Genomic DNA, 115343 nt, shown 5'->3' with positions numbered 1-115343 from the left:
AACATGTTATCAAAAAACAATACAGTGATTGGTTTTATCGGTACTGGTGTAATGGGGAAAAGTATGGCTGGTCACTTGTTACGCGAAGGGTATTCTGTAGCAGTTTATACAAGAACCAAAGATAGAGCTTTGGAGTTGGTAAGCCAGGGTGCAATCTGGAAAGATTCCGTGGCAGAGCTTTCAAAGGTAGCAGATGTCATTATTACAATGGTAGGTTATCCGAAAGATGTCGAGGAAATCTACCTTGAAGAAAGCGGAATAGTTTCAAATGCGAAAAAAGGCTCATATGTGATTGATATGACAACTTCTACTCCGTCTCTTGCTCAAAGAATTTACGAGGAAGCAAAACAGCGTAACATTCATTCACTTGATGCTCCTGTATCAGGTGGTGATGTTGGTGCAAAAGAAGCACGACTAACCATTATGGTCGGTGGTGATAAAGAGGCCTTTGAAGCTTGTAAACCAATTTTTGAAGTAATGGGTCAAAACATTATTCTACAAGGTGAAGCAGGTGCAGGGCAGCATACAAAAATGTGTAATCAAATTGCTATCGCTTCTAATATGATGGGCGTTTGTGAAGCCATTGCCTATGCAAAAAAAGCTGGTCTTAATCCAGAAGCTGTTCTAACTAGCATTTCTGCTGGAGCTGCAGGTAGCTGGTCTTTAAGTAATCTAGGACCAAGGATGATAGCCGGTAATTTCGAACCTGGTTTTTATATTAAGCACTTTATTAAAGATATGGGAATTGCCCTACAAGAAGCTGAGGCAATGGGTATGAACACACCTGGGCTATCCCTGGCGAAACAGCTTTATGAACAGCTTGCTGAAAATGGTGAAGAAAATAGTGGTACGCAAGCTTTGTTTAAATTTTATAAATAATTTTGCTTTACTCCTAGTCAGACTAGGAGTTTTTTTCTATTTGTGGTTAAACACAAGGATGTAGTTTCCTCTTATATTACAAATTACTACTGCGAATACTATACTGGCAAGGCTAAGGCTAATATAAAGGAGTGTATAGTAATGGCAAAAAGAAATAAGAAAAATGATGCAGACCAAAAAAATAAACAAGGCTTTGATTCAGCTACGATTGACTCCGAATTTAGTCATGAATTAGGAAGCCATGATGCAAATAAGAAGCATAAGAAAAAAGCAAAAAAAGAAAAAGCCCCGAAAAATGATGGGCAATATCATGGTGGGTTATAAGGGAACTATCCAATGAGTCCAATATTCTTAAGAATTGTAACGATGGATTGCGATAGTTATTTAATCCGTTGATTTCCGGTCCAGGCACTTGCTTTCCGCGGGGAATTATGAAAAAGCCCAACTGCTGGCTTTTTCAAGGACAAATTCCCATCGGGGAGGAAGTCGAGCATCCTCGACGTGTTCCGTCTGCGGGGTCTCGACCTTTCCTCAATCTCCCGCAGGAGTCAAGTGCCTTCCCCTCCAATCAACTCAGTGACTATTTACAAAGAAAGGGACTCTATGACGGTTCCTTTTTATTTCGAGTTGATTTATTAGAATTTTTAGAATAAAACTTGAATATTTTTATCCATCAGTTGTATTATAGTAGTAGGGATAACATACCGACCGGTTAGTAAGGTTGGATATCTGTATGGGAGAGGGTAAGAGATGAATTTTTCATATTCAGAAAAAGTAGTTGCACTACAAGAAAGAGTAAACGCTTTCATGGAGGAATACGTTTATCCAAACGAAAAAGTGTATGAGGAACAGTTGAATCAGCAAGCTAATCGCTGGTCAGCAGTGCCACCTATAATGGAGGAATTAAAACAAAAAGCGAAAGATCAAGGATTGTGGAATTTATTTTTACCTGAAAGTGAATATGGTGCGGGACTTACGAATACCGAATATGCCCCTTTGTGTGAGATTATGGGTCGTTCCTTAATTGGTCCTGAGGTTTTCAATTGTAATGCCCCGGACACTGGGAATATGGAAGTGCTAGTACGATATGGAACAGAAGAGCAAAAGGAACGGTGGTTAAAACCACTTCTGTCAGGTGAAATTCGGTCTTGTTTTTCGATGACTGAGCCAGAAGTAGCTTCTAGTGATGCCACGAATATTGAAGCTAGCATTACCAGAGATGGTAATGAGTTTGTAATAAACGGCAGAAAGTGGTGGTCATCAGGGGCAGGAGACCCTCGTTGCAAAATTGCAATTGTAATGGGAAAGACAAATCCTGATGCACCTAAACATGAACAACAAGCAATGATATTAGTTCCTTTTGATACCCCTGGAGTGAAAATTGAAAGGTTGTTACCAGTGTTCGGTTATGATCACGCCCCACATGGTCATGCTGAAATTACTTATGAAAATGTCAGAGTACCTGCTGAAAATATTCTGTGGGGTGAAGGAAAAGGTTTTGCAATTGCACAAGGAAGACTTGGTCCAGGAAGAATTCATCATTGCATGAGATTGATTGGTGCAGCCGAACGAGCACTTAAGGAAATGTGCGAACGAGTTTCAGGGCGAGTAGCATTTGGTAAGCCACTTGAAAGCCAAGGTGTTGTTCAGGAATGGATTGCTGAATCGAGAATTGATATTGAACAGGCGAGGCTACTGACCTTAAAAGCTGCTTATATGATGGATACTGTTGGTAATAAAGAAGCAAAAGCTGAAATTGCCATGATTAAAGTTGTTGCACCTAGCATGGCGCTTAGAGTAATAGACCGTGCTATTCAAGCCTTTGGTGGAGCAGGAGTTAGTGATGATATGACACTAGCAGCTCAATGGGCCAATGCTCGTACGTTACGAATTGCTGATGGACCAGACGAGGTTCATAAAGCACAGGTAGCTAAGCTAGAATTGCGTAAATACCGAAAATAGTGATAAAGGAGTTTTTTGATAATGCATGTATTCGATTTGTTTAGTTTAAAAGGAAAAACAGCCATTGTTACTGGCGGTGGTAGAGGACTAGGAGAGCAAATCGCAGTTGGATTTGCAGAAGCAGGGGCAAATGTCGTTGTATGCTCACGTAAACTAGAAGCCTGTCAAGAAGTGAGTGATAGATTAATAGAATTAGGTGTTAAATCCTTAGCACTTCAGTGCGACGTTACGAATCCTGAAGATGTTCAAAAAGTTGTTGATGAAACTGTAAAAGAATTTGGTTCGATCGATATTTTAGTTAATAACAGTGGTGCTACTTGGTCATCACCTGTTACTGAAATGCCTTTAGAGGCATGGAATAAGGTCCTGGATGTAAATATTACTGGATTGTTCTTAATGAGCCAGGCTGTGGGTAGAGTTATGATTGAGCAAAGTGGCGGGAAAATCATAAATATAGCGTCAGTTGCCGGATTAGGAGGCACAGATCCTAGATTCATGGATACGATTGCCTATAATACTAGTAAAGGAGCAGTTATCACGTTTACAAAGGACCTTGCAGTAAAATGGGGTCAGCATAATATTAATGTAAATGCCATTGCGCCTGGTTTCTTTCCAACTAAAATGTCAAAAGTACTCATTGAACGTGGAAAGGATCATATCTTAGCGACCACCCCATTAAAAAAGTTTGGATCTGATCAAGATTTAAAGGGAGTTGCCTTATTTTTAGCATCAAATGCTTCGAACTTTGTTACTGGAGATACGCTAGTTGTTGATGGTGGAACACATGCGATGTAAATACACTTTCTGTATTTTAAAGATGTAGGAGGGATCTTTTTGAACAGGGATGCGGTAATAGTTTCAGCGGTTCGCACGGCAATTGCCAAACAAGGAGGTGCCCTGTCACCATTAGATGCACATCATTATGGTGCAATTGTGATTAAAGAAGCAATGAAACGAGCGGCGATCACAGCCGAAATGATAGATGATGTTATTTTAGGGAATGTGTTAAGTGGCGGTGGAAATATTGCCCGACTAACGGCATTACAGACAGGTCTCTCACTTGAAATACCGGGTATAACAATTGATCGGCAATGTGGGTCAGGCATTAATGCTGTTATTTTAGCGACCCAAGCAATTCGTGCTGGGGATGGAGATATCTACATAGCAGGTGGAACTGAGAGTATGACCAGGGCCCCTTACTTAATGGACCGACCAAGTAAACCATTTAGTGTGACACCTCCTTCATTTAGAAGACTACGTCTATCTCCTAAAGAAATTGGTGATCCACCAATGGGCATTACTGCAGAAACACTAGCCGAAAAATACAGCATATCTAGGGAAGAACAGGATATATACTCCTATAATAGCCAACAAAAAATGGCAAGAGCTTTGAAGGAAAATCTCTTTGAAGAACAAATTGTACCTATTTCAATTCCAGTTCGTGGAGGTGAATCAGTTTCTTTTAAGGTAGATGAACATCCTCGCCCTGAAACAACATTAGACTCTCTAGCTAAGCTTAAACCGGCTTTTCTAGAAGATGGAACTGTGACTGCAGGGAGTAGTTCAGGTCTTAATGATGCGGCTTCAGCTTTAGTTGTCATGTCAAGGGAAAAAGCAGAAAACCTTGGATTAGAGCCTATGGCAACCATTAGAGAATACGCAGTAGCTGGAGTCCCACCTTCAATTATGGGGATAGGACCTGTACCTGCTATTAGAAAAGTACTTGAGAAATCAGGACTAACTTTAGAGCAAATTGGCCTCATTGAGTTAAATGAAGCATTTGCTGCACAAGTTATTGCGTGTGATCGTGAAATGAACTTTGACCATAACAAGCTAAATGTAAATGGTGGAGCAATTGCTCATGGACATCCACTAGGTGCGACAGGTGGAATTCTATTGACAAAAGCAATATACGAATTAAAACGTCGAAATGAAAAATATGCAATCGTTTCTGCATGTATTGGAGGAGGGCAAGGGATTGCAGCCATCATAGAAAGGGGGGCGTAAGATGAAATTAAAAAACAAGGTTGCTATTATCACTGGTGGAGGTGGAGGCATTGGAAGGGCAACAGCTTATCTGTTTGCAAAAGAAGGTGCCGAAGTTGTTGTCTCAGATGTAAATGAGGGATCTGGCCAAGAAACTGTAAATCGGATCCTAGAAGAAGGAGGACGAAGTTCATTTTTTAAGGCAAATGTGGCTGATCCTACAGAGGTTGAGAGTTTAATAGCTTATACTGCTTCCAATTATGGCGGAGTTGATATTCTCTTTAACAATGCTGGTATTGGTAACTCAGAGCTCAAGATTGAGGACCTTTCTATCGAAGAATGGGACCAAGTCATAGATATTAATTTAAAAGGTGTATTTTTAGGAATTAAATATGTCATCCCAGAAATGAGAAAACGAGGTGGCGGTTCTATTATAAATACTTCTAGTTTACTAGGATTTAAAGGTAAAAAATATATGGGTCCATACAATGCTTCTAAAGGAGGAGTTAGTTTACATACTCAAAATGCTGCTTTGGAATATGGAAAGGAGAACATTCGGGTAAATGCAGTAGCACCAGGAGTTATCGATACCCCCATTATTGACGGGTGGAAAAATGATGAACGAAAATGGCCATTTATCTCCAAAGCCAATGCGCTTGGAAGGATTGGTTCACCTGATGAAGTTGCAACAGCAGTGCTTTTTCTAGCATCCTCTGATGCATCTTTTATTACTGGTTCAACCATTCATGTTGATGGTGGAGGTCTTACTTTTTAAGTATTTTTGTACAATCTTAGGTCTTAATTTATATTTAAGTAATATCTATTAATAAGATTCTATTATCTTTTATTATAAAATGGAGGCGTTTACATGACTGAAAAATCTTGGTTAAAGCACTATCCTGAAGGTATTCAAAAAGAGCTTGAGATTCCTACTATTCCTGTCCAACAAATGCTCCTTGATTCTACAGCTAAGTATCCTCAAAATGAAGCTATCATTTTCTATCACAAAAGAATGACGTATACAGAACTAACAGGTTTATCACGTGCATTTACCTCTGCATTACAAGCAAATGGTGTTCAAAAAGGAGACCGTGTAGCAGTGATGCTGCCAAATTGTCCGCAATATGTTATTAGCTATTTTGGTACTCTTATGGCAGGAGGAATCATCACTCAGGTAAATCCAATGCTTGTAGAAAGAGAACTACAATATATTCTCCAGGATTCTGGTGCGGAAACGATTGTAATTCTGGATGCATTGTATCCACGCTTAAAGTCAATTCAGGACCAGACCAATGTAAGAAATGTTATTGTTGTCAGCCTACAACCTTCTGAGACTAGCTTTACACCAGACCGCTCTTTTGAACAGTTCATGCAAACTGCAACCGGAAATATTGCTCCTGTTACTATTGATCCAGTTAATGACATTGCTGTACTCCAATATACAGGGGGGACAACAGGTCGCTCGAAGGGAGCTATGTTAACTCACCGTAACTTAGTTGCGAATGTTGTCCAATCTTATGAATTCTTCAAACAAGATATTAATCTTGGTCAGGATAAGTGCCTAACTGTTATTCCACTTTTCCACGTTTTTGGGATGACTTCTGGGATGAATTTATCGATTTTCTGCGGATCTAGTAACGTGTTATTGCCTCGATTTGATCTAGAAGAAATGCTTCAAACAATTAAAAGGGAGCAACCTACTACATTCCCAGGTGTACCAACAATGTATGTTGCTTTAACAAACCATCCTAAAGCAGAGGAATATGGAATTGATAGTATTAGAGTTTGTAATAGTGGTAGTGCGCCGATGCCTGTTGAACTTATGAAAGAGTTTGAGGCAAAGACGGGAGCTAAGGTACTTGAAGGGTACGGGTTATCAGAAGCTGCCCCAACAACTCATTGTAATCCGATGTTTGCTGAGAGAAAGCCTGGTAGTGTAGGTATTGGTTTCCCTTCAACAGATTATAAGATTGTCGACTTAGCAACTGGTACGTTAGAGGTTCCAGCAGGTGAGTTAGGAGAAGTCATCATTAAAGGACCTCAGGTTATGAAAGGTTATTGGAATATGCCTGAAGAAACCGCCAACACATTACGTGATGGATGGCTATATACAGGTGATATTGCACGAATGGATGAAGATGGCTTCTTATACATCGTTGACCGTAAAAAGGATATGATTATTGCAAGTGGGTACAATGTTTATCCACGTGATGTTGAGGAAGTATTATATCAACATTCATCTGTCCAAGAGGCTGTTGTCATTGGTGTTCCAGATAGCTATCGTGGCGAGACTGTGAAAGCAGTAATAGTACTGAAAGCGGGAAGGGAAGCTACTGAAGAAGAAATGATTCAATATTGTAAAGACAATATGGCTTCCTATAGAGTTCCTACCATCATCGAGTTCCGCGAACAATTGCCAAAAACAAGTGTAGGAAAAATCCTTAGAAGAGCACTTCGAGATGAGGTTAATGCAGTAAAATAGGTAGTGGTGTTGCTAGTAGGCTACACTTTAAGGTAGCCTACTTGTTTTTTACTGAATGAGGAGATGAAATGTATGCTATAATTTTTGATGGATAACTATAGATTGTGAGGCTATGTGATGAAGGAAAGAATAACAGAGCAAAGTAAGGCACTTTTTGAGAAAAAAGGATTTACCGAAACGTCCATTCAAGATATTGTTGACGCACTTGGCGTCACAAAGGGAACCTTCTACTATTACTTCTCTAGTAAAGAAGAACTCCTAATGGATATTCATATCCGCTATATTGAAAATTTACTAGCATTGCAAGACAAAATCCTTTCAGATGAGACGAAGGACTGTAAAACTAAGCTTTATGATATGGTCTTCATGCTCATCCACAGCATTGAGGAGCAAGGGGCGAGTGCTAGAGTGTTCTTCCGTGAATTACGTAATTTAAGTGACAATCACCTGGCGCAAGTGTTGCCAAAGCGTGATCAATTTAGACTGAACCTACAATCCTTACTAGAGCAAGGTAAGGAAAATGGAGAGTTTCGTAGTGACCTAGAAGTAGGCATTGTGACTTTTGGTATTCTAGGAATTACCAACTGGAGTTATAACTGGTATAACCCAAAAGGTTCTCTAAAAGATCATGAAGTTGCTAAAATTTATGTTGAAATGATATTAAATGGAATTCAAGCATAATGTTTTAAATAAAATGTAGGGAATCTCATAAAAAATGCAGGGATTCTCTTTGTACATATAGAATTGTCTGTATAATCTAAATTTTTTTACTTTTAACATACTGACTGGTTAGTAAAGTCGTGATTGGAGTGTTAACACTTGAACCACATTACAAAGATTAAAGTTCGTTTTGGGGAAACGGACGCTTTAGGACATATAAATAACTCTAGCTATTTTGCTTACCTCGAAGATGCACGTATAGGTTTCTTTGAATCCATTGGATGTAATATGAGCACAACATCCTGGAACTTTATATTAGCTTCAACTAAGTGTGACTTCATTGGTCAGGGATATTTTAATCAGATATTAAAAATAACAACAACTGTAACAAGGATTGGAAATAAGAGCTTTCAGTTAGAACACGAAATTTTTGATGACCAAACAGATCGATTGATTGCTCGTGGAAATGCAATTATTGTTTATTTTGATTTTGAAGAACAACAAAGCGTAGTCATTCCAGAATCACTTAAGGTGGAGCTAGAACGTCATCTTGTAGCAAGTTCGTAGAAAGGAGAGGGAAATGATGACCAATAAACTAAAAGACACCATTCCCGTCCGCAAAGGGGAAGAGTTAAATCGAAAAAAGCTAGAAAGTTTTTTAAGGGAAAAGATTGAATTTTTGCCAATAGGAGAGCTTGAAATAGAACAATTTGGTGCTGGTCATTCAAATTTAACCTATCAGTTAAAAATAGCTGATTGGACGGCGGTGCTAAGACGTCCACCACTTGGGCCGGTAGCTCCTAAAGCTCATGATATGAACCGTGAATTTAAGATTCTTTCTGAGTTATATCCAGTATACCAGGCAGCGCCAAGACCTTATTTATATTCAGATGATGACAGCATTGTAGGAAGTCCTTTCTTTGTTATGGAGAGGAAGTATGGAATCGTATTAGACACTGAGTTTCCTAATTACATTACACCTACCAAGGATATTTGCGGACAGTTATCTGAGATCATGGTCGATGAGCTTGTTAAGTTGCATGATATTGATTATACGCAAACAGGTTTAATGAACATTAGTCAGCCTGAAGGTTTTATGGAGCGCCAAGTTCATGGGTGGATCTCTAGGTATGAACGATCAAAAACCGATGAGATACGAGAAGTTGAAATTCTAAAAGAATGGATGGTTAAAAATATTCCTATATCCCAAGCACCAACAGTTATTCATTATGACTATAAGTTGAATAATGCTATGTTTACAGATGATTTAACTAGAATGGTAGGCTTATTTGATTGGGAGATGACCACCGTGGGTGATCCTCTAGCTGACTTAGGTGCAGCCATGAGTTATTGGATACAATCTGACGATGACGAAATGTTAAAGCGGGGACTTGGAAAGCCGCCTGTTACAGTTCAAGAGGGTTTTTATACACGTGATGAATTTGTGGAAGAGTATGCAAAAAAGAGTGGTCGAGATGTTTCAACAATGAATTTCTATCTTACATTTGCTTATTTCAAACTTGCGGTGATTTGTCAGCAAATTTATTACCGCTATAAAAAAGGGCAAACACACGATGAACGGTTTGCTAAGTTTAATTTCACAGTAAAAAGCCTAATTCAATATGCGTTAGTTGAATCTTCTCGAAATAAATAAAAAGTGAATAGTACAATTTGTTACAAGGTTATTCACTTTAGCAGGAGAAGGAGTGCTTAAAATGCCAAAGATCCATCTTCTTATGAAGAAGGAAGAAATAGATTCAACGAAAATGAAAGACAACAAGGTTGCAGTTGTTTTTGATGTACTACTTGCTACGTCGACAATTACAGCTGGTTTGCACTTTGGTGCTAAAGAAGTAATTCCAGTGTTAAATGGTGAGGAAGCTAAAAAAGAAGCTGTGAATAGACAAGAGGAAACATATGTTTTAGTTGGAGAATATGAAGGAAAAACAATTGAAGGATTTCTAGATCCCAATCCCCTACAACTAAGGGAAGCACTAGAAGGTAAATCAATGATTCTATCAACTACGAATGGAACTGTTGCCATTAAAAAAGCAGCTGAAGCCAAGAGGGTATATATTTGCTCTCTATTAAATGGAAAGGCAGTTGCTGAAAAACTTAATCAAGAAATTAGGGAAGAGACAGTTATTGTTATTTGTTCAGGCTCTGCCGGGGAATTTTGTTTAGAAGACTTTTATGGTGCTGGTTATTTTCTTAACAGCTTAATGAATAGTGAAGTTAACGAGTGGCAATTAACAGATGCTGCTCAATCAGCTTTACTCTTTTATAAAGGAATGTCAGAAAAATCAAATGAGATTTTATTAAGTTCTCGTGTAGGGAAGTTACTTGCTAAGTACGGATATGAAGAAGAAGTTAGGTTTGTAGGGAATCATGGGAGTATTCACATCGTTCCATATTTATTAGATGGCAGAATAGTCGTATAAGGGGGTACATTCAAATTGGAGAATATAAAAGTTACTCAAAAAGGTGCTAGTTTTTTATTTTCAGAGATTGAGGCAAATGACATATTTACTCCGGAAGATTTTACAGATGAACATAAAATGATTGCTGCAACAGCGAAACAATTTATTGAGAGAGAGGTTGACCCTCTTAATGAGGCGGTAGAAAACCAAGAATTTGATAGAGTTGTTAATTTGTTACATAAGGCTGGAGAGTTGGGTCTCTTAGCTCATAGTATACCGGAAGCTTATGGTGGATTAGGGTTAGACAAAATAAGTAAAGGGATTGTTGGAGAGGTAGTGGGAAGGGCTGGAGGCTACGGTGTTGCTCACTCAAATCATACATGTATAGCCACTTTACCTATTACTTATTTCGGGACACCCGAACAAAAAGCAAAGTATTTGCCGAAGCTAGCTTCCGGTGAATACATTGGAGCTTACTGTTTAACAGAACCAGGATCTGGATCTGATGCTCTAGCAGCAAAGACAACCGCTGTTTTAAATGAAGCGGGGACCCATTATCTAATAAATGGAACAAAGCTCTATATTACTAATGCTGTCTTTTCAGATACTTTCATCGTATATGCGAAGATTGATGGTGCTCAATTCACAGCCTTTATTGTTGAAAAGGATTTTCCAGGGCTATCCTTAGGGCCCGAAGAGAAAAAAATGGGAATTAAAGGCTCCTCAACAAGAACGGTTATCTTAGAGGATTGTCAAGTACCAGTTGAGAATCTACTTGGTGAGATTGGTAAAGGACATGTAATTGCACTAAATGTCTTAAATTTAGGAAGATTCAACCTAGGGTCAGCTTGTATGGGAGCTGCAAAATATGGTCTTCATCTTACTCTTAAGTTTACAAATGAGCGCAAACAGTTTGGGAAAGCTATTTCTGAGTTTGGTGCGAGTAAAGAAAAATTTGCAAAGATGGCTACAAGAATTTATGCGGCAGAATCTTTGCAGTATAGGACTGCAAAGATGTTAGAAGATTCATTAGGTGATTTATATGAATCTACAGATCTAGCTTTGATTGGAAAAAGAATGATGGAATATGCAACTGAGTGTGCTGTGTGTAAAGTTTATGGATCCGAGACGTTAGACTTTGTAGCTGATGAAGCAGTTCAGTTGCATGGTGGTTCAGGCTTTATGAAGGAATATAGAGTTGAACAAATGTACAGGGACTCAAGAATTAATCGTATATTCGAAGGAACGAATGAGATCAATCGCCTTTTAATTCCTACTCATCTATTCCGAAAGGCTATTAAGGGAGACATACAATTAGAAGAAATCGTTCAAAAAGCAATTATGGAGTTACAGAACCCAAAAAGTGAGTTCGAAGGGAAGCTCGAACGTGAAATTGAGGCTGTAAAAACCATCAGAAGAATCTTTTTACTATGTGTCGGAGTGGCCTATGAAAGATATGGGTTAGAATTACCAAACGAACAGGAAACCTTGATGAAATTAGCAGATATTGCGATGAATCTTTACGCTGCAGAATCTGTGGTCCTTAGGTCTCAAAAGACGCAAACTGATTATAAAATCAAATTAGCACAGGCATTTATGGATGATGTAGTACTTGATATTGAAGTTGCTGCTAGAAAATTAATAACTGGTGTAGTAGAAGGTCCTAAACTTCAACAAACACTCTTATTAGTTATAAAAAGTTTGAGTCCTTTCCAAGTTGCAGGCGCAGTTGAACGTAAACGTCAGATTGCAGATCGCTTGATAGATGTTGAGCAATATTCAGTCTAGATATTAGTTGTATCCGCAGGGGAGGGAGAAGAGTGACGAGATTTTCACAAACCATTGCAGTTGTAACAGGGGCAGGAAGCGGCATTGGGGAATCAACGGCTATCCGTCTTGCTAGTGAGGGAGCTAAAGTAATTCTTGTTGGAAGAACACAAGAAAAGCTTGAACTAGTTTCAAACAAAATTAATGAAGCCTCTAAACATACTGTTGCACATATTTTTACTGCAGATGTTACGAATGAAGATGATGTTAATAATCTGGCTACATTTATAGAGGAGAAATACGGTGATCTGCATGTGGTTGTTAATAATGCTGGTGGTTCTCGTCAATCAAAAATTTTAGAAACATCATCAGACGACTGGGACTTTGTACAACAAACAAACTTAAAAAGCGTCTTCCTTGTTTCAAAAGCATTGGGGAATTTGATGGTAAGGGGTATTAAAACAGGAATAGAAGGTCAAGAGAGAAATCGCTCCATTGTTAATGTTGCCTCCTTATCAGGGTATAAAGCTGGCTCTCACATTCCTCACTATAGTTCAGCAAAGGCTGCAGTTATTAACTTCTCTAGGGCGTTAGCATTGGAACTAGCACCTTATGGAATACGTGTGAATTCTGTCTCCCCAGGTTTTGTTGAAACTCCATTGACAGAACAAGGGTTACAAAATGAAAGTTTCCAGGCTGCAATAAGGAGAAACACTGCATTAAAACGAGTGGGAAGGCCAGAAGAAATTGCCAATATTATTACATTTCTTGCTTCACATGAAGCCTCCTATATGACAGGTTCTGATGTGCTAGCTGATGGTGGCTGGTTGATAACTTAGTAATAAAGTTTCATAAGATAAGGGGGATATTGATGAATCAACACTTATTAATAAATATTGATGGCCCTGTCATGTCGTTAACACTGAATCGCCCTGACAGTCTAAATGCATTCAGCTCTGAGATGATTTTAGGCCTTACAGAAGCAATAAAGTCTGCGGGAGAGAATGAAGAGGTTCGAGTGGTCGTTTTATCGGGGGCAGGTCGTTCTTTTAGTGCCGGTGGAGATGTAAAGACGATGGGGGAAGCATCTGCTGTCCAAGGGTATGATCATATAGGAAAACTTAATGAATGTATACTTGCAATGAAAGACTTAGAAAAACCAATTATTGCAGCTGTACATGGGTTTGCGGCTGGAGCAGGATTTAATTTAGCGCTAGCTTGTGATTTAATCGTAGCTGCAGAAGATAGTAAATTTGCTTTGAGTTTTAGCCAGGTAGGATTAATCTCTGATGGAGGAGGATTGTATTTTCTCCCACGGTTGATTGGACCTTATCGTGCGAAACAATTATTTTTTAGTGGAGAACCCATCACGGCAAATGTTGCTTTTGAGTTGGGTATTGTTAATCAAGTATTACCTGTAGAGGCATTAGAGGAAGGTACTAAAAAGCTTGCAACTAAACTAGCAAGTGGACCAAGTAAAGCCTTTGGGATGATGAAAAAAATTGCGGATCATTCATTCAATTCAAGTCTCAGTGAAATACTTGAGCAGGAACGTATCACACAAACAATGATGATTCAAACAGAGGACCATCTTGAAGGGGTAGCAGCCTTTAAGGAAAAAAGAAAACCTGTATTTAAGGGGAAATAAGGGAGCTGTGATGAATGAAAGCTATTCAATTAACTGAGTTTGGTGGACCAGAGGTATTAAAGTATGTTGATGTAGAAAAACCAACTCCAAAATCAAATGAAGTATTAATAGAAGTAAAAGCAGTAGGAGTAAATTATGCGGATACTGCACGAAGAGAAGGACAGTATGTTGTAAAAACAACATTGCCATTTATTCCTGGTGCCGAGGTAGCAGGTGTTGTTGTTGAAGTAGGAGACAATGTAACAGGTGTTCAGGTTGGTACCCGCGTGGTTACGCTAATTGAATCAAATGGATATGCAGAGTATGCTGTTGCTCATGAACGGTCTCTGATTCCTTTACCAGATGGGGTGGATTTTGAATATGCAGTTTCACTCCCTCTACAAGGGCTAAGTGCTTACCATATCCTTAAGACAATGGGAAGAATCGAGCAAGGTGAAAGTGTGCTAATTCATGCTGCTGCAGGTGGTGTAGGGACCATTGCTGTACAACTAGCTAAGTTGTTTGGAGCAGGAAAAGTTATTGCAACTGCAAGTACTGAAGAAAAACTGGCACTTGCAAAAGAACTTGGTGCTGATGAGGTTGTTAATTACACTGAAGCTGGCTGGGAACAAGAAGTTTTAAGGATTACGGATGGTAAGGGAGTAGATGTGGCATTAGAGATGGCTGGTGGAGATATCTTTCAAAAGACATTAACGTGTCTAGCTCCCTTCGGACGTGTTGTAATATATGGAGTCGCAAGTGGTGAACAGAGCAGGCTTTATCCTTCATCTTTAATGGCAAAAAACCAGTCTGTCATTGGTTTCTTTTTACCTCAGATAATGAGAAAACCACAGTTATTCCAATCGAGTCTTATGGAACTACTGTCTTTTGTAAATAATGGAAGTTTAAAATTAACGATAGGAGGGACTTTTCCTTTAAATGAAGCTGCCTCCGTTCATACTTTGTTACAAGGTAGGAAAACAAAAGGGAAACTTATCTTAATCCCGTAAACAACGTTACACGTTTTTCAATCAGCAGGTGCATCCACTACCTGCTGATTGAAGAATTCATTTACTATTATTCTTCTAATTCTTCTACAACACTACTTCGAAGTTGAAAGAGCAAACGTATTATTACCCACCTTTGATAATCATAATTATAGTAGTATTCTACCTTTAAATATCTGAAAATACTGAAAATATTTATCGATTCTTATTTGTAAGGAGTGATTTAATGGAGTTGTTGTTTCAGCAATTGTTAAACGGTCTTACCATTGGAAGCGTTTACAGTTTGGTGGCGTTGGGACTCACACTAGTTTTTGGTATTCTTCATGTTCCAAATTTTGCACATGGTGCGTTTTACATGATAGGTGCCTATTTTACACTTACTTTTATGACCCATGCAGGAATGAATTACTGGGTAGCCATGTTTGTATCTGTTGTCCTTGTTGCCATCATTGGTGTTCTGTGTGAACGCTTGATCTTTCATAAGTTAGGAACACTAAATCCAATGAGAGTTATGGTAGCAGCAATTGGGGTGCTATTATTCTTTGAATCTTTTGCTCATCTCGCCTTCGGTACTGAATATCAGCGGATGGCTTCACCTTATGACAATATCGTTACAGTATTTGGCCTGACAGTAACAGTGCAACGAATTCTTATTATAATAGCTGCTGTTGTTTTAATGGTTGCTCTTCATTTATTCCTAACACGGACTATGATTGGTGCATCAATTATTGCAATGGCGCAAAACAGAGAAGGCGCATTTTTGGTTGGTATTAACTCAAATCAAGTTGCGATGTTAACTTTTGCAATTGCAGGTGGTTTAGCTGCAGCAGCGGCATCATTGGCTTCACCTATTAATCTTGTTTTCCCAACAATGGGTAATCTCGTTATCATGAAAGCATTTGTCATTATTATCATAGGAGGAATGGGAAGTATCCCAGGGGCGATCGTTGGAGGCTTTTTATTGGGGTTATCAGAAAGCCTAGGAGCAACGTATATTTCAAATGATTATAAAGACCTCATTGCATTTATTTTACTAGTCATCATTTTAACAGCAAAACCAACAGGCTTGTTCTCGAGGGGGGTGCATTAATGGAAAGAATATTTACTACGAAATCTTATTTGATGTTACTTGTTACTCTTGCCATTCTCTTTCCATTGGTTTTACAAAACAACTATTATATTCAAGTTATGATTCTTGTTTTTATATGGTCTATAGCGGTCTATGGGTTAAATATTATTTCAGGTTATACGGGACAATTATCCCTTGCTCATGCAGGATTTTTTGCAATCGGTGCATATTCACTGGGGTTATTAACTGTAGAAGCAAAATTGAGTTTCTGGTTAGCTTTTTTACTTGCTTGTGGTATTTCTGTTCTTTGCGGATTGATCGTTGGAATAGTTGCTTTACGAACAAAAAGTCATTTCTTCGCAATTTATACGATGTGTGTTGGCTTTATCATCTATCTTATTATCGACAAATGGGATGAATTAACTGGAGGAGTTCGCGGTTTAATCGGAATACCTCAGCCTGATGCTATTGGACCTTTTACATTTACAAGCCTCACCTCTCAGTATTATTTGGTTCTATTCTTTTTGATATTGACTGTCTTTATAGTCAGGCGCATCGTTCATTCTTTATTTGGTAGAACGCTAATCGCAATTAGAAATAGTGAAGAACTGGCCCGAACAATTGGTATTTCAGTAATGAAAAACCAACTTATCGCTTTTTCAATTTCTGCATTCTTTGCAGGATTAGCCGGGGCTCTATATTCCAGTTTTATTCGATTTATCGGTCCGGACATATCTGCAATTACAGTGACGTTTGAAATGTTGCTTTATTTATTAGTAGGTGGAATCGGGACACTAACCGGTCCAATCCTTGGAACGTTTATCGTTGTGTGGCTTTCACAAACCTTACAGTTTTTAGAGGAATACAGAATGGTTATCTTTGGTCCAATCGTAGTTCTTATCATGCTATTTTACCCAAGGGGAATAGTAGGAGGGGTTATTGATATAAGGAGTTATTTGAAGCGTAAGAGAAGAAAACAAGTTAAAAATAGTAACGTAGATTCAAGTGTAGAGGAGGCTGGCTAGATGTTGGTTAAGGTTGAAAAACTTACAAAATCATTCGGTGGATTAACCGCGATAGATGATGTGGATCTTGATATTGAAAAAGGAAAGATTACTGCTATTATCGGTCCAAATGGTGCTGGTAAATCTACATTCTTTAATTTGATCAGTGGTTTTCACCCGCCTAGTACAGGAAGAATTGTTTTTAATAATCATGATATTACAAAGCTAGCACCCAATAAAGTAGCAGAGTTAGGAATTGGTAGAACATTTCAAACGACGAACTTATTTGCTCAAGCAAGCGTTTTGGATAATGTAATGATTGGCCACAGATTACGAACCAAATCAGGACTTCTTGATGCAATTTTACGAACTAAACGTGAAAAGCGCGAAGAAAAAGAGTGCTTAGAAAAGGCGATTGAGGCCTTGGATTTCGTTGGTGTATCACATTTGTCCTATCAACCGGTTGCCCTTATTTCACAGGAGGCGCAAAAAAGAGTTGCTTTTGCATTAGCCTTAGCAACTAGCCCAGAACTCGTTTTACTCGATGAACCAGCTGCTGGGGTGAATCCTGACGAGACGGATGGTTTAGCTGAGTTAATTGAGAAGATGGCACACAACGGAATTACAGTATGTTTGATTGAACACAAGATGCAAATGATTATGAATCTAGCAGATAAAATAATGGTTTTAAATCATGGTAAGAAAATAGCAGAAGGTACTCCAAAACAGATTAGTAATCATGAGGAAGTAATTGAAGCTTATCTGGGAGGGAGCAAAAATGCTAAAACTAGCTAATGTATCAGTGAACTATGGTCAATTTCAAGCTTTAAAAGATATTAATCTAGAAGTCGGACAGGGAGAGCTTGTTGTTCTGTTAGGCGCAAATGGAGCAGGAAAAAGTACATTGTTTCGAACCATTTCAGGTCTTTCAAAACCAGTAAATGGAGAAATATACTTTGGGGATGAACAAATAGGTGGAAAAGCTCCTCACAAATTAGTTCATAAAGGGATTGTTCAATGTGCCGAGGGAAGAAAACTTTTTCCTGAAATGACTGTTTTTGAAAACTTAAAAATGGGTGGCTATGTTTTCCGGAGTAACAAGTCACTCTTAAAAACTGAATTAGAAGGGATCTATGACCTTTTTCCGATTTTAAAAGATAAAAGAAATCAACCTGCAGGGTCACTTAGTGGGGGACAACAACAAATGTTAGCAATTGGGCGGGCATTAATGTCGAAACCGAAACTCCTAATGTTAGATGAACCTTCATTAGGTCTTGCACCACTAATTGTTGAACAAATGTTTACCATTATTGAACAAATAAATTCTAGTGGAACCACGGTTTTATTGGCAGAACAAAATGCTAATGCAGCACTTCAAGTCTCTAATAGGGGCTATGTAATAGAAAACGGAAGGATTGTTTTGAGTGGTACACGTGATGAATTATTTAATAATGACCAAGTTAGAAAGGCTTATATCGGGGCTTAGGTAAGCGCTTTTAGCTTCCGGGATTTAGGGGGTGATCTTGTTCATTCGTATTAATTGAAATTTGAGTTGCAAACGTCTATGAATAAAATTTAAGGGGGATATTGAAATGAAAAAAGTGTATTCGCTAGTGTTATTTTTAGCTTTTTTATTAATGTTAGCAGCTTGTTCTAGTGGGACGAATACTCCAGCTCAACCTGCAACAAATGATGCCAAACCAGCGGAAGAGAAAAAGGACACTACAGAAGCTCCAGCAACTAAAGAAGCTAAAGTTGTAAATATTGGTTTTAGTGGTCCATTAAGTGGCCCTGCTGCATTTTACGGAGAAAATACACTGAGTGGTGTTACGATGGCGGCAGATGAAATCAATGAAACTGGTTTTGAGGTAAACGGAGAAACTTACAAACTTAATGTCGTTAAACTAGACGATAAATACTTACCAAATGAAACAGGTACAAATGCACGAAGACTTGTTCAAGAAAACAAAACCCCAATTATTTTCGTTCCACATAGTGGAGGGATATTTGCAACTCAAGTATTTAATGAACAAGAAAACTTTATTATAAGTGCTTATACGAGTGAACCCAAGGTACAAGAGGTTGGAAATCCATTAACTCTAAGCATACCACCGGCGTACAGTGCCTACCCTGTTCCGTTTTCAAAATACCAGATGGAACGATTTGGAAGTAAACTTGCTGTTCTTCCGACAGCTTCACAATACGGAAAGGATTGGACAGATACGTTAGTTCCAGTGTGGGAAGAGCTTGGTGGCGAGGTTGTATATGAAGGATCTATAGACTTTAGTAAAGATACAGACTTCTTCACTATCGTTACTAATGCATTGAGTAAAGACCCAGATGTTCTTTTTGTAGGGGGCCCTTCACAGCCAACAGCATTAGTTATCAAACAAGCTCGTGAGCTAGGGTTTAAAGGTGGATTTATCATCATGGACCAAGCGAAGTTTGAGGAAATGGAGCCAGTATTAGGTGGCTATGACATGCTTGAAGGGGCAGTGGGGACATTGCCAATCTATACTAGTGATGCACCAGGTGGTCAGGTGTTTAAAGGAAAATATGAAGAGAAATTCGGTAGAATTCCAACTGCTGAAGGTGCATTTAACTATCAAACATTACATGTATTAGTTAAGGCAATGCAAGCAGCCGGCACTGTTTCTGATCCGAAGAAAATAATGGAGAATATTCAAGCGGGTATTGATTCATTAGAAGATGATCAAATGGTTTGGCATTTAACAGGCTTAGACAATGGAAGATTTAATTGGAAGCCTTCTGCAACGGCTATTGAGAATGGAGAATTTGTCATTATTAATGAGTAACTAATTAAATGGGAGAGCTAATCTAAAAGTTTGTTAGACTTTTAGATTAGCTTTTTGATGAGGAAAGGATGAAAAGAATGAATTTAGACCCTCAAGCTAAAATGTTACTGGATATGATGGCAGCCTCTGGTGCCCCTGCTATTGAAACACTCTCACCTGAACAAGCCCGGGAAGCATTCGCACTTACTCAGCAAAGATTACGTCAAGGAGCTTCAGAAATAGTAGTTCATAAAATTGAAGATATGACAATTAATGGTGAGAAAGATGATATAAAAATACGAGTATACTCTCCTAAAGATAATGAAATATTACCGGCGCTTATTTATTTTCATGGTGGGGGTTGGGTGTTAGGTAATTTAGAAAGTCATGATTCATTGTGCCGTGCAATTGCAAATAGTGCTGAGTGTGTCGTGATATCTGTTGACTACAGTCTAGCACCTGAACATAAATTTCCAGTTGCTGTATATGATGCCTTCCATGCAACTAAGTGGGTCTATGATAATGCAGAAGCTTTAAAAGTGGATCCAGCACGCTTGGCTGTTGGAGGTGATAGTGCGGGAGGGAATTTGGCGGCAGCCGTAACCCATCTTGCAAAAAAGGATGGTTTTCTAAAACTATGCTTTCAAGCCCTATTATATCCTTCTACAAACTTTGGAATAACAGAATCATATTCATTGTTTTCAGAAGGATACTTTCTGACAAAATCAGCTATGAGTTGGTTTAGAGACTGTTACTTAAATGGAACAGAAGATCTAACAAATCCACTTGCGGCACCATTATTAATAGATGATAAGTCTGATTTACCACCCGCACTAATTATTACAGCAGGTTTTGACCCATTACGAGATGAGGGGAAAGCATATGCTGAATCACTAACTGAGGCTGGTATTGAAGTAGAATACAAGTGCTACGATGGCATGATTCATGGATTTATAAGTATGTTTGGTGTACTGCATCAAGGTAAACTTGCAGTCGAACATATTAGCAATTCACTACAGAATGCATTTAATAAGACGACCGTAAAAGAGGTGTAATAACATGAGACAAATGGTGAACACTGTAACAGGTCCAATAGATATTAACCAATTAGGTAAGACACTGATTCATGAGCACTTTGTATTTGGCTATCCTGGATTTCAGGGAGACCAAACTCTTGGAGGGTTTAATAGACAAGAGGCACTTGAGGTGGGGATTGAGGTAGCAATTAAACTAATGAGTTATGGTGTTAGAACAGTAGTTGATCCTACTCCGAATGAGTGTGGTAGAAATCCAGAGTTACTTCGTGAAATCTCTGAACAAACTGGCCTTAAAATTATTTGTGCAACAGGCTATTATTACGAAGGGGAGGGAGCGACTCCTTATTTCAAGTTTCGCCAAGCCCTAGGTACAGCTGAACAGGAAATCTATGAGATGTTCATGAAAGAGCTCACCGAGGGGATTGGATCCACAGGCATAAAGCCAGGTATTATTAAACTTGCATCTAGTAAAAATGAGATCACCACCTATGAAGAAATGTTTTTTAGAGCTGCTGCTAGGGCTCATCTAGACACTGGGGTTACTATTTTAACTCATACACAAGAAGGTACCATGGGTCCAGAACAGGCCCAATTACTTGTGAGTAAGGGTGTTGCTCCTAATCGAATCGTTATTGGCCATATGTGTGGGAATACAAACCCTTCCTATCATAAAGAAACATTAGAATACGGGGTAAATATCGCACTTGATCGCTTTGGTATCCAAGGAATGGTTGGAACACCTTTTGATACAGAGAGAATTGAAATCTTACTAAAATTACTTAATGATGGCTATGAAGATCGTATAATGCTTTCTCATGACACTGTAAATGTGTGGCTAGGTCGACCACCAGTTCTTCCAGAGCCACTTGTTGAGATAATGGCGAACTGGCATCCAACCTATCTATTTGAGTCAATTATCCCACAATTACGCGAAAAGGGAGTTTCAGAGACTACGATAGATAAACTCTTTCTGCATAATCCAAAATCATTATTTATGACCCAAAGAGCTGAAAGATTAACATAATATTATCAAGCAAACTAGGTCATAGTACCTAGTTTTTGCTTTGTTCCAAAAAATTCCTTTTAAATTAAGCATTAATTCCTATAGCTTGAATAATATTTCTAAATTAAGGTAGAAGTAGATGAATTTGCAGCTAAAAAAGTGAATCATAGGTTTTCTACTGATCACCTTATTAAGGGGGGATATATTCTACCAATGAAACCAGAAACAGGAGCTTTCTCAACCAATCATTCTTTTGTAAATGAAACAGTAAATGATATTTCATTTGTGCATCTAGTATTATCTGTTAATTCAAGTGGTAAAGTTCTTTATATATCCTCAAACTGTGAGGAAATTCTAGGATTCTCCCAAAGTGAGTTAATTGGTACATATATTAAAAGCTTTATCCATGAGGATGACCAATTTTTAGTAGAAAGTTATTTTTTTAATGAAACAACTCATGAACCTTGCACATTCAGGATCCTTCATAAGGATAAAACATACTTATGGGTTGATAGTAAAATAGACCTAGTTAAAAAGTCCCGCTCATCTAACGCGGAAGAAATTTTATTACAAATAACTGTAAATAATCAAGATACATTAAGAAGTAAACCTACACTAGAGCTTCTGTCGACTAGTAAAAAAGAGGAGACTGAGTTGCTCTTTACTAAGGAAGATTCATTTTCTTTAGTGGAGGTTACCCCTTATGCTATTATCCTAGCCGATAATGGAAGAATTGTGTATGTTAATGAAGCATCAAGACGATTGTTAGGTGCTAGAAAGAAAGAAGACATTATTGGACTAGACATCTATCAGTTCGCACTTGTACCCTTTCATATTGTTATAGAGAAAAGGTTAAAGTCCATTCATGACGGTTACACAGTGGGTGTTATTGAGGAAAAATGGCAAAGATTAGACCATTCAATTATTGATGTAGATGTACGACTGTCTTCAGTAACACTGCAAGGGCATCTTTTTGAGTATTTTGTATTAGACGATATCTCTTCTCGAAAAAACTTTCAAGGAATCCTTCAAAAAAGTAGAGAACGATATCAAAACATAATCCATAACTCTATTGATACAATAGCGGTGGTATATGACAACCGGTGGGTATTTATTAATGAATCTGGTGTAAAAATGTTCGAGGCTGGAAGTTATACAGAGATGCTAGGAACAAGTATTTATAAATATCTTCATTTAGAGGAGCATTCGAAAATTGATGAAATGATAGATCTTGTCCTCTCGGAAAAGAAAGAAAAAAAGAGTAAACAAACCTGGTATACAGCTTCAGGAAAGGAACTTTACTCTGAGCAAATATTCATTCCTACAACGTATTTTGGCGAGCCGGCCATTCAAGTGATTATTCGTGATATTACAGAACGAAAACAAGCCGAAGAACTAATGCTCAAGTCTGAAAAACTTTCAATTGCAGGACAGTTAGCAGCAGGAATTGCACATGAAATAAGAAATCCATTGACCGCTATAAAAGGATTTTTCCAACTCATAAAAACGGACCAACAACAGCAATATTTTGATATAGTAGAATCTGAATTAAATCGGATTGAAGCGATTCTAAGTGAACTGTTGGTTTTATCAAAGCCTACAGAAATAAGGTTTAAGAGAACAAATATTGAAATACTTATTAAAGATGTAATGACATTACTTGAAACACAAGCGATTATGAATAATATTCAATTGAATTTGTCCTTTATGAAAACAGAATCTATAATAATGTGTGATGAAAACCAAATAAAGCAGGTGTTTATTAATCTTATCAAGAATGCGATTGATGCAATGCCTAATGGTGGAGTAATTACAATCTCGACTGAAGTTTTAGATAAACAGATTAGTATCTCTGTTATGGATGAAGGTGTTGGAATTCCAGAACACATTGTAAAACGTATTGGTGAACCTTTTTACACGACAAAAGAAAAAGGTACAGGTCTAGGACTTATGGTTAGTTTTAAAATTATTGAAAATCATCAGGGAACGATTACAATTTCTAGTGAGATGAATAAAGGTACAACTATAACAGTTGCGTTACCGCTTGAAGACTAACCTAAATACTTTAGTCAAAAAATCGGCAAATAATCTTTTCTTACAAAATGTTTTTGTTTAATCTGAATCTTGACCGTTCCTTTGCGCTGCAGGCACTTGCTTTCCGCGGGGAATCATGAAAAAGCCCAACTGCCGGCTTTTTCAAGGGCGGATTCCCATCGGGGAGGAAGTCGAGCCTCCTCGACGTTCCGTCTGCGGGGTCTCGACCTTTCCTCTATTTCCCGCAGGAGTCAAGTGTCTTCCGCTACAATCCACTCACCATCTGGAACACAATATATCAAAATTTATCTAACATATAAACAGAAAAAAGCCATGAATGCTGTCATGGCTTTTGTTGTTTCTTAGGAATGTGTCTTTACGAATGTTTCTAATCGGTCTAGTGCTTTTTCTAGTGTTTCCATTGAGTAGGCATAGGATAAACGAACATAGCCTTCACCGTAGGTTGAGAAAGCACTCCCTGGTACAACGGCTATTCCAGCTTCTTTTACAAGCTTCATAGCTAAATCAAATGATGACATTCCAAATTTTTCAATAGACGGGAATAGATAGAAAGCTCCATTTGGTTTAACAACATCAATATTCATAGCTACAAGACGATTATATACATAATCTAGACGCTTCATATACTCAAGCCTCATAGGTGAGGCATCATCTATTCCGTTTGTTAAAGCTTCAATAGCAGCTTGCTGACTTATTGATGAAGCGCAAGAAACATTGTATTGGTGGACCTTTAACATATGGCGTGTTAGCCATTGCGGAGCATAAACAAATCCAATTCTCCACCCGGTCATTGAATGAGATTTTGATAACCCATTAATCACGATGGTTTGTTCCCTCAATAGGCTCGATATTGAATGATGTTTTCCTTCAAAGACTAATTCACTATAAATTTCATCGGATAATATAAAGATATCCTTACCTTCTAAAAGAGTGGCGATGTCTCTTAATTCTGTCTCGGATAATGTAACACCTGTTGGATTAGAAGGGTAGGGTAAAACTACACAACGTGTATTCGCCGTAAGATGTTTTTCAATAATATCAGCTGTTAGACGAAAGCCATTTTCTCGTGTGTCAGCATACACAGGAACTGCCCCACAGAGAGTAATAAGTGGCTCGTAACCAGGATAAACTGGACCTGGTAGAATTACTTCGGACCCAATTTCTAGAATCGTTCGAAAAACGATATCGATTGCCTGGCTGGCACCTGTTGTAGTAATTACCTCTGTTTCAGGTTTATAGACAAGGTTGTATTTCCTTTCAAGAAATTGACAAGCAGCTGTTCGAAGTTCTATGTAGCCGGCATTATGAGTATATGTAGTGAAATTTTTTTCAATTGCTTTAATTCCAGCCGTTTTTACATGATCTGGAGTATGAAAGTCAGGTTGACCAATCGTTAAAGAAATAACATCTTTGTAGTCTGCTACCATATTAAAGAATTTACGGATTCCTGATATTTCAATCGATTGTACATTTTTGTTTATAAGGTGCTCCACGAATTGATTCATCCTTCCAATTTTGTAATACAATTTAACCTATTTTATCGCAAATGATCAATAAACACCATTCTATCATTCTGAAAAATATAACTCTCTAGAATTATCCTATGTTATGATACTAGAAAAAGGGAAATTATGGGGGGGATTTGGTGTTTAACAGTGGCTTCGGCGGCCCGCCAGTTTGGATGAGTGCATTTGGAACAATTATCTTTATTATCGTAATAGGTGGATTTATTTATGTTATAGGAAAAGGGTTAATAACATGGTCATCAAATAATACAGCAACACCAGTTACTACATTTGCAAAGGTTTTATCAAAGCGAACACAGGTATATGGTGGTAGCGGTGAATCTAGTGCAAGAACTGCCTATTTTATTACGTTTGAATTAGGAAATGGAGAAAGAGTAGAGCTCCAAGTAAAACCTAAGGATTCTGGCCTCATCGTCGAGGGGGATGAAGGAACTCTTATGTACCAGGGAACTCGTTTTAATGGATTCTCTAGAAGGTAACTTATAACGATAAATTAATTAATTTTAGTAGGGGTTGAAGAAATGAACATAATTGATATTTCTCAGGTGTTACACAATAACATACCAGTTTGGCCAGGAGATACCACATTTTCTTTTGAATTGAGCTGGACTAAAGAGGCTTCAGGCTCAGTGAATGTTGGTAAAATAGAGATGAGCGCTCATACGGGTACTCACATTGATGCACCATTTCACTTTGATAACGATGGTAAAAAGGTGATTGAACTAGATTTAGAACTATATATTGGCCCGGCATTAGTGGTTGAGAAGAAGAATATACAGATGCTTTCTCCAGAACACTTTAATGATGTTAATTTTGAGGGAGTCTCAAGGATTTTAATTAAAACTGAATCGTGGATTGAACGAAGTGAATTTCCTACATCCATCACAGCCTTATCACCTGATCTTGCGCCATTTTTAGCAAAGAAGGGGATCAAATTAATTGGAGTAGACGTTCCCTCGGTAGATGTACTTGATAGCAAAGAGTTACCAGCACACCATAGTTTATTAGAAAATGACATTCATATATTAGAAGGTATTGTATTAGATTCAGTAAAAGAAGGAATCTATGAATTAGTAGCTCTTCCACTACCAATAAAAGAAGCTGACGGAAGCCCAGTCCGAGCAGTCTTAATCGAACGATAAATTATAAAAAGAAAGAGGCTATTCAATTAAGAATAGCCTCTTTCTTTTTACCTATTTTCTTGTAAAAGCTGGTTATATTTTAGGCTTAACTCTGCAAACAATTGCTTATCATTGTTATCAAGAGCCTGATCTATTGACTTCTGCACTCTTTGTAAATTGAAGTGGTAACATATTTCATCTAAAACCATACCGGCATATTGTTCGAACATGAATCGATCAGCTTCTGTAAGATTATAACTTATATATTTTTTATCGTTGTTTTTAATAAGAACAAATTGTCTTTTACATGTTTTCATAATAACCCCCTATAGTAAATAATTGTACTGAGATAAAAGCATCGAATACTTCTTTGAAAGTTCCATAAAAAGAACTTCATCTCTGTTAACAAGGGTATGGTCAATTTGTTCCATTAGTTTCGTTTGCTTAAAGGAGAACAGTGACTGATTAATAACCAATTCTGCTTCCTTTTCATACATTGTGGATTCACTGTTAGTAGACGTAATGATAAGTAATTCGTTCTTTTGCCCGTTTTGGTTCATCTTTAATCACTCCTCCTATCGTTTCTACTATTATTAACTGAAACGAAGAAAAAGTAAAGTATTTTTCTAAAAATTTAGATATATCTGATAATGGAACTTTTGACCAACTAAAAGTAGCTATTTCCTAACCACTCCCATTCATTGGAAAACCTACGGAGCAACTAATTCGACCTTTATTCTGTCAGGGTCTTCAAAAAATACTGCATAGTAATCTGGACCACCTGCAAAGGGGTGACGATCTTTATATAATAACGGTATGTTTTTGCTCATCAATTTTTCTGTAATCTCGTTTACTTCTTCTTTCGAGTCAAGATGAAAGGCTAAATGATTTAATCCGACCCGACAACGATGATATGTGACGTCATTATAGCGTTCTTCAACTTGTACAAAAACAAGATAGGTATCTCCTAGCTTCCAACTAAAGCCCTTGTCCCACTTTTGGAAAGGTTCATACCCTAATTCTGATAATAGCCAGGTCCAGAACCTTTTTGAATTCTCTAAATTAGAAACATAAAGCTCAATGTGATGAATGATTCCCTTTTTCATAACAATTCTCCATTCTTCGTTTTTAATAAGTTATATATTAATGGATTATCTGGACTAATGTCATCATAAGATAGAATGATAATTAACAAACTGAGGGAGGTTACATTCATGTATCAGTACCCAAATCATTATCAACCATATCCTCAACAATACCCTTATGGCCCTTATTCATATTATTATCAGCAACCACCCATTCAATCAAATAATTCAGCCTATTCTCAAGAATATATAAGACAACAACAAGACGCGTTTAGCAGGGTTTGGAATGCCATTAAAAGTGAAGTAGAGCCATTATTCAAAAGATTTCAAGAGTATAATATTGATCGAAGGTTTTTACGTTTTCTTTTCAGACAGGTAGTTCAATTTCTTATTGTCACACAAGACCAGTATACAGGTTCCATTAATCAACGAGTTAATCAAGCATATAATGCGTTAAGAAACCAGCTAAGCTGGCTGTTTAACGTGTTACAAACTTATAATCTTCCAGTAAGAGAATTTGAGAAAGCAATAAAGGATCTTATTCGGTTAGTACTCTCAAATCTAGACTACCAGCCTGAAAAGGACTGGAGTGAATGGGAGGATTTAGGTGGGGTATTAACATCAGGACCAACCGCTTCATCATGGGCAAGGAATCGCATTGATGTATTTGTTAGGGGGAGAAATAGACAGCTATATCATAAGTGGTGGGACGGTACTAAGTGGAATGACTGGGAAGGTCTAGGAGGCACTTTAACCTCTGCACCAGCAGCTGTTTCATGGGGAAATAATCGAATAGATGTATTTGCAAGAGGTACAAATCAACAGCTAATCCATAAATATTGGAACGGATCTATTTGGAGTGGATGGGAAGACCTAGGCGGGACACTAACCTCATCGCCAGCAGTATCTTCCAGAGGTGAGAATCGATTAGATGTATTTGTGCGTGGATCAAATAAAAGGTTATATCAGAAGGTTTGGGATGGAACAAGATGGGGTGACTGGATTGATTTAGGTGGGGAATTAACCTCAGCTCCAGCTGCCATTTCATGGGGAGAAAACCGGGTGGACGTATTTGCAAGAGGGCAAGATCGAGAATTGTATCATAAGTATTGGGATGGAAGGCAATGGTCCGGCTGGGATAGTTTAGGTGGTACCTTGACCTCAAGTCCAAGTGTTGCTTCATGGGGTGCAAACCGCTTAGACGTGTTTGTTAAGGGAACGGATGAACATATTTATACTATCAATTGGGATAAAAATAAATGGAGTGAATGGGAGAGAATTGGAGATAGTGTTACGTCCGAACCAGCGGCAGTTTCATGGGGAAAAGGAAGGATAGACCTCTTTGCAAAAGGACCAAAAGATCAACTTCTCCACAAATGGAAAGAATAAGTCTGTTTAGGGAGGCCTTTGTGGGTTTCCCTTTTTTGTTGTCTAGGAAATTTTAAAAATTAACCTTGTGGATAAACTTAGCCTTAAGGTATACTGCGGCCAGCTCCAGCGCCTAGCCCCTCGAGGTCAAATAACCTGCACCATAAAAAGTCAAAGTGCAGACTTTTTATGTCACAGAACATTTGCTAGTCGGGGCTGATCAAGGCACTTGCGCTTTTGTTCATATTTTGAAGTTGGGTTAATTGGAAGTTCTATGCTAAAATAACTTGAATGAGAATTAAAAGTTTCTAATAGCCCGGAGGGTAAAGAATGCTATCTATTATAAAACCCCTAATTGTAAATATTACAATTATCTTCTCTCTGACCTTTAATGCGAATTTATTTTTCCCTTTTAATAATAAAACTCCTATTACATATAAACAACAATTGATCTATGGATTAATAAGTGCATTTGCTGGAATATTATGCATGTTTTATCCTATTGAAAGCCTAGGGGACACGAATTTTGATTTTAGAATGATACCAATCATGATTAGTACTTTGTATGGTGGTTACCTATCGGGTTTCGTTTGCTTAGTGCTTGTAGTGATTGTTAGAAGTGTAATTGGTGGCGATTATGCATTAATTGGTATCATTGTATCTGTACTTCCTTTTATAGTAGCAATACTTTTAAGAGGGTTTTATCATAAGTCTATAAAGAAAATGGCTGCGTCGGCAGTTGTTGTTGCTATTTACTGTTTGTTCTATGTAATAATTCTTTATTATAAAGTTGATTTTTTAAATGTTTCCTTTTACTTAGCGTATTTTACAGCCTTTCTTGCTACCTATTTTGCACTAATTTATATCATAGAAAAGCTCATTATTGCTAATCAGCAATTTAAAGAAACAGTCTATTTGGACAAGCTTTCAATGATCAGTCAAATGGCTGCATCTATAGCTCATGAAATTAGAAACCCTATCACGACAGTTAGAGGTTTTATTCAATTTCTTCATAAAGATACTAATGATGAAAAACTTAAGCAGTTTGCACCACTTATTCTTGAAGAATTAGATCGAACGAATAAGATTATTACAAATTATTTAAAGCTTACTAAGCCTTCAGAAACTGATTTTTCAAAGGTTGAAATTGATACGGTAATTAAGGACTCAATTGAACTACTGCGCCCGCTTGGTATGTATGATAATGTGACCATACTTTACCAAGGAAGTGGGAATCATTATGTTTATGCTGATGAACACCATTTAAAACAAGCCTTACTAAATGTCATTAAAAATGGAATTGAAGCGATTGAACATGGTGGTTATGTAAAAGTTACGAAACGTCCTGGTGATGATAAAAATACGGTAGCCATAGAGATTGAGGATAATGGCAAAGGTATGAATCAAACACAGCTAGAAACAATCGGGTTACCTTATTTTACAACAAAATCAAAAGGTACAGGTCTGGGAAGCATGATTACTAACCGTCTTATTCGAGATATGAATGGGAAAGTTGAGTATGAAAGTAAACTGAACAAGGGAACGAAGGTTTTAATCATCCTTCCAACAATTGAAATGAAATAGTATCTACATTAGTAAAGTATAGTATTGGAAAGTAAAACAGGTCTTGTTTAGAAGACCTGTTTTACTTTTGAACTCTTTGTTTTGTTATTTTTCTTGTAGTAGGATCCACAATAAAGGTTTCACTGCTATTTCTTTCTAAATGATTTACTTGAATGATATAGTTATCATTTTCTTCACGTACAAAAAATACTGCAATATTGCCATTATCATCTATATTAAGGTGTTCACGCAGTAATTCTTCGGCTTCAGCTCTCGACAAATAATCGTTCGCTGTCCTATTCATGTTGATATGATCACGGGCTTCAATTAGTATTTCTTCATCGGTTTGAACACCATCATCAAAAGTATGTGTTAGTCCTTCATCATTGTTGTTCCCTGGGCTTGGTGATGCAGTATCTGAATTATTTGCGGTGCAGGCTGTAGTTAACAATGCAAGGAATATAATAGACAACCACTTCTTCATAAGTTCATCCCCTTTATAGTTCGATTTTTGTTTCTCTTAGTATGAGATGAAAATACTTATTTATTCCTTTGTTGGTGGTATGTGATGAAAGAAGAACAAGAGTTAAGCCAAAATAAAAATAAGATTTAGACAAGGTGTACCTTCATATACATAATACAGGTGTATGATGAAGGGATGTGATGAGTATGCCTCGATATATATGGGGGGTAGATTCAGCAGCTACTGTCAATGATGAACTATATAGTTGTGTGAAATCAAATTTCGGAACTCCGCGCTACTGGGGAAGGTATTTAACAGAGGTACCAAATGTCTCAGAAGGGCTAACAAAACGTGAAATAGCCTTTATTCAGAGTAAAGGAATGAAGCTTCTACCCATCTATAATGTATTTTCCGAGGCCCTAGGCTATTCTAAGGGTCAAGTTGCCGCTAGGAATGCGGTGTTTCATTCGAGGAGACTAGGAATACCAAATAATGTTGCAATATTCGCTAATGTGGAGCGTTTTTTTGAGGTAGATGAGGCTTGGATTAGAGGCTGGGTTGAAGCGTTATATCCTACAGGATATCGCCCAGGAATTTACCATGATCCAACTGAAGGCCCGTTTGCTGTTGAATATTGCAAAGCAGTTGCAGGAAATAATCAAGTGGCTGTCCAAACGATCTTGTGGAGTGCTGAGCCAGAGCCAGGTCCAACAAAGGATAGAAATGCACCAGCCTTTAAACCAGCTAAGCCTAATTGCCAAGGAAACGCATGGTTATGGCAATATGGAAGGGATGCAACTGAATGCCCAATTGACACAAATCTAGCGGATAGTAGGGTGTTACAATATTTATATTAATAAACTACCCCAGCCTTTTATCAATGTGCTGGGGTAATTCATTTGTCTGTATTTGTCGAATATTTTTATAGATTTACACAATCTATCTTTAAAGATTGTTCGTGAAAGAATATAATAATAGAGACTAGCTATGAGGAAGGAAGAAGCGTATGGATGATAAAAGAGGCATTTTACTTGAAAGTGGAACAAATGAACTAGAAATCGTTGAATTTAGTATTGGTGCAAATAAATTTGGTATCAATGTTATTAAAGTAAAAGAGATAATGAATCCAGTTGCTATTACAAAAATACCTCATTCTCACAAGAATGTAGAAGGAATCATTGAACTTCGTGGAGAGGTTTTGCCGGTAGTGAATGTTGCCACGGCTCTAGGATTTGAGCAATCAGCAGATCCATCATTAGATAAATTTATTGTTACTGAATTCAATAAACAAAAAATTGTGTTTCATGTGCATCAAGTAACACAAATCCATCGCATCTCTTGGGATAAAATTGACAAACCATCCACTGTGTATCAGGGGCTACAGAGTCATGTAACTGGAGTAATAAAGCTAAATGGAGAAGTACTTTTATTGCTTGACTTTGAAAAAATAGTAGTAGATATCAATCCTGAATCAGGGATAAATGTAAATCAAATTAGAAAGCTAGGTCAGAGAGAACGATCTAATAAAAAGGTAGTAGTAGCTGAGGATTCACCGTTATTAAGAAAGCTATTACATGATACTTTGAATGAAGCTGGATACCATAATCTTGAGTTTTTTGAAAACGGAAAAGATGCTTTTTCTTATTTAGAAAGCTTAGTAGATGAGAATAAGCGCATTGAAGAACATGTGCAATTGGTAGTAACAGATATTGAAATGCCACAAATGGACGGTCACCATTTAACAAAGAGAATAAAAGCTGACTCTCGTTTAACCAAGTTGCCAGTCATAATCTTCTCTTCACTTATAACTGATGACCTTCGACATAAAGGACAAATGGTAGGTGCTAATGGACAAGTTAGCAAACCTGAAATAGGAGAGTTAGTTAACCTAATTGATGAGCATATTTTGTAGATGAGAAAAGAGACTGATGTCTCTTTTTTTGCAATTTTTAGGGAATGATTTTATAAATGAGGAGATAGATAACTATAAATCGATTGTCGGATATTGTAGTATGGTATTAGTAGGAGTTTTTTTTGAAAGTTGGGTTGTTATGGATAAATATAAAAAGAAGCTAATGGACAATATGAACAAACAATTAGGAGATTGGTTTGAGGGAAATGAATCGGTGCCCCATGAAGACATATACCGATTTCTCCATTCGGTTGCAGGTACTGCTTCGAGTATTGGCTTACATGCAATCGGTGACACAGCAAGGAATTTAATGAACTCTTTAACAGAAGATGAAAGTAAGCTATGGGGTATAAAAGACTTAAAGGTATTCTTATTTGAACTATTAACCCTTATATATGACAACGATCTAGAAGATAAAGTATTATCAGAAGCACCGTTAATGACTATGACAGGTAATGAGCCTGTTATTTTACTTATCGATGATGAAACCAGCATGTTAATGTATTTAAAAGAAGAGCTTCAAAAACAAGGTTGGATGGTTAATGCGATTGCAAATCCAATTAAGGCAATTGCAGCCTTTTATGATATTCAACCAGATTGTGTGATTATCGATGTTTATATGGGGCAAAAGAGTGGCTTTGAAATATTGGCATTCTTGAAGGAAAAAGTGAAACAACAATTCCTTCCTACAATCATGATTAGCTCTGACAATAGTAAAAGTATACGTATGCAAAGTTATCAAATGGGTGCTGATGATTTCATTGCTAAGCCATTTGAACTTGATGAATTAACTGTAAGAATAAAACGTCATATAGAACGGAAAAATTTAATTGATAACCTTTTGTTAGTTGATGAATTAACAAGGGTATACAATCGAAAATATCTTAATCAGGCCTATGACCAATTAAGATCTGAACTAATACGTAATAAAGAGACTTTTTCTATTGTTATGATTGATATTGATCATTTTAAAAGGGTAAATGATACATATGGTCATTTAGTTGGGGATCAGGTTTTAAAACAGTTTGCTACTTTCTTAACAAATCATAGTAGACCAGGAGATATTGTGATTCGTTTCGGTGGAGAAGAATTTATTCTGATATTACCCGAGCTATCTGTTGATGAATCAAAAAAGGTAATTGAGCGCCTAATTTTAAAATGTAGAGATACGAAACTCAATACCGAAAAGGGTGAGTTATCGTGTACATTTTCGGCTGGAGTAGTTGAAGTGAATAATCCTACACAGTCATTAGAGGAGTGGTTGTTACTAGCAGACAATGCCTTATATGACGCAAAGGAATCTGGAAGAAATCAGTTGAAAGTTGCAGATCAAGTACTAAACGGCATGCATCAAAAAATTGTTAAGGTTGCTGTTGTTGATGATGATCCAATTATTAGAACGATGCTCGTTGATTTGTTGGAAACATTGGGTAAAGAAGGTCAACATCATCTAGAAATCGAATCGTTTAAAGATGGTTCTGCTTTTATAAATAATGAGTGGTCTCATACAGAACACCGTTATTTAATTATTCTTGATGGTATTATGCCAAGAATGGATGGCATAGAGGTACTCCAGCAATTACGTTCTAAGAATTCAGATCGTTATACAGTAATAATGCTAACATCTAGAAAAAGTGAACGGGACATTGCTAGAGCTCTTCAGTTAGGTGCGGATGATTATATTACAAAACCATTCAAGTTACTAGAATTGGAAACAAGAATACGCCATTTATTAAAAAGGATGAAGTAGGTTGTTGAAAAATGAAATAGTTTACTTTTTACTTTGCCTTTCTATATTAATGATCTTACTATTCTTACTATTGGTTTATCTAATGATTAGAAAGGCGATTGAGAATAATCAACGAGCAAAAATTGATAGCTATAAAGAAAAGCACAGAGACCAAATGTTTTCCTATATCTATAAAAATAAAAACACTAGGATGCTTGTACCTGATAATGACACTAAATTGCGAGCATTAGAGGAATTATTAGGAGACTTCGCAAATGTCTTAACAGGTGAACAAGCTGAGCAAAATATAACACTTTTCGCGACTGAACACTTTGTTGAGTATTACCGCAAAAACTTAAAAAGTAGAAGATGGAGTTTACGAATGAATACTCTTTATATGATTGAGGAATTCAATCTATCCTTGTTAATGCCTGAAGTAAATGAGTTATACCAATCCAAAAAAGTAACTAAAGCAGAAGAAAGTCAAATTTTACAATTAATGTCAAGGTTTGATTATCCTGAATTATTGGACAGTGTACTTAATCCTATATTTACCATGTCGGAATTTACGTATCGATCAGTATTCAATAAAATGTCTCCAAGTACACTTGAATATACGATTGCGAAGTTTCACCAGTTACCTTACCATTTGCAACTGCCATTAATAGATATTATTGGGGTGAAGAACTTAGTTCATAAGGGTCCATTTTTAGAGAAATTACTTCGAACCTCATCAGTTAAGGATGAAACAAAAATTCGTGTCTTAAAAGTAATAGCAGAGATAGGTTACCCACTTGATCTCACCCTAGTTGCAAGCTTCTTACGTTCATCTAATTGGGCTGTTCGAATGATGGCAGCAAAAGTGGCAGGTATGTTAAGGGAAGATACACTAATCCATGATCTAAAGCTTTTAATAATAGACCAGCATTTCTCAGTCCGTACACAAGCAGCAAAATCACTTCTTCTATACCCAAACGGTAAGGTCTTACTAGAGGAGATCATTCAAAACACTGACGATATTTATGCTAGAGACATGGCAATTGATTGGTTAGAAAGAGGAAGAAACTATGAATACCGTTAGTGATCTATGGCATCAATTCATAGTAATTTCTAGTTCTGTTATTTTTATTTACATGTCAGTGGTTATCATTTTTTATTCGGTATTGTTAATAACATCCATTTTCCAGCTTAGAAGAGAGTATCAACTGGATGATGAAGAGCCTTACGAAGAAATTCTCCAGGTTAGTTACTCAAAGCCTGTATCTATTTTAGTTCCTGCTTATAATGAAGGCGTTGGTATCTATAGCAGCGTACGATCTCTACTGAGTATCGAGTACCCTGAATATGAAGTAGTTGTTATAAATGATGGGTCTAAAGATAATACTCTCGAGAAGTTAATTGAACGATTTAATTTAGTGAAAACAAATCATGTTATACAGAAGAAACTCGAAACAAAGGAAGTAAAAGCGATTTATCGCTCTACTATTTATGAACATCTTATCGTAGTAGATAAAGAAAATGGTGGTAAGGCAGATGCGTTAAATGTTGGCATAAATGTCTCACGATATCCATATTTTTGCTCAATGGATGGAGATTCAATTTTAGAGAGAGACGCATTTATTAAAGTCATGAAACCAATTATTGAATCAGACGGTGAAGTGATAGCATCAGGAGGAAGCGTCCGAATCGCAAACGGTTGTAAAATTGAAAGTGGGGAAATCGTTAGTGTTGGCTTGCCTTCAAAACCACTTGTTGTTATGCAAATTATTGAATACTTAAGGGCCTTTTTAATGGGGAGAATTGGACTTAGTAAACACAATCTATTACTAATTGTGTCAGGTGCCTTTGGAGTTTTTTCTAAACAATGGGTTATCGAAGCAGGAGGGTATTCTCATACTGTTGGTGAGGATATGGAACTAGTGGTTAGACTTCATCGACTAATAAAAGAACGTAAAGAAGATAAAAGAATTGTTTACGTAGCAGACCCTGTCTGTTGGACAGAGGCTCCCGAGTCTCTGACATTTTTAAGAAGACAAAGAAATAGATGGCACAGAGGTTTATTCGATAGCTTATGGACGCATCGTAAATTAATGTTCAATCCGAAATATGGTTCTATTGGATTAGTTTCAATGCCTTATTTCTTTTTCATTGAGTTTTTAGGTCCTGTTGTTGAACTTTTTGGCTATTTGATTATTGGAACATCGACTTTCTTAGGTGGAATTTATATTGAATTTGCTATTCTGCTCTTTCTATTGTCAATTTTATACGGGTCGGTCTTTTCAATGACAGCTGTTTTGCTCGAGGAATGGAGCTTACGAAAGTTCCCTAAGGTAACCGATATTTTAAGGCTGTTTTTATATTCTTTAACAGAAACCCTATGGTATAGACCTTTAACGGTAATGTGGAGATGTGAAGGGATTTTACACATGTTGAGACGTAAACAGGGTTGGGGAGAAATGATCAGAAAAGGTGTGTCAAATGAATAAGCGATTGAAAATTAAATTACCCATATTTCTGCTATTTATCTTAATTATACTAGCAGCTATAACTTCTCCTTTTTGGGGATGGCAGATAAAGCCTAAAAAAACGCTAGAGGTCTTAATTCTCGATAAAACAGTTCCTGATGAGACATATAGGGAGCATAAGGGTGTAATGTGGGCGTTAAATCATCTGAAATATGTACAATCTGACGGAACTAAATACCATTTAATCAATGATTATATTGGATTTTACCCAAAGAAAAAGAATGAATATGGAATTAGAAATCTTCCAGAAAACCTAGACCCTTACCAAATGATATATATAGCGGATGGGTATGGAGTGTATGAGGAAGAATTCTATGAAAGTAATCAGTTAGGAGAACGTTCAAATATCATTTACGGTGGGATGACTAGTGAAGAAATTGCACGTATTAGAGAGGCTGTATTTAAGAATGGAACAACTCTTGTTGCGGAATTTAATACATTTGCAAGTCCAACCCCATCAAATGTAAAAGAAGAATTTTATCAATTACTCAATATTGATTGGACGGGGTGGATTGCTAGGTATTTTGAAGATCTTAATAGTGATGAAGTACCCGTTTGGATTAGAACAAATTATGAATCTCAGACTGGTGAAAGCTACCAATTTAATGGTTCTGGTTATGTATTTGTAAATGAAAATGATAAGGTAGTCATTTTAGACAAATCACAAATAGGTAAAGAGGGCGTAACCTTTACCTTTACAGAAAATGGAGAAAGTTATTTTGACGAACAAACGGAAGTAACCTATGACTATTGGTTCGATGTAATTACTCCAAAAAATGAAAAAGAAGTTCTCGCTACTTATAATCTTACTGTTAATGAGAGTGGTAAGGATCTTTTAAGAGCGAACAATATCCCGTTACAGTTCCCAGCTGTTGTTCAACATAGGAATGATAAGTACACCTCTTATTACTTTGCAGGAGACTATGCTGATCAAGCTGAACTACCAGGATTATATCAGACGGTAGGTTTTACTACCTGGAAGAAGTGGATGACTTCAAGTAGTCAGGCAGGAACTTTGCCATTCTTTTGGAAAGCCTATCTCCCAATGATGGAAGTTATTTTTGAGGAGACACAAGGTTTACAAAAAGCTACAAGTACAAAAGTAGAGTTTGCCAGGGAAAATGGAGTAAAGGTTGGAGCTAAAGTAAGTGACAACTATCTACAAATTTATAAAAATGGGAAATGGGAGGATATTCTAGTAAAAGGTGTCAACATGGGAATCGCGAAGCCTGGTTCATGGCCTGGTGAAACTAACATTTCAAAAGCGGAATATTATCGCTGGTTTACCCAAATTGGTGATATGAATGCGAATGTTATTAGGGTTTATACGATTCATCCTCCAGCATTTTACGAGGCTTTGTATGAATACAATAAAATTGCTAAAACACCTCTTTATTTACTGCATGGGGTGTGGGTAAATGAAGAAATATTCCATAAATCACAAGATGCTTTTGCAGTTGAAAATACAGAGGAATTTAAAGCTGAAATTAGAGATGTCATTGATTTGATCCACGGGAATGCTAGTTTACCAGAAAGACGGGGTCACTCAAGTGGGGATTATAAATACGATGTTTCACCTTATGTATTGGGATGGATTCTAGGAGTTGAGTGGGATCCGACTGTTGTGTTAGCAACAAATGATAAGCACCATAAGATGGAGGACTACAAAGGGGAGTTTATCTACACTCAGAATGCAAATCCATTTGAGATTTGGCTTGCCGAAATGATGAACTTTACGATTGAATATGAGGAATCCAACTATGATTGGCAGAGACTTGTTAGTTTTACAAACTGGCCAACAACTGATTTACTAGATCATCCAAGTGAACCACATGGTCATGAGGATATGGTGTCTGTAAATCCAAATGTTATTTACTCAACAGATCAAATGTTTTCAGGACTGTTTGCTTCTTATCACTTTTATCCTTACTATCCTGATTTCCTAAACTATGAACAGGTTTATGTAGAATATAAAGATCATCGTGGTGAAAAGAACAATTATGCTGGTTATCTGAATGAAATGAAGAAAAACCATCGATTACCGATTGTTGTAGCAGAGTTCGGTGTCCCTGGGTCTCGTGGATTAACCCATCGAAATGTTCATGGTAGAGACCAAGGGCATCATTCTGAAGAAGAGCAGGGGTATCACAACACTCGTTTATTTGAGGATATTGTTCAAGAAGACATGGCAGGTGGTATTGTCTTTACTTGGCAGGATGAGTGGTTTAAGCGAACATGGAATACAATGGACTATGATAATGAGGACCGGAGACCATATTGGTCAAATGCCCAAACCAATGAACAACAATTTGGATTATTGAGTTTTGACCCAACTTCTAGTTTCAATAACATGTTAAAGGTTGACGGTGATCCTTCTGATTGGTCTGATAATGGGATTGAGCCAGTAATCACATCGAATGGAAAAGTAACAAATGTATATGTGTCTAGTGATGAGAGGTATCTATATCTTCGTCTTGATCTGAATGAGAAGCTTGACGAGATGAAAACCTATATCTTATTTGATACGATTCAGAATCAAGGACAAGCTTCTATACCAGGATTAGCTAACTTGAAAACAGAAGGAATTGACTTTGTCTTAGAGCTTAAAGGTGAAGAGCATTCAAGATTATTAGTTGATAGCTATTATGATACGTTCTACTATCATTATGGCAATGCTATTCCAGTAAATGAAAGAACTGAAAGTGTAACTGTAAAAAACAATGGTGTATTTCATCCGATTCGTTTGGCTCTAAACAAAGAAGTAACTATTCGAACGGAGACGGGTGAAAACAAAACCCTACCATTTGATTATTATGAAACAGGAAAGCTAGCATACGGGAATGGAAACCCAATCTCAGGGAATTACAATTCACTTACAGACGCTAGTTTAAATCAGTCACAAAATATAGTGGAAATAAGGTTGCCTTGGCAGCTACTTAACTTTAAAGACCCGAGCTTAAATGAAGTGATGGGGGATATATGGAGCGAGGGTGGGCTAGAAAATAGTGAGATTATAGAAAAGATAAAAATTGGAGTAGTCGTAGACAATGGTACTATTGAAACAGTACCTAAGGCGAATGGTTCAAGTTTTGATCCTTCTATCTTTTATGGCTATACCCTTCCGGTGTGGGAAGAACCTACCTATCATGAACGATTAAAGCAGTCCTATTATATGATGCAAGACCTTTATAAAAGTATAGATGTCAAGGAGTGAGAAGAGTGGCTAAATTATTATTAGCGGAGGACGAAGAAGTCCTTCGCATGCTCATTGTCGATACACTTGAGGATGAGGGATATGAAATCGATGAAGCATGTGATGGACAAGAAGCTTATGAATTCATATGTGAGAAGGAATATGATCTCATTATTCTAGATTTTATGATGCCTGTGATGACTGGACTGGAAGTGATAGAAAAAATAAGAGTCATACCTAGCAAACAGGACGTTAAGGTCATGATGCTTTCAGCTAAGAACCAGCAGTCAGACCAAGAACAAGTGTTAAATGCGGGTGCGAACTATTTTATATCCAAGCCATTCAGTCCGTTAGAGTTAGTAAAGAGAGTTGAGGAGATACTTAGTGAAGGAAAGTAAAGTAAATAAGTATTTTAGGAAAAGCTTGGCTAGGAAGTTTTTTGTTATAGTAAGTACCTTCTTTTTTATATCGTTTGTTAGTGCGAGCCTCTTTTTGTGGTATCAAGAACAACTGACTCAGGAGTATGGTAAGAGGAACGAGATAATTGAACAGAAGGAGACAATAGCACAAGGTTTAGACAACGCATTCAATGAAGCCTTTTTTCAGAGTAGAGGTTATGTTGCAATTGGAAATGAGGAAATGAGGAATGCTGCCTTAGAGACTAAAGACAAAATTAACAAAGAGCTTGATGAGCTAAATGAACTTCTAGAACGTATAGAGCAAGATCCTGACCATGACATCGATACCCAATTCTATATGGATATTAGCACTTTTACCCAAGATTACTTTGAGGTATATTTGCTTGAATTTTTTTCTTTCCGAGATAAAGGAGAGTTAGAAGGAGTCAGGGAATTCTCAGATAGTGGTGTAACTCTTTTGGTGACTGAAACTCGAAATAGACTATCTGAATATCGTTTAGCACAGGACGAAAAAGTAGAAGAAAACTTTAAAGAATTAAATAGTAAAATCCTTGAAAGTCAAATAGCATTCATTATCTTTTTAGGATTATTGTTATTAGCACTACTATTTTTAATAAGATACATGGTCAAACAAATCGGCAAGCCTCTTAGCGAGCTAGCGATAGCAGCAGGAGATGTTGCAAACGGCAAAATGGTCAGTCTAATAGGACAAACTGATCGTGATGACGAACTTGGGGCCTTATCTCGATCATTTAATAAGATGGTACAAAGCATTTATGAGAATGAGCAGGACTTAACAGCCCAAAATGAAGAGTTACATGCCCAGCAAGATGAACTGCAGAGCCAACAAATTGAGCTTCAACGAGCCATATCGATTATGCAACATCGTGAGTTAGAGCTTGAACGTAGGAATGAGTTGATTAATGGTTTAGCAAATTCCCTTGATAAGCAGCAAGTTCTACAAAGCATTGTTGAAAACATGTGTAAATTAATAGAAGCAGACTGTGGTGTCATTGCTCTCCTTCAGTCAAAAGGAGACTATGCTGGATTTGGTATTACGACAGAAAGACTAAATCAATTTATGAATCACCTTGAAAATGGTCAACTTAGCCGAATTATCCAAAAGAAAAAAGGATACTCTATCAAACGGAGTTATTTAGAAGAAGAACAAGGCTATCATACGCATTCTTTCTTTTGCTATGATCTCTTTTTACCAGTTGTCTCTTTTGGTAATGAAGTTGAAGCTGTAATGGTCTATACTCGTTATGGAAACGATTTTACAAATGAAGAAATTGAGGAATATGAAGCTTTAGCAAAACAAATCTCCATTTCACTAGAAAATGTTAAGTTATTCGAACAAACTGAAGCAGACAGACTGTTAACACAAGACATCTTAAATACGTTACACGAAGGCATTCTATTAGTAGATCAAAATGGAAAAGTGCTTCAGGTAAACGATCAAGTTTGCCAACTGTTAGAATGCAAGGATCCGTCTACTCTCATTAATGCTCCATTCTCAAACTGGACAAAAGACTTTGAGAAAGTAGTTGAAAACAATAGAGAATTGCTAGACTTCTATCAGGATGCACTTATGAATGGTAGTAGTAAAGAGCAATCGTTTATCTATCATATTAAAGAACCAATAAAACGCGTTATACATGTGTATTGTGAACCGTTATATCGAAACAAGCAAAAAATTGGTACGATTCTTGTTCATCGAGATATCACAAAAGAATTTGAAGTAGACCAGATGAAGTCCGAGTTTGTAAGTACTGTTAGTCACGAATTACGGACACCTTTAGCGAGCGTACTAGGCTTTACAGAGCTTCTTCTCCACAAAGAACTTAAGCAGGAACGACAGAAAAAATACTTAACAACAATCTATCAAGAAGCCAAGAGGTTAACCGCCTTGATCAATGATTTCCTTGATGTTCAACGTATGGAGGCAGGAAAGCAATCTTACGAAAAAAAGTATGAGGATATCCTTCCGATTATCAAAGGTGTAATAGAAACAAACCAGGTAAATTCTAAAGAACATTCAATAAAACTCATTAATAAGGCAAGTGAAACCATTATTCTATGTGATAAAGATAAAATATCACAGGTCTTCAATAATTTAATTAGCAATGCTATTAAGTACTCACCAGATGGCGGTGATGTCATCCTAACTGTTTATGATGAGGAAGAGTATTTAAAAGTAGATATTCGTGATCAAGGACTAGGTATCCCGGCCGATGCGATTCCGAACCTTTTCCAGAAGTTTTATCGAATTGACAATTCTGATCGAAGAAAAATAGGCGGAACTGGATTAGGGTTAGCTATTGTTAAGGAAATTGTTGAGGCACATGAAGGGTATGTGGGGGTAAGGTCAAGTATAAAAGAAGGAAGCACCTTTACAATTACAATCCCACAAATTAAAGGTCATCAAACAGCAGCTTCTGAACCTTCTTTAGCAAAATCATTAAAACATGCAGATGTTGTTATTATTGAAGATGATATGAATCTTGCATCTTTATTGTCAGCAGAGTTGAAAGAAAGTGGACTACATGTTAAGCACTATAAAGAAGGTAGGGAAGCCCTAAGCGGGATAAAGGACCATCCGCCTGATGCAATTGTTCTTGACATTATGCTAGCTGAAAAAGGGATGGATGGATGGGATATTATTCGAGAATTGAAAAGTGATACTAAGTTATCATCTATACCGGTTTTCATTTCTTCAGCACTTGAGGAAAAAGAAAAAGGGACCGCTCTTGGTGCAAATGATTATTTAATAAAACCTTATTCCCCGAGTAAGTTAACCAATACGATTTTGCAAACATTACTCCAAAAAGATCGAACTGGGGAAATTCATATACCAAAACCAGAAAAAGACTAAAAAAAGCAGATAGGGTGCGAGCACCTTATCTGCTTTTTAAAATCAAGTTTAAAAGTAACTTTCACCAAGCTTTTTAAACATAGGTTTAGAGAACTTTCTCTTATCTTGTTTGTTATTAAGAGGAGATTCCTCCCTAATCCCTACATATTGCTGTAAAAGATTTTTCGCTTGCTGGAGTGATAGATGTGTTTTGGGGTTTCGATAGGATTGATTTAGGGTTCCAAGGTGTGGTAACTCATCGAAGTCCTTTTTTGATGGAGGCATATGAAAATAATAGTCTCCTGCTGAAACTAAAACATCAGATTGTTGCTGACTGTTTTTTGGATTTCTTGAAAAATGTAATCCCTCTCTTTTAGCTTTTCCTTCAACTAAAAGCTTTTCTAATGCCTTGCGCTTTAAGAGATAGAGATACTTAGGATTAGTCGCAGTTTTCGCATGTCGATTGACAATGAAGATTGCCTTTGCGAGGTTTTGAACAGTTGGTGATAATGGAGTATGGTTTTCTTCGTTTTTCATCTTTTCTCTCCTTTCTATATACCATTATACTGACATTTTCGACTTTTGCAAATTAGGGTTGAAAAAGAGCGCCCTAGTTAACTAGTCGCTCTTTCATTCTTTTTAAGCTCTGTATTCATAATGTTAATAAAAATATCTATAAAATGGGGGTCCCACTGTGTACCCTTTCCTTCTTCTAGAATTTGTAGAGCTTTTGAAACTGGCATTCCTTTACGGTAAGGTCGATCTGAAGTCATCGCATCAAATGCATCGGCAACAGCCATTACTCTTCCGAAAACAGGGATTTCTTCACCTTTTAGTTTATCTGGGTATCCCTTACCATCCATTCGTTCATGGTGATGTCTTACTCCAGGTATTAAAGGGGCAATAGCTTCACTTGGTTGTATTTGAGATAGGATTGAAGCCCCAATAACAGGATGTTTTTTTATTTCATCAAATTCTTCTTCTGTTAATCTTCCATCCTTTAATAGTACGTTATCTCTAACTCCAATTTTCCCAATATCATGTAGTAAGGCAGATTTCTTTAGGAGATCGATTTCCTCTTCAGGAAAGTTTGCTTGTTTTGCAATTTTAACAGAGTATTCTGCAACTCTAATAGAGTGTCCTGCAGTGTACGGGTCCCTTGCGTCAAGTGTCATTGCAAATGTTGAATAAAAGCTATTCATTAATTGTTGGTTCATTCTTTCTCTATCACGTAGACCATCTACCATTAAGTTAAATCCTGATATAACGCGTGAAAATTCATCAGAATAACTATCCTCTGCAATTGTATATCTTCCCTGTTCGATCATTTTCATATTTTGTTGTAGTTGCTCGATTGGCTGAGAGATATCTTTATATAATAGGTAAGCACCATAAATGGCTGATAATATAGCAATAAAAAGAACAACAACTGCCCAGCTCCAGTAATCAGAAAACTGTGCTACCTCAAACTCTTGAAGTCTGATTTGAGATGCTAGGCTAAATAATAATAGTGGGAAAACCCCAATGAATAGGGAACTATATAAAAACTTTTGTTGGATTGAAACAAGTACCTTTCCGTGTAGTGATATATCCTCTTTATAGAGTGAGTCTGCTTTGTTTCTTAAGAAGTGCAAGATTGGTTGTATTGCTTTTGTTGTTAAAAAGAATTCAATTAACCCGTGCATGGCAGCTACTAAAATAGCACCGGCAATTGCTAGCAGAGTATAACGGTATGGGAAAGAGATAAGCTCAAAATATATTAAAACAAGAGTTATGCTAACAGCAGGGATAGTTAATCCGAATAAGTGTGGTCCAAATATTCTTCTAAGTGTTAATATTGGAAACCGATGAGTCTGGATATAGGCTTTTTCAAGTTCTAGAAGTGATGGTCGATCCTTACTAAACGCTATGCGAATTGGCATTGTATGTCTTCCAAAAACAATTAACTCTGCTATGAACATAATTAATAATGAAGAGAACAAAGTAACTAGTAAATAAATGGTCTCGGAGGTTGAAAGAGATAGGGTAGAAAATATGAATATTCCACCTACACCAATAACAGCAACAAAGGAACCTAAACAATAGTTAATTAAGGTACGTTTAATAAAACTTTGATAAATAGTCATAGTTAAACCTCACACATATTAAGTATCTCTATTATACACAAAAATAAGGTTGTGTAATGACTAACCTTACGTTTAACAGTACATTAAACTAAATTTAAACCTTGAAGAGGTTTGTCATAATATGTAGAATAATATATACATACAATATAGATTGTAAGGAAATTTTACTAGTACTAACTTTTAGAAAAATATTTTATAGATAATTCATTCCAAGAATTTTTATTCAAAATAATGAAGCTCTATGATTGTAGAGGATTGGTAAAGTGGAAAAGCGCAAAGGGACTATCGGCAGAAATTTAAAGAGCATAATGAATAATGAGAAAATGGAGAATGATATATTTCAAATCATTCTAAAATATATTGAAGATCTTATCTATATCATGAAAGTAGACAATAACAATACTTTTAGATATTTATATGCAAATGAAAATGCATTAAAACAAGCAATGCTAATCCCTGAATACATTGGTAAAACGTTTCATGAAATCCTTCCAGAACATATAGCCGTACATCTTCAAGACAAATATGAAGGAGTAATTAAATCCAGATCTGTATTTTCTTTTCAGGACCGTGTTACCCTTCCAAGCGGACAGGAAGTGTACAGCGAATCAATACTTACTCCTATTTTTGATGAAGAAAACGTCATTCGGTATGTTGTTAGTATAACGAGGGATATAACTAATCGTGTAAATGAAAATAAAAAACTTATTGAGAGCACTGAAAGGTATAAATCATTAGTTGATCATAATATGGATGCAGTCATGTCTCTGGATTTAAAGGGGAATATTCTTCATGCAAATCCATCAACGGAAAATATTATTGGAAAATATGAAGAGCCTTTAATTGATAGATCTATTTTTAATTTAATAGATGATAGTGATGTTGACAACTTCCGAAATATATTCCAAGAAACATTAAATGGGAAACCAAGTGAGTTAATGGAATGTAAGATAAAGCATAAAGACAATAGAAACATATCCGTTCATGTGAAAACAGTACCAATCATAGTCAGTGAAGAGGTTAGTGGTATTTTCGCCATTATTAAAGATATTACTGAACAGATTAACTATCATCAAATGATGAAACATATGGCTTATTTTGACCAACTAACTGGTTTACCAAATCGAAGTTCATTAAAGGAAGACTTAACAAATATTGTTTCAAAAGCCAATGAAATAAAGCAACATTTTGCCATCATGTACTTAGATTTAGACAGATTTAAATTCCTAAATGATACTTTAGGTCATAATGTTGGTGATGAAGTTCTAATTCAAGTTGCCCATCGTTTAAAGAGTATAGACGTAAGAGGTTATACTATTTACCGTCAGGGTGGGGACGAATTTATTGTCCTCTTAGAGAATACCACTGTTGAAAAATCTAGCCTTCTAGCAGATATGATATTAGATGTATTTAAAATGCCGTTTACATTTTCTCAGCAGGAATATTTCATGACTACTAGCATTGGAATTAGTTGTTTCCCTAATGATGGAATAGATGGAGAGACCTTAATAAAAAATGCTGATACTGCTCTTTATCAAGTAAAGGAACGTGGTAAAGGACATTATCAATATTATCGCAAGGATATGAAGAAAGGTACCTCACAAACCATGCTATTGGAGACTGGACTTAGAAAGTCGATTGAACGTGATGAGTTAGTCCTTTTGTATCAACCTCAGATCGACCTCCTAACAGGTGAAACTACAAGCTTCGAAGCACTTATTAGGTGGAATCACCCAGAGCTTGGTTTTATTTCTCCGGGAGAATTCATCCCACTAGCTGAAGAAACTGGTCTTATCATTCCTATAGGAGAATGGGTGATAGAAAAGGTTTGTAAAAAACTTAGAGATTGGAAAGAAGCAGGGTATAGTGATATTTCAATCGCTGTCAATTTATCACCTAGACAGTTTCAACAGCCTGGATTGGTTAATTATATTGAGAGAAACATACTAACGAATAAGATTGATTCCAATAATCTTGAGTTTGAAATAACTGAGGGTGCTATACAGGATTCGAAGGAAGCCTTACATACACTAGCTGAACTGAAGAAACTTGGAGTGAAAGTAGCAGTAGATGATTTTGGAACAGGATATTCTTCATTAAGCTATCTTAAATACTTTCCAATCGATACTTTGAAAATTGATCAATCTTTTGTTAGAGAGGTCTTACAGGATAAGAAAGATATGGCGATAACCACAACAATTATTCATCTTGCCCAAAGCCTAGGTTTATCCGTCGTTGCTGAAGGTGTGGAAGATGAGAAACAAGCAATTTTCTTCAAAAAGATGAAATGTGATAAAGCACAAGGTTACTTTTTCAGTAGACCGATCAATGAAGAGACCGTAGAGGCCCATTATTTTAAAAAATAACTACAAAAAGTCCACACTACTCTTTAGAGTGTGGACTTTTTAACGTGTAAACTGATATTTCTGGAATCGCTAAGAAGCGAAAAGGAAGGCGAGTTGTTCCAAGACCCTTATTAACGAACAGTGTCAAATTCTCTATTGTATGAGTACCCTCATAATATTTGCTTCCGAGTGGTGGAGTAACAAGAGGCCCTAGAAAAGGCAGCTGAATCTGGCCGCCATGACTATGACCAGAAAGCTGGATATGTGCTCCATGATATGCAGATTGTGGTGCAAGATCAGGCTCATGAACCAATAAAATGGTGAACAATGACTCCTTAGAAAAGGAGGCGAAAGTATGGGTATAATCTGGCCTACCTAACATTGCATCATCTAGTCCAGCAATCACAATGTTTTCTCCATCTTGGGAGATGATTGCAGAACTGTTCTTTAATAGAGTAAAACCCCCCTGATGCATAATCTCCTTATAAATTTCTGTACCGTATCCACCATGATCATGGTTTCCATAGATACAATACTTCCCTAGTGGAGCTTGGATCTTTGAAAGGATTGGTGGTATTGTTTCTGGAAAAGGGTATTTATTTGGTTCATCAAGAAGATCACCGGTAAATAGTACAATATCCGGTTTGGTCTGATTTATTTTCTCGACCACTTCTTCTAATTGTTCAATCGTAAAAAAGGGACCAACATGGGTGTCACTAAATTGAACAATTTTCTTAAAATTAAAGGAACTAGGGATAAGAGGATGTTGAATTGTATGCTTTGTAAGATGTATCATTTTAGGTTCTATATATTTGGCATAATAATAACCTAGGGCTGACGCTAAAAATGCTCCAACAATGGAAGAAATGATACGCTTTAAAAAGAATCGACGTGAATATTTTTTTGCCATATTACTAAACAATCCTGTCTCATATTTTTTATTAATCTATTATATCATTTCTCATTGACTAAATCTCTTTATTGAATATAAATAAGGCCTAAGCCATACGGCTAGACCTATGTTTTATCTTATAAAATTTTGAAATCCTCGAGTGCTTGTTTTAAGTCTGCTCTTGTTTCAACTTTGTCATCCAACGCAACTCCAAGTTCAATCATGGTATTAGCAACCTCTGAACGAATCCCAGTTACAACAGCATTACAACCTAATAGTCTAAACCCATCAATTATTTTAAACATATGCGCCACTACTGCTGTATCGAGGTAGGCAACTCCTGATAAATCGATAATCATCTTTTTGAATTTATTTTTCTCAATCTCACGCAGTGTTTTTTCTTGCAGTTTTTTTGCACGATAGGTATCCATTGTTCCTACAATTGGTAATACAGCGACTGTATCTGTTAATGGAATAATTGGAACAGATAGTTCTTCAATTACCTCACGTTGTGAATGGAAGAGATTGTTCTTGTATTCATTGAAACTTATAATATAGTGATTTAAAAACATATCTAAATAGTAATTAGTCTTCTTTTCAAGGCTAAAAAATTCATCAATTTCCACATCGCAATTTTTAAAGTAGTTATACATAAAGTCCCAATATAAACTACGTAACCCCTGGAACCACTCAAGCTTAATAATAGAAGGGAGGTCATGTTTTGCCCATTCTACACCCTGCTGTTTAGCAAGAATTAAAAGCTCATGCTCCGAATCTTGATCTAAATAACTAACAATCCTTAACGCAATTTCATGCAAATGATCTTCAGTTATAGGTGAATCTTTAATTTCAGCAAAAATTGTTCGAGAGCGTTTTTTTAAAAGTTCATCGAAGACTTCTTTATTAAAATATAAAAATTCCTTAAAGCTGTGGTTTTCTATGTATTGTAATCCATCCATGTTGGTTACTTTAAACTCCTTTTTTTGTGTGATTGGAAATACGATATCGAAGGCCGTTCCTATGCCTACAAAGCTTTCCACTTTAACCTTCGCGCCGTGTTTATGTAGTGTAGTAAATACTTGAGTAAGGCCCATTCCTGTTCCATTGTCTTTAGTTGAGAAAAACGGAGTCCCTAGCAGCTCCAGCTTTTCAGAAGGAATCCCCACTCCAGTATCTTTAATCCGAACACAAAGCTCTTCTCCTGACGAATAGAGGTCAACAGTTATTGACCCGCGGTCTTCTATAGCTTCGAAAGCATTTTTTAGTAAATTGAAGAATGCTTTCTTAAGTGCATTTTTTTGTCCTAAGATTACTTTGTCACAGTTTGAAAAACTTTTGATAATCTCCACTCTATAGATTTGGTCTTGAAAGAGTGCGAGAATAGCTTCGAGTTCAGAGCACAGATTAATAGAGACATATTTTTCAGCCTCTAAGTCTGGTTTAGAAACTTGTAAGAGGTTATTCAGGGTAGATAGTGCATTGTCTAGTTCAGATAATGCAATATCGATATATGGTTCAGACTTATCTTCATTAACTAGCTGTAAAAAACCTTTTACTGCTGTTAATGGATTACGGACTTCGTGGGCAATCCCAGCAGATAATTGTCCGATAGAGGCTAGTCGGTTTAGTCTGAGCTTTTCGTCACTTTCTACGTTGCTGGTTAATCCATTTTGTGACAATGACTGTCGTTCCTCCTTCCTCAGATGATTTAATATAAAATTCATCCATTAGTCTTTTTACACCTAGAAGTCCAAGACCTAAACCTTGTGAATTTGGGTTTTTTATGCCGCTCATTACATCGGATATAGATTTTATCCCAATCCCCCGGTCTTTAACGATTATGGTAACACCTTTGTCATTGACTTCACAGATAAATTCACCTGTACCTTTTGCATGCATAATGACATTCCGTGTTAATTCTGAAATACTAACAAACACCTTTTGCCTATCAATCTCTGAAAAAGGTAGGCTTTTTATTAATTGATTTGTTGAACTTAATGCAAGTAAAATATCATTTTCATTAATGATTGATGACTGATGTTTTCTCATAAATCCCCCCAGATTATACTAGCATCTCCATCATTATACAAAATAGTACAATTTATGCAAACCATATCCCTTAAAATAAAATTAGAAAATTTCGATAAATAGTGGTAAAATAAATGAATAGTCATTCATTTTAAAAATAAACAGGGGGAGTGGGAGAATGAAAGGGAAAGTAGTTATCGTGACTGGTGGTTCTAATGGAATGGGGAAATATATGGCTCAAAAGTTTGCAAAAGAAGGAGCCTATGTTGTCATTACTGGTAGAACTCTGGAAAAATTAGAAGCAACAAAACAAGAAATTGAAACATTTGAGGGGCAGGTGCTTCCAGTTCAAATGGATGTGCGTCAACCTGATCATGTTTCACATATGGTTAATGAAACTGACAAAGCATTTGGGAGAATTGATTTTCTTGTAAATAATGCTGCAGGGAATTTTATTACACCTGCAGAGAAGTTATCTGTAAATGGTTGGAATTCAGTGATTAATATTGTTCTTAATGGAACGTTTTACTGTAGTTCTGCTGTTGGGAACTATTGGATTGAAAAAGGGATAAAGGGAAGTATTATTAATATGGTTGCTACATATGCGTGGAATGCTGGAGCAGGAGTTGTGCACTCTGCAAGTGCAAAAGCAGGGGTACTTTCTATGACTAGAACCTTAGCAGTTGAGTGGGGCAGAAAATATGGGATAAGAGTAAATGCAATTGCTCCAGGTCCAATCGAACGTACGGGTGGAGCAGACCGACTTTGGGAGTCAGAGGAAGCTGCTAAACGTACACTATCTAGTGTGCCTCTTGGTAGGTTAGGAACTCCAGAAGAAATTGCGGGTCTTGCTTACTTCTTATTATCTGATGAAGCGGCATATATTAATGGTGAATGTATAACGATGGATGGCGGTCAATGGCTGAATCAATTCCCGTTTTAGATTCCAATGTAAAATGATTAGAAACCTACTTTTAGATAAAGTAGGTTTTTTTCAATTACCTCAGTTAGAGTAGATTAAAAGCATATGGTATAATCTTGTATAACAGGCTAGAACGTAGGGGTGAAATCATGATGGATCCATTGGATATTATGGCAAACATCGATCAAGTTGTACCTTATTATCAGGCGATTTTTAGCGCGGATGAACAATGTGTAATCGGATATGAGGTGTTTGGGAGGATAAAAACTGAGCAAGGTATAAAAAGTTTAGGTCCATTTTTTCATGATGAAACCATTCCAGAGGAATTCCGTTTAGAGGTTGATAATGAAATTTTAAGAAAGGCTTTAGGAGTATTTTCTGAATTTCATAAACATAGTCTAATCTTTATAAATCGTAATGCAAACTTATTAATGCTAGATCATGGGGAAGCATTTCTAGAAATGCTTTTAACCTATCAACAAAAAGGATTAGACCTTAACAATGTTGTAGTTGAGATTACTGAGCATAACTTTCAAGGCGATATCGAACAGCTAAATCATTTACTTACCTATTATCGAACGTACGGAATAAAAATTGCTGTTGATAATATTGGGAAAGAAAGTAGTAATTTAGAGAGAATAGGTATTTTAACTCCAGATATTTTAAAAATTGATCTGCAGGTTTTACGTCAAACCGAAATTAGCCAATCGTTTCATGATGTTGTCTATTCTATTTCATTGTTAGCAAGAAAGTTAGGAGCAACCCTTCTATATGAGGATATTGAATCTGCCTTTCAACTCCAATATGCTTGGAAAAATGGCGGTCGATACTATCAAGGCTATTATCTTCAAAAACCAGCTAGAGAATTTGTTGAAAGAGATCTACTAAAAGAGCGATTAAAGCAGGAGTTTCAGCAATTTATTAAGTATGAAAAGAGAAAGCTTGAAGCACTGTATACTATATCTGAAGAATTTCATGTTCAGCTACAGTCTGCTCTTGTAAAATTTAAAAAGAACGAATCATATAATGAGTTCCTATCTTATTTGGGTAAGACATTACATGATAAAAGTTTTAGAATGTACATTTGTGATGAGGATGGTTTTCAACAATCTGCCAACCTTCTCAAGAAGGACAATAAATGGCTTGTTCAAGAGCATTATTATATGAAAAATTGGAGCTGGAGACCTTATTTTCTTGAGACAATTTTTCGAATGAGAACGAAACGAATCGGAATTCTTTCTGATTTATATAGTGATATTGAGACTGGAGAAATAATTAGGACATTTTCTTACCCACTAGATGACCATCTATACCTATTTATAGATGTACCTTATGATTATTTATATGATCATGATGCTCTATAGTATTTTACACATATCCTTATCTTATTTATGGATAAGGACTTTGTTTTTGTGGGAAAGTAACAAAAACAAGGTGGTGATTTAGTATGGAGCAGTTGAATCTTGTTCTTTCAATTTTAGTAATTCTTATATTGGCTTTTGGACTAATCTATACGTATAGACTTGGAACAAAACAGCATACTATGCGTAGCGAATACGATACCGAAATCAGTGAAAAGGTCCAAGACCATCCATATATTCTAAACCCGGTTTTTCTTACTTATGCTATAGCAGCTGTGTTAGTCATTGCTTTTATTATATACAACGCTGTTGCTACTTCATGGTAACCCAAACCACAAGGACAATTTGTCTTTGTGGTTTTTTTGTAGTTCTCTTTTCTTAGTAATAGTGTGCTTTTAATATATAACGAATAGTAAATTACAACGGAAAGGAACGGTCCAGTTCAGATTTTTCTGTCGACAGTTTATACGTAATCTAAACAAAATCCACCTTAATATCTCATATTAACTGAACATATTTTGTTTGTAATCGTGAGAAAGGGGGAATATTGTTCGTACAGGCAATAACCTGTCAAAAGGTGAGGGATTTTTACGAACGATTAATGGCCTTTAAGAAACGTAATGTTGATACAATGATAAGTACAAGCCTTAAGGAAAGGGTGATATTTTGAGTAAGCGTCATTATTATTTAATTATGTCCGTTATTGTACTAGGATTTCTATTCCATCATCAGACTGTAAAGGCACAAGAAGCATTTACTAGGGAAGAAGCATTGGACTTTCTTAAGGATGCATATAAAGCACAAACTTCTTTAGGGGAAAAGTATCAAACCTATAAAGAGTCAAGAGATACGTTAGATCCTTATTTTACTGACGATTATGCAAAGTTATTCCTAGAGGAAAACCTTGTTTATGAAGAAGAGGGGTATACTATTTACGGTTCAGATTTTGCGCTGTACTATATTCCTTTTTATTCATATACAGACGACACAAAATTTATATATGATTCAGAGAAGAATCAAATCTATGTATATGAGTTCTTTCAAAAACCTGAAGAGGGTCCTGTAGATTATGACGATCATTTTGAAACAGTAATTTTAGTAGAAGATGAAGGCCACTGGAAGGTTAATGAATTTGTAGAAAGTACTAAAAAGCCAGCTTTTATTAAAAGTATAGAAGAAAAGTCACTTTCAAAGAATACACTACCAAAAACAGAATTTAGGATGGTTCCAACACAAGATCATTCATATATTTCGTATCAACATTGGGGAAGCTACTTTGTCTTACAAATGGAATATCAGAATCAATTCACTTACATCACAAAAAAGGAACCCTTAAGGTTCCTTTTTTAAATTATTTTTTAAGTAAGTAATCAATAATTCCCATTGCACACACCTCTAAATCTAAATCAAGAATAGAATAGACCTCATGATTTCTCGATATACCTAGTGTATCAAGGTGAAGGATAATTGCCTCAAGAAGCCGAGCTTTTACTGCTTCTTTTTGTTCTATGAAAGATAGATCATGAGTGTTTTTTAGACCCTCTTCACCTGAAGCGACAAAGATAGGGATCCAATGTTGAATTTGTTTAAATATTTCTTGAACGTTTGTAGACATACCAAAGTGACCAAAATAAATTGAACGGGGCGAAAGCTCTTTTATTCGTCTAGTTGAACTCAACATGACATCCGGATCGAATTGGTTAGGAGAGGTTGTTGGTAAGTAAAGTTCGACTCCTTCTTTCATTAGTTCCTGGTAGTAAATACCAATTGTATCTCCAGTAAATATCCCATTACTAACTGATTCATGTATACTAAAATGATGATTTGCGTGCCCTGGGGTGTCATAGAAAGTTAAAGTGCAGTCCGAAGACAATTTTAGTGATTCACCATCTTGCATTGTTATGATTTTTTCCTCAGGAATAGGTAAAATTGGTTCAAATAATTCTTCAAATTTTTTACCATATACAGCCTTTGCTCCAGCAATTAATCTTGAAGGGTTAGCTAGATGTCTTGCTCCTTTTGGATGAACAACAACCTTCGCATTAGAACATTTTTCTAGTAAAAGTCCAGCTCCTCCTGCATGGTCGAGGTGAATGTGTGTTACAATGATATACTCAACCTCTTCAGGTTGGATATCCAGCTTATGTAGACCTTCTAGGATAAAAGGGATTGAAGGGCTTGCACATGTTTCAACAATGGCTAGCTTCTCCTCTTTTATAACATATGTACCTGTTCTAGCCGATCTACCTAAATCAAAGTCATCAATTAAGGTGATACTTTCATTTAATCTAATTAACTGATTCATGTATTCAACTCCCTAAAATTAGTGTAGTGTATTCAGTTTACAGGAAATTGATTTAAAATTCTAATTATAGAGAATAACAAGAATTTCAAAATCAAAATGTTTTTGGATAGAACATTGTGGATTGTTAATGCTAATATAAAAGGGAAGTCACACTGTAATAAGAAAGGAGAGGGACAATGTCACAGCTTCAAGGAATTTTAACGCGTCTAATTAGTCTTCAAGAAAAATCAGATGGTGGAGAACCACCTCAACGTTTTTTTGAGGTGAATGGTGAGAAAAAGTGTAGTGTAAAGTATTTTGATAAAACAGGAACCTTTGAGTTGGAAATTTATCAACAAGGGGAAAAGCCGAAATCCTATCAGTTTGATAATGTAGATATGATTGCTATTGAGATTTTTGATTTAATTAGCTAATAGTAATTAACACAATTAAATGTGCTCAGAGGTGAATAATGAGCGAAAATATTCAGGACTATCTAAATAGAGGCATGTATGGAAATAAAGAAACAAACGTGGATGAGCGGAAACTATATCTTTCAACGATCAGAGAACGAGTAATTGTCGCCTTAACTAATCGACAGGTTATGAAGAATGAGTCGTACGCCCCCATCGTTGAGTTGATAAAAAATTATCCAGACTGTCACATGTATTTAGATGGAGATTTGAATTATTCATATTTATCTAAATACATAAAGATTGTTAATAAGTTAAATATTCCCTTTACAATTTTTAATGATGTAAATCATGAAACAGAACTTGGATTAGTGTTGGCAACGAAGAATAGAGCCATCAATAAGAACGATATTTTTGTGCCGGAAGGTGAATTCTAAACAATAGGAGGCTTTTCATGGATCCAATTGTTACTTGTCCGAAATGTCAATCGAAAGCAAGATTTGAAGAGGTCTTAACTGCTCAATCTAATCAAAATGTTATTTATCGCTGTTCACAATGTGATTACACAAAACGCAATATTGAAACAAGTAAAGGGTAAAAAAAGTCTTTCAAGCGATTGAAAGGCTTTTTTATTTTGTAACTTTTGATCTAGACCGCTCCTTTTCGCTGCAGGCACTTGCTTTTTGCGGGGAATCATGAAAAAGCCCAACTGCCGGCTTTTTCAAGGGCGGATTCCCATCGGGGAGGAAGTCGATCCTCCTCAACGTTCCGTCTGCTGGGTCTCGACCTTTCCTCAACTTCTGAGCAGGAGTCAAGTGCCTTCCGCTCCAATCCACTAAGTGAAAATATACTAAAAAGCAATGATTTATATGTGCTTAAAACAACCTTTCATATCTCCTATATATTTTTTAACATCTTTCTTAAGTTGGACGTATAGTATATAAAAGAGAACAAAAGGAGCTGTTGTATCATCGAATCGTTTAGGTTTTATAATGTGTCTGAAAAGGATATGGATTTTGAGTTGGTATTGACTCGAATGAAGGATTTTATGAAGAAGGATCCACGTTCACGTTATGTTCTTTCCATTGGAACTGATTCACATGTGCATCAAACCGAAACTCGATTTATTACAGCGATTCACTTACACCGTGTGGGGAAAGGTGCATGGGGATGCTTAAGAAATTATAATGTTAAACGACCCCTAAAAAGTATAAGAGAAAAAATTTCCTTAGAAACTTCATTCAGTCAAGAAATTGCCTATTTATTTTCCCCGGAGGACTTAGCTGACTTAACTGAAATCATTCTTCCGTATGCTGATGAAGGAGCTGATTTAACTATTGAGATACATTTGGATATTGGTAGTAGAGGAGCAACAAAGGAACTAATTCAGGATATGACAGGAAGAATAACTGCTATGGGTCTTGAAGCAAAAATAAAACCTGAGTCTTATGCTGCTTTCAGTTATGCCAACCGCTATACCAAGTAGTTGTAAATTATTGACAAGCATGTTTCCCTCTCTTTGAAACTATAAATTAATAACCAGATTTCTTAGTTGGAGGGAAAAGCAATGATAAACGGCACATTAAATAGGCTTACAAGGGATGAACAAGCTTTGTTATTAGAAGTTCTATTTAGTCAACGATATGCATTAGACCTAGTAAGTGTTGAAATCGCAGACATCGAGAACGGTTCAAAACCAACAGACGAACTCGTATACAAGCGCTTAATTGCCCTATATGATAAACTTATAGATGAAATATAGAATGATACGACTATTACTTAAAGTGATAGTCTTTTTTTCGGAATTGTTCATTAAACATTGTTTGATAGGACTTTAGAAAAAAGTGACCTCATACCTATCCGTAATGTGTTAAAATATAAAATGAAATTATGAATATTCATGCTAGCCGTAATACGAAATTAAGCAAAATGCATATAGTATACTATAGATAAAGAGAATTATTAGTGATAAGGGGAATGCAATCATGATTAGCCTCCAAAGTAATGAATTTTTAGAAACAACAATTAAGGACCTAATAATACAATCCGATAAGGTAGCGCACGTTCAAATAGGTAATAACCTCGAACATGCTTTGCTGGTTCTAACAAAAACAGGTTATACAGCCGTACCGGTATTAGACCCGTATTACAAGTTGCACGGGCTCATTAGTTCTACACACATCTTTGATTCAATTCTCGGTTTAGAACGAATTGAGTTTGAAAGATTAGAAGCTATGAAGGTTGAAGAAGTAATGAATAGGGATATACCTGTTCTAAAGCTAAATGATAAAGTAGAAAAAGGTTTAGAGCTGGTTGTTGATCATCCTTTTGTTTGTGTCGAAAATGAAGAGAACTTTTTTGAAGGAATTTTTACAAGGCGTGCTGTTCTTAAACAATTAAACAAGCATGTTAAAAAGCTAAATAAATAACACGATGGTGATACCGTAAAGACCTTCAGACAGAAGGTCTTTACTATTTTAGACTCTAGTTGAAGAGGTGAGGGTAGGAATGGGACAAGCTATTTCAAGTAAAGCTGGACGATTATCTCAGCCTAATCAAACAAAGAGACCTTTAGTTCTGGCAGCAGTGATGTTAGCGATGTTTATGGCGGCAATTGAAGCAACGATTGTTTCCACCGCAATGCCTGCAATTGTAGGGGACTTAGGAGGATTTTCTCTTTATAGTTGGGTATTTTCGGCTTACTTATTAATGAATGCGGTTACGGTTTTAATTTATGGGAAGTTATCCGATTTATTTGGACGAAAGCCTATTTTAATTTTTGGTATAGTCGTCTTCTTGATTGGATCTGTGCTATGTGGATTTGCAAGTAATATGGAAATGCTTATCCTGTTTAGATTTATACAAGGATTTGGAGCAGGGGCAGTGATGCCAATAGCATCTACCATTGTAGGTGATATGTACACAAAAGAAGAGAGAGCGAAAATACAAGGGTATCTCTCGAGTGTATGGGGAATCTCAGCGATTATGGGACCGGCACTTGGAGGAATATTTGTTGAGTATGTTAGCTGGCGATTGGTGTTCTGGGTTAATGTTCCACTCGGAATACTAGCGATTATTGTTCTGGTATTATTCTTACATGAGGGAATAGAAAAGAAAAAGCATTCGATAGATTACATAGGAGCTGTATTATTATTTGTGGCAATTAGTGCAATAATGATCGTCCTTGTTGAGGGTGGAGTTCATTGGTCTTGGACATCTACTCAATCCCTAACATTAATAGTGGTCGCTTTAATTGCATTAGTATTATTTGTAATTCAAGAAAATAGAGCAAAAGAACCAATGATGCCATTTACAATTTGGAAGGAAAAATCGATATTTATAGCAAATATAACCTCTTTAACAACAGGTGTGATGCTAATTGGAATTTCGAGTTTTTTACCTGCTTTTGTTCAAGGTGTTATGGAAAGATCTCCAATTGTAGCTGGCTTCACTCTTACAACAATGTCAATTGGGTGGCCGATAGCTGCTACTGTCGCAGGCCGAATGCTACTAAAGGTTGGTTTCAGGACTACATCCCTTATTGGTGGTGTCGCATTAGTGTTAGGGAGTATTATTTTCCTTACGTTATCACCAGATGATGGTCCGGTATGGGCCGCTTTTGGATCATTTATGGTTGGTATCGGGATGGGGATGACAACCACATCGTTTATTGTTTCCATTCAGAGCACTGTTGAATGGCAAATGAGAGGTGTAGCAACTGCAGCAAATATGTTTATGAGAACTTTAGGAAGTACTGTAGGAGCAGCGTTATTAGGTGGGATTCTTAATAGTAAGCTACAGTCCTATATTCAAGCTGAAGGAATTGAAAATGTTTCATTAGATTCAACAAACGTCCTTTTAAATGAGGAAGAGCGAAATGCTTTAACTGAAAGTGTTAGATCTGTACTTCAAGATGGACTAACTTTATCCTTGCACTATGTGTATTGGGGAGTCTTTATTTTTGCAGTTATTAGTTTTCTGTTGATTATGTTTTTGCCTAAAGGGGAAAAGTAAAAAGCATCCAACTGGATGCTTTTTTACCTTTTTTCCAAGAACTCCATGCGATTTCCATACGGGTCAAAGAATGAGAAACGGCTAACATTTGGAATTGGTTTTTCATCTTGCGTTGTAACATTATGCCTTTCTAAATACGTTTTTGTTTCTACTAGATTACCAATCTCAAAGGCTGGATGGCGTTTACTTTTGTAGTTTCCCATGTCTTCAGCACCAAGATGAAGTTCGATTTCCCCAATTTTGTACCATAGTCCACCGTTTGCCTTTAGAGACTCTGGTTTTTCGATTTCAATAAGACCAAGGACGTCAGTATAAAACCTTCGAGCATTTTCCTCTTCACCAAATGGAATACAAATTTGTACATGGTCTAGTCTCTTAAATTGAATCTTCATTTTGTCCTCCTAATTAAAAGAATCTTAGAAATAGATAAAGGATTAGTACGACTGTAACAATACGTAGAATAATTTGTAGGTGTCTTGTTGGAAGTTTATTAGCTACTCTAACTGAGCATTGTGCACCAATAATAGAGCCTATGCCTAGAAAGACTCCAACTTTCAGATTGAAGTGCCCGGAAGATACATACATTATAAAGGCACCAAAACAACTTAAAAAGGTTTGAAATCGTGTAAAGGCCATTGATGCTATAAAAGAAAAACCATGATAAAGGTACGTATACATGGATAATGTTGCTTGACCAGGGCCAAACATGCCGTCGTAGATACCTACTCCATATAAATAAGGAAGTAGTTTTTTCGGAATGTTATTAGTTTTGCCTTCACTTGATTGAGGCTTCTTTATTAAACTTAATAATAGAGCAAAACTTAATAAGATAATAGCAAATATTGTTAAATTTTTTTCAGTAAAAGATGAAGCAATTGCTCCTCCTGTCATACCTCCGATAAGGCTAAATGGAGAAATAATAAGAGCTGACTTCAGTGTGATTTTTTTTTCTTTCAATAATACAGCGAAGCTCGAAAATGAACTAAACGTATTTGAAAACTTGTTTGCTGAAATAGCTGAATGGATAGGCACACCTATTACTAACATGGCTGGTAAACTAATCATACCTCCACCACCTGCAATGGTTCCAATAAATGTAGCTAGGAATCCAACTAAAATTAATAGGATTTCAGTCAAATACTAAACCGCCTTTCGATTACTTTCTAGCTAAATTTTATACTTATAAATGTGATAATGAAATTACGGAATTATTAAGATATACTATAAGTAAATCTTATAGGTGTGGAGAGGTGATCATTTGCAGTTCTCAGAATTTAAAATGCTGGTTGTGCTTGCGGAAGAAATGAATATGAGAAAGGCGTCTGAGAAATTATTTGTGTCGCAGCCAGCGCTTTCACAACGCTTACAGACAATTGAAAAGTCTTGGGGTACTCAAATATTTTTAAGGTCTCAGAAGGGTCTTACAACCACGCCTGCTGGAGAAAGAATTATTGAGTATGCAAAAGAAGTTGTGGAAAAAGAGGAGATCATTCGTGAAGAAATACAAGGATTGGATTTTGGCATTCATGGAACACTAAAATTGGCTTGTGCATCTATTATAGGTCAAAATTGGTTACCACAAATCTTAAAACGATATGTTACAGCCTATCCACATGCAAAAATATCTCTACTAACAGGTTGGAGTAGTGAAATTTTAAAAAATCTTTATGATAATTCAGTGCATATCGGGATTATTAGAGGGAATCCAGACTGGAAGGGTGTTAAAGAGCATTTACTAACAGATACTTTATATCTAGTTGACACAGAAATTAGTAAAATTGAGCAGGTACTGGAGACAGAAAGACCTTTCATTCAATTTAAAAGTGATTCAACATACTATCAAGAAATTCAGGAATGGTGGTATAGCAAATTTCAAACCCCACCTAAACGGACCATTGTTGTTGATCAAATTGAAACTTGTAAACAAATGACATTAAATGGGATTGGCTATGCAATCCTACCCTCAATTACATTAAATAAGTCGGATACAAATATCTATAAGATCCCTTTATTAAATGAACAGGATGAACCAATAAAACGTGACACCTGGCTTGTTGGATACGAATCAGCATTTGAGTTAAAACAAGTTCAGGCTTTTGTTGAAATCATGAAGGATAGTGCCAAACATTTGTAGTGCAATGAAGGACTATTTTCTTGTCACATATGTTTTTGTTTGATACATTAATTAGGTAAAGTTTATATTCTAGGATTTATAGCATATTAAGGAGGAAACTACATATGAAAATGATGGATGCAAATGAAATTATTTCGTTTATTCAAAATAGTGTTAAATCTACACCTGTAAAAGTGTATGTAAAGGGAAATTTAGAAGGAATTGACTTTGGTGCAAACTCTAAAGCGTTTTTAACTGGTAACACTGGTGTTGTATTCGGTGAATGGAAAGACATTAAAGCTGCAATTGAAGCGAATGAAGCAAATATTGAAGATTACGTTGTTGAAAATGATCGCCGTAACTCAGCGATTCCTCTATTAGATCTTAAGGGAATTAAAGCTCGTATTGAGCCAGGTGCTATTATTCGTGACCAAGTAGAAATAGGTGATAATGCTGTAATTATGATGGGTGCTTCTATCAACATTGGAGCAGTTGTTGGTGAAGGTACGATGATTGACATGAATACTGTTTTAGGAGGTCGTGCTACTGTTGGTAAGAACTGTCATATCGGTGCTGGTTCTGTCTTAGCAGGAGTAATTGAGCCGCCTTCAGCAAAACCGGTTGTGGTTGAAGATGATGTAGTTATCGGAGCAAATGCAGTTGTTCTTGAAGGTGTTACAGTTGGGCAAGGTGCTGTCGTGGCAGCTGGTGCTATTGTAATTGAAGATGTTCCTCCATATACAGTGGTTGCTGGTACACCTGCACGTGTAATTAAGAAAATTGATGAAAAAACAAAAGCGAAAACTGAAATCAAACAAGAGCTTCGTCAATTAAACGAAGAGTAAAACCGTAGGCGTGGATTATTATAATCCGCGCCATTTATATAGGAGGAACTAAGATGGATGCACTTCATCCCTTTGTGAAAATTAGAAGAGATTTACATAGAATACCTGAACTAGGTTTTCAGGAATACAAGACACAAAGCTACCTGCTAAACTATATTGAAAGTTTAGCGGGTGAACACGTGGAAATAAAAAAATGGCGGACAGGTTTATTTGTAAAGGTTAAAGGGACCAATCCCTCAAAACTAATTGGGTATCGAGCTGATATTGATGGGCTTCCTATTGAGGAACAAACAGATTATGAATTCAAATCAGAACACTTAGGACGTATGCATGCATGTGGACATGACCTTCATATGAGTATTGCATTAGGTGTTATGACTTCCGTTGTTTCAAATCGACTGAAAGATGATGTCTTATTTATTTTTCAGCCTGCAGAAGAAGGGCCTGGTGGCGCTCTCCCGATGCTTCAAAGTGAGATTATGATTGAGTGGAAGCCAGATATTCTATTTGCACTACATATTGCTCCAGAATATGAAGTAGGAACAATTGCTACAAAGACGGGTCTTTTGTTTGCCAATACATCTGAACTCTATATTGACTTGAAAGGAAAGGGAGGTCATGCGGCATATCCTCATTTAACAAATGATATGATTGTTGCCGGATGTAATTTGGTGACACAACTTCAATCAATCATCTCTAGAAATGTAAACCCGTTAGATAGTGCTGTCATTACTATAGGGAAAATTACTGGAGGTACGGTACAAAATATTATTGCAGAAAATGCAAGGCTTGAAGGAACCATTCGGACTCTATCGGAACAATCAATGGTAAAGGTGAAAAAAAGGATAGAAGAGCTTGTTAATGGTATTGAAATTGGCTACCAATGTGAAGCAAAGATTGATTACGGTGCTATGTACCATCAGGTATATAATGAATCTGAGACGACGCTGGAATTTATGAATTTTGTACGTGAACAACCGGATGTGACGTTATTCGAGTGTAATGAAGCCATGACTGGAGAAGACTTTGGATATATGATTAAGGATATTCCAGGTTTTATGTTTTGGCTCGGTGTAAAATCAGATTTTGGCTTACATCACTCAAAGTTAACACCAAACGAAGACGCTATTCCTGTTGCCATTGAGCTTATTTCAAATTATCTGCAATTTAAAGGAAATTAGTAGAAGGAAATTTTTCACTCCTCATTTATTTGTCCGAGAATAAACAGTAAGAAATTGAGACAAATTAACCTATATGAGGAGGTGGATGAGTAATGGCAAAAGTCGGAGTTGAAGGTTCATTAACAGATGTTCAACAAGCTTTACAAGAAAGAGGATATGAGGTTATTCAATTAAAACAAGAAAGTGATGCACAAGGCTGTGACTGTTGTGTATTAACTGGACTTGATTCTAATGTGATGGGTATGGCTGATACAGTTACTAAAGGATCAGTAATTGAAGCTAATGGTTTAACAGCAGACCAAGTATGTCAAGAAGTTGAAAGTAGATTAAATCGTACTCAAAATTCATAATTTATGTAAAAAAAGACTAGGTAGCTGCTACCTAGTCTTTACTTATTAATTCAATGCTCTATTTTTTCTCGATATACACTTGATGAGGGAAAGGAATTTCAATTCCGTTAGCATCTAGTGCTTCTTTTAGTGCTTTACGAAGCTTTCTTTCAACAGCCCATTGACCACCATTTTCAGTTTTTGCAATAACACGTATTACTACATCAGATGCTCCTAGCGTTTGAACACCAAGCACATTTGGACCATCTTTAATCGAATCATCTTCTTTAGCAATCTGGTCACAAACCTCTTGTAATACAGTTACCGCTTTATCAATATCGTCATCATATGAAATTCCAATATCAACAAGTGCACGCATATTTCCTCTGGAGTGGTTACTCAAGCTTGATATTTGACGGTTTGGTAGATAGTGTAACGTACCATCAAACCCTCTGATTTGCGTTGTACGTAACCCTACAGACTCGACAATTCCAGAAAAACCTGCAGTAGTCACATAATCATCTACATCAATTTGTTTTTCGAGTAATAAAAAGAATCCAGTAACAACATCACTTACAAGTCCTTGAGCACCAAAACCAATTGCTAAACCTATTACTCCTGCTCCAGCAAGAATGGCTGTAGCGTCATAATTGAACACTTGAAATACCATAACTACAAAAATGAAGATTAACACATAAGACAATACATTGATTGTTAAGGCTTCTAAAGTTTTAGCACGGCCTTTTGAAATTTCATCACGTTTTGTGACTTTTTCAAATGACCTTTTTATTATTTTGTTACCTACTGCTTTAACGATAAGAAAAACAATAATAATAGCCAAAAGTTTTAGGATAATTACACTGCCAACTGTAATAATTGTTGACCAATCGATATTAAAATTAAAATCCATACTATGTATCTTCCTTTCCTATTTACTAATAATGCATATTGTTTTATTCCCTGAGTAAAATTTGGTAAACTAAAATCATAGTGAAAATTGTAACATAGTGACGAAAGAAATCAAATGATACACACTTAGGTCATATCTGTATGTTTAAAGCTAGGTTAAACCGGGAATAATTACTTTGGGTTAATTTATTAAGGATTTTAGGATTCTTTTTTAAATTAATTATTACTTAAAATTGACTCAAAACAATCGTTATTTTATACTAATTATTGTGATTAAAATAGCTATAAATGATATTGAGGTATTCCTCATTCTCATTTACTATTATTTATTGGAGGGAATTACATATGGCAGAACGTATGGTTGGTAAACAAGCACCACGCTTTGAAATGGATGCAGTATTAGCGAACAAGGAATTTGGAAAAGTTAGTCTTGAAGAAAACATGAAAAACGACAAGTGGACAGTACTTTTCTTCTATCCAATGGACTTCACTTTCGTTTGTCCAACTGAAATCACAGCTTTATCAGATCGCTACGATGAGTTTGAAGACTTAGATGCAGAAGTAATTGGAGTATCTACTGATACAATCCACACTCACTTAGCATGGATTAACACAGATCGTAAAGAAAATGGATTAGGTGAATTAAGATATCCATTAGCTGCTGATACAAACCATGTTGTATCACGTGAGTACGGAGTATTAATTGAAGAAGAAGGAATCGCTCTTCGTGGTCTATTCGTTATCAGCCCTGAAGGTGAATTAATGTACTCTGTGGTTAACCACAACAACATCGGTCGTGACGTAGAAGAAACACTTCGCGTACTTCAAGCACTACAAACTGGTGGACTTTGCCCAGCAAACTGGAAGCCAGGACAAGCTACACTTAACGTTTAATTTTAGCATCAGTGCATATACTTTAAGGGTCTAACAGTTATGTTAGGCCTTTTCATACTATAATATTGTTCACTTATTAGGAGGAACGTTCATGAAGCTAAGAGAACCAATGCCAGAATTAGATGGCGCGAGTGCATGGTTAAATGGAGAAGTAACAAAGACTGATTTGGTTGGAGAAAGACCAACATTGATTCACTTCTGGTCAATCAGCTGTGGTCTATGTAAAGAAGCTATGCCGGATATCAATCAATTCCGTGATGAATATAAAGACAAACTAAATGTGATAGCTGTACATATGCCTCGTTCTGAAAAGGACCTAGATCTTGAGGAAATTAAAGAAGTAGCAGCTCAACATGATATTTCACAGCCCATTTATGTTGACAGTAACCATAAATTAACAGATGCATTTGAAAATCAATATGTACCTGCATATTATGTTTTTGATGCAGAAGGCAAACTACGCCATTTCCAAGCTGGCGGAAGTGGAATGAAAATGCTAACAAAGCGCGTAAACCGTGTATTAGAAGAAAACGAAAAAGCTGAATAACAATAAAAAGATCGACCCATTAGGATCGATCTTTTTTGTTTCTACACCAAAAGTCTTAGACATTAATCAGTCTAGTAGTTGATGAAAATAGGCAGAAACTTCCTTAAACTAGAAACTAGAAATGAACTATATTTCCAATTTGCCAAAAAAATTCAACATTTTCTCACAATTCACTGGAAATTTATTTCGAAACTCGATATATTTATATATACGTGTTACAGTTCACAAAAAATTCACATCGTATGGAGGGGGCTTATAATGGAAACCTTTAAGAAACTCAAAATGTTCTACTGGCCATATAAGCGGTATTTTATTTGGTCAATTTCATTCCTACTTATCGTAACTGCGATTACAGTTGTATATCCGATTGTTCTTCAATTTACAATCGATGATGTTATACGGGGTGGGCAATACCAATATGTGCCATATTTAGCATTAGGTTTTGTTGGTATTATGATTATAAAGGGAATTGCGACTTATTTTAACCAATACCTAGGTGATATGTTTGGAATTAAGTCTGTCTATTCACTTCGTAATTCTCTTTATGAAAAACTTCAATTTTTACCATTTAAGTACTATGATAATGCAAAAACCGGTGATTTAATGTCTCGTTTAACAGCAGATGTTGAAGGGTTTCGTTTCTTCCTATCCTTTGGCTTTGCGGAGTTAATTCGTTTTGTACTATTACTTGGAATTAGCTTTAGTGTTATGTTTTATTATTCAGTGCCTTTAACATTAGTAACCATTGCTTCTTTACCTTTCTTGGCGGTGGCTGTGTATAAGTTTGATAAAACAGTCCATCCAGCTTTCCGAGGCATTAGGAAGTCATTTGGAAGACTTAATACGAAGGTTCAAGAAAATATAAGTGGTATTAACACGGTAAAGTCTCTATCAAGAGAAGGTTTTGAGATTAATAAGTTTAATGATTCAAATACTGATTATAAGGATCATTATCTGAAGACATCCAATGTTTGGGCTAAGTATTTTCCGTTAATGGAGTTTATCGGTAACATCTGTGTTGTGACCTTACTCTCATTTGGTGGTTATTTAGTTATAAATAATCAGGTTACACCAGGGGAGTTAGTTGCTTTCTTTAGTTTAGTTTGGTACATTATGTGGCCAATCATGAACTTAGGGTTCGTTATTAACATGTTTTCACAATCAAAAGCATCAGGAGAAAGGCTTTTAGAAATCTTAGAAGCAGAGGAGGATATTGTTGAAAAACAAAATCCTATCAAAAAAGACCGCTTACTAGGACATGTGGAATTCAAGGATGTTACCTTAAACTACACAGAAGATGATGAAAAAGCCTTATCAAATGTTACCTTCAATGCGGAACCAGGTAAAGTTATTGGTTTGATTGGGGCAACAGGGTCAGGTAAAACTAGTATTACTCAGCTAATTACACGATTCTATGAACCTACTAGTGGACAAATTTTAATTGATGGTAAAGATGTAAGAGATTACTCTCTACATACTTTACGTAATAATATTGGTTTTGTTTTACAGGAATCTTTTCTTTTCTCATCATCGATAAAAGCCAATATTGCATACGGTAACCCAGATGCATCCATGGAGGATATTATTGATGCAGCAAAACGAGCGGATGCTCACGAATTTATTATGGAGCTACCAGATGGTTATGACACGATGTTAGGTGAGCGTGGTATGGGATTATCTGGAGGTCAAAAACAACGTATTGCTATTGCAAGGTCCATTTGTATTGACCCTAGTATTCTTATTTTGGATGATGCAACAAGTGCGGTAGATATGAAAACTGAATTTAAGATTCAAGGAGCATTAAAAGAAGTAATGAAAGGTCGTACAACATTCATTATTGCTCACCGTATTTCATCTCTTAAACATGCAGATGAAATTCTTGTACTAGATCAAGGTGTAATCGTTGAACGTGGAACACATGAAGAGTTAGTAAAAAATGAGGGACCTTATAAACGTATTTATGATATTCAATACAAAGATCAAAAAACGGTGCTTCAATCACAAACAGGATGAGGTAGGTGAACAACATGAATGAAAAGAAGGAAAAACGAAATAAACTAGATCGATTTCAATACTCAACAGATCAAGTAATCGAGAAGCCTTTTAACTGGAAGCAAATGGCCAGACTATTTAGCTATATGAAGCCCTATTCTAAGAGTCTATTACCATTAGCATTTTTAACAGTAATTGTTGCAACAGCTGTCCGTTTAATTGTACCAATCCTTATTGGTGTATATACAATGGACCATGCGATTGCAAATAAAGATTCAGATTTATTAATAAAACTAGTCTTAATTATTGCTGGTCTTTATTTCTTATCTTATTTAGCAAATACATTCCGTATTCGGTATATGAACCTACTTGGACAAAACGTAATCTATGATTTACGTAAACATTTATTTACTCATGTTCAAGGACTTTCACATCGCTTTTTTGATCAACGATCAGCAGGATCTATCCTAGTTCGAATTATGAATGATATAAACTCCTTACAGGAATTATTTACGAGCGGGGTCATTAACCTACTCATGGATTTCTTATTATTAATAGGAATTTTCGTTATCTTATTTGCATTAAGTCCAGAGTTAACGATTGCGATCTTAATTATACTTCCGATTATGTTTTTCATTTCAACAAGTTTACGTAAAAAAATAAGACGTTCTTGGCAAACAGTACGTATTAAGCAGGCAAAGCTTAATTCTCATTTAAATGAAAGCATTCAGGGAATTCGTGTTACACAGTCATTCACACAAGAAAAAGAAAATATGGCTTTCTTTGATGGCGTTAACACAGAGACATATGAAAGCTGGAGAGATGCTACTCAGAAAAATGCGATGTTTAGACCATTTGTTGAGATGTCTAACGCAATCGGTACTGCAATTTTAATTTGGTTTGGAGCAATGCTTATTCAAAACCCAGATAGTGGTGTAACCATTGGGGTATTTGTTTCATTCGCATTTTACTTAGGAATGTTCTGGGAACCAATTTCTCGTTTAGGTCAAGTTTATAACCAATTACTAATGGGAATGGCTTCATCTGAACGTATTTTTGAATTCTTAGATGAAAAGCCGATTGTTTCAGAAAAAGACGATGCTGTTTCGCTTACAGATATGAAAGGTAAAATTGAATTTGATAAGGTCGAATTCTCTTATGATGAAAAACGAAAAGCATTAAAAGGTGTTTCCTTAACGATGGAAGCGGGGCAAACTGTTGCCTTAGTTGGACATACAGGTTCAGGTAAAACAACAATTGCTAACTTAATTAGCCGTTTTTACGATGCGACAGCGGGTGATGTTAAAATTGATGGTTATAATGTAAAAGACTTATCTGTTGCAAGTGTTAGAACACAAATAAGTGTTGTTCTACAAGATACATTTATATTTTCAGGGACTATCATGGAAAATATTCGCTTCGGTCGACCAGATGCAACAGATGAAGAAGTAATTGAGGCTGCAACGGCAGTAGGCGCTGACTCATTTATTGCAAGACTACCAAAGGGCTTCGAAACTGAAGTAGAAGAGCGAGGAAATATATTATCAGTAGGAGAACGACAACTACTTTCATTTGCACGTGCATTACTAGCTGATCCAAGAATCCTCATTCTTGATGAGGCTACAGCTAGCATTGATACAGAGTCTGAGGTTAAAATTCAAACTGCACTTAAAAAATTGCTAAAAGGTAGAACAGCAATTATTATTGCGCATCGACTATCTACCATTCGTGATTCTGATAATATTATCGTGCTTGATCATGGTCAAATTATAGAGCAAGGTTCACACGATCAATTGATGAAATTACAAGGCCAATATCACAACCTAGTCAAATCACAATTTAAAATGTTAGACGTAGGGTAAGAAAACTTGAACGGGAGATATTACATCTCCCGTTTTTAAAATTTAAGAAGATTGTAACATTTCTTATTGCTCAATCGTCTATATCATAAAGGGACTAGGGGTGTTGAGATGAACAAATATAAGTTAGTAATAACCCTTGTTATTCTTTCTTTTGGCTTAATTCTGGCAGCGTGTAGTGGTGGTGCTTCAGAATCAACGGAGAATAGTAAAACTTCGATGGATATGGCAACTTCAGAGGAAGCTCCAGCAGAGGCTAAGATGGAGCAAAATAGATTAGCTGATGGAAAAAATAAGGGTGTCACTGATTCGAATAAGAGTAATCAACAAAGTAGAATGGTTATTTATCATGCGGATCTTCAATTAGAAGTGAAAGATTATAAATCCGTTCACAGTAAAATTGAGCTACTCGTAAATGAAATGAATGGCTACATTGTTGAGTCTAATGTGTATAACCATGGTGAAAACCAAATGGAAGGGAGACTAACGGTTCGAGTTCCAGAATCTCTCTTCAATTCGTTTATTTCGCAAGTAGGGGAAATGAGTGAAAAAGTTAACCACCAAAACATAACCGGGCAAGATGTAACAGAGGAATATGTAGATCTGGGATCAAGATTAAAGTCTAAAGAGGTTGTTGAGGAAAGATTGCTTCAATTTATGAGAGATGCAAAAGAAACAAAAGATCTACTACAAATATCATCCGATTTAGCTGTTGTGCAAGAAGAAATTGAACAAATCAAGGGGAGAATGAACTACCTTGAGAACCAGGCGAACTTATCGACTGTTTCGATGACATTGTATGAAAACAAGGTAATTGTACCAGAAATAGATGGTAGTGGACTGAACACATGGGATAAGACAAAAAAGCAGTTTATGGACAGCATTAACTTTATTTTAGGTGCTGTTTCCGGTTTCTTTGTTTTCTTAATTGGGAATTCACCAATCCTTTTATTACTAGGATTGCTTGGATTTGTCGTTTACCTTTTTATGAGAAAAATGGCTAGACAAAAGATACGTGAGGAACAACAAAAGTCGGGAGATTAATCTCGGCTTTTTTGTTTAATGCATACTTTTCCCTCTATTCTGTGGTAAAATTAGTACCATCTTATTATACTAGTCAGCGACAAATTCGGGGGTTTTAATTATGAAAAAAGAGTTTGCAGTAATAGGGTTAGGCCGTTTTGGTGGAAGTATATGTAGAGCCCTTAGTGAAGAGGGAATGGAAGTTATGGCCATGGATGTTATAGAGGAAAAGGTGAATGAATTTTCTTCGATAGCATCGCATGCTGTTGTTGGTGATTCTACTGATGAATCCGTTTTAAAAAGTATAGGAATCCGTAACTTTGACCATGTCATCGTAGCGATTGGAGACAATATTCAAGCTAGTATCCTAACGACTTTAATTTTGAAAGAGCTTGGGGTAAAACATATTACAGTTAAAGCTCAAAATGATTATCATGAAAAAGTCTTAAATAAAATAGGGGCTGATCAGATTGTTCACCCTGAGCGAGACATGGGTAAACGTATTGCTCATAGTATCATGTCTAATAATGTCTTGGACTACTTGGAGCTATCAGATGAACACAGTATAGTCGAGATTGTTGCTAGTCAAAGGCTTGATGGTCATACATTAATAAGTCTAGACATTCGAGCAAAATTTGGTATAAACATTGTTGCATTCAAACGGGGTAAGGATATCATTGTTTCCCCACAAGCTACTGAAGTAATTAGAAAAGGTGATATCCTCATTGTAATAGGGGCAGATGTAGATATCGACCGATTCGAAAAAACAATGATCGGTGAGTGAAAATAGATGAAAAAAGAGACAACCTCATTTGAGATTGTCTCTTTTTCTATTTATACCTCCATGATGATTGGTAAAATCATAGGACGGCGTTTTGTTTTCTCGTAAAGGAAAGGTGCCAAGGTATCTGTAATTTCGTTTTTAATTTCGGACCATTGAGTGGTGCGACGTTCCATCACTTTATTCAAGTGTTTAGAAATTAAGCCTTGTGCATCATTGATTAAATCTCCAGACTCTCTCATATACACAAATCCACGTGATATTAAATCAGGTCCAGCTGCTATCTTGAAGTCTTTCATGTTAATGCTAACAACAACAATGACAAGTCCTTCTTCTGAAAGAATACGACGATCACGTAAAACGATATTACCAATATCACCTATTCCGCTTCCATCGATGTAGACATTCCCAGAAGGAATTTTCCCAGCTACAGAAGCTTCATTCTCACTTAATGCTAATACTTCACCATTATCCATAATGAAGCAATTTTCCTCTAAAACTCCACAGTCGATAGCAAGCTTTGAATGCATCTTTTGCATACGGTATTCACCGTGGATAGGCATGAAGTATTTAGGTTTAATCAAACGAAGCATAAGCTTTTGTTCTTCCTGACCACCATGACCTGAAGTATGAATATCACTTAGAGCACCATGAATTACCTCAGCACCTGCACGGTAGAGCATGTTGATTGTTCTGCTAACACTTATAGTGTTACCTGGAATAGGAGAAGAAGAAAATACAACAGTGTCTCCAGGAATAATTTGTATTTGTCGATGAGTTCCATTTGCAATCCTTGAAAGGGCCGCCATTGGCTCACCTTGGCTTCCTGTACACAGAATGACAACTTTGTCAGCAGGAAGTCTATTTATTTGTGATGCTTCAATAAATGTGTCCTTAGGGCATCGAATGTAACCTAAATCTTGTCCAATATTTATCGCTGCTTCCATACTGCGTCCAAAAACAGCGACTTTACGATCATAAGCAACAGCAGACTCAACAACCTGCTGAAGACGGTGAATATTAGATGCGAAGGTCGCAAAGATAATTCTTCCTGTTACCTTACGGAAAATATCGTTAATGCTTTCCCCAACACGACGTTCAGACATTGTGAAATTAGGAATCTCACTGTTTGTGCTGTCAGATAATAAACAAAGAACGCCTTCTTTCCCAATCTCAGCCATCTTTGTTAAGTTAGCAGGTTCGCCAACAGGAGTGAAATCAAATTTGAAATCCCCAGTATGAACAATCTGACCAGGTGGTGTTTTTACGACGATTCCATATGAATCAGGTATACTGTGTGTTGTTCTAAAGAAAGTAACAGACGTTTTTCTAAATTTAATAATATCGTCTTCTTGGATTTCAATTAATTTAGCTGTTCGAAGTAAACCATGCTCTTCTAGTTTGTTACGGATTAAGCCTAGTGCTAATTTACCTCCGTAAATAGGTATGTTTACCTCGCGTAAAAGGTACGGAATGCCTCCAATGTGGTCTTCGTGACCGTGTGTAATAAATAATCCTTTTATTTTTTCCACATTCTTAATGATGTAGCTATAGTCAGGAATAACATAATCAATACCTAAAAGCTCGTCTTCAGGAAACTTAATTCCTGCATCAATTAAAATAATTTCATCTTGAAACTGAACACCATATGTGTTCTTACCGATTTCGCCTAGTCCCCCAAATGCGAAAACAGCAGTTTGGTCATTTTTAACAAATTTCATAATCAGATCTCCAATACCTTATAGTCTTCATTTTGTTGCTCATAAGCTAGATGTGCGCCTTCAACTCGTTGCACAAACTCAATGTTGTAGTTACGATCTTTTAATTTCTCACGAACATATCTTTCTGCATCTGCATTAACATAAAGTGTTTTTGTTCTTTCGCGCACAGGAACTTCATTTGCCTGTTCTTGATAGTAAACTTTAAAAATCATTTGCCAAATCTCTCCTTAATTTCCGTTTATAAGATTCACTTGTTCTATTATATAAAAAATTAACAAGTTTTTCATGTTTTTTCTATTTTTGATAAAAATTTAGCATATTGTTCCCATTTCAATATGTAGAAAAGAGGCCCTTCGGACGTCCAGAAGGGCACTTTTTTTATCAAGAAAGTTTAAGCAATTGTTTTTTTCTTTAAAATATCTGTCCAATGTTGTAGTAACTTTTTCCGAAGCTTTTTGAGCATGATTACATCATCTCCTTAATTTACTATTTTAAACCTTCCTTGTCCATTGTTAAATAGGTCATAGGTCAATTTAATTAATTTTGTTACTTATTTTTTATTTAATGTTTTTTTCTTTTTAATTCCATGATTAGTATATGGATTTTTAGGAATGATTATCGTGGGGATATTTGGTAAAAGTAAACGTAATCATTTGACAAGATGATACTGATAAAGTAGCTTTATGAAAGTAATATAAGCTTAAGATTGAGGTGGCAAAAATGACAAAAAAATTAGTGTTTTTTGATATAGACGGTACTCTATTAGACCATGATAAAAAACTGCCTGAAAGTACAAAGAAAGCTATTTTTTCTCTGAAAAGAAAAGGAATTAACGTCGCAATCGCAACTGGTAGGGCTCCATTTATGTATGAAAATCTTAGAAATGAGTTAGAAATTAATACGTTTGTTAGTTTTAATGGTCAATATGTTGTATTTGAGGGTGAGGTATTATACACCAATCCACTCAATCCAGAAAAATTAGATGAATTAAGGAACTTTGCACTAAAGTATAAGCATCCCCTAGTGTATATGAATGCAGAAATGATGCGATCGAATGTTGAAAATCACCCGTTTATACATAAAAGCATCTCTAGCTTAAAATTTGAACATCCAAATTACGAACCCGATTTTCTAGCAAATCGAGATATTTACCAAACTCTGTTGTTTTGTATAAGAGAGGAGGAAGAGAAATATATTCAATCTTTTCCATCCTTTCAGTTTATCAGGTGGCATGAATTTTCAACTGATATCATTCCTTACGGTGGTTCTAAAGCAGAAGGGATTAAAAAGATTATGGATGCATTAGGAGTGAATAGAGAAGATGTCTATGCGTTCGGAGATGGTTTAAACGACGCAGAGATGTTAGATTTTGTAGGAACAGGTGTCGCAATGGGAAATGCTGAGGAAATTATAAAGCAACGCGCTGATATTGTAACTAAGTCAGTTGATGATGATGGAATTGTCCATGGGTTAGAATTAATAGGATTGCTTAAATAGGAAGAGGCTGTATTAAAAATTGATGTGGAGTTGTCACATTAATTTATAGTACAGCCTTACAAAGTTTGTGTTATCTTTCTATTCCAATTGCATTTTCAGGCGTAGCAAATGGATCTTCTTTATTAATATGGTCATAAAACATTACACCATTTAAATGGTCAATTTCATGTTGGAAAACAATTGCTGGCAAACCTTTAAGTCTTAGATTTACTTCCTCACCGTCAACCGTTGTAGCCTTTACTTTTATTCGTGCATACCTAGGGACATACCCAGGAACTTCACGATTAACCGATAAGCAGCCTTCTCCACTAGTTAAGTAACTTTTTTCAATAGAATGACTTATAATTTTAGGGTTAAAAAGTGCAAAGCTTATAAGTTTATCATTTTCATCTCTTACGTGTATTGCAATCATTCTTTTTAAAACGTTGATTTGTGGAGCCGCAAGGCCAATACCAGGTCTGAGACCATATTTCTCGGCAATTACAGGATCCTGACTATTTTTAACAAATTCCATCATCTTGATCAGTATATCCTTTTCCTCTTGTGTTGCAGGCAATTTTATCTCTTTAGCATTAGCTCTTAAAGAGGGGTGGCCTTCGGTTATTATATTTTCCATTGTAATCAATTTTAACATTCACTCCTTATGTACCAGATGCTTATTAACATTTACCCTTAGTTTAGCAGAGGAAGGTTGTTTTTAAAAACACTTTTTATTGCGGCAATTAGTTAAGTCATATTACTGTTAATACATTTGAAGAATAAATTTGTGTGTTTAGAAAACTCATTAAAAAGTTCTAAGTAAGTGGACAAGCACATACATATTATTAATCACTAATTAAAGAATAATTTCCAAGGTGTTTCATAAAAAATAGATAAGTCACTAAAAATGAAAAAAAGAAATGAACAGGTTGTAAAAAAAAGCGTAAAACTTTATAGTAGAATATGGTACATAGGTAAGGGGGATTTATAGGTGAAACTTAAATTAACGATATTATTAATGGTTCTTAGCTTTGTTTTATCAGGTTGTAATACAGGACCAACTCCAGAAGAAGAAATTTATGAGACGCTTGAAGAAGTAGTAAATCTTGAGACTTCTTTTAAAGAGCAGCAAAATCCTCTAGTTGAGCTTGAAAAAAAGGAAAAGGAACTTTATGATCAAATCATTTCATTAGGGATGAAGGAATTTGATAAAATTGTAGCTCTTTCCGAAGAAGCATTAGCAATTGTAGAGGAACGTGAAACAAGGCTAAATGAAGAAAATGCAAGTATAGAGGCATCAAAAGAAAAGTTTAACTTAGTAAAAGATTATATTGCTAATCTTGAAGACGAAAAGCTTTCCGAAGATGCAAATCAACTTATTGAGTTAATGGAAAATAGATATTCCAGTTATTCAACCCTTTACTCAAATTACTTAGAAGCTATTGGGCACGATAAAAACTTTATACGATGTTCCAAAGTGAAGACCTGACTCTCGAGCAATTAGAAGAACAAATCAAAAATATAAACGAGAGCTACGAAAAGGTTATTGCAGCAAATGAAGAATTTAATAACTTTACAGAGCAGTATAATGAATCTAAATTGGCTTTTTATGAAAATGCTGGATTAGAGGTAGTATACAAAGACTAGAGGATAACCCTCTAGTCTTTTTTAGTGTCTCTATTTTATTAATACAGTTTTTGAAGTTGTATTAATACAGGTTGTTTGTTCTGGATTTAATTAGGAAAAAAGTCATCGCCATGATTGTATAGAAAATATGTAGGCAAAAGGATTGACTATCAAAAAGTTCTTATTGTAAACTTAAAACTGTTAATGAACATTGTATTATTATTTCTTTAGAAGTGATTAATACAGATTATTCAAAGTGAACTTTTCAACAAATTGTTTCAGGTGGAATATGGGCAAACTATAGATGGATAGATAAGCAGTAGTACATATACGCAAAAAATGTCTTGTAATAATCGTTTTTGGGTAACCTATTGCTGTATAAATAACTCCCACTCGCAACTTAGGGCATTTCCTTGCTTTAACATTTTGTGTAAAGTCTTTATCAACTAATAACTAGGAAAATGAAAGGAAGAGGTGACTGACATGGCTGCAAAAACAAATGAAGCATTATTTGATAGCCAACAACAACTTGAAAAGGTTGCTGAACAATTTCCAACTCTACAAATCCTTAATGAAGAGGGACAAATTGTAAATGAGGCAGCAATGCCTGATCTAAGTGATGATCAACTAAAAGAATTAATGAGAAGAATGGTATATACTCGTATTCTTGATCAACGCTCTATATCTTTAAATCGTCAAGGGAGACTAGGGTTCTATGCACCTACGGCAGGTCAAGAGGCAAGCCAATTAGCTTCTCAATTTGCGTTAGAAAAAGAAGATTTTATCCTACCGGGCTACCGCGATGTTCCGCAAATTGTATGGCACGGATTACCTCTTTATCAAGCATTTTTATTTTCTCGTGGTCACTACCATGGCAACCAGATGCCTGAAGGTGTGAATGTAATTTCACCTCAAATTATTATTGGTGCTCAATACATACAGTGTGCTGGTGTAGCTTTAGGTATGAAAAAACGCGGTGCTAAATCTGTTGCTATTACATATACAGGTGATGGTGGGGCTTCACAAGGTGATTTCTATGAAGGAATTAATTTTGCAGGAGCATATAAAGCACCAGCAATTTTCATTGTTCAAAACAACCGTTTTGCTATTTCAACTCCAGTAGAGAAACAGTCTGCTGCAAAGACAATTGCACAAAAAGCTGTTGCCGCAGGTATTCCAGGTGTTCAGGTTGATGGAATGGATCCATTAGCGGTTTACGCTGCTGTAGCTGAAGCTCGTCAGCGCGCTATTAATGGTGAAGGCCCTACATTAATTGAAACTCTAACGTACCGTTACGGTCCACATACAATGGCTGGGGATGACCCAACACGTTACCGTTCTTCAGAATTAGATGATGAGTGGGAAAAGAAAGATCCACTTGTACGTTTCCGTAAATTCCTAGAGGGTAAAGGATTATGGAATGAAGAATTAGAGAATAAAGTAATTGAAGAAGCAAAAGAAGATATTAAAAATGCGATTAAGAAAGCGGACGAAGCACCAAAACAAAAAGTTACAGATTTAATTTCAATCATGTACGAAAACCTTCCGCTAAATCTTCAAGAGCAAATGGAAATCTATAAAGAGAAGGAGTCGAAGTAAGCCATGGCGCAAATGACAATGATTCAAGCAATCACTGATGCGTTACGCACAGAACTAAAAAATGACCCAAATGTCTTAGTATTTGGAGAAGATGTTGGAGTGAATGGTGGGGTTTTCCGCGCCACTGAGGGTCTACAAGCGGAATTCGGTGAAGATCGAGTATTTGATACACCCCTAGCTGAATCAGGTATCGGCGGCTTAGCAATTGGTCTTGGCTTACAAGGTTTCCGTCCTGTTCCAGAAATCCAATTCTTTGGTTTCGTTTACGAGGTTATTGACTCTATAAATGGACAAATGGCACGTATGCGTTATCGTTCAGGTGGAAGATATACATCACCAGTTACAATTCGTTCTCCATTCGGAGGAGGAGTACATACGCCTGAACTACACGCAGACAGCCTTGAAGGCCTTGTTGCATCACAACCTGGTTTAAAAGTTATCATTCCTTCAACTCCTTACGATGCAAAAGGTTTATTAATTTCTGCCATTCGCGACAATGATCCGGTTATCTTCTTAGAACATATGAAGCTATACCGCTCATTCCGTCAAGAGGTTCCTGAAGAGGAATATACAATTGAAATTGGTAAGGCTGATGTTAAACGCGAAGGTAAAGATATAACAATGGTTACTTACGGAGCAATGGTTCATGAATGCTTAAAGGCAGCTGAAGAACTTGAAAAAGAAGGGGTATCAGCTGAGGTTATCGACCTACGTACAATTAGCCCATTAGATATTCCAACGATTATTGCTTCTGTAGAAAAAACAGGAAGAGCAATTGTTGTACAAGAGGCACAGAAGCAAGCTGGAATTGCTGCTAACGTTGTTGCTGAAATTAACGACCGTGCTATCTTAAGTCTTGAAGCACCAGTACTTCGTGTGGCAGCACCTGATACTGTGTTTTCATTCTCTGCTGCTGAATCTGTTTGGCTTCCAAACTATAAAGATGTACTTGAGACAGCAAAGAAAGTCCTTAATTTCTAGACAATCTAAACGGTTGAAATATAGTTAACATTTATAATAGGAGGCGAATAACCTTGGCATTCGAATTTAAGCTGCCAGATATCGGTGAAGGTATCCATGAGGGTGAAATCGTAAAATGGTTTGTTAAACCTGGCGATGAAGTAAATGAAGATGATGTATTATGTGAAGTTCAGAATGATAAAGCAGTTGTTGAGATTCCTTCACCTGTTAAAGGTAAGGTATTAGAAGTGCTAGTAGAAGAAGGTACTGTTGCAATTGTAGGTGACACATTAATTAAATTTGATGCACCAGGCTATGAAAACCTTAAGTTTAAAGGTGACGACGAGGATAAGCCTAAAAATGAAGAGGCTAAGCCTACTCAAAACCAAGAAGAGGCGAAAGCGGATACTAAAGAGGTTGACGTTGACCCAAGTCGCCGCGTTATTGCAATGCCTTCTGTCCGTAAGTATGCTCGTGAAAAGGGTGTGGACATTAAAGCAGTTGAGGGTTCGGGTAAAAATGGTCGTATCGTAATGGCGGATATCGATTCCTTCTTACAAGGTGGAGCACCAGCAACAACAGTAGCAGAAACTACAGAAGAAGTTATTACACAAGAAACTGTTACAACTAAAACAGAGGAAAAAGAAAAAGCTGCATCAGCTAAACAACCAATCCCTGCAGGTCAATATCCAGAGACACGTGAGAAAATGAGTGGGATTCGTAAGGCTATTGCAAAAGCAATGGTTAATTCAAAACAAACTGCACCTCATGTAACCCTAATGGATGAAGTTGATGTGACAGCACTAGTTGCTCATCGTAAGAAATTTAAAGGTACTGCATTAGAAAAAGGTATTAAGCTAACGTATTTACCATATGTTGTTAAGGCGTTAACTTCTGCATTGAGAGAATTCCCTGCACTAAATACATCTCTTGATGATGCAACTGATGAAATCATTCATAAGCATTATTATAATATAGGAATCGCGGCTGATACGGATAAAGGTTTATTAGTACCTGTTGTAAAAGATGCAGATCGTAAATCAATATTTACAATCTCTAATGAAATAAATGAACTAGCAGGTAAAGCGCGTGACGGTAAACTTGGATCAGACGATATGAAAGGTGCTTCTTGTACAATTACGAATATCGGTTCTGCAGGTGGACAATGGTTTACACCTGTTATCAACCACCCAGAAGTAGCGATTCTTGGTATCGGCCGTATTGCAGAAAAACCAGTCGTAAACAATGGAGAAATTGTGGTCGCTCCTGTTTTAGCATTATCCTTGAGTTTTGATCATCGAATGATTGATGGTGCAACTGCGCAAAATGCTTTAAATCATATTAAACGTTTATTGAACGACCCACAATTATTATTAATGGAGGCGTAATAAATGGTAGTAGGAGATTTTCCAATTGAAACCGATACACTCGTTATCGGTGCTGGGCCTGGTGGATATGTTGCTGCGATTCGTGCTTCCCAGCTAGGGCAAAAGGTTACAATCGTTGAAAAAGGCACACTAGGCGGAGTTTGTCTTAATGTTGGATGTATTCCATCTAAAGCATTAATTTCAGCTGCTCATCGTTATGAGCATGCGTTACATTCAGAGGATATGGGTATAAAAGCTGATAATGTGACTGTTGATTTTTCGAAGGTGCAAGAATGGAAGTCAAGCGTTGTCAACAAACTTACTGGTGGAGTCGAAGGATTACTAAAAGGTAATAAAGTTGAAATTGTACGTGGCGAAGCCTACTTTGTTGACAGCAATTCTGTGCGTGTAATGGATGAAAATTCTGCACAAACATACACATTTAAAAATGCAATTATTGCTTCAGGTTCTCGTCCTATCGAAATACCTGCATTTAAATATGGTGGAAGAGTATTGGATTCAACCGGTGCTTTAAGTCTTAAGGAAATTCCGAAAAAGCTTGTGGTCATCGGTGGTGGCTACATCGGTACAGAACTAGGAACAGCTTACGCTAACTTTGGAACACAGGTTACAATCTTAGAGGGTGCTGATGAAATTCTATCAGGATTTGAAAAGCAAATGAGCTCACTAGTTAAAAGGAAGCTTAAGAAAAAAGGTGCAGAAATCCATACTAATGCATTGGCAAAAAGTGTAGAGCAAACTGAAAATAGTGCTACAGTAACCTTTGAAGTAAAAGGTGAAAGTAAAACAGTTGAAGCTGATTACGTACTTGTAACGGTAGGTCGTCGTCCAAATACAGATGAGTTAGGCTTAGAGCAAGTAGGTATTGAAGTGACAGAACGTGGTTTAATTAAAATTGATAAACAATGTCGTACAAACGTTAGTAATATCTATGCGATTGGTGACATCGTAGAAGGACCACCATTAGCTCATAAAGCTTCATATGAAGCTAAAATTGCTGCGGAAGCAATTGCTGGTCATGCTTCAGAGATCGATTACCTTGGAATCCCTGCAGTCGTATTTACAGACCCTGAGCTTGCATCTGTTGGATATACCGAAAAAGAGGCAAAAGAAGAAGGTATCGATGTTACTGCATCAAAATTCCCATTCGGTGCGAACGGGCGTGCATTAGCTCTTAACAGTGCTGACGGCTTCTTGAAACTAATTACTCGGAAAGAGGATGGATTAGTAATTGGTGCGCAAATTGCTGGACCAAGTGCTTCAGATATGATTGCCGAACTAGGACTAGCGATTGAAGCAGGTATGACTGCTGAGGACTTAGCAATGACCATTCATGCTCACCCGACTTTAGGTGAAATTACCATGGAAGCTGCAGAGGTAGCGATTGGTAGTCCGATTCATATTGTAAAATAAATAGACAGACAAAATCGCTCTCATTTTTACTTGAGAGCGATTTTTATTTTAAAACATCAATTAAGGGTTGTATTATTTCTTCCTTTGATAAATCTCCCTCAATTTGTGCAATGATTTGATTGTCATGAATTACAAGTAAGGTTGGAAAGGTGTCTACATCAAAACTTGAATAACGGACCTTCTCGCTAGATGGAATTACCTTCATTGACGTAACGATTTCAGGATAGGTTTTTTTAATTTCTAATAAGGCATCATAATAGCTGGATTCATTATGCAAGTTGTCTTCATCAGAAAAAAATAGTAATTGTTTCTCTGTATTGTTGAAGACAGGGCTTGATGGAGTGTTTTGAGCGAGATGACAGGATGAGAGCAAAAGAAATGATAGCATAAAAATAACTAAGCTTCTCATATACGATGGTCCACTTCTTTCTAAGTTAATCGACAAATTCTAAATTCATTCTATCATGTCTTCAAATAATTCTTTCGATTGTCATGTAATTGTTACAGAAATGAAAAATAGATAGCGCCAATTGAACATATATATTACAAATGTTTAATTCAAGTGAAGGGGCTTTCATTATGAGGGTATATGTGATAATATTGGTCCAATTTTTGATTTGGAGTAGTTTTTCAATCGCTGCATGGGTTTCAAATCAAGATAGTATTAAGTCTAAATCCATTCTCTTTCTTGTATTTAGTTATTTAGCATTCTGGGTTGCAACAACCATTGGGTTAACAAAGCGAAAAGCATTATTCACTACATTAGTAACAATGGCGGCATTCTTTTCATGTCAGCAGTTATTTTGGTTGGCTATATAAACTGAGGCAGTTTTTTACTATAATGGAAAGGTGCAAAATAAAAAGGAGGAAAGCAGCATGAAAAAAACACTCGGACTAGTCATCCTTGCAATTTTTTTAACCGGCTGTGGAACAACAAACGATAATCCAAAATCGATGCCACAAGATCAAGAACATAATTCCACTGAGGAAACTAAGGTGCCTCCTAAAACAGAACCAGAAAAAGTTGATGAAGCAAACAAAGATGTTACTGAAAAAGAAGATAGTGTTGAAGTAGAGCATAAGGAAGGGGTCACAAAACCAACACACCGTTTGAATCCTTCAAACTGGGCAATTGAGCCTATTAGTGATGCTAACGAAAAGGTTGTCCTTCTTACCATAGATGATGCTCCAGACAAACATGCTTTAGAGATGGCATCAACATTAAAGGAATTAGGGGTAAGTGCAATTTTCTTTGTAAACGGGCATTTTATTGATTCTAATGAAGAAAAAGAGATACTTATGAAAATTCATGAGATGGGATTTCCGATAGGTAATCATACAATGACTCATGCAAACCTGAAAGATAGTTCTGAAGAGGAGCAGTACAAGGAGATTGTGGGCCTTAGCGATATGATTGAAGAGATAATAGGAGAAAGGCCTCAATTTTTCAGGGCGCCGTTTGGTGTAAATACTGACTACAGTAGGCAATTGGTTGAACAAGAGGGGATGCTTTTAATGAACTGGACTTACGGGTATGATTGGGAAAAAGACTATCGTACCAAAGAGTCTTTAGCAGATATAATGGTCAATACTCCACTGTTGAGACATGGAGCTAATCTTTTAATGCATGATAGAGAATGGACAAATGCCGCATTGGCTGATATTGTAACAGGTCTTCAGTCAAAAGGATATGAAATTGTCGATCCTAAGGTAATTGAAACGCCAAAAAACACGGGTAATTAAACCCGTGTTTATTACTTTCTAGGATAATAGTACATAATTCTACCATTAAATAAGTGTAGCTCGCCTTGAAGTTTTTTTCCTAAAAATTTACAGAATTCGTTTGCTTTTCCTTTATCCCCATGTGTTGAGGCTTGAGGGAGAGTAATTTGAATATAATATTGTTCAGTTTTATTTTCTTCATCTTCAATTTCTTCTTTACCTACACCTAATACAATAAGGTTATAACGACTATCTGTAGATTTTAAATAAAACCAGTTTGTACCTTCCTCGTTGTTTTCCTTTATATCATATGGAAAGGCTGCGTCTCCGTATTCCCAGCTTACTTGCTGTCCGGTTTTACTGGTAATCTCTTTATAATAGTAAAAAAGCTCTTTTACATCATCAAGTGTAATTTCTTGTTTAGTTGAGCCTGGAACGAGTTTTATGTATGCGTTTGCCATTCGGTTCACTCCTAATAAAAACTTCATAATACTAGTCCATTCTAGCATTTATTAAAAGTTATTGACAACAAATAATCGTAAAGAGGCTTGTAAAAAGCTGTTTTATAAGTTATAATAATATTCTGAATAATCAAATCTTATAAGGAGGTATTCTATGAATCTATTTGACAAACTATATGATGATCAAGAAAATGTAAAGGTACGTTTTGTAGGGTTTACAACTGAAAATGTACGATACGATTTTGGTATAGTTTATACGAATTTATTCTTTGGCAAACCATTAGTCATTTGTATGCAAACAGGACGATCAACCCTCCTCGATCCAAAAGATATTGAGGATCTAGATTATCTACGTCGAATCTTCCGCATTGATACCCTTGAAGAAGCTGCCGATCTTGCTGATTTCTTTAAAACATCCTTACCACATATTCCATTTGAAACACAATATGAATAGTTTAATTAATGCAGACCAGCATATAGTGCTTGGTCTGTTTTTATATTAACCACACGTGGAAAGCGAAGTGGATGTTAGAGAATAAGTTCAATGTACTTATCCAAAACCAAATTACTAGTTAAAAAGAAAGCTAAACAAAAAATAATTATGACATACAATTAACCATTGACTAATTAATTGTGACATATTATTATATAAATAACATAACGTTAAGCGCTTTCATAGTGGGTGCTTCGTTAACAAATATCGTCATAATCAAACAAAAATGCTTTGGAAGGGGTTTTTGAAACAATGGGAACAATCGTATGTCAAAATTGTAATAACACAATTGACCATTTCGATGACGAAAAAGTAACGACGCTTTATGCAAAATGTGAAGAGTGTAACTGTGAACCAAGAGATAAAAAATAAAAGATTAGTTATATATATTAAAAAAGCATGCAAATTTGCATGCTTTTTCTTTATTCTATCGCTCTATGCTCTTTAATAACCCTAAGTGTAGATAATTCACTGTCTTCCGGGCCTTGAACTGGTAAACCTACCTCTATATTCTTTTTAATGTATGTCAAATTTTCTTCGGTAATGATTTCACCAGGAATAAAGATTGGAATCCCAGGAGGGTACACCATAATAAATTCAGCAATGATTCTTCCTGCCGATTGATCAAAAGGCACCACCTCAGTCTCAGCATAAAAAGCATCTCTAGGAGTTAATGCTAAGCGTGGAATATTTGGTAGCAGTACAGCGGGCTTATGGTCTACATCACTATGCTGCTTTAATTCATTTGCCATTTCCTTTAAAGCATTAATTAATATAGCGGTTTCCTTTTCAGTATCACCAGGGGTAATAATACACAAAATATTGTACAAATCTGATAGTTCGACTTCGATATTGTATTTTTCTCTTAACCAGCCCTCAACTTCATAACCTGTTATACCAAGTGCTTTAACAGAAATAATTAATTTGGTGGGGTCATAATCAAACGTTGCCTTTGAACCAACAATTTCTCTACCAATACAATAAAGATTTTCAATCTCATTTATTTCTTTACGTGTTTTTTCAGCAAGTCGAATAGCTTCTTCAATTAGGTCATGACCTTCCATCACGAGTCGTCTTCTTGCTACATCAAGAGAGGCTAATAATAAGTACGATGTAGATGTTGTTGTAAGCATACTTATAATCGACTGAACACGTTTTGGTGAAACAAGGCCTTCTTTTACATTTAAAATCGAACTTTGAGTCATTGATCCACCTAATTTATGAACACTGGTAGCTGCCATATCAGCACCGGCTTGCATTGCAGATAATGGAAGCTTTTCATGGAAATGAATGTGTACACCATGAGCTTCATCGACTAATACAGGAACTTCATAGGAATGAGCAATTTCAACAATTTGCTTTAAATCTGCAGATATCCCAAAATAGGTTGGGTTTATTACTAGAACACCTTTTGCGTCAGGGTGTTGTTCAAGTGCCTTTTCAACAGAATCCGTTGTTATACCATGAGATATTCCTAAGTCCTTATCAATTTCTGGGTGGATGAAAACTGGAACAGCACCTGAAAAAACAATCGCTGACATAACAGACTTATGAACATTTCTTGGAACGATAATTTTATCCCCAGGTCCACAGACTGCCATAACCATTGTCATGATTGCTCCACTTGTACCTTGAACAGAGAAAAACGTATGATCAGCACCAAATGCTTCTGCTGCAAGGTCTTGTGCTTTTTTAATCATCCCTTTTGGTTGATGAAGATCATCCAACGGTCCGATATTGATTAAGTCAATTGATAGAGCATTATCTCCTATAAAATTTCGGAATTCAGGGTCAATTCCGGTGCCCTTTTTATGGCCAGGAATATGAAATTGAACAGGGTTTCTTTTTGAATGATTAACTAATCCACTGAATAATGGTGTTTCTGATTGTGACAATTTTAGCACGCACCTCTTTAATAATCGATATTTTTTAAGCCAATAAGATAGCAGTTTGTTATTATTTCATCTATATACAAATATTACGTATTGGCCAAGTCATAAAACAAATGAATTATAGCATTTATCGCACCATTTGCATAGAAATTTCTGTATGTTATTAAAGTAACTCATCAGTACTATTAATAAACATGAATTCAAGAAATAAAAAGGATTCTGTTTAGAAATAGAGAATGAAAAGGTAGAGGGAAAAAGGGAGGTTGTTCATATGAATTGGGAAACTCGAGTAACGAAACTTCTAGGAATACAATATCCAATTGTTCAAGGTGGACTCGCTTATCTAGCTTATGCAGATTTAGCTGCAGCGGTGTCAAACGCTGGTGGATTAGGACAAATCACGGCTATGTCATTAGATGGTCCAGAGGAACTTCGTGAAGAAATAAGAAAAGTTAAAGAGAAAACGTCTAAGCCATTTGGTGTAAATTTTGCTATCGGGCAGCATGGGCGACCTTTTTCACATATGCTTGATGTTGCAATTGAAGAAAATGTTCCGGTTGTGTCCATGACTGGTGGAAATCCTACTCCAGTATTCGACCAATTAAAGGGTACGGACATAAAAAAACTCGTTTTAGTGGCTGCCAAACGTCAAGCAATAAAGGCACAAGAGCTTGGAGCAGATGCTGTAATGGTTGTAGGTCAAGAAGGAGGCGGTCATTTAGGAAAAGATGATACTGGTACTTTTGTGTTGATTCCTCAGGTTGTAGAAAGTGTAAGCATCCCTGTAATTGCTTCCGGTGGAATTGGTGATGGAAGAGGTCTAATGGCAGCTCTTAGTTTAGGGGCTGAAGGAATTGAAATGGGAACACGTTTTATAGCTACCAAAGAATGTATTCATGCTCACCCAACTTATAAAGAGGCTCTAGTGAAGGGTTCTGAAAGTGATACAGTCGTTATAAAAAGATCGCTAGGAGCACCAGGAAGAGCTATTGGAAATGAATGGACAAAGAAAATCCTTGAATTAGAAAAAATGAATTGTGGCTATGAAGGTTTAAAAGATTATATTAGTGGTATTTCAAATAAGAGGTATATTTATGATGGAGAAATTAATGAGGGATATGCCTGGGCAGGGCAAGTAATGGGCTTAATACATGATATCCCTTCCGTTAAGCAGTTATTTGAACGTATGATCTTAGAAGGGGAAGAAATACGTAGGAAATGGCAATAATAAATAGAAAAATTGACTATATTGAGGTGTTTCATTTTGGATTATCAATACCCGATTTCACCTGACTGGAAAACAGAAGAAATCATTGATGTTATAAATTTTTATCAGTCAGTAGAAAAAGCATATGAGAAAGGAATTAATCGTGAGGATTTAATGATTACATATCGAAGATTTAAAGAAATTGTCCCTAGTAAAGCTGAAGAAAAACAGATAGACCGCGAGTTTGAAGAAATAAGCGGATATTCTTCATATAGGGTTATTAAGAAAGCGAAAGAAGCAGAGGGAAATGTAACTATTAAGGGTTAAGTAAAAAGGCAGAAGAAGTATCTTCTGCCTTCATTCATTTATTATTTAGAATTACTAGATAGTTGGTATAAGGGAATGAGTTGTTTAAACGTGTCATCAACTTTTTGAATAAACTGGTCAGATGTCATTTCCACTGCAGTATTTCTGTCAATTGTTATACCGCATAAAATTTCTGCTTTTTTTACTGTTTGCAGACGGGTGAACATGGATAATAAGTCATCCTGAGATAGCCCTTGATTCGATATCACCTCAGGTTTTGTATGATCCATTGACCAAACAAAATCGCTAGGGATTAACTCATTAATTTTAGTTATATTTTTTTCTAACGACTTTCCAAACATTTCTTTGCCGTTTGCTTCATAAATCACAGCAAACCAAATGAAAAGATGTGTTTCCCATAATCCTATCTGGAAATGTGGGACCATTTTATACCCTCTTTTATTATTTGCAAACGCAACCCAGGTATCTTTAGGTGGATTAACAGATCTTCTCGCATGTTTAGCAACATGAAAGAACATTTCTTCTCCAACTATGGTTGATAATGTAGGAGAAAAATGCTCTCCTAAAGCCTCAAGCTTTGGTCGGATGGTTTCTTTAAGTGCCTCCATTCGGGCATCTAAACCCTCAATCGTAAATACATTAAAATCCTCATTCGTAAAACCTTTAAAATCCATATGTATACCTCCAAAACATTGCTTTTACAATAGTATCATACTAATTGTCTAATATATAACGAAATACTCAGAGTGAATATCAATCAGGGTCTTATATAGTATTTACTCTAGGTAAACGCACATATTTGTTGCATGGAGACAGAATCCACATATTATAAAGTAAACCTAATAATAATTAATCCTTCTAAAAACAAATAAGGTAACTGTTACGTGTTTCGAAAATAAAGAAAGGGGTGCAGGAGAATGAAGCAAGTGACAAACGCGTTGAAACTTAATGATAGTAAGAGGCGCATTGCTGTGTTACGTCTTGAGTTAGATTATGAATTGGCAACCCTTTATGATGCGATGATAAATAAAGATGAAAAAAAGAAACAAGAATGTGTAAAAAAACTTGAAAAAATAAGAAGTGAAATGATCCAATTGAAAGCTTAAATTTATAGGGGTTGGCATATAAAAACGAGCCAAAGAAGGTTCGTTTTTATTTGTGGGTCAGTGAGAATTACTTGATTTTCCACCCTTATTTACCTTAATCTTATATCAACCATTTTAAAAGAAAAGGGTGTTCGGTGATGGGTGATTTAAATGAAATGTATAGAAATGGAGTCAAGTGGACCCGTGAGGCAGGAAAGCGGATTCGAGATTCATTTCAAACGAAATTAACAATCCACACTAAATCAAATGCTGATGACTTAGTCACAAACATAGACCGAGAAACTGAACAATTTTTTATACAGCATATAAAAGCTTCATACCCTACCCATAAAATAATGGGTGAAGAAGGGTTTGGTGATAAGCTTGAATCGCTTCAAGGATTTGTATGGATTATCGATCCTATTGATGGAACAATGAATTTTATCCATCAACAAAGAAACTTTGCCATTTCAGTAGCTTTATATGAGGACGGGGTTGGAAAGTTTGGTATGGTTTATGATGTTGTGCATGATGAACTTTATCATGCCATTCGTGGAAATGGAGCTTTTTTAAATGATGATCCTATTCCAGAGCTTCCTTTTGTTGAGTTGAATAAAGCTATTTTAGGAATAAACGCTACATGGGTAACCGACAACAAACGAATCGATTCATCCATATTAGCTCCACTTGTTAAGTCAGTGAGGGGAACAAGATCTTATGGAGCAGCTACTCTTGAATTTGTGTATGTCGTTACTGGGAGACTTGATGCCTATATCTCAATGAGACTATCTCCATGGGATTTTGCAGCAGGAGCAATCCTTATAGAAGAAGTGGGAGGCATTGTTACAACGTTAGATGGAAATTCATTAAATTTCTTAGGGGAAAACACAATACTTGTAACGAACAAAAGTTTACATAAAACGATAGTAGAGGATTATGTTCTAAAGTAGGTGTGAACAATGAAACCAATTGAAATGGCTCCTCACCATTTAGATTTCTTTACCATCCTGATAGAGGATAGTCCTCTTTGGAAGGAGAATGAATTAAAAGATTTGTCACTGGATGCATATATGCATGGTTATACTTCTTTACAAGGGGACTGGCAGGTATGGTTAGACAAAGGTATTCTTATTGGAATAACCTTTACTGTTAATAAGGCACCTTCAAATAATAAAATGTGGCTTGGAACCATATTAATTGCGAAAGAGCATAGGAATAAAGGATTTGCAAGGAGAATTATCAAAGAACTTGCGATTAAAGCTCTCTCAAAAGGAGACGAGGCAATATTTTGCGGGATACCAATCGAAATAAACGAATGGTCCATGTTTTTAGGGAATTGCGGTTTTGAGCAATTTAAAATTGAAAAAGATAAAACCGGTCAAAATTATTTAGTATTCGTGTATCCATTATAATAAGAAAAAGGCAGGAAATTAAATCCTGCCTTTTTCACGAAGCTTTTTCTTGGTAACAAAGCCAAAACCCGTAACAATAAAAACCGCTACGATTGACAACACTATACCTAATACACTGCGTAAAGCAATAGAAACTCCAATAAGCATAATGCAAATTGCAGTTAATAAAGCAATACCTAGCATCGGGAAGTTGATTGAATTCATATGAAGTCCCCCTTGAGTAGTAGGGTGGTTACAACTTGTACCTACCGTACTTAATATTTATTTTACAAATAAACTTGCTACTTTACCACTATCTTTGTGGTATAATATCAAAGTTGTAATTATAGAGACGAATAATTAGGAGATGAAAAACTTGAACATTCGCAATGATATCCGTAATATCGCGATTATTGCCCACGTTGACCATGGGAAAACTACTTTGGTTGATAAGTTATTACATCAATCTGGAACATTTAGGACTAATGAACAGGTTGAAGAACGTGCCATGGACTCAAATGCAATTGAACGTGAGCGTGGAATAACAATTTTAGCGAAAAATACGGCAATTAACTATAAAGATAAGCGCATTAATATCATGGACACACCTGGTCACGCTGACTTCGGTGGAGAAGTAGAACGTATCATGAAAATGGTTGATGGAGTTCTACTTGTTGTTGATGCATATGAAGGCTGTATGCCACAAACACGTTTCGTGTTAAAAAAGGCGTTAGAACAAAAGCTTACTCCAATCGTTGTTGTGAACAAAATTGACCGTGATTTTGCTCGCCCAGCTGAAGTTGTTGATGAAGTAATTGACCTATTCATTGAATTAGATGCTACAGAGGAGCAATTAGAGTTCCCTGTAATTTATGCTTCGGCAATCAATGGAACAGCTAGTGCAAATCCTGAAAAACAAGATGAAAATATGGAATCGCTTTTTGAAGCTATTTTAGAGCATATTCCTGCACCAGTTGATAATAGTGACGAACCACTTCAATTCCAAGTTGCCCTTTTAGATTACAATGACTACCTAGGTCGTATTGGAATCGGTCGTGTTTTCCGTGGAACTATGAAGGTTGGCGAGCAAGTAGCTCTTATGAAGTTAGACGGTAGCGTAAAACAATTCCGTGTTACTAAGATGTTTGGTTTCATTGGCTTAAAGCGAATTGAAATCCAGGAAGCAAAAGCTGGGGATTTAGTTGCAGTATCAGGAATGGAAGACATTAACGTCGGTGAAACTGTGTGTCCTGTAACTCACCAGGATGCCCTACCTGTGCTTAGAATTGATGAGCCAACACTACAAATGACATTCCTAGTTAACAATAGTCCATTTGCTGGTAAGGAAGGTAAATTTGTAACTGCTCGTAAAATCGAAGAGAGACTACGTGCTCAATTAGAAACTGATGTAAGTTTACGTGTTGAAAATACAGATTCACCTGATGCTTGGGTCGTTTCAGGACGTGGAGAACTTCACTTATCTATCTTAATTGAGAATATGCGTCGTGAAGGCTTTGAGCTTCAAGTATCAAAACCAGAAGTTATTGTACGTGTAATTGATGGTGTTCGTTCTGAGCCAGTAGAACGAGTTCAAATTGATGTTCCTGAAGAACATACTGGTTCTATTATGGAGTCAATTGGTGCACGTAAAGGTGAAATGCTTGATATGATTAATAATGGAAATGGCCAAGTAAGGTTAATTTTCATGGTTCCTGCAAGAGGGCTAATTGGTTATACTACTGAATTCTTAACTCTTACTAGAGGTTTCGGTATTATCAACCATTCATTTGATAGCTACCAGCCTATGGCTTCGGGTCAAGTAGGTGGCCGTAGACAAGGTGTTCTTATTTCTATGGAGAGCGGTAAAGCGAGTCAATATGGAATTATGGGAATTGAAGATCGTGGTACGATTTTCGTTGAACCTGGTACTGATGTTTATGAAGGTATGATTGTTGGGGAACATACACGTGAAAATGACTTAACAGTTAACGTAGTTAAAGTTAAGCAAATGACAAATATGCGTTCTGCAAACAAAGATCAAACGACAACAATGAAAAAACCTCGTTTAATGTCACTTGAGGAATCTCTTGAGTATTTAAATGATGATGAATATTGTGAAATTACACCTGAATCTATTCGTCTTCGCAAAAAGATTCTAGATAAAAACGAACGTGAAAGAGTTACGAAGAAAAAGAAATTAGCAGAAGCAGCAAAATAATAATAGTACGTACCCTACAACTTTTTAATGGTTGTAGGGTCTTATTTTGCGCATATATTGAGAACTTTGTCTCTTTCTGTTACTTTATAGATATAAAGATTGACCCAAGGGGGATTAACAATGGTACTTAGTGAAGAATTATCATTTTTTGCTGCTCTATTTGGAGTAGATACAAATCCTACAGTAGGAATGTGGCTTTTATACATTACAATCGTTGGACTTTCGATTGTTGTTTATAAACTCGGATTTGCTAAGAAGTTACCAATATTAAAATCGGTAGTTATTTATTTCTTTCTTGCATTAGGAGGAACTTTCTTAACCTTTTTAGGTGTTTTTCTGCCGGTAGCAGAGGGCCTCGTCGTTGCAGCTCTTGTTCTAATTGTTTATAAAATTCGATTACATCAATCCAAAAAACAAGAATCAACAGTAAAGTAGGTGAACGAAAGTTGAAATCTTTACAAGATACTCTTTATAATTGGTTAACGATTAAGGTTGTAGCAGATGCACGCCCGGACGATACAGCGGCACGTGACACATTCGATTTATTCGATGATATATTGAAAACAGATCACAAAGTTAGCAATATTAAAGTAGAAAAGGATGAGTTAATGTATTTCGTTATCTTTGAAAAAGATGGTGAAGAGAAAAAAGCTCGTTTTGCTGCTGAGTTGATTGATATTATGCATGACCAAATCGAGCAGGAACCCGAAAAATATATTAATTATCCTGAATAAAAAAAGCCGAACATTCTGTTCGGCTTTTTAAAATAGGTCATCTTTTTTAACTTTTTTTCGATATAATTTAAATTTACCTGTAGCAATTCTTTCGTTTGTTCTGTCCTCAATTCTTTTATTACAATCAGGGCATAAATAAGTATGTATCGGTCTATTTCGCAGTTTTTTAGCTTGACTGGATTCGTCCTCGATGTTCTTGATTTGATCACATAATACACATTTTACTCTCATTTTTTACACTCCTATAATACATATCCAAATACATATCAATTGTACATTGTGGATCGGTTTCTTTATTGTTTTAGTATAGCATGAAATCATACTATTCAATAACGATTGTTTTATCTTTTGTTAAAAAAAGGTATGATATAAACTATAGAAAAGCTCAGTAGGAGGAGATATGATGGCAAATCAAGTGGAATTACAATTAATTCAGCCATTGTTTGACATATTTCAACGAGAACGATTTGTTACCTTATCAACAGTTGATTATGAAAGTGGTGGACCTAACGTAAATGCAATATCATGGGTATTTGCCCCAGACAAAAAGAGAATTTACGTTGCAGTTGATAATCGGTCTAGGATTGTAAAGAACATACTCAAGAATCCTTCGGTTGTTTTAAATGTAACAGCCTTTGAATCGAATTATTCAATTAGTGGTAGAGCAAGCATTAAAGCAGAAAAAATGGAGGATGTGCCTCTTAAGTTAGCACTTATTGAGATATTCATTAATGAAGTCCGTGATGTTATGTTTTATGGATCAAAAATATCAGTTGAACCACAATATGAAAAAACATACGATGTTACTGCCGCTGAAAAATTAGATAAACAAGTATTGGATGCAATGAAAAGGTATAATGTATAACAAGCAAAGGCTGCCTAAATGGGAAATCATTAAGCAGCCTTTTTCTACTATTGTCGATTATTCATATGATTTTTAGATTGATCTTGTTGTTCCTTTTCTAACTTCTTTTCTTGCTTAGGGTTGAGTTGGTTATCATTTTGTTCTGTCGGATTTGCGTTGTCATTATCAATAATGTCACTTGGTACATCAGGAATGATTCTGCCAACTATTTGTGCTAACTCATCCAAAATACCAACGATTGGACGACCATCTTGTATTTCTTGTCCCATTTGTCTAAGTCTTTCAAAAGTATCAGCATCTGCAACTACGATAGCATTCGCCCCATATGGGTCATGCTGTAAACTTTCAGCGACTGAATATTTTATAGACTCTACACGTGAACGATCTAACTTTGCGTTTACATCAATACCAACAACTGCAAAGTTACCAAGAACAACTGCTGTTGCGTCATTTACACTTGGTATACTTGAGGCAAGTTCCACTAAATGCTCTGAGATTTCTTGCCCTGTTTTTCTGTCAACATAGTCATCCGCTGTGTTTTTTACGTGAATTCTATTATCGTTTCCTTCATCTGCATTTTGATTTGCGCCACAACTGGCTAGGATGAAGGCAATAGGAATGATAACTGTAAGTAATCTTTTCAAAATTTTCCCTCCTCAAATAAATTCCTTATTACTTCTAGGTTTAGGTACCTAGACTAAGTTTTTCTTATTTTATTGTTTAATAATTCTTCTATCTTTATACATGCTCTCATATATTTTTATCAACGGTCCGTCCAACAGAGGTCACTAGGTTGCAAGGAGTCCTTAAAAAACATATCCTATATCAATTAAATTTTTTGTTTGAAATAAAAAGGAGTTTGTCAATTTATTGCTTCCGATTGGTCGGACACCTGTTTCACTCCCTTTACAAACAGAAAAAAATAATAGGGTAGGAGGCGGAAGTTTGAGTAAAATTTATGTTCTAGATACAAATGTATTATTGCAAGATCCGCATTCAATATTTTCATTTGAAGACAATGAGGTTGTTATACCAGCTGTTGTCCTAGAAGAAGTTGATTCAAAAAAGCGCTATATGGATGAAATTGGGAGAAATGCGCGACATGTATCTAAATTAATTGATCGTTTACGTGAAACAGGGAGGTTACATGAAAGGATTCCATTAGAAAATGGTGGAGTATTAAGGATTGAGTTAAACCATCGATCCTTTCACCAACTTCAGGAAATATTTGTAGAAAAAACGAATGATAATCGCATTTTGGCGGTGGCAAAAAATTTATCACTGGAAGAACAAACGAAGGAAAATGGAAGAGCTGTTATTTTGGTTAGTAAGGATACTCTTGTGAGAGTTAAAGCGGATGCTTTAGGATTACAGGCAGAGGACTTTTTAAGTGACCGTGTTGTTGAAGTAGACCATATATATACTGGAGAGTTAACTCTATATTTGAATACGGATTTGCTTAATCGTTTTTACGAAAAAGGGGAGCTAAGCTTATCAGAATTGGCGAACCATCCTTTTTATCCAAATCAGTTTATCGTAATGAAAGATGCGTTAGGTACTTCTTCTTCAGCTATAGGTATTGTTGATCATATCGGGAAAAAAGTAAAAAAACTGGTCTTCAATCACGATCATATATGGGGAATTAGACCAAGGAATGCTCAACAGTCTATGGCCTTTGAACTTCTATTACGTGACGACATCCCACTGGTTACCTTAATCGGAAAAGCAGGTACAGGGAAAACGTTACTAGCGCTAGCAGCTGGATTATTGCAAACTGAAGACCTCGGAAAATTTAAGAAGCTGTTGGTAGCAAGACCTATCGTTCCAGTTGGAAAGGACCTTGGCTATTTACCGGGGGAGAAACAAGAAAAATTAAGACCTTGGATGCAGCCAATATTTGATAACCTTGAGTATTTATTTAATACCAAGAAGCCAGGAGAACTCGATGCGATTTTGGCCGGAATGGGATCAATTGAAGTAGAGGCTTTGACGTATATTAGAGGTAGAAGCATTCCAGAACAATATATCATAATTGATGAAGCGCAAAACCTTACGAAGCACGAGGTAAAAACCATTTTAACTAGGGTTGGAGATAGAAGTAAAATTGTTCTAATGGGAGACCCAGAACAAATTGACCATCCTTATCTCGACGAATATAATAATGGACTTACCTATGTTTTAGAAAAATTTAAAGATCAGAAGATAGCAGGTCATATTAAATTAGTAAAGGGAGAAAGATCTGGTCTAGCACAACTTGCAGCAGATATATTATAAAGTAGAAAAAATGAGCCGATAGTGGCTCATTTTTTATTCAATCCTAAAACTTATAATGTCCTTAATCGGTTCTTGGTGATTTGATCCATCTCCAAAGTAGAAGTGAATAGGTCCGTCCTCCCTAAGAGGCTTTCCTTCTTTTGAAAAACCTAGTATAGAGTCATTGGCCTTCTCTAATGGCACTTTGATTTCACCATTCTTTGTTTCAATGAGTAGAGTAGACGATCCCTGTAGCGGTCCTGCATTTTTAATAAAATAACGGAATGGGATTCCGAAAGTACCTTTAAGTATTTGTTCTTTCTTAAATTTTGTTTCAGTTTTTAAGGTAGGAGGATAGATAGCCCCTTCTTGTATCTCTCGGTCCCAATGCTTTGAAACTGATTTTGTATATTCTTCTAATTCATCTACTTCTGTATGAGTTGTAGTGAAGTAAGTGGTTAAGTCCACTTTTCGGTCGTCAAAAATCCAAACACCAGGATCAAGTGTTATTTTAAAATCTACCTTTCCTTCTAGCATAATGATTGAATTCAATTTATTGCACCAACCTTTCATTTATTAGTATAAATTTATTGGTTAGGTTTGTCACTTAAATACCATGTTTATTCTAATAGGAAATCCTATCTAGCAGTATTTAATATACTAGAGTCTATTCAATTTCTCTTGCAATTTTATGGTTTTCACGTTAATATTTATAGATAGGATTAGGTAATCGCTCGGAACGGAGGGGTTTAAAATGACATCTGAAATCGTTATCAACCATCGCGAAAAAGCATATGCTCTTCTTAAAGCAGATGCTGATAAAATATTAAAATTAATTAAGGTCCAAATGGATAATTTAACTATGCCTCAATGTCCATTGTATGAGGAAGTTTTAGATACACAAATGTTTGGATTATCACGGGAAATAGATTTTGCTGTCCGACTTGGTCTCGTTGAAGAATTGGATGGAAAAGAATTACTTGATAAGTTAGAGCGAGAATTATCTGCACTTCATGAGTCTTCTGTAAGAAGATAGTAGTACTATACAGTAAAAGGTATAAAAAAACGATTAGAAAACTCAAACTATTCTTAAGAAGGATAGTTTGAGTTTTTTTACAACTAATTATCTATATTCCAGCTATCCCTTTGGGATAGTAAAAATTTAAAAGGATTTAATCAATTTAAATAGAAGTAATTAATACATAGTATTTATTTGATTGACTAGAGGACGATGCGTAATGTTTAAAAAAATTATAAAATCTTATGATTATACCTTACTGATAGCTATTTGTATGCTTTGCTTTTTTGGGTTAGTTATGGTGTATAGTTCGAGCATGGTATTTGCTGCCTCTCATCCTAAGATTAATAATCCTGAGTTTTTCTACGACAGACAAAAATTATCCATGATGGTTGGATTTATAGGCCTTCTAGCAGCAATGATTTTTCCATATAAGGCCTATGCCAGTTCAAAACTCTTATCTTTAATCGTCTTTGGTTCTATAGGAATGCTATTGTTAGTTGCTGTATTTGGAGCAACAGCAAATAATGCCCAAAGTTGGTTAATGCTTGGGACAAGGGGAATACAGCCTTCTGAATTTACAAAGCTTAGTGTAATCATCTATCTAGCAGCAGTATATGCTAAAAAACAGTCATACATTAATGACTTAAATAGAGCGGTGCTCCCTCCGATTTTATTCACAGTAGGTATTTGCTTTTTCGTGATGGTTCAGCCTGATATAGGTACAGCATTTATTATTAGTTTAATTGCTGGTACAATTATTCTTTGCTCAGGAATGGGTATAAGAAATATAATTAAACTACTATTTTTCGGCCTTACATGTGTAGCTTTGTTCCTCCCCTTTCTCTTGTTAAAAAGAGAGTCTATCTTTACTACAGAGAGAATCTCTAGGTTTCAGGGGTATTTAGACCCATTCCTTCATGAAGGAGATGCAGGTTACCAATTGATAAATTCCTATGTTGCAATGGGTTCGGGGGGAATAACAGGTTTAGGGCTGGGGCAAAGTATTCAAAAGTTTGGTTATTTACCTGAAGCCCATACAGATTTTATAATGGCTGTCATTGCAGAAGAGTTGGGCTTATTTGGAGTTCTGTTCGTCATATTCTTATTGGCATTTATTATTTTTAAAGGATTGCTACTTGCAAGGAAGTGCACAGATCCATTTGGTAGTTTACTAGCCATCGGAATCTCTTCTATGTTAGCCATTCAAACTTTTATTAACCTTGGAGGTTTAACTGGATTAATTCCAATCACAGGTGTAACATTGCCGTTTATTAGCTATGGTGGGTCCTCCATGATCTTACTATTGCTTTGTATGGGTATTCTTTTAAACGTATCAATGTTCGTAAACTATGAGAAGAACTATAAAAAGGAAACTGTCACTCAAAATGTAAATGAACCAAAGTTCAAAAACAATCGTTATTCTTATTAACGAGTGAATGTGTTATACTATTATTAATTATGATATACTAATAGAAAAATTAGAGGAGGAACAAAATGGGAAATCGCATCCAGAAAGTATTAGTTGCTAACCGTGGAGAAATTGCAATACGAGTTTTTCGAGCTTGCACGGAATTAAATATTCGTACAGTTGCCATTTATTCAAAGGAAGATGCCGGTGCCTATCATCGATATAAAGCTGATGAAGCGTATTTGATAGGTGAGGGAAAAAAACCAATTGATGCCTATCTAGATATTGAAGGGATCATTGAAATTGCTAAAAAGAATAAGGTCGATGCTATTCATCCTGGCTATGGCTTTTTGTCAGAGAATATAAATTTTGCAAAGAGATGTGAAGAAGAGGGGATTACGTTTATTGGCCCTAAATCCTCACATCTTGATATGTTTGGGGATAAGGTAAAAGCACGAAAACAGGCACAATTAGCCAATATTCCTGTTATACCAGGAAGTGATGGACCTGTAACAAAGTTAGAGGATGTTGTTAGGTTTGGCGAGGAAGTAGGTTATCCAATTATTATCAAGGCATCACTTGGCGGTGGTGGTCGTGGTATGAGAATTGTTCGTAGTCAATCGAGCGTTAAGGAATCCTATGAACGAGCAAAATCAGAGGCGAAAGCTGCTTTTGGAAATGATGAAGTTTATGTTGAAAAATTAATAGAGAACCCAAAGCACATTGAAGTACAGATCTTGGGAGATGCTGATGGGAATATTATTCATCTGTATGAAAGAGATTGCTCGGTTCAGAGACGTCATCAGAAGGTAGTAGAAATTGCACCAAGTGTTTCATTATCGGAAGAGCTACGTCAAAAAATATGTGAATCAGCTGTTTCTTTAATGAATAATGTGCAATACATAAATGCAGGTACTGTAGAATATTTAGTCTCGGGAGAAGAATTTTATTTTATAGAAGTTAACCCAAGGATCCAAGTTGAACATACCATAACAGAAATGATAACTGGGGTAGACATTGTACAGTCGCAAATTAAGATTGCTGAAGGTCATGCTCTCCACAGTAAAGAAGTTAGTATTCCTCTTCAATCTGATATAACAACTCATGGGTATGCCATTCAGTCAAGGGTGACAACAGAGGACCCATTAAATAACTTCATGCCTGATACTGGTAAGATTTCAGTCTATCGTTCAGGTGGTGGGTTTGGTGTAAGATTAGATGCAGGAAATGGTTTCCAAGGTGCGGTGATTACACCATATTACGATTCATTGTTAGTTAAGCTCTCCACTCATGCCTTAACGTTTGAACAAGCTGCAGCTAAAATGGTCAGAAATTTGAAAGAGTTCAGAATAAGAGGGATCAAAACGAATATTCCATTCTTAGAGAATGTTATAAAACACGAAAAGTTTATGAACGGTGAGTACAATACTTCTTTTATTGATTCATCACCTGAACTTTTTATTTTCCCAGAGAGTAAAGACCGTGGGACAAAAATGCTATCTTATATCGGAACTGTTACTGTTAACGGCTTTCCGGGAGTAGAGCAAAGAAAAAAGCCAGTCTTTGCTAAACCGAGAATACCAAACGTCCAATATTCGGAACCAATTCCTAGTGGAACAAAGCAAATCCTTGATCAAAATGGAGCAGAAGGTCTAGTTTCATGGGTTAAGGATCAAAACAAGGTTCTGTTAACAGATACAACTTTCCGTGATGCACATCAATCTTTATTAGCAACACGTATTAGAACGAATGACCTAGCAAAAATTGCAGAGCCAACGGCAAGAATGCTACCTGAACTTTTTTCTTTAGAAATGTGGGGGGGAGCGACATTTGATGTAGCTTACCGCTTTTTAAAAGAAGACCCTTGGGATAGATTACTAAATTTGCGTGAACAAGCACCAAATGTCTTATTCCAAATGCTACTAAGAGCTTCAAATGCAGTTGGTTATAAAAATTACCCTGATAATGTAATTAAGGAGTTTGTCGACAACTCTGCTGCTGGGGGTATCGATGTCTTTAGAATTTTTGATAGTTTAAACTGGATTAAAGGAATGATGCCTGCAATCGAGGCGGTTCGAGATAGCGGGAAAATCGCAGAGGCAACGATATGCTATACTGGCGATATCAGTGACTCATCTAGAACCAAATATGATCTAAAATACTATAAAGACCTTGCAAAGGAATTAGAAAACTCAGGAGCTCACATATTAGGAATCAAGGATATGGCCGGTCTATTAAAGCCTGAATCATCTTATACGCTTATTTCAGCTCTAAAGGAAACGGTAAATATTCCTATCCACCTTCATACTCATGATACGAGTGGAAACGGTATTATGACTTATGCAAGGGCAATTGAAGCAGGGGTAGATATTGTAGATGTAGCTATAAGCTCAATGGCTGGACTTACTTCACAGCCTAGTATGAATACACTTTATTATGCTTTAGAAGGTACAAAGCGTAAGCCAGACGTTAATATTAAAGCGTTAGAACAGCTTTCTCACTATTGGGAAGATGTGAGAAAGTATTATATTGACTTCGAGAGTGGCATGAATTCTCCTCATACTGAGGTCTACATGCATGAAATGCCTGGTGGCCAATATAGCAATTTACAACAACAGGCTAAAGCTGTTGGACTTAGTGATCGTTGGGATGAGGTTAAAGAAATGTACCGACGTGTAAATGATATGTTCGGGGACATTGTAAAGGTAACTCCATCTTCAAAGGTTGTAGGGGATATGGCATTATACATGGTTCAAAACCATCTGAGTGAAGACGATATATACAACAGAGGAGAGACATTAGATTATCCTGACTCCGTAGTTGAGTTATTTGAAGGATATTTAGGTCAGCCTCACGGTGGCTTCCCAAAAGAATTACAACGCATCATCCTAAAGGGGAAAGAGCCTATAACAGTTCGCCCGGGAGAACTCTTAGAACCAGTGGATTTTACTAAGCAAAAAGAACATCTTTTCCATACTCTTGGCAGACAAGTGACAAGTTTTGAGATAATATCACATGCTTTATATCCTAAGGTATTTATGGACTACCATAAAACTTTTGACTTGTACGGGGATATCTCAGTGCTTGATACTCCAACCTTTTTATATGGAATGAGATTAGGGGAAGAGATTGAGGTTGAAATTGAAAAAGGAAAAACTCTTATTGTTAAGTTAGTCTCTATAGGAGAGCCACACGCAGACGGAATGAGAATTGTGTATTTCGAGCTAAATGGTCAGCCGAGGGAAGTTCTTATAAAGGATGAAAATATTAAAGCAACTGTTGTAGCGAAACAAAAGGCAAATAGAGATAATCCTGAACACATCGGTGCGTCAATGCCGGGAACAGTTATAAAAGTGTTAGTAAATAAAGGTGAAAAGGTAAATAAAGGTGATCACCTAATGATTACAGAAGCAATGAAAATGGAAACAACTGTACAGGCACCATTTGCAGGAATTGTTAAAGAGATTTATGTTTCAAATGGAGAATCTATTAAAACAGGGGATTTATTGATAGAAGTAACTAAATAAAAATTTTAAAAACCAGAGGCTCAAACAGCACCTCTGGTTTTTTCGTGTTAACTAATATTAAATTTATCTGTTTTTGAGTTTTTAAGAGATAATTCATTCTTATTACTTCTTGATGTTAACAAGAGTAGATAACTTAATACCCCGAATAAACATGCAATAATCAAAGCGTGTGCTAATGCTACAAAAAGGTTAAGTCTAGTTAACACTACTATTGCACCAGAAAGTACCTGTAGACTAACAAGTGTAAATGCAATTATCCAGCCCCAGTAAATAACACTTTGATGTTTATGAAATTTAATAGCGCGGAGCATTGCAATAAATATCCAAACAAAGATTAATCCTGCTGCAAAACGATGACCCATTTGAATCCATTCATGGGTTTGAGTCGGAAATCCAAGTTGGTTGTAATTACATACTGGCCAATCGGGACATGCTAAGCTCGCCCCTTTGTGTCGAACATAAGCACCAGAATATACAACTACATAGCTATATAAAATAATACCCACAATATGGAATTTCATTTTTGCATTAATAATCAGTGACTCGGCATTAAATTTCTTATCAACTTCAAATATTAATAGGGTTAATAGTAAAACTGAAGCGAATGATATTAAGGAAATTCCAAAATGTAAGGCTAATACAGCGTCAGACTGCCCCCACATTACAGCTGCAGCACCAATTAGTGCCTGTAATACTAAGAAGAAAAAGGATATAAGAGCTAGAAATTTGGTTTCTCGAATATGCCCTATTGCTTTCCATGTCCAAATCGACAGGATTAATACCATAATCCCAACTGACCCAGAAACAAGACGGTGGCTTAATTCAATTATTAATTCAGGAGTAATATTACTCGGGACAAATTCTCCATGACACAAAGGCCAGGAATCTCCGCAACCTTCTCCAGACTCAGTTTTCGTTACTAATGCCCCACCAATAAGAACGAACAACATTCCAAGTGTAGTTAATACCGCGAACCATTTCAGCATTCGATGCAATATATTCACCTTCCAAATTACTAATACATCGTTTCATGATCGTCTATGCAATGAATAATTAGTAATAGTTTTATCAAAATTCCATCTCTACAATAATATACAATTTTCGATGGTTAATCAAAGATAAAATTTTACAACTGTCGATATTGCAAGAAGTCATATAATCATACACTATAATTATAGTAAAAAAATATATTGTAATTGTTTAAAAGTAGTTGATTTATCATTTTTAATTTGCTAGAAATAGAAGAGTAGATTTTGGGTTATTACTAAATAAACTAGGGGAAAAGTGTTATCCTAGCTAGTGTTTCCAGCATTTTCACCATGTTAATAGTGTTTAATTGAATCTTGTCTAAACTGTAAAAAATATATTTTATTAATAGATTAAATCGCATATAATAAGAATAAATCTTGGGTCACAATTTAGACAAAAATTATTCATAAAGTGTTCACAAAAAATATTGAAAATGTGATTTAATATACAGAAGAGGAATTTATTAATATAATATAAAAAATGTCCTCAATATGGTATGATAAAAATGTTGTAGAAAAATGGTTTAGATTATTCCTTTTTTATATAAATTTGTTTCATTCTATAATATAGTTATCAGTGGTGAATAAATTTATCTTATTGACCTAATTGGTATAGTACTTCACATTCGGAATTACGATATGTGAAGCTAGACTATGCCCGTAGATAAAGGAGGAATAAATATGAGCAACACGAGAGCAGTTGATGACAATGAACTGCAAGACCAAACGAGCTCTCATTATATAAACAAGAGGTCCGCTTACAAGGATTTTCTAGCATTAATCAAGATTGGTATTGTTAATTCTAATGCGATTACTACCTTTACTGGCCTTTGGTTAGCCCTTCATTTTTCAGGGATGGCTTTTCTAGATAATTTAGACATTGTCCTTTTTACATTAATTGGTTCTTCATTGGTTATCGCGGGTTCCTGTAGTTTAAATAACTATATAGACCGAGATATTGATCCTTATATGGAAAGAACAAAATCACGTCCAACCGTTACGGGTACAGTCGACCCAAAACGTGTACTAGTAATGGGAATTGTACTCACAATCATTGGTACTATTTTCTTGTTGTTAACGACTGTTACAGCAGCAGTGATTGGAATCATTGGGGTTGTAGCTTATGTCTATCTATATACAATCTGGTCAAAAAGAAGATATACAATTAATACAGTAATAGGCAGTATATCAGGAGCAGTACCTCCACTAATTGGCTGGGCTGCGGTTGATCCTAATCTTCATATGGTTGCTTGGATTCTCTTTTTAATTCTGTTTATATGGCAGCCACCACACTTTCTAGCCTTAGCTATGAAGCGTGTAGAAGAATATCGTGCTGCAGGTGTTCCTATGCTACCTGTTGTACATGGATTTGCAGTAACTAAGAGACAAATAGTGATTTGGGTTGCATGTTTGCTACCTCTTCCTTTTTATCTCTTTTCACTTGGAATACCATTTATGATTCTTGCTACTCTTCTAAACTTAGGGTGGCTAATAATTGGTCTATATGGTTTTAAAATGAAGGATGACATTAAGTGGGCTAAGTTCATGTTTGTATACTCACTTAACTATTTGACCATTCTGTTTGTAGCAATGGTTATCGTAACTATTTAGTTTATTAGTACTACACAATTACTTTAGGTAATTCTTTCTCAACAGAAATTATATATAGAAGGAATTTTATCTAGTTGTGTTCGTAAGCTAACCTTATGGACACAACTAGATCGTACTTTCTATTAGTAAAAGTCTACTTTTATTAATTTGAAAGTAATACTTACTCAATAGGAATTATTTATTACTAACTTTGAAAGAGGGGTTTGATTAAGCTATGAAAAGATGGCTACCAAAGGTGCGCACATTTTTATTATTTGGTTTAATGGCGCTACTGTTAGCAGGTTGTGGTAAACCATTTTTGTCCACACTTCAACCAGCTGGTGAAGTGGCGGATGATCAGTACTCATTAATGATTTTGAGTACCTTAATTATGGTAATTGTTATTTTAGTAGTAACAGTTATATTCATTTATGTTGTAATACGTTTCCGTAGACGTCCAGGGGATGAAAATATTATCCCTAAGCAAGTAGAAGGAAGTCACAAGCTAGAAGTAATTTGGACTGTTATCCCAATTATCCTTTTAATTATTTTAGCTGTTCCTACAGTTGCTTCTACTTTTAAACTTGCGGATGTTTCTCCTATGTTAGAGGAAACACGTGATGAGGATGCTCTTGTAGTTAATGTTACTGCAAACCTTTATTGGTGGGAGTTTGAATATCCAGATTTAGGAGTAGTTACTGGTCAAGAATTAGTTGTTCCTACTGATGAGAGAGTTTACTTCAATTTAAAAGCTTCTGATGTAAAACACTCTTTCTGGATTCCATCTGTTGGTGGAAAAATGGATACAAACACTGATAACACAAACCAGTTTTGGTTAGAGTTTGACCAAGAGAGAGCTCAAGAAATTTTTTATGGTATCTGTGCTGAGCTATGTGGTCCTTCACATGCTTTCATGGATTTTAAAGTTAAACCATTGCCTAGAGCAGAATTCGATAAGTGGATTGAGGATATGAAAGCAGCTACTCACGAACCACAATCAGAATTAGCTAGTGCTGGTGAACAAATTTTTAATGATAAGAGCTGTATTGCATGTCACGCAATTAATGCCTCTGAAAAGAGAGCAACTGCACCTAGCTTAGCTAATTTCGGTGAACGTGTGAAAATTGCTGGTATCTTAGATTACAATGAAGATAACTTAAAAAAATGGTTAAGAGATCCTGAATCTGTTAAACCAGGTAACAAAATGACAAACACTTACCCTGAACTTTCTGAGGAAGAGTTAGATGCTCTTTCAGAATACTTAATGGGTCTTAAGGTACAAGATTAATGGATATTCCATTACGATAAAAAGGAGGTCACACTGTGAGTACGTTAACTCAGAAAAAAGGATTCGGCGCAACGGTTTGGGATTATTTAACAACTGTTGATCATAAAAAAATCGCTATCCTTTATCTAATTGCTGGTGGATTCTTCTTCCTTGTTGGGGGATTAGAAGCACTTATTATCCGTATTCAGTTAGCTGTACCTGATAGTAATTTTGTCAGTGCAGGACTGTATAATGAAATATTAACAATGCATGGTACAACGATGATTTTCCTTGCGGCAATGCCGTTATTGTTTGCATTGATGAATGCCGTTGTTCCACTACAAATTGGTGCACGTGACGTAGCCTTTCCTTTTGTTAACGCATTAGGGTTTTGGTTGTTTTTCTTTGGTGGAGTTTTCTTAAACTTAAGCTGGTTCTTAGGTGGAGCACCTGATGCAGGGTGGACTTCATATGCGTCATTATCTTTAGCATCACCTACACACGGTATTGATTTTTATGCACTTGGTCTACAAATCTCAGGTATTGGTACGTTAATTGGGGGTATTAACTTCCTAGTAACAATCATTAATATGCGTGCACCTGGTATGACTTATATGCGTATGCCTTTATTTACATGGTCTACGTTTGTAGCTTCTGCTTTAATATTATTTGCTTTCCCTCCATTAACTGTAGGTTTAGCATTATTAATGTTTGATCGTCTATTCGGAACTGGATTCTTTGATCCTACAATGGGTGGAAACACCATTATCTGGGAGCACTTATTCTGGATTTTCGGACATCCTGAAGTTTACATCTTGATCTTGCCGGCATTCGGTGTTTTCTCTGAAATATTCTCTACATTCTCAAGAAAACGTTTATTCGGTTATTCATCCATGGTATTCGCTACAGTACTAATCGGTTTCTTAGGATTCATGGTATGGGCTCACCATATGTTTACAACTGGTTTAGGACCAATTGCTAATGCAATTTTTGCTGTAGCAACGATGGCTATCGGGGTACCAACTGGTATTAAGATATTTAACTGGCTATTTACGATGTGGGGCGGACAAATCAAGTTCACTACACCAATGTACTATGCAGTTGCTTTTATCCCTTCGTTTGTAATGGGTGGGGTAACAGGTGTAATGCTTGCTGCTGCAACGGCAGACTATCAATACCATGATACTTACTTTGTTGTAGCTCACTTCCACTACGTAATTGTTGGTGGGGTAGTATTTGGTTTACTAGGTGGAGTTCATTATTGGTGGCCATTAATGTTTGGTAGAATGCTAAACGAAACTTTAGGAAAAATTACTTTCTGGTTATTCTTAATCGGTTTCCACTTAACATTCTTTATCCAACATTTCTTAGGATTAATGGGGATGCAACGTCGTATCTTTACTTTCCTACCAGGAAAAGGTTTAGATACTGGTAACTTAATCAGTTCAATTGGTGCAATCTTCATGGCTGTTTCAACATTAGTATTACTTTATAACATTATTAAGACATCAATTAACGGACCAAAAGCAAGTAAAGATCCTTGGGGAGACGGTCGTACTTTAGAGTGGGCTCTTCCGGTTCCTACTCCTGAGTACAACTTTAAACAACTTCCATTAGTGCGTGGATTAGATGCACTATGGGTTGAGAAAATGGCAGGTAAAAAAGAAATGACTCCTGCTGAACCAATCGGTGATATTCATATGCCAAATGCATCAATCTTACCGTTCACCATTTCATTAGGATTATTTATTGGCGCATTTGGAATCATGTACCGCACAGAAGAGCCTTGGGCTTACCCTGTATTATTCCTAGGTGCTATCATTACATTTGGTTCAATGTTATTACGTTCAGTAATTGATGATCACGGATATCATATTCATAAAGAAGAATTATTGAAGGATGATAATGATAAGGGGGTTAAGGCATAATGCACGTTGAAGAGAAATTAACAGCTGAAACATTTCCTGACTCTCCCGAAAAAGCAACCCTTGAAGGTAAAAATAAATTTTTAGGTTTCTGGTTATTTTTAGGTGGAGAAACTGTCCTGTTTGCTTCTTTATTCGCAACATATCTTGCATTAAAGGATCAAACTAATGGAGGTCCAACAGGTCAAGAGATCTTTGACCTTCCACTAGTTTTCATAGCAACTATGTTGTTATTAACTAGTTCGTTAACAAGCGTTTACGCAATGTATCATATGAAAAATTTTGACTTTAGAAAAATGCAGTTATGGCTTGGTGTAACTGTATTCCTAGGAGCTTTATTCTTAGGACTGGAAATTTATGAATTTAATCATTATGTGCACTTAGAGCATACAATTACTAGTAGTGCATTCGGTTCAGCATTTTATGTACTTGTTGGAACTCACGGTGCGCACGTTGCCTTTGGATTATGCTGGATCACTGCATTAATGATTCGTAATTCAAAACGTGGATTAGATCTTTACAATGCACCTAAGTTCTATGTTGCGAGTTTATACTGGCACTTTATCGATGTTGTATGGATCTTCATCTTCACGGTAGTATACTTAATGGGAATGGTGGGATAAACTGATGGCGGCAAATTTATCAAATTCAGGTAACCCTAAAGTTGATTTGGTATATCGTAGGAAGAAAAATGCAGAAGATATGAAGTACCAAGTAATTACATTTATAATTACGTTATTTCTAACAATCATGGCATTTTTAGCTGTAGGCCTTGATTTTACAGGATGGTATGTTGTTCCTTTTATCATTCTGTTGGCTGTCGTACAATTAATCTTTCAACTTTATTATTTCATGCATATGTCTCATAAAGGTCATGAAGTGCCAGCTCTATTTTTATACTCAGGTGTAACAGTAGCGGCTATCACAGTCCTTGCTTTTATGACAATTATTTGGTGGTAATATAATGTAAAAGAAAATCGGCTTATGGCCGATTTTCTTTTTTGCAATAAACTAGAGTTTTTACTATTAGTAGTGTAGAAATGTTACCAAAACGTTCATTTGTTTATAACAGACAAACTGATGTATAATGTAATTGTCGCAATTTGCAACTTAATGAGGTGAAATTATGTCTTTAAGTGTATTCGGATTTCAAGCGATGTGGAGTCCATATTTTTTCATAACCGTGTTAGCTATAACAGTTCTTTACTTTGTGTTAATTGGTCCAATGAGGAGTCGATTTAAGAACAGTGAACCTGCAACATTAAAGCAACAATTTCTGTTTGTAACAGCCATGATCCTTTTATATATTTGTAAAGGTGGCCCATTAGATCTTTTAGGTCATTTAATATTTAGTGCTCATATGGGACAGATGGCAATATTATATTTGGCTATTCCTCCATTAGTTATATTAGGTATACCATCTTGGCTTTTACGTAGTATTGTTGAGTTACCGATTGTTAAACCATTGTTGAAGTTTTTCACAAAGCCATTAATTGCACTAATTTTGTTTAATGGAGTATTTTCTTTTTATCATATACCATTAATTTTTGATGTAGTGAAAACTGATATGGTTCTGCATTCAGCGACAACGGCTTTACTTTTCATAGCGGCCTTTATTATGTGGTGGCCACTCGTAAATCCTTTAGAAGAGTGGGAGACATTATCTGGCGTTAAAAAGGTTGGATATATATTTGCAGATGGTATTTTATTAACACCGGCGTGTGCACTTATCATTTTTGCTGAGACACCTCTTTATGCTACGTATACAGATCCACAAGCATGGGTAAATGCTTTGCAACTTTGTGTACCAGCAAGTATGTTATCAACCCTTGACCTTGGTGGTCCTGAAATGTTTAACTTCATGTCACCTTTAGAGGATCAACGTACAGGTGGAGTCATTATGAAAATTATTCAAGAAATTGTATATGGTAGTATTTTAGGATATGTATTTTACCAATGGGTTCGTAGGGAACAAGAGCAGGATGACATTGATGCCCTACAAATGAATCCACAAACGACTGAATAATACTAAATTCTCAGTTTAGATATTTTATTTTTGAAATGAGAGAGGAATGAATATGAACCATTCAATACCGGTTTTACCTACAATTAGTACAATTTTTATTGTCATTAGTGCAATTTTAGTTGCGATAGGTTGGTATTTAGTCACTAAAAGAAATATAGAGGCTCACCGCAAAGTTATGACACTTGCAGCAGTTGCTGCATTAATTTTCTTTATTATCTATGCATCAAGAACTATTTTTGTCGGAAATACTGCGTTTGGTGGTCCTGATAATATGAAAATTTACTATACTTCATTTCTAATTTTTCATATTATATTAGCTACCACAGGTGCTGTTTTTGGGATTACTACATTATATTTAGGGTTCAAAGACCGCATTGCAAAACATAGAAAACTTGGGCCAATTACAAGCATTATTTGGTTCTTTACAGCAACTACAGGTGTTGCAGTTTACTTGCTGCTATATGTTTTCTACTCAGGTGGGGAAACAACCTCAGTTATAAAAGCAATACTAGGTTTCTAATATTGTAATATGTATAAGGTGTTATGGAATACAATTATTCTATAGCATCTTTTTTTATTGAGAAAAAATTGATTTTTACTTCGAGAAAATCAACATCCACCTCTTAATTGCTATTTTTTCGTTCACTATTTTGTAGATTAAACAATATTTGAAAGGGGAGAGATGTGAATAATGATTGAAATTTTTACAGATCGTTTACTTATCGTCCCTTGTTCGCTAGATATTGCCAAATCCTTGGTTTTCCATAGGAAAGAGTTAGAAAAGAGGTCTCCTATAATTATTCCTAAAGGATGGCCTTATCCAAGTGTGACAGGTATGCTCCCGATTTATATTGAGAAATTAGAAAATGATGAGTCTGAATACGGTTGGGGACTTTGGTTAATCATTAATTATGCGGAAAAAAGTATTATTGGGGATGTTTATGTTAATAGCAAGCCTGATGAAAATGGAACGGTTCATTTGAGTTATTCTATGGTTAAGGACTTAGCAGATAGCAGTTTAACTTATGAAAGTATGGACGCATTAATCGAATGGATGATTACTCAAAAAGATGTAAAAAAGGTTATTACAGAATGCTGCGATCATAATATGGAATCCATTAAGTTATTTGAAAAATTAGGAATGAGATGTACTAGGAAAGATGGGAAATTTCTAAAATGGGAGCTCCGAAAAGCTATTTAAAAAAAGAGAGGTGGGTATCGCGCCACCTCTCTTATATTTTAAAATTAAATTTTATTATTCCTGCTTCGCGTGCTGAGTTAAATGCAATTAATAAAATAGGGCCAATGATAAATCCAAGGATACCAATTAGTTTTAATCCAAGGTACATTGCAATTAAGGTAGACAATGGAGACAGCCCAATATGGCTTCCCATTACCTTTGGTTCAATTGTTCTTCTAATAACTAATAGGATAACTCCTAATATTGCCAGCTCTGTACCCAACACAATATTTCCAGTAATAAAATGAAATAGTGCCCATGGGCCCATAACTACGATAGAGCCGATTATAGGAATAACATCAATAATCCAAATAATAAATGCCATCATTAACGCTACATCTGGAGCAATAACTAGTAAGCCAATAAATGATGTAATGAAAATAATGATACTTACTAAAAACTGTGCTTTTATAAAACCGAAAAACACATATGAAAGTCTAGAAGTCATAAAGTTAACTTTATCAACTGTTCGACTTGTAAAAAGAGTAAATAGTTTCTCCTTGAGGTTTGGCATTTCTATCATTAACAAGAATAATGCGATTAAGTAAACAATAAAACTTACTAAGTAACTTGGTATTTCTGTTAAAAGTGATTTTAAGTTTTCAATATTTACATATGCAAGAAGCCCCGTTTGAAAATTGTATAAAGTTTCTTCAACTTGCCTAGTGATTACTTCCACAAACTCCGGGGGAAGATCTTGTGATCGATCATACAGATTTTTCTCAACCTCTAGTAAAACACGGTTTATTTCATAAATATAGATAGGTGCATTTTCAATAATTTGAATAGCCTCTGCTATTACCTTTGTTATTAAGAAGTAACTTCCAAGTGCCATTAACAATAAGAAAATAATAAAAATGATGGTTACAGATAAAGTTCTTTTTATCTTAAAACGTTTTTGAAAAAGTTTTACTGCGGGTTCGAGAAGAAGTGCAGTAACAAAAGCGATAATTAAAGGTATGGAAACAGGAAGTATCCAATATCCAAGTAATATGATAAGTAGAATAGAAAGTACAATCAAAATGGTTCGCTTAGTAAATAGACTGGACAATAGGTTACTCCTTTCATAAAAAAACAATGCTATATAAAATTATAGTAAAGAATTACAATAAATCCAACTAAAAAATATCAAACTCAAGCTTAAAATAAGTTGATGGGATAAGTGCCCATTTCTGGCAATCAACATAAACTATATAAAGATTTAATAACAAAAAAATAGACAAGAAGGAGTTGGTTTACTTGATCGAAAAATTACTTTCAAATGGCAAGCTACTCATTACAGAAGAGGTATTAGCATTAATTACGTTATTAACAATAGATGAAACGGAAGGTGTAGCTAAGACTGTCTCTGGAGTAAAGAATGAGATCTTCAATGTCTTAGGTTCAAAGTATACCCGTAAAGGTGTTACCATAGAAAATTCAGAGGATGGAGTTTCAATTGAAATTAGAATCTCACTTTACTATGGGAATAATATAATTGAAACATGTAAAAAGCTTCAAGAGTCGGTTGTCCAAGAAATTGAAGCAATGACTGGTGTTGTTGTAAAGGACATAAATATTAAAGTTGAGCAAATCATTAAAGCATCTTAAAAACGCTATGAAAAGGGAACAGATGTTTTGTGATCTGTCCCCTAGGTTATTACTGATTAATTTTTGCGATGCCTTCTTTGATTTGGCTTAGTAGCTTCTGGCTTTGATCTACAAGCGCTTTAGGGAAGGTTTCTCCTTCACCATACTCAACACCGTGTGGGTAATAGTGTTTTCCTAATAAAGGTGGTAGTAATTTTACAATTGCGTGGCCACGATCGACTTCACCTTCAACAGCAAAACCTTGAACTCGCAAATAAAAAACGCCATCTTTTGTTTCAAATTTGCGATCATATGTAACTCGCTCATAATCCCATTGACCAGCTAGTACAAATCCTAAATCTTCCATTAATGAAGTTAATCTAGAGAATTCTACAGTTTGGTTTTCAATCCCAGTATTTTCGAATTTCATAATAGTCCCTCCTAAAACATACAACAAAGAAATGTTCTCTGTATAATAATAGTACGAAAAACGTCAAGATGCAATCTATAGATGTATACGTCTTAGAAAATGTGCTAAATATGTCATATTTTTATTTAATTGAATAGGACATGAGCTAGAGAAACAAACTAATATTGCCTTTCTTTATGGTTAGAGGCGTGATTTACTATTTGAGGAGGTCTACTATGCAATCTGTTCGTGAAATAATGACTTCGGATGTTGAGTATTGTACTCCACTAGACAATGTTTATGAGGTTTCTTTAAAAATGAAAGAAAATGATGTTGGTGCAATTCCCATTGTTGATAATGATAAACTAATCGGAATGATAACTGACAGAGACCTAGTCGTTAGAGGATACGCAGAAAAGCATTCCGGCTCAACAAAGGTTACGGACGTAATGAGTGATGAGTTGATTACTATTAAACCTGATACTTCTGTATACGAAGCATCTCAATTAATGGCTAAACATCAAATTCGTCGTTTACCAGTTGTTGAGCATGATAAATTAGTTGGTATCGTTTCACTTGGGGATTTAGCAACTAATAAGCTATCCGACCAAAAAGCAGGACACGCACTTAGTGAAATTTCAGAAAACGAAAACATGCATCATTAAATGGTTAAAATGGACAAGGACACTTAAGAATCATAAGTGTCCTTGTTTTATTGTTCAATAAAAAAAGAGAACTATTATTATGAATTTTTTTGCAGCGAACATTTTATATATCGGTAATTTGGATTTTTCAACGTAATGGAATTATTTTTTTAGGAATAAAATCTAGTAATGAAAAATATAATGATAGAAAACATGATAGGGAGGGATACCCCTGAAACATTTTAGAAGTTTTACTATATTCATTCTATTAATCCTTACTAGTATTTTCATAGTTATTACAGCAAATACAGAAAAAAAGCCTATAATAATTAGTAGTATCCCTACAACAACAGAAACTAGTGTAGAAATTCCTGTACTCGAAGAATCCCCAAAAAGAAAAATGCCCACAGAGGGTCTTTTTACATATATGGGAAAGGCGGTAGAGGAGATTGAAGAATTGTTAGGGAAGCCCACTAGAGTAGACCAAAC

118 protein-coding genes and 1 pseudogene (1 of these 119 cut by a window edge) are annotated in these 115343 nt (G+C 36.0%); 91 read left to right on the top strand and 28 right to left on the bottom strand.

Translation table 11 applies throughout. The features are described from left to right. Positions 1–3: 3 nt before the first annotated feature. From J2Z26_RS07725 to J2Z26_RS07615, 23 genes are all read left to right on the top strand, one after another. On the top strand, positions 4–879 hold the full coding sequence (locus J2Z26_RS07725; RefSeq protein WP_193537106.1) for an NAD(P)-dependent oxidoreductase: 876 nt from the start codon (positions 4–6) through the stop codon (positions 877–879). A gap of 141 nt (positions 880–1020) precedes the next feature. Next, positions 1021–1203, top strand: coding sequence for a hypothetical protein (locus J2Z26_RS07720; protein WP_193472551.1), 183 nt, complete (start codon positions 1021–1023; stop codon positions 1201–1203). 426 nt (positions 1204–1629) lie between these two features. Beyond that, on the top strand, positions 1630–2841 hold the full coding sequence (locus J2Z26_RS07715; RefSeq protein WP_193537104.1) for an acyl-CoA dehydrogenase: 1212 nt from the start codon (positions 1630–1632) through the stop codon (positions 2839–2841). Between the two features lie 21 nt (positions 2842–2862). Further along, positions 2863–3636 carry an SDR family oxidoreductase gene (locus J2Z26_RS07710; RefSeq protein WP_193537101.1) on the top strand — a complete coding sequence of 258 codons (774 nt, stop codon included), beginning with the start codon at positions 2863–2865 and terminating at the stop codon, positions 3634–3636. 39 nt (positions 3637–3675) lie between these two features. Further along, complete coding sequence (locus J2Z26_RS07705; RefSeq protein WP_193537099.1) at positions 3676–4848, top strand: thiolase family protein; 1173 nt, start codon at positions 3676–3678, stop codon at positions 4846–4848. Between the two features lies 1 nt (position 4849). After that, positions 4850–5602 carry an SDR family NAD(P)-dependent oxidoreductase gene (locus J2Z26_RS07700; RefSeq protein ID WP_193537097.1) on the top strand — a complete coding sequence of 251 codons (753 nt, stop codon included), beginning with the start codon at positions 4850–4852 and terminating at the stop codon, positions 5600–5602. Between the two features lie 93 nt (positions 5603–5695). Next, complete coding sequence (locus J2Z26_RS07695; protein WP_193537094.1) at positions 5696–7309, top strand: long-chain-fatty-acid--CoA ligase; 1614 nt, start codon at positions 5696–5698, stop codon at positions 7307–7309. Positions 7310–7426: 117 nt separating this feature from the next. Further along, complete coding sequence (locus tag J2Z26_RS07690; RefSeq protein ID WP_193537092.1) at positions 7427–7990, top strand: TetR/AcrR family transcriptional regulator; 564 nt, start codon at positions 7427–7429, stop codon at positions 7988–7990. A 138-nt stretch (positions 7991–8128) separates the two neighbouring features. Further along, positions 8129–8536 (top strand): acyl-CoA thioesterase, encoded by a 408-nt coding sequence (locus J2Z26_RS07685; RefSeq protein ID WP_193537089.1) that lies wholly within the window; start codon positions 8129–8131, stop codon positions 8534–8536. A gap of 16 nt (positions 8537–8552) precedes the next feature. Continuing rightward, on the top strand, positions 8553–9623 hold the full coding sequence (locus J2Z26_RS07680; RefSeq protein ID WP_193537087.1) for a phosphotransferase family protein: 1071 nt from the start codon (positions 8553–8555) through the stop codon (positions 9621–9623). Positions 9624–9684: 61 nt separating this feature from the next. Further along, entirely contained in the window at positions 9685–10410 is a 726-nt protein-coding gene (locus J2Z26_RS07675; protein WP_193537084.1) for a 2-phosphosulfolactate phosphatase, read from the top strand. Between the two features lie 15 nt (positions 10411–10425). Then, on the top strand, positions 10426–12177 hold the full coding sequence (locus J2Z26_RS07670) for an acyl-CoA dehydrogenase family protein (protein ID WP_227413728.1): 1752 nt from the start codon (positions 10426–10428) through the stop codon (positions 12175–12177). 32 nt (positions 12178–12209) lie between these two features. Continuing rightward, entirely contained in the window at positions 12210–12995 is a 786-nt protein-coding gene (locus J2Z26_RS07665) for an SDR family NAD(P)-dependent oxidoreductase (RefSeq protein ID WP_193537082.1), read from the top strand. Positions 12996–13024: 29 nt separating this feature from the next. Further along, positions 13025–13804, top strand: a complete 780-nt coding sequence (locus J2Z26_RS07660; RefSeq protein WP_193537080.1) for an enoyl-CoA hydratase/isomerase family protein — start codon at positions 13025–13027, stop codon at positions 13802–13804. Between the two features lie 14 nt (positions 13805–13818). Continuing rightward, the gene (locus J2Z26_RS07655; RefSeq protein ID WP_193537077.1) at positions 13819–14793 is read left to right on the top strand and encodes a quinone oxidoreductase family protein; all 975 of its coding nucleotides are present in this window, start codon (positions 13819–13821) and stop codon (positions 14791–14793) included. Positions 14794–15016: 223 nt separating this feature from the next. After that, entirely contained in the window at positions 15017–15880 is an 864-nt protein-coding gene (locus J2Z26_RS07650) for a branched-chain amino acid ABC transporter permease (RefSeq protein WP_193537074.1), read from the top strand. After that, positions 15880–16884, top strand: coding sequence for a branched-chain amino acid ABC transporter permease (locus J2Z26_RS07645; protein WP_193537072.1), 1005 nt, complete (start codon positions 15880–15882; stop codon positions 16882–16884). The genes J2Z26_RS07650 and J2Z26_RS07645 overlap by 1 nt, the downstream gene beginning before the upstream one ends. Continuing rightward, a complete protein-coding gene (locus tag J2Z26_RS07640; RefSeq protein WP_193537070.1) occupies positions 16885–17658 on the top strand; it encodes an ABC transporter ATP-binding protein in 774 nt (257 codons plus the stop codon). It begins immediately after the preceding gene. Next, positions 17642–18349, top strand: coding sequence for an ABC transporter ATP-binding protein (locus tag J2Z26_RS07635; protein WP_193537068.1), 708 nt, complete (start codon positions 17642–17644; stop codon positions 18347–18349). Before J2Z26_RS07640 ends, J2Z26_RS07635 begins: the two co-directional genes overlap by 17 nt. A 106-nt stretch (positions 18350–18455) precedes the next feature. After that, the gene (locus J2Z26_RS07630) at positions 18456–19679 is read left to right on the top strand and encodes an ABC transporter substrate-binding protein (RefSeq protein ID WP_193537066.1); all 1224 of its coding nucleotides are present in this window, start codon (positions 18456–18458) and stop codon (positions 19677–19679) included. Between the two features lie 77 nt (positions 19680–19756). Continuing rightward, positions 19757–20713: an alpha/beta hydrolase gene (locus J2Z26_RS07625; protein ID WP_193537064.1), complete on the top strand. Its 957-nt coding sequence runs from the start codon at positions 19757–19759 to the stop codon at positions 20711–20713. Positions 20714–20717: 4 nt separating this feature from the next. Further along, positions 20718–21719, top strand: coding sequence for a phosphotriesterase family protein (locus J2Z26_RS07620; RefSeq protein ID WP_193537062.1), 1002 nt, complete (start codon positions 20718–20720; stop codon positions 21717–21719). Between the two features lie 192 nt (positions 21720–21911). Beyond that, positions 21912–23753, top strand: a complete 1842-nt coding sequence (locus J2Z26_RS07615; protein WP_193537060.1) for a PAS domain S-box protein — start codon at positions 21912–21914, stop codon at positions 23751–23753. 341 nt (positions 23754–24094) lie between these two features. On the opposite strand, the gene J2Z26_RS07610 is transcribed toward J2Z26_RS07615, so the two are convergent. Further along, positions 24095–25246: an aminotransferase A gene (locus tag J2Z26_RS07610; RefSeq protein ID WP_193537058.1), complete on the bottom strand. Its 1152-nt coding sequence runs from the start codon at positions 25244–25246 to the stop codon at positions 24095–24097. Between the two features lie 152 nt (positions 25247–25398). On the opposite strand from J2Z26_RS07610, the gene J2Z26_RS07605 reads away from it, so the two are divergent. Together J2Z26_RS07605 and kynB are read left to right on the top strand one after the other, a co-directional pair. Beyond that, complete coding sequence (locus tag J2Z26_RS07605) at positions 25399–25758, top strand: DUF2500 domain-containing protein (protein ID WP_319638059.1); 360 nt, start codon at positions 25399–25401, stop codon at positions 25756–25758. 42 nt (positions 25759–25800) lie between these two features. After that, on the top strand, positions 25801–26421 hold the full coding sequence (gene kynB / locus J2Z26_RS07600; RefSeq protein ID WP_193537056.1) for an arylformamidase: 621 nt from the start codon (positions 25801–25803) through the stop codon (positions 26419–26421). Between the two features lie 47 nt (positions 26422–26468). Here kynB and J2Z26_RS07595 read toward each other — a convergent pair whose 3' ends face one another. The 3 genes from J2Z26_RS07595 to J2Z26_RS07585 all read right to left on the bottom strand — a co-directional run bounded on the left by J2Z26_RS07595 (position 26469) and on the right by J2Z26_RS07585 (position 27506). Further along, positions 26469–26717, bottom strand: a complete 249-nt coding sequence (locus tag J2Z26_RS07595; protein WP_193537054.1) for an IDEAL domain-containing protein — start codon at positions 26715–26717, stop codon at positions 26469–26471. A gap of 9 nt (positions 26718–26726) precedes the next feature. After that, positions 26727–26960 (bottom strand): IDEAL domain-containing protein, encoded by a 234-nt coding sequence (locus J2Z26_RS07590; RefSeq protein ID WP_193537052.1) that lies wholly within the window; start codon positions 26958–26960, stop codon positions 26727–26729. A 150-nt stretch (positions 26961–27110) separates the two neighbouring features. Beyond that, positions 27111–27506: a VOC family protein gene (locus J2Z26_RS07585; RefSeq protein WP_193537050.1), complete on the bottom strand. Its 396-nt coding sequence runs from the start codon at positions 27504–27506 to the stop codon at positions 27111–27113. Positions 27507–27614: 108 nt separating this feature from the next. On the opposite strand from J2Z26_RS07585, the gene J2Z26_RS07580 reads away from it, so the two are divergent. Both J2Z26_RS07580 and J2Z26_RS07575 read left to right on the top strand, forming a co-directional pair. Next, positions 27615–28874 (top strand): PLL family lectin, encoded by a 1260-nt coding sequence (locus J2Z26_RS07580; protein ID WP_193537048.1) that lies wholly within the window; start codon positions 27615–27617, stop codon positions 28872–28874. A gap of 309 nt (positions 28875–29183) precedes the next feature. Further along, positions 29184–30437, top strand: coding sequence for an ATP-binding protein (locus J2Z26_RS07575; protein WP_193537046.1), 1254 nt, complete (start codon positions 29184–29186; stop codon positions 30435–30437). Between the two features lie 61 nt (positions 30438–30498). Here the strand turns inward: J2Z26_RS07575 and J2Z26_RS07570 are convergent, their stop codons facing one another. Next, positions 30499–30900: a hypothetical protein gene (locus J2Z26_RS07570; protein ID WP_193537044.1), complete on the bottom strand. Its 402-nt coding sequence runs from the start codon at positions 30898–30900 to the stop codon at positions 30499–30501. Positions 30901–31085: 185 nt separating this feature from the next. On the opposite strand from J2Z26_RS07570, the gene J2Z26_RS07565 reads away from it, so the two are divergent. From J2Z26_RS07565 to J2Z26_RS07530, 8 genes are all read left to right on the top strand, one after another. Beyond that, positions 31086–31736 carry a glycoside hydrolase domain-containing protein gene (locus J2Z26_RS07565; protein ID WP_193537042.1) on the top strand — a complete coding sequence of 217 codons (651 nt, stop codon included), beginning with the start codon at positions 31086–31088 and terminating at the stop codon, positions 31734–31736. A 149-nt stretch (positions 31737–31885) separates the two neighbouring features. Next, positions 31886–32791, top strand: coding sequence for a chemotaxis protein (locus J2Z26_RS07560; protein WP_193537040.1), 906 nt, complete (start codon positions 31886–31888; stop codon positions 32789–32791). A gap of 16 nt (positions 32792–32807) precedes the next feature. Continuing rightward, a complete protein-coding gene (locus J2Z26_RS07555; protein ID WP_233459431.1) occupies positions 32808–34541 on the top strand; it encodes a GGDEF domain-containing response regulator in 1734 nt (577 codons plus the stop codon). A 4-nt stretch (positions 34542–34545) separates the two neighbouring features. Further along, a complete protein-coding gene (locus J2Z26_RS07550) occupies positions 34546–35601 on the top strand; it encodes a HEAT repeat domain-containing protein (protein ID WP_193537038.1) in 1056 nt (351 codons plus the stop codon). Positions 35602–35653: 52 nt separating this feature from the next. Further along, on the top strand, positions 35654–37006 hold the full coding sequence (locus J2Z26_RS07545) for a glycosyltransferase family 2 protein (protein ID WP_406565560.1): 1353 nt from the start codon (positions 35654–35656) through the stop codon (positions 37004–37006). Then, positions 36999–40259 carry a hypothetical protein gene (locus J2Z26_RS07540; protein ID WP_193537034.1) on the top strand — a complete coding sequence of 1087 codons (3261 nt, stop codon included), beginning with the start codon at positions 36999–37001 and terminating at the stop codon, positions 40257–40259. Before J2Z26_RS07545 ends, J2Z26_RS07540 begins: the two co-directional genes overlap by 8 nt. 5 nt (positions 40260–40264) lie before the next feature. Then, complete coding sequence (locus J2Z26_RS07535; RefSeq protein WP_193537032.1) at positions 40265–40636, top strand: response regulator transcription factor; 372 nt, start codon at positions 40265–40267, stop codon at positions 40634–40636. After that, the gene (locus J2Z26_RS07530; protein WP_193537030.1) at positions 40623–43532 is read left to right on the top strand and encodes an ATP-binding protein; all 2910 of its coding nucleotides are present in this window, start codon (positions 40623–40625) and stop codon (positions 43530–43532) included. The genes J2Z26_RS07535 and J2Z26_RS07530 overlap by 14 nt, the downstream gene beginning before the upstream one ends. Positions 43533–43580: 48 nt before the next feature. Here the strand turns inward: J2Z26_RS07530 and J2Z26_RS07525 are convergent, their stop codons facing one another. Beyond that, on the bottom strand, positions 43581–44048 hold the full coding sequence (locus J2Z26_RS07525) for a YkyB family protein (protein ID WP_193537028.1): 468 nt from the start codon (positions 44046–44048) through the stop codon (positions 43581–43583). A gap of 77 nt (positions 44049–44125) precedes the next feature. After that, a complete protein-coding gene (locus tag J2Z26_RS07520; protein ID WP_193537026.1) occupies positions 44126–45637 on the bottom strand; it encodes an HD domain-containing phosphohydrolase in 1512 nt (503 codons plus the stop codon). 263 nt (positions 45638–45900) lie between these two features. Between J2Z26_RS07520 and J2Z26_RS07515 the strand changes: the two genes are divergently transcribed. Then, entirely contained in the window at positions 45901–48003 is a 2103-nt protein-coding gene (locus J2Z26_RS07515; RefSeq protein WP_325168878.1) for a sensor domain-containing protein, read from the top strand. A gap of 16 nt (positions 48004–48019) precedes the next feature. On the opposite strand, the gene J2Z26_RS07510 is transcribed toward J2Z26_RS07515, so the two are convergent. The 3 genes from J2Z26_RS07510 to J2Z26_RS07500 form a co-directional block, all read right to left on the bottom strand. Then, complete coding sequence (locus tag J2Z26_RS07510) at positions 48020–48892, bottom strand: metallophosphoesterase (protein ID WP_193537024.1); 873 nt, start codon at positions 48890–48892, stop codon at positions 48020–48022. A 119-nt stretch (positions 48893–49011) separates the two neighbouring features. Beyond that, entirely contained in the window at positions 49012–50553 is a 1542-nt protein-coding gene (locus J2Z26_RS07505) for an ATP-binding protein (protein WP_193537022.1), read from the bottom strand. Then, positions 50516–50923: an ATP-binding protein gene (locus tag J2Z26_RS07500; protein ID WP_193537020.1), complete on the bottom strand. Its 408-nt coding sequence runs from the start codon at positions 50921–50923 to the stop codon at positions 50516–50518. Before J2Z26_RS07500 ends, J2Z26_RS07505 begins: the two co-directional genes overlap by 38 nt. 157 nt (positions 50924–51080) lie before the next feature. Here J2Z26_RS07500 and fadH point away from each other — a divergent pair, with 157 nt between their 5' ends. The 4 genes from fadH (at position 51081) to J2Z26_RS07480 (ending at position 54535) form a co-directional block, all read left to right on the top strand. Continuing rightward, complete coding sequence (gene fadH / locus J2Z26_RS07495; RefSeq protein WP_193537018.1) at positions 51081–51845, top strand: 2,4-dienoyl-CoA reductase; 765 nt, start codon at positions 51081–51083, stop codon at positions 51843–51845. 128 nt (positions 51846–51973) lie between these two features. Beyond that, entirely contained in the window at positions 51974–53188 is a 1215-nt protein-coding gene (locus J2Z26_RS07490; RefSeq protein ID WP_227413725.1) for an EAL-associated domain-containing protein, read from the top strand. A gap of 83 nt (positions 53189–53271) precedes the next feature. Continuing rightward, a complete protein-coding gene (locus J2Z26_RS07485; RefSeq protein WP_193537016.1) occupies positions 53272–53511 on the top strand; it encodes a hypothetical protein in 240 nt (79 codons plus the stop codon). A 340-nt stretch (positions 53512–53851) separates the two neighbouring features. Further along, positions 53852–54535: a DUF3993 domain-containing protein gene (locus J2Z26_RS07480; protein WP_193537014.1), complete on the top strand. Its 684-nt coding sequence runs from the start codon at positions 53852–53854 to the stop codon at positions 54533–54535. A 1-nt stretch (position 54536) separates the two neighbouring features. Here J2Z26_RS07480 and J2Z26_RS07475 read toward each other — a convergent pair whose 3' ends face one another. Beyond that, a complete protein-coding gene (locus J2Z26_RS07475; protein WP_193537012.1) occupies positions 54537–55490 on the bottom strand; it encodes an MBL fold metallo-hydrolase in 954 nt (317 codons plus the stop codon). Positions 55491–55666: 176 nt separating this feature from the next. Here J2Z26_RS07475 and J2Z26_RS07470 point away from each other — a divergent pair, with 176 nt between their 5' ends. The 7 genes from J2Z26_RS07470 (at position 55667) to J2Z26_RS07440 (ending at position 59896) form a co-directional block, all read left to right on the top strand. Continuing rightward, positions 55667–55903 carry a YkuJ family protein gene (locus J2Z26_RS07470; protein ID WP_193472589.1) on the top strand — a complete coding sequence of 79 codons (237 nt, stop codon included), beginning with the start codon at positions 55667–55669 and terminating at the stop codon, positions 55901–55903. 38 nt (positions 55904–55941) lie between these two features. After that, complete coding sequence (locus tag J2Z26_RS07465) at positions 55942–56319, top strand: YueI family protein (protein WP_193537010.1); 378 nt, start codon at positions 55942–55944, stop codon at positions 56317–56319. Positions 56320–56336: 17 nt separating this feature from the next. Beyond that, on the top strand, positions 56337–56480 hold the full coding sequence (locus J2Z26_RS07460; protein WP_193537008.1) for a hypothetical protein: 144 nt from the start codon (positions 56337–56339) through the stop codon (positions 56478–56480). Positions 56481–56849: 369 nt separating this feature from the next. Beyond that, on the top strand, positions 56850–57368 hold the full coding sequence (locus J2Z26_RS07455; protein WP_193537369.1) for a ribonuclease H-like YkuK family protein: 519 nt from the start codon (positions 56850–56852) through the stop codon (positions 57366–57368). 81 nt (positions 57369–57449) lie between these two features. Beyond that, positions 57450–57644, top strand: coding sequence for an antirepressor AbbA (gene abbA / locus J2Z26_RS07450; protein ID WP_193537006.1), 195 nt, complete (start codon positions 57450–57452; stop codon positions 57642–57644). 223 nt (positions 57645–57867) lie between these two features. Next, positions 57868–58311, top strand: coding sequence for a cyclic-di-AMP-binding protein CbpB (gene cbpB / locus J2Z26_RS07445; protein WP_193537004.1), 444 nt, complete (start codon positions 57868–57870; stop codon positions 58309–58311). Positions 58312–58390: 79 nt separating this feature from the next. After that, complete coding sequence (locus J2Z26_RS07440; RefSeq protein WP_193537002.1) at positions 58391–59896, top strand: MDR family MFS transporter; 1506 nt, start codon at positions 58391–58393, stop codon at positions 59894–59896. Positions 59897–59919: 23 nt separating this feature from the next. Here J2Z26_RS07440 and J2Z26_RS07435 read toward each other — a convergent pair whose 3' ends face one another. After that, positions 59920–60288, bottom strand: coding sequence for a VOC family protein (locus J2Z26_RS07435; RefSeq protein ID WP_193537000.1), 369 nt, complete (start codon positions 60286–60288; stop codon positions 59920–59922). Between the two features lie 13 nt (positions 60289–60301). After that, positions 60302–61033, bottom strand: coding sequence for a sulfite exporter TauE/SafE family protein (locus J2Z26_RS07430; protein WP_193536998.1), 732 nt, complete (start codon positions 61031–61033; stop codon positions 60302–60304). 121 nt (positions 61034–61154) lie between these two features. On the opposite strand from J2Z26_RS07430, the gene J2Z26_RS07425 reads away from it, so the two are divergent. The 4 genes from J2Z26_RS07425 (at position 61155) to J2Z26_RS07410 (ending at position 64385) form a co-directional block, all read left to right on the top strand. Beyond that, positions 61155–62030, top strand: a complete 876-nt coding sequence (locus tag J2Z26_RS07425) for a LysR family transcriptional regulator (RefSeq protein WP_319638057.1) — start codon at positions 61155–61157, stop codon at positions 62028–62030. A gap of 104 nt (positions 62031–62134) precedes the next feature. Then, positions 62135–62854 (top strand): 2,3,4,5-tetrahydropyridine-2,6-dicarboxylate N-acetyltransferase, encoded by a 720-nt coding sequence (gene dapD / locus J2Z26_RS07420; protein ID WP_193536994.1) that lies wholly within the window; start codon positions 62135–62137, stop codon positions 62852–62854. Between the two features lie 53 nt (positions 62855–62907). Further along, entirely contained in the window at positions 62908–64035 is a 1128-nt protein-coding gene (locus J2Z26_RS07415; protein WP_193536993.1) for an N-acetyldiaminopimelate deacetylase, read from the top strand. Positions 64036–64127: 92 nt separating this feature from the next. Next, entirely contained in the window at positions 64128–64385 is a 258-nt protein-coding gene (locus tag J2Z26_RS07410) for a YkuS family protein (RefSeq protein WP_193536991.1), read from the top strand. Between the two features lie 58 nt (positions 64386–64443). On the opposite strand, the gene J2Z26_RS07405 is transcribed toward J2Z26_RS07410, so the two are convergent. Beyond that, positions 64444–65274 carry a mechanosensitive ion channel family protein gene (locus tag J2Z26_RS07405; RefSeq protein ID WP_193536989.1) on the bottom strand — a complete coding sequence of 277 codons (831 nt, stop codon included), beginning with the start codon at positions 65272–65274 and terminating at the stop codon, positions 64444–64446. A 344-nt stretch (positions 65275–65618) separates the two neighbouring features. Here J2Z26_RS07405 and J2Z26_RS07400 point away from each other — a divergent pair, with 344 nt between their 5' ends. The 6 genes from J2Z26_RS07400 (at position 65619) to J2Z26_RS07375 (ending at position 72372) form a co-directional block, all read left to right on the top strand. Continuing rightward, positions 65619–66167 (top strand): peroxiredoxin, encoded by a 549-nt coding sequence (locus J2Z26_RS07400; RefSeq protein WP_193536987.1) that lies wholly within the window; start codon positions 65619–65621, stop codon positions 66165–66167. Positions 66168–66258: 91 nt separating this feature from the next. Then, positions 66259–66714, top strand: a complete 456-nt coding sequence (locus J2Z26_RS07395; RefSeq protein WP_193536985.1) for a TlpA disulfide reductase family protein — start codon at positions 66259–66261, stop codon at positions 66712–66714. Positions 66715–66972: 258 nt separating this feature from the next. After that, complete coding sequence (locus J2Z26_RS07390) at positions 66973–68727, top strand: ABC transporter ATP-binding protein (protein WP_193536983.1); 1755 nt, start codon at positions 66973–66975, stop codon at positions 68725–68727. A 14-nt stretch (positions 68728–68741) separates the two neighbouring features. Beyond that, on the top strand, positions 68742–70568 hold the full coding sequence (locus J2Z26_RS07385; RefSeq protein ID WP_193536981.1) for an ABC transporter ATP-binding protein: 1827 nt from the start codon (positions 68742–68744) through the stop codon (positions 70566–70568). 108 nt (positions 70569–70676) lie between these two features. Beyond that, positions 70677–71609 carry a DUF4349 domain-containing protein gene (locus tag J2Z26_RS07380; protein ID WP_193536979.1) on the top strand — a complete coding sequence of 311 codons (933 nt, stop codon included), beginning with the start codon at positions 70677–70679 and terminating at the stop codon, positions 71607–71609. Positions 71610–71709: 100 nt separating this feature from the next. Beyond that, positions 71710–72372: a potassium channel family protein gene (locus J2Z26_RS07375; RefSeq protein ID WP_193536977.1), complete on the top strand. Its 663-nt coding sequence runs from the start codon at positions 71710–71712 to the stop codon at positions 72370–72372. A gap of 50 nt (positions 72373–72422) precedes the next feature. Here the strand turns inward: J2Z26_RS07375 and rnjA are convergent, their stop codons facing one another. Beyond that, positions 72423–74090, bottom strand: a complete 1668-nt coding sequence (gene rnjA, locus J2Z26_RS07370) for a ribonuclease J1 (RefSeq protein ID WP_193536975.1) — start codon at positions 74088–74090, stop codon at positions 72423–72425. Positions 74091–74092: 2 nt separating this feature from the next. Beyond that, the gene (locus J2Z26_RS07365) at positions 74093–74302 is read right to left on the bottom strand and encodes a DNA-dependent RNA polymerase subunit epsilon (RefSeq protein WP_193536973.1); all 210 of its coding nucleotides are present in this window, start codon (positions 74300–74302) and stop codon (positions 74093–74095) included. 508 nt (positions 74303–74810) lie between these two features. Here J2Z26_RS07365 and J2Z26_RS07360 point away from each other — a divergent pair. Continuing rightward, positions 74811–75587, top strand: coding sequence for a Cof-type HAD-IIB family hydrolase (locus J2Z26_RS07360; RefSeq protein WP_193536971.1), 777 nt, complete (start codon positions 74811–74813; stop codon positions 75585–75587). A gap of 70 nt (positions 75588–75657) precedes the next feature. Here J2Z26_RS07360 and def read toward each other — a convergent pair whose 3' ends face one another. Then, positions 75658–76212, bottom strand: coding sequence for a peptide deformylase (gene def, locus J2Z26_RS07355; protein WP_193537367.1), 555 nt, complete (start codon positions 76210–76212; stop codon positions 75658–75660). Positions 76213–76584: 372 nt separating this feature from the next. Between def and J2Z26_RS07350 the strand changes: the two are divergent. The 5 genes and pseudogenes from J2Z26_RS07350 to lpdA all read left to right on the top strand — a co-directional run bounded on the left by J2Z26_RS07350 (position 76585) and on the right by lpdA (position 82552). Continuing rightward, positions 76585–77213: pseudogene (locus tag J2Z26_RS07350) on the top strand (YkyA family protein). Between the two features lie 462 nt (positions 77214–77675). Next, a complete protein-coding gene (gene pdhA, locus J2Z26_RS07345; RefSeq protein ID WP_193536969.1) occupies positions 77676–78791 on the top strand; it encodes a pyruvate dehydrogenase (acetyl-transferring) E1 component subunit alpha in 1116 nt (371 codons plus the stop codon). A gap of 3 nt (positions 78792–78794) precedes the next feature. Then, a complete protein-coding gene (locus tag J2Z26_RS07340; protein ID WP_193536967.1) occupies positions 78795–79772 on the top strand; it encodes an alpha-ketoacid dehydrogenase subunit beta in 978 nt (325 codons plus the stop codon). 53 nt (positions 79773–79825) lie between these two features. After that, positions 79826–81139 (top strand): dihydrolipoamide acetyltransferase family protein, encoded by a 1314-nt coding sequence (locus tag J2Z26_RS07335; RefSeq protein WP_193536965.1) that lies wholly within the window; start codon positions 79826–79828, stop codon positions 81137–81139. 3 nt (positions 81140–81142) lie between these two features. Next, on the top strand, positions 81143–82552 hold the full coding sequence (gene lpdA, locus J2Z26_RS07330; protein ID WP_193536964.1) for a dihydrolipoyl dehydrogenase: 1410 nt from the start codon (positions 81143–81145) through the stop codon (positions 82550–82552). 43 nt (positions 82553–82595) lie between these two features. Here lpdA and J2Z26_RS07325 read toward each other — a convergent pair whose 3' ends face one another. Beyond that, entirely contained in the window at positions 82596–82961 is a 366-nt protein-coding gene (locus J2Z26_RS07325; protein WP_209794320.1) for a small peptidoglycan-associated lipoprotein, read from the bottom strand. A 170-nt stretch (positions 82962–83131) separates the two neighbouring features. Between J2Z26_RS07325 and J2Z26_RS07320 the strand changes: the two genes are divergently transcribed. After that, entirely contained in the window at positions 83132–83371 is a 240-nt protein-coding gene (locus J2Z26_RS07320) for a hypothetical protein (protein ID WP_193536961.1), read from the top strand. Between the two features lie 57 nt (positions 83372–83428). Further along, complete coding sequence (locus J2Z26_RS07315; protein WP_193536959.1) at positions 83429–84295, top strand: polysaccharide deacetylase family protein; 867 nt, start codon at positions 83429–83431, stop codon at positions 84293–84295. 11 nt (positions 84296–84306) lie between these two features. Here the strand turns inward: J2Z26_RS07315 and J2Z26_RS07310 are convergent, their stop codons facing one another. Beyond that, positions 84307–84735, bottom strand: a complete 429-nt coding sequence (locus J2Z26_RS07310) for a DUF1885 family protein (RefSeq protein WP_193536957.1) — start codon at positions 84733–84735, stop codon at positions 84307–84309. Positions 84736–84889: 154 nt separating this feature from the next. On the opposite strand from J2Z26_RS07310, the gene J2Z26_RS07305 reads away from it, so the two are divergent. Together J2Z26_RS07305 and J2Z26_RS07300 are read left to right on the top strand one after the other, a co-directional pair. Then, positions 84890–85189, top strand: coding sequence for a DUF3055 domain-containing protein (locus J2Z26_RS07305; protein ID WP_193536955.1), 300 nt, complete (start codon positions 84890–84892; stop codon positions 85187–85189). A gap of 291 nt (positions 85190–85480) precedes the next feature. After that, positions 85481–85600, top strand: a complete 120-nt coding sequence (locus J2Z26_RS07300) for a GapA-binding peptide SR1P (protein ID WP_193536953.1) — start codon at positions 85481–85483, stop codon at positions 85598–85600. A gap of 50 nt (positions 85601–85650) precedes the next feature. Here the strand turns inward: J2Z26_RS07300 and J2Z26_RS07295 are convergent, their stop codons facing one another. After that, positions 85651–87123, bottom strand: coding sequence for an aminotransferase class I/II-fold pyridoxal phosphate-dependent enzyme (locus J2Z26_RS07295; protein WP_193536951.1), 1473 nt, complete (start codon positions 87121–87123; stop codon positions 85651–85653). 268 nt (positions 87124–87391) lie between these two features. Here J2Z26_RS07295 and J2Z26_RS07290 point away from each other — a divergent pair, with 268 nt between their 5' ends. After that, positions 87392–88348, top strand: a complete 957-nt coding sequence (locus tag J2Z26_RS07290) for an NAD(P)H-dependent flavin oxidoreductase (RefSeq protein ID WP_193536949.1) — start codon at positions 87392–87394, stop codon at positions 88346–88348. A gap of 36 nt (positions 88349–88384) precedes the next feature. Next, positions 88385–88654 (top strand): UPF0223 family protein, encoded by a 270-nt coding sequence (locus tag J2Z26_RS07285; protein ID WP_193536947.1) that lies wholly within the window; start codon positions 88385–88387, stop codon positions 88652–88654. A gap of 41 nt (positions 88655–88695) precedes the next feature. Here J2Z26_RS07285 and J2Z26_RS07280 read toward each other — a convergent pair whose 3' ends face one another. Further along, on the bottom strand, positions 88696–89328 hold the full coding sequence (locus J2Z26_RS07280) for a YktB family protein (RefSeq protein WP_193536945.1): 633 nt from the start codon (positions 89326–89328) through the stop codon (positions 88696–88698). 243 nt (positions 89329–89571) lie between these two features. Between J2Z26_RS07280 and J2Z26_RS07275 the strand changes: the two genes are divergently transcribed. The 3 genes from J2Z26_RS07275 to J2Z26_RS07265 all read left to right on the top strand — a co-directional run bounded on the left by J2Z26_RS07275 (position 89572) and on the right by J2Z26_RS07265 (position 91151). Continuing rightward, the gene (locus tag J2Z26_RS07275) at positions 89572–89760 is read left to right on the top strand and encodes a hypothetical protein (RefSeq protein WP_193472623.1); all 189 of its coding nucleotides are present in this window, start codon (positions 89572–89574) and stop codon (positions 89758–89760) included. A gap of 137 nt (positions 89761–89897) precedes the next feature. Then, positions 89898–90689, top strand: a complete 792-nt coding sequence (locus J2Z26_RS07270) for an inositol monophosphatase family protein (RefSeq protein WP_193536943.1) — start codon at positions 89898–89900, stop codon at positions 90687–90689. Positions 90690–90698: 9 nt separating this feature from the next. Then, entirely contained in the window at positions 90699–91151 is a 453-nt protein-coding gene (locus tag J2Z26_RS07265) for a GNAT family N-acetyltransferase (RefSeq protein WP_193536941.1), read from the top strand. Between the two features lie 18 nt (positions 91152–91169). On the opposite strand, the gene J2Z26_RS07260 is transcribed toward J2Z26_RS07265, so the two are convergent. Then, positions 91170–91355: a YlaF family protein gene (locus tag J2Z26_RS07260; protein ID WP_193536939.1), complete on the bottom strand. Its 186-nt coding sequence runs from the start codon at positions 91353–91355 to the stop codon at positions 91170–91172. Positions 91356–91506: 151 nt separating this feature from the next. Here J2Z26_RS07260 and typA point away from each other — a divergent pair, with 151 nt between their 5' ends. The 3 genes from typA (at position 91507) to J2Z26_RS07245 (ending at position 94082) form a co-directional block, all read left to right on the top strand. Continuing rightward, entirely contained in the window at positions 91507–93348 is a 1842-nt protein-coding gene (gene typA, locus J2Z26_RS07255; RefSeq protein WP_193536936.1) for a translational GTPase TypA, read from the top strand. Between the two features lie 120 nt (positions 93349–93468). After that, positions 93469–93783, top strand: coding sequence for a YlaH-like family protein (locus J2Z26_RS07250; protein ID WP_193536935.1), 315 nt, complete (start codon positions 93469–93471; stop codon positions 93781–93783). An 11-nt stretch (positions 93784–93794) separates the two neighbouring features. Continuing rightward, positions 93795–94082, top strand: coding sequence for a hypothetical protein (locus J2Z26_RS07245; protein ID WP_193536933.1), 288 nt, complete (start codon positions 93795–93797; stop codon positions 94080–94082). Between the two features lie 27 nt (positions 94083–94109). On the opposite strand, the gene J2Z26_RS07240 is transcribed toward J2Z26_RS07245, so the two are convergent. Continuing rightward, entirely contained in the window at positions 94110–94313 is a 204-nt protein-coding gene (locus J2Z26_RS07240) for a YlaI family protein (protein ID WP_193536931.1), read from the bottom strand. Positions 94314–94485: 172 nt separating this feature from the next. Here J2Z26_RS07240 and J2Z26_RS07235 point away from each other — a divergent pair, with 172 nt between their 5' ends. Then, on the top strand, positions 94486–94947 hold the full coding sequence (locus J2Z26_RS07235) for a pyridoxamine 5'-phosphate oxidase family protein (protein ID WP_193536929.1): 462 nt from the start codon (positions 94486–94488) through the stop codon (positions 94945–94947). Positions 94948–94994: 47 nt separating this feature from the next. Here J2Z26_RS07235 and J2Z26_RS07230 read toward each other — a convergent pair whose 3' ends face one another. After that, positions 94995–95591, bottom strand: coding sequence for a YhcN/YlaJ family sporulation lipoprotein (locus J2Z26_RS07230; protein ID WP_193536927.1), 597 nt, complete (start codon positions 95589–95591; stop codon positions 94995–94997). A 301-nt stretch (positions 95592–95892) separates the two neighbouring features. Here J2Z26_RS07230 and J2Z26_RS07225 point away from each other — a divergent pair, with 301 nt between their 5' ends. Further along, positions 95893–97221, top strand: a complete 1329-nt coding sequence (locus tag J2Z26_RS07225) for a PhoH family protein (protein ID WP_193536925.1) — start codon at positions 95893–95895, stop codon at positions 97219–97221. 33 nt (positions 97222–97254) lie between these two features. Here the strand turns inward: J2Z26_RS07225 and J2Z26_RS07220 are convergent, their stop codons facing one another. Beyond that, positions 97255–97752 (bottom strand): peptidyl-prolyl cis-trans isomerase, encoded by a 498-nt coding sequence (locus J2Z26_RS07220; RefSeq protein WP_193537363.1) that lies wholly within the window; start codon positions 97750–97752, stop codon positions 97255–97257. Between the two features lie 202 nt (positions 97753–97954). On the opposite strand from J2Z26_RS07220, the gene J2Z26_RS07215 reads away from it, so the two are divergent. From J2Z26_RS07215 to pyc, 3 genes are all read left to right on the top strand, one after another. Then, the gene (locus J2Z26_RS07215) at positions 97955–98236 is read left to right on the top strand and encodes an Fpa/YlaN family protein (protein ID WP_193536923.1); all 282 of its coding nucleotides are present in this window, start codon (positions 97955–97957) and stop codon (positions 98234–98236) included. 202 nt (positions 98237–98438) lie between these two features. Then, positions 98439–99650 (top strand): FtsW/RodA/SpoVE family cell cycle protein, encoded by a 1212-nt coding sequence (locus J2Z26_RS07210; RefSeq protein WP_193536921.1) that lies wholly within the window; start codon positions 98439–98441, stop codon positions 99648–99650. Positions 99651–99715: 65 nt separating this feature from the next. Further along, positions 99716–103156: a pyruvate carboxylase gene (gene pyc, locus J2Z26_RS07205; protein ID WP_193536919.1), complete on the top strand. Its 3441-nt coding sequence runs from the start codon at positions 99716–99718 to the stop codon at positions 103154–103156. Positions 103157–103203: 47 nt separating this feature from the next. Here pyc and J2Z26_RS07200 read toward each other — a convergent pair whose 3' ends face one another. Beyond that, positions 103204–104151, bottom strand: a complete 948-nt coding sequence (locus J2Z26_RS07200; protein WP_193536917.1) for a COX15/CtaA family protein — start codon at positions 104149–104151, stop codon at positions 103204–103206. Positions 104152–104865: 714 nt separating this feature from the next. On the opposite strand from J2Z26_RS07200, the gene cyoE reads away from it, so the two are divergent. From cyoE to J2Z26_RS07160, 8 genes are all read left to right on the top strand, one after another. Beyond that, a complete protein-coding gene (gene cyoE / locus J2Z26_RS07195; protein ID WP_193536915.1) occupies positions 104866–105795 on the top strand; it encodes a heme o synthase in 930 nt (309 codons plus the stop codon). Positions 105796–106009: 214 nt separating this feature from the next. After that, on the top strand, positions 106010–107062 hold the full coding sequence (gene coxB, locus J2Z26_RS07190; RefSeq protein ID WP_193536913.1) for a cytochrome c oxidase subunit II: 1053 nt from the start codon (positions 106010–106012) through the stop codon (positions 107060–107062). A 35-nt stretch (positions 107063–107097) separates the two neighbouring features. After that, positions 107098–108969, top strand: coding sequence for a cytochrome c oxidase subunit I (ctaD, locus tag J2Z26_RS07185; RefSeq protein WP_193536911.1), 1872 nt, complete (start codon positions 107098–107100; stop codon positions 108967–108969). Then, complete coding sequence (gene ctaE / locus J2Z26_RS07180; RefSeq protein WP_193536909.1) at positions 108969–109589, top strand: cytochrome c oxidase subunit III; 621 nt, start codon at positions 108969–108971, stop codon at positions 109587–109589. The genes ctaD and ctaE overlap by 1 nt, the downstream gene beginning before the upstream one ends. A gap of 4 nt (positions 109590–109593) precedes the next feature. After that, positions 109594–109926 (top strand): cytochrome c oxidase subunit IVB, encoded by a 333-nt coding sequence (gene ctaF, locus J2Z26_RS07175; protein WP_193536907.1) that lies wholly within the window; start codon positions 109594–109596, stop codon positions 109924–109926. A 166-nt stretch (positions 109927–110092) separates the two neighbouring features. After that, entirely contained in the window at positions 110093–110992 is a 900-nt protein-coding gene (gene ctaG, locus J2Z26_RS07170; RefSeq protein ID WP_193536905.1) for a cytochrome c oxidase assembly factor CtaG, read from the top strand. Positions 110993–111044: 52 nt separating this feature from the next. Then, on the top strand, positions 111045–111512 hold the full coding sequence (locus J2Z26_RS07165; RefSeq protein WP_193536903.1) for a DUF420 domain-containing protein: 468 nt from the start codon (positions 111045–111047) through the stop codon (positions 111510–111512). Positions 111513–111683: 171 nt separating this feature from the next. Continuing rightward, positions 111684–112193 carry a GNAT family N-acetyltransferase gene (locus tag J2Z26_RS07160; RefSeq protein ID WP_193536901.1) on the top strand — a complete coding sequence of 170 codons (510 nt, stop codon included), beginning with the start codon at positions 111684–111686 and terminating at the stop codon, positions 112191–112193. A gap of 31 nt (positions 112194–112224) precedes the next feature. On the opposite strand, the gene ytvI is transcribed toward J2Z26_RS07160, so the two are convergent. Beyond that, positions 112225–113283: a sporulation integral membrane protein YtvI gene (gene ytvI / locus J2Z26_RS07155; protein ID WP_193536899.1), complete on the bottom strand. Its 1059-nt coding sequence runs from the start codon at positions 113281–113283 to the stop codon at positions 112225–112227. A 188-nt stretch (positions 113284–113471) separates the two neighbouring features. Here ytvI and J2Z26_RS07150 point away from each other — a divergent pair, with 188 nt between their 5' ends. Further along, entirely contained in the window at positions 113472–113822 is a 351-nt protein-coding gene (locus J2Z26_RS07150; protein ID WP_193536897.1) for an Asp23/Gls24 family envelope stress response protein, read from the top strand. 49 nt (positions 113823–113871) lie between these two features. Here the strand turns inward: J2Z26_RS07150 and J2Z26_RS07145 are convergent, their stop codons facing one another. After that, on the bottom strand, positions 113872–114231 hold the full coding sequence (locus tag J2Z26_RS07145) for a YugN family protein (RefSeq protein WP_193536895.1): 360 nt from the start codon (positions 114229–114231) through the stop codon (positions 113872–113874). Positions 114232–114446: 215 nt separating this feature from the next. Between J2Z26_RS07145 and J2Z26_RS07140 the strand changes: the two genes are divergently transcribed. Beyond that, positions 114447–114875 carry a CBS domain-containing protein gene (locus tag J2Z26_RS07140; RefSeq protein WP_193536893.1) on the top strand — a complete coding sequence of 143 codons (429 nt, stop codon included), beginning with the start codon at positions 114447–114449 and terminating at the stop codon, positions 114873–114875. A 406-nt stretch (positions 114876–115281) separates the two neighbouring features. After that, a protein-coding gene (locus J2Z26_RS07135) for a CAP domain-containing protein (protein ID WP_227413723.1) crosses the window boundary here: on the top strand, positions 115282–115343 show its beginning. It continues 802 nt past the right edge of the window; the window shows 62 of its 864 coding nt (coding positions 1–62); the start codon lies at positions 115282–115284; the stop codon falls past the right edge of the window.

The sequence above is a fragment of the Cytobacillus luteolus genome (genome assembly GCF_017873715.1).
In the GTDB taxonomy this organism is placed as follows: Bacteria; Bacillota; Bacilli; order Bacillales; family Bacillaceae_L; genus Bacillus_BV; species Bacillus_BV luteola.
This window is presented reverse-complemented; position numbering and strand designations above follow the sequence as displayed.

Excerpts from the sequence above, each read along its gene's own strand:
- J2Z26_RS07725 (WP_193537106.1), top strand. The coding sequence starts at position 4 with ATGTTATCAAAAAACAATACAGTGATTGGTTTTATCGGTACTGGTGTA.
- J2Z26_RS07720 (WP_193472551.1), top strand. The coding sequence starts at position 1,021 with ATGGCAAAAAGAAATAAGAAAAATGATGCAGACCAAAAAAATAAACAA.
- J2Z26_RS07715 (WP_193537104.1), top strand. The coding sequence starts at position 1,630 with ATGAATTTTTCATATTCAGAAAAAGTAGTTGCACTACAAGAAAGAGTA.
- J2Z26_RS07710 (WP_193537101.1), top strand. The coding sequence starts at position 2,863 with ATGCATGTATTCGATTTGTTTAGTTTAAAAGGAAAAACAGCCATTGTT.
- J2Z26_RS07700 (WP_193537097.1), top strand. The coding sequence starts at position 4,850 with ATGAAATTAAAAAACAAGGTTGCTATTATCACTGGTGGAGGTGGAGGC.
- J2Z26_RS07695 (WP_193537094.1), top strand. The coding sequence starts at position 5,696 with ATGACTGAAAAATCTTGGTTAAAGCACTATCCTGAAGGTATTCAAAAA.
- J2Z26_RS07690 (WP_193537092.1), top strand. The coding sequence starts at position 7,427 with ATGAAGGAAAGAATAACAGAGCAAAGTAAGGCACTTTTTGAGAAAAAA.
- J2Z26_RS07680 (WP_193537087.1), top strand. The coding sequence starts at position 8,553 with ATGACCAATAAACTAAAAGACACCATTCCCGTCCGCAAAGGGGAAGAG.
- J2Z26_RS07675 (WP_193537084.1), top strand. The coding sequence starts at position 9,685 with ATGCCAAAGATCCATCTTCTTATGAAGAAGGAAGAAATAGATTCAACG.
- J2Z26_RS07655 (WP_193537077.1), top strand. The coding sequence starts at position 13,819 with ATGAAAGCTATTCAATTAACTGAGTTTGGTGGACCAGAGGTATTAAAG.
- J2Z26_RS07650 (WP_193537074.1), top strand. The coding sequence starts at position 15,017 with ATGGAGTTGTTGTTTCAGCAATTGTTAAACGGTCTTACCATTGGAAGC.
- J2Z26_RS07645 (WP_193537072.1), top strand. The coding sequence starts at position 15,880 with ATGGAAAGAATATTTACTACGAAATCTTATTTGATGTTACTTGTTACT.
- J2Z26_RS07640 (WP_193537070.1), top strand. The coding sequence starts at position 16,885 with ATGTTGGTTAAGGTTGAAAAACTTACAAAATCATTCGGTGGATTAACC.
- J2Z26_RS07635 (WP_193537068.1), top strand. The coding sequence starts at position 17,642 with ATGCTAAAACTAGCTAATGTATCAGTGAACTATGGTCAATTTCAAGCT.
- J2Z26_RS07630 (WP_193537066.1), top strand. The coding sequence starts at position 18,456 with ATGAAAAAAGTGTATTCGCTAGTGTTATTTTTAGCTTTTTTATTAATG.
- J2Z26_RS07625 (WP_193537064.1), top strand. The coding sequence starts at position 19,757 with ATGAATTTAGACCCTCAAGCTAAAATGTTACTGGATATGATGGCAGCC.
- J2Z26_RS07620 (WP_193537062.1), top strand. The coding sequence starts at position 20,718 with ATGAGACAAATGGTGAACACTGTAACAGGTCCAATAGATATTAACCAA.
- J2Z26_RS07615 (WP_193537060.1), top strand. The coding sequence starts at position 21,912 with ATGAAACCAGAAACAGGAGCTTTCTCAACCAATCATTCTTTTGTAAAT.
- kynB (WP_193537056.1), top strand. The coding sequence starts at position 25,801 with ATGAACATAATTGATATTTCTCAGGTGTTACACAATAACATACCAGTT.
- J2Z26_RS07595 (WP_193537054.1), bottom strand. The coding sequence starts at position 26,717 with ATGAAAACATGTAAAAGACAATTTGTTCTTATTAAAAACAACGATAAA.
- J2Z26_RS07590 (WP_193537052.1), bottom strand. The coding sequence starts at position 26,960 with ATGAACCAAAACGGGCAAAAGAACGAATTACTTATCATTACGTCTACT.
- J2Z26_RS07585 (WP_193537050.1), bottom strand. The coding sequence starts at position 27,506 with ATGAAAAAGGGAATCATTCATCACATTGAGCTTTATGTTTCTAATTTA.
- J2Z26_RS07580 (WP_193537048.1), top strand. The coding sequence starts at position 27,615 with ATGTATCAGTACCCAAATCATTATCAACCATATCCTCAACAATACCCT.
- J2Z26_RS07575 (WP_193537046.1), top strand. The coding sequence starts at position 29,184 with ATGCTATCTATTATAAAACCCCTAATTGTAAATATTACAATTATCTTC.
- J2Z26_RS07570 (WP_193537044.1), bottom strand. The coding sequence starts at position 30,900 with ATGAAGAAGTGGTTGTCTATTATATTCCTTGCATTGTTAACTACAGCC.
- J2Z26_RS07565 (WP_193537042.1), top strand. The coding sequence starts at position 31,086 with ATGCCTCGATATATATGGGGGGTAGATTCAGCAGCTACTGTCAATGAT.
- J2Z26_RS07560 (WP_193537040.1), top strand. The coding sequence starts at position 31,886 with ATGGATGATAAAAGAGGCATTTTACTTGAAAGTGGAACAAATGAACTA.
- J2Z26_RS07555 (WP_233459431.1), top strand. The coding sequence starts at position 32,808 with ATGTCTCTTTTTTTGCAATTTTTAGGGAATGATTTTATAAATGAGGAG.
- J2Z26_RS07545 (WP_406565560.1), top strand. The coding sequence starts at position 35,654 with ATGTCAGTGGTTATCATTTTTTATTCGGTATTGTTAATAACATCCATT.
- J2Z26_RS07540 (WP_193537034.1), top strand. The coding sequence starts at position 36,999 with ATGAATAAGCGATTGAAAATTAAATTACCCATATTTCTGCTATTTATC.
- J2Z26_RS07525 (WP_193537028.1), bottom strand. The coding sequence starts at position 44,048 with ATGAAAAACGAAGAAAACCATACTCCATTATCACCAACTGTTCAAAAC.
- J2Z26_RS07520 (WP_193537026.1), bottom strand. The coding sequence starts at position 45,637 with ATGACTATTTATCAAAGTTTTATTAAACGTACCTTAATTAACTATTGT.
- J2Z26_RS07510 (WP_193537024.1), bottom strand. The coding sequence starts at position 48,892 with ATGGCAAAAAAATATTCACGTCGATTCTTTTTAAAGCGTATCATTTCT.
- J2Z26_RS07500 (WP_193537020.1), bottom strand. The coding sequence starts at position 50,923 with ATGAGAAAACATCAGTCATCAATCATTAATGAAAATGATATTTTACTT.
- fadH (WP_193537018.1), top strand. The coding sequence starts at position 51,081 with ATGAAAGGGAAAGTAGTTATCGTGACTGGTGGTTCTAATGGAATGGGG.
- J2Z26_RS07490 (WP_227413725.1), top strand. The coding sequence starts at position 51,974 with ATGATGGATCCATTGGATATTATGGCAAACATCGATCAAGTTGTACCT.
- J2Z26_RS07485 (WP_193537016.1), top strand. The coding sequence starts at position 53,272 with ATGGAGCAGTTGAATCTTGTTCTTTCAATTTTAGTAATTCTTATATTG.
- J2Z26_RS07475 (WP_193537012.1), bottom strand. The coding sequence starts at position 55,490 with ATGAATCAGTTAATTAGATTAAATGAAAGTATCACCTTAATTGATGAC.
- J2Z26_RS07470 (WP_193472589.1), top strand. The coding sequence starts at position 55,667 with ATGTCACAGCTTCAAGGAATTTTAACGCGTCTAATTAGTCTTCAAGAA.
- J2Z26_RS07465 (WP_193537010.1), top strand. The coding sequence starts at position 55,942 with ATGAGCGAAAATATTCAGGACTATCTAAATAGAGGCATGTATGGAAAT.
- J2Z26_RS07460 (WP_193537008.1), top strand. The coding sequence starts at position 56,337 with ATGGATCCAATTGTTACTTGTCCGAAATGTCAATCGAAAGCAAGATTT.
- abbA (WP_193537006.1), top strand. The coding sequence starts at position 57,450 with ATGATAAACGGCACATTAAATAGGCTTACAAGGGATGAACAAGCTTTG.
- cbpB (WP_193537004.1), top strand. The coding sequence starts at position 57,868 with ATGATTAGCCTCCAAAGTAATGAATTTTTAGAAACAACAATTAAGGAC.
- J2Z26_RS07440 (WP_193537002.1), top strand. The coding sequence starts at position 58,391 with ATGGGACAAGCTATTTCAAGTAAAGCTGGACGATTATCTCAGCCTAAT.
- J2Z26_RS07435 (WP_193537000.1), bottom strand. The coding sequence starts at position 60,288 with ATGAAGATTCAATTTAAGAGACTAGACCATGTACAAATTTGTATTCCA.
- dapD (WP_193536994.1), top strand. The coding sequence starts at position 62,135 with ATGAAAATGATGGATGCAAATGAAATTATTTCGTTTATTCAAAATAGT.
- J2Z26_RS07415 (WP_193536993.1), top strand. The coding sequence starts at position 62,908 with ATGGATGCACTTCATCCCTTTGTGAAAATTAGAAGAGATTTACATAGA.
- J2Z26_RS07410 (WP_193536991.1), top strand. The coding sequence starts at position 64,128 with ATGGCAAAAGTCGGAGTTGAAGGTTCATTAACAGATGTTCAACAAGCT.
- J2Z26_RS07405 (WP_193536989.1), bottom strand. The coding sequence starts at position 65,274 with ATGGATTTTAATTTTAATATCGATTGGTCAACAATTATTACAGTTGGC.
- J2Z26_RS07400 (WP_193536987.1), top strand. The coding sequence starts at position 65,619 with ATGGCAGAACGTATGGTTGGTAAACAAGCACCACGCTTTGAAATGGAT.
- J2Z26_RS07395 (WP_193536985.1), top strand. The coding sequence starts at position 66,259 with ATGAAGCTAAGAGAACCAATGCCAGAATTAGATGGCGCGAGTGCATGG.
- J2Z26_RS07390 (WP_193536983.1), top strand. The coding sequence starts at position 66,973 with ATGGAAACCTTTAAGAAACTCAAAATGTTCTACTGGCCATATAAGCGG.
- J2Z26_RS07385 (WP_193536981.1), top strand. The coding sequence starts at position 68,742 with ATGAATGAAAAGAAGGAAAAACGAAATAAACTAGATCGATTTCAATAC.
- J2Z26_RS07380 (WP_193536979.1), top strand. The coding sequence starts at position 70,677 with ATGAACAAATATAAGTTAGTAATAACCCTTGTTATTCTTTCTTTTGGC.
- J2Z26_RS07375 (WP_193536977.1), top strand. The coding sequence starts at position 71,710 with ATGAAAAAAGAGTTTGCAGTAATAGGGTTAGGCCGTTTTGGTGGAAGT.
- rnjA (WP_193536975.1), bottom strand. The coding sequence starts at position 74,090 with ATGAAATTTGTTAAAAATGACCAAACTGCTGTTTTCGCATTTGGGGGA.
- J2Z26_RS07365 (WP_193536973.1), bottom strand. The coding sequence starts at position 74,302 with ATGATTTTTAAAGTTTACTATCAAGAACAGGCAAATGAAGTTCCTGTG.
- J2Z26_RS07360 (WP_193536971.1), top strand. The coding sequence starts at position 74,811 with ATGACAAAAAAATTAGTGTTTTTTGATATAGACGGTACTCTATTAGAC.
- pdhA (WP_193536969.1), top strand. The coding sequence starts at position 77,676 with ATGGCTGCAAAAACAAATGAAGCATTATTTGATAGCCAACAACAACTT.
- J2Z26_RS07340 (WP_193536967.1), top strand. The coding sequence starts at position 78,795 with ATGGCGCAAATGACAATGATTCAAGCAATCACTGATGCGTTACGCACA.
- lpdA (WP_193536964.1), top strand. The coding sequence starts at position 81,143 with ATGGTAGTAGGAGATTTTCCAATTGAAACCGATACACTCGTTATCGGT.
- J2Z26_RS07325 (WP_209794320.1), bottom strand. The coding sequence starts at position 82,961 with ATGAGAAGCTTAGTTATTTTTATGCTATCATTTCTTTTGCTCTCATCC.
- J2Z26_RS07320 (WP_193536961.1), top strand. The coding sequence starts at position 83,132 with ATGAGGGTATATGTGATAATATTGGTCCAATTTTTGATTTGGAGTAGT.
- J2Z26_RS07315 (WP_193536959.1), top strand. The coding sequence starts at position 83,429 with ATGAAAAAAACACTCGGACTAGTCATCCTTGCAATTTTTTTAACCGGC.
- J2Z26_RS07310 (WP_193536957.1), bottom strand. The coding sequence starts at position 84,735 with ATGGCAAACGCATACATAAAACTCGTTCCAGGCTCAACTAAACAAGAA.
- J2Z26_RS07305 (WP_193536955.1), top strand. The coding sequence starts at position 84,890 with ATGAATCTATTTGACAAACTATATGATGATCAAGAAAATGTAAAGGTA.
- J2Z26_RS07300 (WP_193536953.1), top strand. The coding sequence starts at position 85,481 with ATGGGAACAATCGTATGTCAAAATTGTAATAACACAATTGACCATTTC.
- J2Z26_RS07290 (WP_193536949.1), top strand. The coding sequence starts at position 87,392 with ATGAATTGGGAAACTCGAGTAACGAAACTTCTAGGAATACAATATCCA.
- J2Z26_RS07280 (WP_193536945.1), bottom strand. The coding sequence starts at position 89,328 with ATGGATTTTAAAGGTTTTACGAATGAGGATTTTAATGTATTTACGATT.
- J2Z26_RS07275 (WP_193472623.1), top strand. The coding sequence starts at position 89,572 with ATGAAGCAAGTGACAAACGCGTTGAAACTTAATGATAGTAAGAGGCGC.
- J2Z26_RS07270 (WP_193536943.1), top strand. The coding sequence starts at position 89,898 with ATGGGTGATTTAAATGAAATGTATAGAAATGGAGTCAAGTGGACCCGT.
- J2Z26_RS07265 (WP_193536941.1), top strand. The coding sequence starts at position 90,699 with ATGAAACCAATTGAAATGGCTCCTCACCATTTAGATTTCTTTACCATC.
- J2Z26_RS07260 (WP_193536939.1), bottom strand. The coding sequence starts at position 91,355 with ATGAATTCAATCAACTTCCCGATGCTAGGTATTGCTTTATTAACTGCA.
- J2Z26_RS07250 (WP_193536935.1), top strand. The coding sequence starts at position 93,469 with ATGGTACTTAGTGAAGAATTATCATTTTTTGCTGCTCTATTTGGAGTA.
- J2Z26_RS07240 (WP_193536931.1), bottom strand. The coding sequence starts at position 94,313 with ATGAGAGTAAAATGTGTATTATGTGATCAAATCAAGAACATCGAGGAC.
- J2Z26_RS07235 (WP_193536929.1), top strand. The coding sequence starts at position 94,486 with ATGGCAAATCAAGTGGAATTACAATTAATTCAGCCATTGTTTGACATA.
- J2Z26_RS07215 (WP_193536923.1), top strand. The coding sequence starts at position 97,955 with ATGACATCTGAAATCGTTATCAACCATCGCGAAAAAGCATATGCTCTT.
- J2Z26_RS07210 (WP_193536921.1), top strand. The coding sequence starts at position 98,439 with ATGTTTAAAAAAATTATAAAATCTTATGATTATACCTTACTGATAGCT.
- pyc (WP_193536919.1), top strand. The coding sequence starts at position 99,716 with ATGGGAAATCGCATCCAGAAAGTATTAGTTGCTAACCGTGGAGAAATT.
- cyoE (WP_193536915.1), top strand. The coding sequence starts at position 104,866 with ATGAGCAACACGAGAGCAGTTGATGACAATGAACTGCAAGACCAAACG.
- coxB (WP_193536913.1), top strand. The coding sequence starts at position 106,010 with ATGAAAAGATGGCTACCAAAGGTGCGCACATTTTTATTATTTGGTTTA.
- ctaE (WP_193536909.1), top strand. The coding sequence starts at position 108,969 with ATGCACGTTGAAGAGAAATTAACAGCTGAAACATTTCCTGACTCTCCC.
- ctaF (WP_193536907.1), top strand. The coding sequence starts at position 109,594 with ATGGCGGCAAATTTATCAAATTCAGGTAACCCTAAAGTTGATTTGGTA.
- ctaG (WP_193536905.1), top strand. The coding sequence starts at position 110,093 with ATGTCTTTAAGTGTATTCGGATTTCAAGCGATGTGGAGTCCATATTTT.
- J2Z26_RS07165 (WP_193536903.1), top strand. The coding sequence starts at position 111,045 with ATGAACCATTCAATACCGGTTTTACCTACAATTAGTACAATTTTTATT.
- J2Z26_RS07160 (WP_193536901.1), top strand. The coding sequence starts at position 111,684 with ATGATTGAAATTTTTACAGATCGTTTACTTATCGTCCCTTGTTCGCTA.
- J2Z26_RS07145 (WP_193536895.1), bottom strand. The coding sequence starts at position 114,231 with ATGAAATTCGAAAATACTGGGATTGAAAACCAAACTGTAGAATTCTCT.
- J2Z26_RS07140 (WP_193536893.1), top strand. The coding sequence starts at position 114,447 with ATGCAATCTGTTCGTGAAATAATGACTTCGGATGTTGAGTATTGTACT.